At 65.7% G+C, this 107,956-nt stretch carries 123 protein-coding genes (2 of these 123 only partly in view); 63 read left to right on the top strand and 60 right to left on the bottom strand.

Annotated elements, in window-relative coordinates; translation table 11 throughout:
- Positions 1 to 38, top strand: the 3' end of a protein-coding gene (locus AC1DBX_RS01855) for a cupredoxin domain-containing protein (RefSeq protein WP_476930938.1). Its footprint begins 412 nt before the window's first position; only the last 38 of its 450 coding nucleotides appear in the window; its start codon lies off the left edge, out of view; the stop codon is at positions 36 to 38.
- A 60-nt stretch (positions 39 to 98) separates the two neighbouring features.
- Positions 99 to 1,472, top strand: a complete 1,374-nt coding sequence (locus tag AC1DBX_RS01860; protein WP_476930939.1) for an FAD-binding oxidoreductase — start codon at positions 99 to 101, stop codon at positions 1,470 to 1,472.
- Positions 1,473 to 1,518: 46 nt separating this feature from the next.
- Here the strand turns inward: AC1DBX_RS01860 and AC1DBX_RS01865 are convergent, their stop codons facing one another.
- The gene (locus AC1DBX_RS01865; protein ID WP_476930940.1) at positions 1,519 to 2,571 is read right to left on the bottom strand and encodes a S66 family peptidase; all 1,053 of its coding nucleotides are present in this window, start codon (positions 2,569 to 2,571) and stop codon (positions 1,519 to 1,521) included.
- A gap of 141 nt (positions 2,572 to 2,712) precedes the next feature.
- Between AC1DBX_RS01865 and AC1DBX_RS01870 the strand changes: the two genes are divergently transcribed.
- From AC1DBX_RS01870 to AC1DBX_RS01880, 3 genes are all read left to right on the top strand, one after another.
- Complete coding sequence (locus AC1DBX_RS01870) at positions 2,713 to 3,045, top strand: hypothetical protein (protein ID WP_476849242.1); 333 nt, start codon at positions 2,713 to 2,715, stop codon at positions 3,043 to 3,045.
- Between the two features lie 160 nt (positions 3,046 to 3,205).
- Positions 3,206 to 3,445, top strand: coding sequence for a hypothetical protein (locus AC1DBX_RS01875; RefSeq protein ID WP_476930941.1), 240 nt, complete (start codon positions 3,206 to 3,208; stop codon positions 3,443 to 3,445).
- 201 nt (positions 3,446 to 3,646) lie between these two features.
- On the top strand, positions 3,647 to 4,135 hold the full coding sequence (locus tag AC1DBX_RS01880) for a GNAT family N-acetyltransferase (protein WP_476930942.1): 489 nt from the start codon (positions 3,647 to 3,649) through the stop codon (positions 4,133 to 4,135).
- A gap of 531 nt (positions 4,136 to 4,666) precedes the next feature.
- On the opposite strand, the gene AC1DBX_RS01885 is transcribed toward AC1DBX_RS01880, so the two are convergent.
- The gene (locus AC1DBX_RS01885; protein WP_476930943.1) at positions 4,667 to 5,341 is read right to left on the bottom strand and encodes a ScbR family autoregulator-binding transcription factor; all 675 of its coding nucleotides are present in this window, start codon (positions 5,339 to 5,341) and stop codon (positions 4,667 to 4,669) included.
- 441 nt (positions 5,342 to 5,782) lie between these two features.
- Between AC1DBX_RS01885 and AC1DBX_RS01890 the strand changes: the two genes are divergently transcribed.
- Positions 5,783 to 6,577, top strand: coding sequence for an MBL fold metallo-hydrolase (locus AC1DBX_RS01890; protein ID WP_476930944.1), 795 nt, complete (start codon positions 5,783 to 5,785; stop codon positions 6,575 to 6,577).
- Between the two features lie 101 nt (positions 6,578 to 6,678).
- Here the strand turns inward: AC1DBX_RS01890 and AC1DBX_RS01895 are convergent, their stop codons facing one another.
- Positions 6,679 to 7,401: an AAA family ATPase gene (locus AC1DBX_RS01895; protein WP_476930945.1), complete on the bottom strand. Its 723-nt coding sequence runs from the start codon at positions 7,399 to 7,401 to the stop codon at positions 6,679 to 6,681.
- Positions 7,402 to 7,523: 122 nt separating this feature from the next.
- Complete coding sequence (locus AC1DBX_RS01900; RefSeq protein WP_476930946.1) at positions 7,524 to 7,949, bottom strand: GNAT family N-acetyltransferase; 426 nt, start codon at positions 7,947 to 7,949, stop codon at positions 7,524 to 7,526.
- A 192-nt stretch (positions 7,950 to 8,141) separates the two neighbouring features.
- Here AC1DBX_RS01900 and AC1DBX_RS01905 point away from each other — a divergent pair, with 192 nt between their 5' ends.
- On the top strand, positions 8,142 to 8,471 hold the full coding sequence (locus tag AC1DBX_RS01905; RefSeq protein WP_476930947.1) for a hypothetical protein: 330 nt from the start codon (positions 8,142 to 8,144) through the stop codon (positions 8,469 to 8,471).
- Between the two features lie 37 nt (positions 8,472 to 8,508).
- Here the strand turns inward: AC1DBX_RS01905 and AC1DBX_RS01910 are convergent, their stop codons facing one another.
- On the bottom strand, positions 8,509 to 9,204 hold the full coding sequence (locus tag AC1DBX_RS01910) for a class I SAM-dependent methyltransferase (RefSeq protein ID WP_476930948.1): 696 nt from the start codon (positions 9,202 to 9,204) through the stop codon (positions 8,509 to 8,511).
- 96 nt (positions 9,205 to 9,300) lie between these two features.
- Between AC1DBX_RS01910 and AC1DBX_RS01915 the strand changes: the two genes are divergently transcribed.
- Complete coding sequence (locus AC1DBX_RS01915; protein ID WP_476930949.1) at positions 9,301 to 9,918, top strand: helix-turn-helix domain-containing protein; 618 nt, start codon at positions 9,301 to 9,303, stop codon at positions 9,916 to 9,918.
- Here AC1DBX_RS01915 and AC1DBX_RS01920 read toward each other — a convergent pair.
- From AC1DBX_RS01920 to AC1DBX_RS01930, 3 genes are all read right to left on the bottom strand, one after another.
- Positions 9,915 to 10,142, bottom strand: coding sequence for a hypothetical protein (locus AC1DBX_RS01920; RefSeq protein ID WP_476849233.1), 228 nt, complete (start codon positions 10,140 to 10,142; stop codon positions 9,915 to 9,917). The two genes, AC1DBX_RS01915 and AC1DBX_RS01920, sit on opposite strands and share 4 nt — an antisense overlap.
- A 76-nt stretch (positions 10,143 to 10,218) precedes the next feature.
- Positions 10,219 to 10,725, bottom strand: a complete 507-nt coding sequence (locus AC1DBX_RS01925) for a hypothetical protein (protein WP_476930950.1) — start codon at positions 10,723 to 10,725, stop codon at positions 10,219 to 10,221.
- A 92-nt stretch (positions 10,726 to 10,817) separates the two neighbouring features.
- Entirely contained in the window at positions 10,818 to 11,759 is a 942-nt protein-coding gene (locus AC1DBX_RS01930; RefSeq protein ID WP_476930951.1) for an AraC family transcriptional regulator, read from the bottom strand.
- 271 nt (positions 11,760 to 12,030) lie between these two features.
- On the opposite strand from AC1DBX_RS01930, the gene AC1DBX_RS01935 reads away from it, so the two are divergent.
- Genes AC1DBX_RS01935 through AC1DBX_RS01955 form a run of 5 tightly spaced genes read left to right on the top strand, consistent with a single transcriptional unit; the run spans position 12,031 to position 17,373 of the window.
- A complete protein-coding gene (locus AC1DBX_RS01935) occupies positions 12,031 to 13,377 on the top strand; it encodes an ABC transporter substrate-binding protein (RefSeq protein ID WP_476930952.1) in 1,347 nt (448 codons plus the stop codon).
- A gap of 23 nt (positions 13,378 to 13,400) precedes the next feature.
- The gene (locus AC1DBX_RS01940) at positions 13,401 to 14,369 is read left to right on the top strand and encodes a carbohydrate ABC transporter permease (RefSeq protein WP_476930953.1); all 969 of its coding nucleotides are present in this window, start codon (positions 13,401 to 13,403) and stop codon (positions 14,367 to 14,369) included.
- Positions 14,366 to 15,283, top strand: a complete 918-nt coding sequence (locus AC1DBX_RS01945) for a carbohydrate ABC transporter permease (protein WP_476858476.1) — start codon at positions 14,366 to 14,368, stop codon at positions 15,281 to 15,283. The genes AC1DBX_RS01940 and AC1DBX_RS01945 overlap by 4 nt, the downstream gene beginning before the upstream one ends.
- A gap of 51 nt (positions 15,284 to 15,334) precedes the next feature.
- Positions 15,335 to 16,396 (top strand): NAD(P)-dependent alcohol dehydrogenase, encoded by a 1,062-nt coding sequence (locus AC1DBX_RS01950; RefSeq protein ID WP_476930954.1) that lies wholly within the window; start codon positions 15,335 to 15,337, stop codon positions 16,394 to 16,396.
- Positions 16,396 to 17,373 (top strand): carbohydrate kinase family protein, encoded by a 978-nt coding sequence (locus tag AC1DBX_RS01955; RefSeq protein WP_476858477.1) that lies wholly within the window; start codon positions 16,396 to 16,398, stop codon positions 17,371 to 17,373. Before AC1DBX_RS01950 ends, AC1DBX_RS01955 begins: the two co-directional genes overlap by 1 nt.
- 8 nt (positions 17,374 to 17,381) lie before the next feature.
- Here the strand turns inward: AC1DBX_RS01955 and AC1DBX_RS01960 are convergent, their stop codons facing one another.
- The 6 genes from AC1DBX_RS01960 to AC1DBX_RS01985 form a co-directional block, all read right to left on the bottom strand.
- Positions 17,382 to 20,027 (bottom strand): PEP/pyruvate-binding domain-containing protein, encoded by a 2,646-nt coding sequence (locus AC1DBX_RS01960; RefSeq protein WP_476930955.1) that lies wholly within the window; start codon positions 20,025 to 20,027, stop codon positions 17,382 to 17,384.
- 239 nt (positions 20,028 to 20,266) lie between these two features.
- Positions 20,267 to 21,442, bottom strand: a complete 1,176-nt coding sequence (locus AC1DBX_RS01965; protein ID WP_476930956.1) for a PRC and DUF2382 domain-containing protein — start codon at positions 21,440 to 21,442, stop codon at positions 20,267 to 20,269.
- A 604-nt stretch (positions 21,443 to 22,046) separates the two neighbouring features.
- A complete protein-coding gene (locus tag AC1DBX_RS01970) occupies positions 22,047 to 22,394 on the bottom strand; it encodes a hypothetical protein (protein ID WP_476849223.1) in 348 nt (115 codons plus the stop codon).
- Positions 22,395 to 22,555: 161 nt separating this feature from the next.
- Positions 22,556 to 23,002 carry an Hsp20/alpha crystallin family protein gene (locus AC1DBX_RS01975; RefSeq protein ID WP_476849222.1) on the bottom strand — a complete coding sequence of 149 codons (447 nt, stop codon included), beginning with the start codon at positions 23,000 to 23,002 and terminating at the stop codon, positions 22,556 to 22,558.
- Positions 23,003 to 23,334: 332 nt separating this feature from the next.
- Positions 23,335 to 23,601: a GlsB/YeaQ/YmgE family stress response membrane protein gene (locus AC1DBX_RS01980; protein ID WP_018773045.1), complete on the bottom strand. Its 267-nt coding sequence runs from the start codon at positions 23,599 to 23,601 to the stop codon at positions 23,335 to 23,337.
- A 202-nt stretch (positions 23,602 to 23,803) separates the two neighbouring features.
- Positions 23,804 to 24,307, bottom strand: coding sequence for a MarR family winged helix-turn-helix transcriptional regulator (locus AC1DBX_RS01985; protein WP_476849221.1), 504 nt, complete (start codon positions 24,305 to 24,307; stop codon positions 23,804 to 23,806).
- A 316-nt stretch (positions 24,308 to 24,623) separates the two neighbouring features.
- Between AC1DBX_RS01985 and AC1DBX_RS01990 the strand changes: the two genes are divergently transcribed.
- The 4 genes from AC1DBX_RS01990 (at position 24,624) to AC1DBX_RS02005 (ending at position 27,741) form a co-directional block, all read left to right on the top strand.
- Positions 24,624 to 25,463, top strand: a complete 840-nt coding sequence (locus tag AC1DBX_RS01990) for a hypothetical protein (RefSeq protein WP_476849220.1) — start codon at positions 24,624 to 24,626, stop codon at positions 25,461 to 25,463.
- Between the two features lie 8 nt (positions 25,464 to 25,471).
- On the top strand, positions 25,472 to 25,873 hold the full coding sequence (locus AC1DBX_RS01995; protein WP_043435594.1) for a phage holin family protein: 402 nt from the start codon (positions 25,472 to 25,474) through the stop codon (positions 25,871 to 25,873).
- An 18-nt stretch (positions 25,874 to 25,891) separates the two neighbouring features.
- Positions 25,892 to 26,500: a DUF3618 domain-containing protein gene (locus AC1DBX_RS02000; protein WP_476849219.1), complete on the top strand. Its 609-nt coding sequence runs from the start codon at positions 25,892 to 25,894 to the stop codon at positions 26,498 to 26,500.
- A gap of 83 nt (positions 26,501 to 26,583) precedes the next feature.
- Positions 26,584 to 27,741 carry a YihY/virulence factor BrkB family protein gene (locus tag AC1DBX_RS02005; RefSeq protein ID WP_476849218.1) on the top strand — a complete coding sequence of 386 codons (1,158 nt, stop codon included), beginning with the start codon at positions 26,584 to 26,586 and terminating at the stop codon, positions 27,739 to 27,741.
- Here AC1DBX_RS02005 and AC1DBX_RS02010 read toward each other — a convergent pair.
- The 4 genes from AC1DBX_RS02010 to AC1DBX_RS02025 all read right to left on the bottom strand — a co-directional run bounded on the left by AC1DBX_RS02010 (position 27,738) and on the right by AC1DBX_RS02025 (position 30,286).
- Positions 27,738 to 28,385, bottom strand: a complete 648-nt coding sequence (locus AC1DBX_RS02010; protein WP_476849217.1) for a CG0192-related protein — start codon at positions 28,383 to 28,385, stop codon at positions 27,738 to 27,740. The two genes, AC1DBX_RS02005 and AC1DBX_RS02010, sit on opposite strands and share 4 nt — an antisense overlap.
- A gap of 215 nt (positions 28,386 to 28,600) precedes the next feature.
- A complete protein-coding gene (locus AC1DBX_RS02015) occupies positions 28,601 to 28,948 on the bottom strand; it encodes a DUF6510 family protein (protein WP_243177459.1) in 348 nt (115 codons plus the stop codon).
- On the bottom strand, positions 28,945 to 29,682 hold the full coding sequence (locus AC1DBX_RS02020) for an FAD-binding oxidoreductase (RefSeq protein ID WP_476930957.1): 738 nt from the start codon (positions 29,680 to 29,682) through the stop codon (positions 28,945 to 28,947). The genes AC1DBX_RS02015 and AC1DBX_RS02020 overlap by 4 nt, the downstream gene beginning before the upstream one ends.
- A 10-nt stretch (positions 29,683 to 29,692) precedes the next feature.
- The gene (locus AC1DBX_RS02025) at positions 29,693 to 30,286 is read right to left on the bottom strand and encodes a sulfite oxidase-like oxidoreductase (RefSeq protein ID WP_476931044.1); all 594 of its coding nucleotides are present in this window, start codon (positions 30,284 to 30,286) and stop codon (positions 29,693 to 29,695) included.
- A 221-nt stretch (positions 30,287 to 30,507) separates the two neighbouring features.
- Between AC1DBX_RS02025 and AC1DBX_RS02030 the strand changes: the two genes are divergently transcribed.
- The 5 genes from AC1DBX_RS02030 (at position 30,508) to AC1DBX_RS02050 (ending at position 33,888) form a co-directional block, all read left to right on the top strand.
- The gene (locus AC1DBX_RS02030) at positions 30,508 to 31,944 is read left to right on the top strand and encodes an MFS transporter (RefSeq protein WP_476930958.1); all 1,437 of its coding nucleotides are present in this window, start codon (positions 30,508 to 30,510) and stop codon (positions 31,942 to 31,944) included.
- Positions 31,945 to 32,069: 125 nt separating this feature from the next.
- Complete coding sequence (locus AC1DBX_RS02035; protein WP_476849213.1) at positions 32,070 to 32,630, top strand: Chromate resistance protein ChrB; 561 nt, start codon at positions 32,070 to 32,072, stop codon at positions 32,628 to 32,630.
- Positions 32,631 to 32,635: 5 nt separating this feature from the next.
- Positions 32,636 to 33,100 carry a DUF1232 domain-containing protein gene (locus AC1DBX_RS02040; protein WP_476886507.1) on the top strand — a complete coding sequence of 155 codons (465 nt, stop codon included), beginning with the start codon at positions 32,636 to 32,638 and terminating at the stop codon, positions 33,098 to 33,100.
- Positions 33,101 to 33,119: 19 nt separating this feature from the next.
- On the top strand, positions 33,120 to 33,695 hold the full coding sequence (locus AC1DBX_RS02045) for a cation efflux transmembrane domain-containing protein (RefSeq protein ID WP_230009188.1): 576 nt from the start codon (positions 33,120 to 33,122) through the stop codon (positions 33,693 to 33,695).
- A gap of 40 nt (positions 33,696 to 33,735) precedes the next feature.
- Entirely contained in the window at positions 33,736 to 33,888 is a 153-nt protein-coding gene (locus AC1DBX_RS02050) for an LPXTG cell wall anchor domain-containing protein (protein ID WP_028276278.1), read from the top strand.
- 190 nt (positions 33,889 to 34,078) lie between these two features.
- Here AC1DBX_RS02050 and AC1DBX_RS02055 read toward each other — a convergent pair whose 3' ends face one another.
- Positions 34,079 to 34,714 carry a LysE family translocator gene (locus AC1DBX_RS02055; RefSeq protein ID WP_476849211.1) on the bottom strand — a complete coding sequence of 212 codons (636 nt, stop codon included), beginning with the start codon at positions 34,712 to 34,714 and terminating at the stop codon, positions 34,079 to 34,081.
- 167 nt (positions 34,715 to 34,881) lie between these two features.
- Entirely contained in the window at positions 34,882 to 35,700 is an 819-nt protein-coding gene (locus tag AC1DBX_RS02060) for an alpha/beta fold hydrolase (protein ID WP_476930959.1), read from the bottom strand.
- Positions 35,701 to 35,797: 97 nt separating this feature from the next.
- On the opposite strand from AC1DBX_RS02060, the gene AC1DBX_RS02065 reads away from it, so the two are divergent.
- Positions 35,798 to 36,862 (top strand): hypothetical protein, encoded by a 1,065-nt coding sequence (locus AC1DBX_RS02065; protein ID WP_476930960.1) that lies wholly within the window; start codon positions 35,798 to 35,800, stop codon positions 36,860 to 36,862.
- A 27-nt stretch (positions 36,863 to 36,889) separates the two neighbouring features.
- On the opposite strand, the gene AC1DBX_RS02070 is transcribed toward AC1DBX_RS02065, so the two are convergent.
- From AC1DBX_RS02070 to AC1DBX_RS02095, 6 genes are all read right to left on the bottom strand, one after another.
- Entirely contained in the window at positions 36,890 to 37,903 is a 1,014-nt protein-coding gene (locus AC1DBX_RS02070; protein ID WP_476930961.1) for a patatin-like phospholipase family protein, read from the bottom strand.
- 256 nt (positions 37,904 to 38,159) lie between these two features.
- The gene (locus tag AC1DBX_RS02075) at positions 38,160 to 38,687 is read right to left on the bottom strand and encodes a DUF427 domain-containing protein (protein ID WP_476855816.1); all 528 of its coding nucleotides are present in this window, start codon (positions 38,685 to 38,687) and stop codon (positions 38,160 to 38,162) included.
- A gap of 87 nt (positions 38,688 to 38,774) precedes the next feature.
- Complete coding sequence (gene ppk2 / locus AC1DBX_RS02080) at positions 38,775 to 39,710, bottom strand: polyphosphate kinase 2 (protein WP_028276283.1); 936 nt, start codon at positions 39,708 to 39,710, stop codon at positions 38,775 to 38,777.
- A 211-nt stretch (positions 39,711 to 39,921) separates the two neighbouring features.
- Positions 39,922 to 40,689, bottom strand: a complete 768-nt coding sequence (locus AC1DBX_RS02085; protein ID WP_476849206.1) for an SDR family NAD(P)-dependent oxidoreductase — start codon at positions 40,687 to 40,689, stop codon at positions 39,922 to 39,924.
- 105 nt (positions 40,690 to 40,794) lie between these two features.
- Positions 40,795 to 41,229, bottom strand: a complete 435-nt coding sequence (locus tag AC1DBX_RS02090; protein WP_223916232.1) for an SRPBCC family protein — start codon at positions 41,227 to 41,229, stop codon at positions 40,795 to 40,797.
- Between the two features lie 81 nt (positions 41,230 to 41,310).
- Positions 41,311 to 41,673, bottom strand: a complete 363-nt coding sequence (locus AC1DBX_RS02095) for an ArsR/SmtB family transcription factor (protein WP_476886512.1) — start codon at positions 41,671 to 41,673, stop codon at positions 41,311 to 41,313.
- Positions 41,674 to 42,093: 420 nt separating this feature from the next.
- Between AC1DBX_RS02095 and AC1DBX_RS02100 the strand changes: the two genes are divergently transcribed.
- The 8 genes from AC1DBX_RS02100 (at position 42,094) to AC1DBX_RS02135 (ending at position 47,371) form a co-directional block, all read left to right on the top strand.
- Positions 42,094 to 42,480 carry a hypothetical protein gene (locus AC1DBX_RS02100; RefSeq protein ID WP_476858762.1) on the top strand — a complete coding sequence of 129 codons (387 nt, stop codon included), beginning with the start codon at positions 42,094 to 42,096 and terminating at the stop codon, positions 42,478 to 42,480.
- Between the two features lie 67 nt (positions 42,481 to 42,547).
- Positions 42,548 to 43,225 carry a PAS and ANTAR domain-containing protein gene (locus AC1DBX_RS02105; RefSeq protein ID WP_476849203.1) on the top strand — a complete coding sequence of 226 codons (678 nt, stop codon included), beginning with the start codon at positions 42,548 to 42,550 and terminating at the stop codon, positions 43,223 to 43,225.
- Positions 43,226 to 43,370: 145 nt separating this feature from the next.
- Entirely contained in the window at positions 43,371 to 43,988 is a 618-nt protein-coding gene (locus AC1DBX_RS02110) for a TetR/AcrR family transcriptional regulator (RefSeq protein ID WP_018772833.1), read from the top strand.
- Positions 43,989 to 44,181: 193 nt separating this feature from the next.
- Positions 44,182 to 44,574: an ArsR/SmtB family transcription factor gene (locus AC1DBX_RS02115; RefSeq protein ID WP_476930962.1), complete on the top strand. Its 393-nt coding sequence runs from the start codon at positions 44,182 to 44,184 to the stop codon at positions 44,572 to 44,574.
- Positions 44,571 to 45,551, top strand: coding sequence for a TIGR03086 family metal-binding protein (locus tag AC1DBX_RS02120; protein WP_476930963.1), 981 nt, complete (start codon positions 44,571 to 44,573; stop codon positions 45,549 to 45,551). The genes AC1DBX_RS02115 and AC1DBX_RS02120 overlap by 4 nt, the downstream gene beginning before the upstream one ends.
- 48 nt (positions 45,552 to 45,599) lie before the next feature.
- Positions 45,600 to 45,938, top strand: coding sequence for a YciI family protein (locus AC1DBX_RS02125; protein ID WP_476872481.1), 339 nt, complete (start codon positions 45,600 to 45,602; stop codon positions 45,936 to 45,938).
- Positions 45,939 to 46,221: 283 nt separating this feature from the next.
- Positions 46,222 to 46,524 carry a DUF4193 domain-containing protein gene (locus AC1DBX_RS02130; protein WP_028276296.1) on the top strand — a complete coding sequence of 101 codons (303 nt, stop codon included), beginning with the start codon at positions 46,222 to 46,224 and terminating at the stop codon, positions 46,522 to 46,524.
- Between the two features lie 94 nt (positions 46,525 to 46,618).
- Positions 46,619 to 47,371, top strand: coding sequence for a lytic transglycosylase domain-containing protein (locus AC1DBX_RS02135; RefSeq protein WP_476930964.1), 753 nt, complete (start codon positions 46,619 to 46,621; stop codon positions 47,369 to 47,371).
- Positions 47,372 to 47,454: 83 nt separating this feature from the next.
- Here the strand turns inward: AC1DBX_RS02135 and AC1DBX_RS02140 are convergent, their stop codons facing one another.
- Positions 47,455 to 48,042: a hypothetical protein gene (locus AC1DBX_RS02140; protein WP_476886518.1), complete on the bottom strand. Its 588-nt coding sequence runs from the start codon at positions 48,040 to 48,042 to the stop codon at positions 47,455 to 47,457.
- A 342-nt stretch (positions 48,043 to 48,384) separates the two neighbouring features.
- On the opposite strand from AC1DBX_RS02140, the gene AC1DBX_RS02145 reads away from it, so the two are divergent.
- The gene (locus AC1DBX_RS02145) at positions 48,385 to 48,963 is read left to right on the top strand and encodes a histidine phosphatase family protein (RefSeq protein WP_476930965.1); all 579 of its coding nucleotides are present in this window, start codon (positions 48,385 to 48,387) and stop codon (positions 48,961 to 48,963) included.
- A 9-nt stretch (positions 48,964 to 48,972) separates the two neighbouring features.
- Here the strand turns inward: AC1DBX_RS02145 and AC1DBX_RS02150 are convergent, their stop codons facing one another.
- Complete coding sequence (locus AC1DBX_RS02150) at positions 48,973 to 49,872, bottom strand: C2 family cysteine protease (RefSeq protein WP_476930966.1); 900 nt, start codon at positions 49,870 to 49,872, stop codon at positions 48,973 to 48,975.
- A 344-nt stretch (positions 49,873 to 50,216) separates the two neighbouring features.
- Between AC1DBX_RS02150 and AC1DBX_RS02155 the strand changes: the two genes are divergently transcribed.
- The 5 genes from AC1DBX_RS02155 (at position 50,217) to AC1DBX_RS02175 (ending at position 54,204) form a co-directional block, all read left to right on the top strand.
- Positions 50,217 to 50,861, top strand: coding sequence for a DNA alkylation repair protein (locus AC1DBX_RS02155; RefSeq protein WP_476886667.1), 645 nt, complete (start codon positions 50,217 to 50,219; stop codon positions 50,859 to 50,861).
- A 121-nt stretch (positions 50,862 to 50,982) separates the two neighbouring features.
- Positions 50,983 to 51,471 carry a hypothetical protein gene (locus AC1DBX_RS02160; protein ID WP_028276302.1) on the top strand — a complete coding sequence of 163 codons (489 nt, stop codon included), beginning with the start codon at positions 50,983 to 50,985 and terminating at the stop codon, positions 51,469 to 51,471.
- Between the two features lie 77 nt (positions 51,472 to 51,548).
- The gene (locus AC1DBX_RS02165; RefSeq protein ID WP_476930967.1) at positions 51,549 to 52,394 is read left to right on the top strand and encodes a DUF4097 family beta strand repeat-containing protein; all 846 of its coding nucleotides are present in this window, start codon (positions 51,549 to 51,551) and stop codon (positions 52,392 to 52,394) included.
- A 32-nt stretch (positions 52,395 to 52,426) separates the two neighbouring features.
- The gene (locus tag AC1DBX_RS02170) at positions 52,427 to 53,371 is read left to right on the top strand and encodes an ATP-binding cassette domain-containing protein (protein WP_476930968.1); all 945 of its coding nucleotides are present in this window, start codon (positions 52,427 to 52,429) and stop codon (positions 53,369 to 53,371) included.
- On the top strand, positions 53,368 to 54,204 hold the full coding sequence (locus AC1DBX_RS02175; protein ID WP_476930969.1) for an ABC transporter permease: 837 nt from the start codon (positions 53,368 to 53,370) through the stop codon (positions 54,202 to 54,204). Before AC1DBX_RS02170 ends, AC1DBX_RS02175 begins: the two co-directional genes overlap by 4 nt.
- Before the next feature lie 205 nt (positions 54,205 to 54,409).
- On the opposite strand, the gene AC1DBX_RS02180 is transcribed toward AC1DBX_RS02175, so the two are convergent.
- From AC1DBX_RS02180 to AC1DBX_RS02225, 10 genes are all read right to left on the bottom strand, one after another.
- Positions 54,410 to 55,432 (bottom strand): LLM class flavin-dependent oxidoreductase, encoded by a 1,023-nt coding sequence (locus tag AC1DBX_RS02180; RefSeq protein ID WP_476849337.1) that lies wholly within the window; start codon positions 55,430 to 55,432, stop codon positions 54,410 to 54,412.
- 191 nt (positions 55,433 to 55,623) lie between these two features.
- Positions 55,624 to 56,088, bottom strand: a complete 465-nt coding sequence (locus AC1DBX_RS02185) for a hypothetical protein (protein WP_476930970.1) — start codon at positions 56,086 to 56,088, stop codon at positions 55,624 to 55,626.
- Between the two features lie 249 nt (positions 56,089 to 56,337).
- Positions 56,338 to 57,276 (bottom strand): NmrA family NAD(P)-binding protein, encoded by a 939-nt coding sequence (locus AC1DBX_RS02190; protein WP_476930971.1) that lies wholly within the window; start codon positions 57,274 to 57,276, stop codon positions 56,338 to 56,340.
- Between the two features lie 145 nt (positions 57,277 to 57,421).
- Entirely contained in the window at positions 57,422 to 57,802 is a 381-nt protein-coding gene (locus tag AC1DBX_RS02195; RefSeq protein WP_476930972.1) for a hypothetical protein, read from the bottom strand.
- Between the two features lie 6 nt (positions 57,803 to 57,808).
- Positions 57,809 to 58,129, bottom strand: coding sequence for a hypothetical protein (locus AC1DBX_RS02200; protein ID WP_476930973.1), 321 nt, complete (start codon positions 58,127 to 58,129; stop codon positions 57,809 to 57,811).
- A 44-nt stretch (positions 58,130 to 58,173) separates the two neighbouring features.
- The gene (locus AC1DBX_RS02205) at positions 58,174 to 59,472 is read right to left on the bottom strand and encodes a Y-family DNA polymerase (RefSeq protein ID WP_476930974.1); all 1,299 of its coding nucleotides are present in this window, start codon (positions 59,470 to 59,472) and stop codon (positions 58,174 to 58,176) included.
- A gap of 8 nt (positions 59,473 to 59,480) precedes the next feature.
- Positions 59,481 to 59,912, bottom strand: coding sequence for a LexA family protein (locus AC1DBX_RS02210; protein WP_476858505.1), 432 nt, complete (start codon positions 59,910 to 59,912; stop codon positions 59,481 to 59,483).
- 259 nt (positions 59,913 to 60,171) lie between these two features.
- Positions 60,172 to 60,939 carry an SCO1664 family protein gene (locus AC1DBX_RS02215; protein WP_476930975.1) on the bottom strand — a complete coding sequence of 256 codons (768 nt, stop codon included), beginning with the start codon at positions 60,937 to 60,939 and terminating at the stop codon, positions 60,172 to 60,174.
- Positions 60,939 to 61,499: a DUF3090 domain-containing protein gene (locus tag AC1DBX_RS02220; RefSeq protein ID WP_476930976.1), complete on the bottom strand. Its 561-nt coding sequence runs from the start codon at positions 61,497 to 61,499 to the stop codon at positions 60,939 to 60,941. The genes AC1DBX_RS02215 and AC1DBX_RS02220 overlap by 1 nt, the downstream gene beginning before the upstream one ends.
- Before the next feature lie 24 nt (positions 61,500 to 61,523).
- Positions 61,524 to 62,216: a histidine phosphatase family protein gene (locus AC1DBX_RS02225; protein ID WP_476849179.1), complete on the bottom strand. Its 693-nt coding sequence runs from the start codon at positions 62,214 to 62,216 to the stop codon at positions 61,524 to 61,526.
- 1,020 nt (positions 62,217 to 63,236) lie between these two features.
- Here AC1DBX_RS02225 and AC1DBX_RS02230 point away from each other — a divergent pair.
- Positions 63,237 to 63,509 (top strand): DUF5808 domain-containing protein, encoded by a 273-nt coding sequence (locus tag AC1DBX_RS02230; protein ID WP_476930977.1) that lies wholly within the window; start codon positions 63,237 to 63,239, stop codon positions 63,507 to 63,509.
- A gap of 25 nt (positions 63,510 to 63,534) precedes the next feature.
- Here AC1DBX_RS02230 and AC1DBX_RS02235 read toward each other — a convergent pair whose 3' ends face one another.
- The 3 genes from AC1DBX_RS02235 to AC1DBX_RS02245 all read right to left on the bottom strand — a co-directional run bounded on the left by AC1DBX_RS02235 (position 63,535) and on the right by AC1DBX_RS02245 (position 64,997).
- On the bottom strand, positions 63,535 to 64,125 hold the full coding sequence (locus AC1DBX_RS02235) for a dihydrofolate reductase family protein (protein ID WP_476855840.1): 591 nt from the start codon (positions 64,123 to 64,125) through the stop codon (positions 63,535 to 63,537).
- Positions 64,126 to 64,202: 77 nt separating this feature from the next.
- Positions 64,203 to 64,646, bottom strand: a complete 444-nt coding sequence (locus AC1DBX_RS02240; protein ID WP_476930978.1) for a VOC family protein — start codon at positions 64,644 to 64,646, stop codon at positions 64,203 to 64,205.
- Between the two features lie 174 nt (positions 64,647 to 64,820).
- Positions 64,821 to 64,997 (bottom strand): hypothetical protein, encoded by a 177-nt coding sequence (locus AC1DBX_RS02245; protein WP_476930979.1) that lies wholly within the window; start codon positions 64,995 to 64,997, stop codon positions 64,821 to 64,823.
- Between the two features lie 9 nt (positions 64,998 to 65,006).
- Here AC1DBX_RS02245 and AC1DBX_RS02250 point away from each other — a divergent pair, with 9 nt between their 5' ends.
- The gene (locus tag AC1DBX_RS02250; protein ID WP_476930980.1) at positions 65,007 to 66,938 is read left to right on the top strand and encodes a glycoside hydrolase family 15 protein; all 1,932 of its coding nucleotides are present in this window, start codon (positions 65,007 to 65,009) and stop codon (positions 66,936 to 66,938) included.
- A gap of 275 nt (positions 66,939 to 67,213) precedes the next feature.
- Here the strand turns inward: AC1DBX_RS02250 and AC1DBX_RS02255 are convergent, their stop codons facing one another.
- A complete protein-coding gene (locus AC1DBX_RS02255; RefSeq protein ID WP_476930981.1) occupies positions 67,214 to 67,708 on the bottom strand; it encodes a hypothetical protein in 495 nt (164 codons plus the stop codon).
- 256 nt (positions 67,709 to 67,964) lie between these two features.
- On the opposite strand from AC1DBX_RS02255, the gene AC1DBX_RS02260 reads away from it, so the two are divergent.
- The 4 genes from AC1DBX_RS02260 to AC1DBX_RS02275 all read left to right on the top strand — a co-directional run bounded on the left by AC1DBX_RS02260 (position 67,965) and on the right by AC1DBX_RS02275 (position 69,363).
- A complete protein-coding gene (locus AC1DBX_RS02260) occupies positions 67,965 to 68,264 on the top strand; it encodes a hypothetical protein (RefSeq protein WP_243177536.1) in 300 nt (99 codons plus the stop codon).
- Positions 68,265 to 68,339: 75 nt separating this feature from the next.
- On the top strand, positions 68,340 to 68,561 hold the full coding sequence (locus AC1DBX_RS02265) for a hypothetical protein (protein WP_243177538.1): 222 nt from the start codon (positions 68,340 to 68,342) through the stop codon (positions 68,559 to 68,561).
- A 138-nt stretch (positions 68,562 to 68,699) separates the two neighbouring features.
- Positions 68,700 to 69,113 carry a hypothetical protein gene (locus AC1DBX_RS02270; protein ID WP_476930982.1) on the top strand — a complete coding sequence of 138 codons (414 nt, stop codon included), beginning with the start codon at positions 68,700 to 68,702 and terminating at the stop codon, positions 69,111 to 69,113.
- A gap of 7 nt (positions 69,114 to 69,120) precedes the next feature.
- On the top strand, positions 69,121 to 69,363 hold the full coding sequence (locus AC1DBX_RS02275) for a hypothetical protein (protein ID WP_476930983.1): 243 nt from the start codon (positions 69,121 to 69,123) through the stop codon (positions 69,361 to 69,363).
- A gap of 103 nt (positions 69,364 to 69,466) precedes the next feature.
- On the opposite strand, the gene AC1DBX_RS02280 is transcribed toward AC1DBX_RS02275, so the two are convergent.
- On the bottom strand, positions 69,467 to 69,619 hold the full coding sequence (locus AC1DBX_RS02280) for a DUF6924 domain-containing protein (protein WP_476850881.1): 153 nt from the start codon (positions 69,617 to 69,619) through the stop codon (positions 69,467 to 69,469).
- Between the two features lie 317 nt (positions 69,620 to 69,936).
- On the opposite strand from AC1DBX_RS02280, the gene AC1DBX_RS02285 reads away from it, so the two are divergent.
- A complete protein-coding gene (locus tag AC1DBX_RS02285) occupies positions 69,937 to 71,034 on the top strand; it encodes an AAA family ATPase (RefSeq protein ID WP_476930984.1) in 1,098 nt (365 codons plus the stop codon).
- A gap of 15 nt (positions 71,035 to 71,049) precedes the next feature.
- On the opposite strand, the gene AC1DBX_RS02290 is transcribed toward AC1DBX_RS02285, so the two are convergent.
- The 3 genes from AC1DBX_RS02290 to AC1DBX_RS02300 form a co-directional block, all read right to left on the bottom strand.
- Positions 71,050 to 71,487, bottom strand: coding sequence for a VOC family protein (locus AC1DBX_RS02290; protein WP_476930985.1), 438 nt, complete (start codon positions 71,485 to 71,487; stop codon positions 71,050 to 71,052).
- A 186-nt stretch (positions 71,488 to 71,673) separates the two neighbouring features.
- Entirely contained in the window at positions 71,674 to 72,960 is a 1,287-nt protein-coding gene (locus AC1DBX_RS02295; RefSeq protein ID WP_476930986.1) for an FAD-dependent oxidoreductase, read from the bottom strand.
- Complete coding sequence (locus AC1DBX_RS02300) at positions 72,953 to 74,278, bottom strand: MFS transporter (RefSeq protein ID WP_476930987.1); 1,326 nt, start codon at positions 74,276 to 74,278, stop codon at positions 72,953 to 72,955. Before AC1DBX_RS02300 ends, AC1DBX_RS02295 begins: the two co-directional genes overlap by 8 nt.
- A gap of 49 nt (positions 74,279 to 74,327) precedes the next feature.
- Here AC1DBX_RS02300 and AC1DBX_RS02305 point away from each other — a divergent pair, with 49 nt between their 5' ends.
- The 4 genes from AC1DBX_RS02305 (at position 74,328) to AC1DBX_RS02320 (ending at position 77,993) form a co-directional block, all read left to right on the top strand.
- Complete coding sequence (locus AC1DBX_RS02305) at positions 74,328 to 75,149, top strand: IclR family transcriptional regulator (RefSeq protein WP_476930988.1); 822 nt, start codon at positions 74,328 to 74,330, stop codon at positions 75,147 to 75,149.
- Between the two features lie 119 nt (positions 75,150 to 75,268).
- Complete coding sequence (locus AC1DBX_RS02310; RefSeq protein WP_476855850.1) at positions 75,269 to 76,399, top strand: cupin domain-containing protein; 1,131 nt, start codon at positions 75,269 to 75,271, stop codon at positions 76,397 to 76,399.
- Entirely contained in the window at positions 76,399 to 77,235 is an 837-nt protein-coding gene (locus AC1DBX_RS02315; RefSeq protein ID WP_476930989.1) for a fumarylacetoacetate hydrolase family protein, read from the top strand. Before AC1DBX_RS02310 ends, AC1DBX_RS02315 begins: the two co-directional genes overlap by 1 nt.
- The gene (locus AC1DBX_RS02320) at positions 77,235 to 77,993 is read left to right on the top strand and encodes a maleylpyruvate isomerase family mycothiol-dependent enzyme (RefSeq protein ID WP_476930990.1); all 759 of its coding nucleotides are present in this window, start codon (positions 77,235 to 77,237) and stop codon (positions 77,991 to 77,993) included. The genes AC1DBX_RS02315 and AC1DBX_RS02320 overlap by 1 nt, the downstream gene beginning before the upstream one ends.
- Positions 77,994 to 78,067: 74 nt before the next feature.
- Here the strand turns inward: AC1DBX_RS02320 and AC1DBX_RS02325 are convergent, their stop codons facing one another.
- The 7 genes from AC1DBX_RS02325 to AC1DBX_RS02355 form a co-directional block, all read right to left on the bottom strand.
- On the bottom strand, positions 78,068 to 79,525 hold the full coding sequence (locus tag AC1DBX_RS02325) for an MFS transporter (RefSeq protein WP_476930991.1): 1,458 nt from the start codon (positions 79,523 to 79,525) through the stop codon (positions 78,068 to 78,070).
- A 90-nt stretch (positions 79,526 to 79,615) separates the two neighbouring features.
- Positions 79,616 to 80,089, bottom strand: a complete 474-nt coding sequence (locus tag AC1DBX_RS02330; protein WP_476930992.1) for a MarR family winged helix-turn-helix transcriptional regulator — start codon at positions 80,087 to 80,089, stop codon at positions 79,616 to 79,618.
- 35 nt (positions 80,090 to 80,124) lie between these two features.
- Entirely contained in the window at positions 80,125 to 80,739 is a 615-nt protein-coding gene (locus AC1DBX_RS02335) for a TetR/AcrR family transcriptional regulator (RefSeq protein WP_223916318.1), read from the bottom strand.
- A 9-nt stretch (positions 80,740 to 80,748) separates the two neighbouring features.
- The gene (locus AC1DBX_RS02340; protein ID WP_476870814.1) at positions 80,749 to 82,011 is read right to left on the bottom strand and encodes an NAD(P)/FAD-dependent oxidoreductase; all 1,263 of its coding nucleotides are present in this window, start codon (positions 82,009 to 82,011) and stop codon (positions 80,749 to 80,751) included.
- The gene (locus AC1DBX_RS02345; RefSeq protein WP_476850891.1) at positions 82,008 to 82,202 is read right to left on the bottom strand and encodes a ferredoxin; all 195 of its coding nucleotides are present in this window, start codon (positions 82,200 to 82,202) and stop codon (positions 82,008 to 82,010) included. Before AC1DBX_RS02345 ends, AC1DBX_RS02340 begins: the two co-directional genes overlap by 4 nt.
- Complete coding sequence (locus tag AC1DBX_RS02350) at positions 82,199 to 83,371, bottom strand: cytochrome P450 (protein WP_476858541.1); 1,173 nt, start codon at positions 83,369 to 83,371, stop codon at positions 82,199 to 82,201. Before AC1DBX_RS02350 ends, AC1DBX_RS02345 begins: the two co-directional genes overlap by 4 nt.
- Before the next feature lie 54 nt (positions 83,372 to 83,425).
- Positions 83,426 to 85,147, bottom strand: a complete 1,722-nt coding sequence (locus AC1DBX_RS02355; RefSeq protein WP_476886541.1) for an MFS transporter — start codon at positions 85,145 to 85,147, stop codon at positions 83,426 to 83,428.
- Positions 85,148 to 85,463: 316 nt separating this feature from the next.
- Here AC1DBX_RS02355 and AC1DBX_RS02360 point away from each other — a divergent pair, with 316 nt between their 5' ends.
- From AC1DBX_RS02360 to AC1DBX_RS02385, 6 genes are all read left to right on the top strand, one after another.
- On the top strand, positions 85,464 to 86,474 hold the full coding sequence (locus AC1DBX_RS02360) for a phosphotriesterase family protein (protein WP_476930993.1): 1,011 nt from the start codon (positions 85,464 to 85,466) through the stop codon (positions 86,472 to 86,474).
- Between the two features lie 48 nt (positions 86,475 to 86,522).
- Positions 86,523 to 87,476 carry a phosphotriesterase family protein gene (locus AC1DBX_RS02365; protein ID WP_476850895.1) on the top strand — a complete coding sequence of 318 codons (954 nt, stop codon included), beginning with the start codon at positions 86,523 to 86,525 and terminating at the stop codon, positions 87,474 to 87,476.
- Between the two features lie 79 nt (positions 87,477 to 87,555).
- Entirely contained in the window at positions 87,556 to 88,698 is a 1,143-nt protein-coding gene (locus AC1DBX_RS02370) for an FAD-dependent monooxygenase (RefSeq protein ID WP_476858544.1), read from the top strand.
- Between the two features lie 3 nt (positions 88,699 to 88,701).
- A complete protein-coding gene (locus AC1DBX_RS02375) occupies positions 88,702 to 89,634 on the top strand; it encodes an alpha/beta hydrolase (protein WP_476930995.1) in 933 nt (310 codons plus the stop codon).
- Entirely contained in the window at positions 89,631 to 90,599 is a 969-nt protein-coding gene (locus AC1DBX_RS02380; protein WP_476930996.1) for an MBL fold metallo-hydrolase, read from the top strand. Before AC1DBX_RS02375 ends, AC1DBX_RS02380 begins: the two co-directional genes overlap by 4 nt.
- The gene (locus AC1DBX_RS02385; RefSeq protein WP_476930997.1) at positions 90,592 to 92,346 is read left to right on the top strand and encodes a CocE/NonD family hydrolase; all 1,755 of its coding nucleotides are present in this window, start codon (positions 90,592 to 90,594) and stop codon (positions 92,344 to 92,346) included. Before AC1DBX_RS02380 ends, AC1DBX_RS02385 begins: the two co-directional genes overlap by 8 nt.
- A 62-nt stretch (positions 92,347 to 92,408) precedes the next feature.
- Here the strand turns inward: AC1DBX_RS02385 and AC1DBX_RS02390 are convergent, their stop codons facing one another.
- The 4 genes from AC1DBX_RS02390 to AC1DBX_RS02405 all read right to left on the bottom strand — a co-directional run bounded on the left by AC1DBX_RS02390 (position 92,409) and on the right by AC1DBX_RS02405 (position 96,416).
- Positions 92,409 to 92,996, bottom strand: a complete 588-nt coding sequence (locus tag AC1DBX_RS02390; protein WP_476855863.1) for a TetR/AcrR family transcriptional regulator — start codon at positions 92,994 to 92,996, stop codon at positions 92,409 to 92,411.
- Between the two features lie 35 nt (positions 92,997 to 93,031).
- On the bottom strand, positions 93,032 to 95,446 hold the full coding sequence (locus tag AC1DBX_RS02395; protein ID WP_476855864.1) for an ATP-binding cassette domain-containing protein: 2,415 nt from the start codon (positions 95,444 to 95,446) through the stop codon (positions 93,032 to 93,034).
- Positions 95,447 to 95,550: 104 nt separating this feature from the next.
- On the bottom strand, positions 95,551 to 95,970 hold the full coding sequence (locus AC1DBX_RS02400; RefSeq protein ID WP_223916337.1) for a VOC family protein: 420 nt from the start codon (positions 95,968 to 95,970) through the stop codon (positions 95,551 to 95,553).
- Positions 95,967 to 96,416 carry a helix-turn-helix transcriptional regulator gene (locus AC1DBX_RS02405; protein WP_223916339.1) on the bottom strand — a complete coding sequence of 150 codons (450 nt, stop codon included), beginning with the start codon at positions 96,414 to 96,416 and terminating at the stop codon, positions 95,967 to 95,969. Before AC1DBX_RS02405 ends, AC1DBX_RS02400 begins: the two co-directional genes overlap by 4 nt.
- A gap of 104 nt (positions 96,417 to 96,520) precedes the next feature.
- Here AC1DBX_RS02405 and AC1DBX_RS02410 point away from each other — a divergent pair, with 104 nt between their 5' ends.
- The 5 genes from AC1DBX_RS02410 (at position 96,521) to AC1DBX_RS02430 (ending at position 101,368) form a co-directional block, all read left to right on the top strand.
- A complete protein-coding gene (locus tag AC1DBX_RS02410; RefSeq protein WP_476930998.1) occupies positions 96,521 to 97,750 on the top strand; it encodes a type III polyketide synthase in 1,230 nt (409 codons plus the stop codon).
- A 62-nt stretch (positions 97,751 to 97,812) separates the two neighbouring features.
- Positions 97,813 to 98,523 (top strand): class I SAM-dependent methyltransferase, encoded by a 711-nt coding sequence (locus AC1DBX_RS02415; protein ID WP_476931045.1) that lies wholly within the window; start codon positions 97,813 to 97,815, stop codon positions 98,521 to 98,523.
- Entirely contained in the window at positions 98,516 to 99,694 is a 1,179-nt protein-coding gene (locus AC1DBX_RS02420) for an FAD-dependent oxidoreductase (RefSeq protein ID WP_476930999.1), read from the top strand. The genes AC1DBX_RS02415 and AC1DBX_RS02420 overlap by 8 nt, the downstream gene beginning before the upstream one ends.
- 42 nt (positions 99,695 to 99,736) lie before the next feature.
- Positions 99,737 to 100,687, top strand: a complete 951-nt coding sequence (locus AC1DBX_RS02425; protein ID WP_476931000.1) for a hypothetical protein — start codon at positions 99,737 to 99,739, stop codon at positions 100,685 to 100,687.
- Between the two features lie 9 nt (positions 100,688 to 100,696).
- Entirely contained in the window at positions 100,697 to 101,368 is a 672-nt protein-coding gene (locus AC1DBX_RS02430; protein ID WP_476931001.1) for a peptide deformylase, read from the top strand.
- 21 nt (positions 101,369 to 101,389) lie between these two features.
- Here AC1DBX_RS02430 and AC1DBX_RS02435 read toward each other — a convergent pair whose 3' ends face one another.
- Positions 101,390 to 103,459 carry a S9 family peptidase gene (locus tag AC1DBX_RS02435; protein ID WP_476931002.1) on the bottom strand — a complete coding sequence of 690 codons (2,070 nt, stop codon included), beginning with the start codon at positions 103,457 to 103,459 and terminating at the stop codon, positions 101,390 to 101,392.
- A gap of 154 nt (positions 103,460 to 103,613) precedes the next feature.
- On the opposite strand from AC1DBX_RS02435, the gene AC1DBX_RS02440 reads away from it, so the two are divergent.
- From AC1DBX_RS02440 to AC1DBX_RS02455, 4 genes are all read left to right on the top strand, one after another.
- Positions 103,614 to 104,477, top strand: coding sequence for a methyltransferase domain-containing protein (locus AC1DBX_RS02440; protein ID WP_476931003.1), 864 nt, complete (start codon positions 103,614 to 103,616; stop codon positions 104,475 to 104,477).
- A 233-nt stretch (positions 104,478 to 104,710) separates the two neighbouring features.
- Complete coding sequence (locus AC1DBX_RS02445; RefSeq protein WP_028276336.1) at positions 104,711 to 105,172, top strand: NfeD family protein; 462 nt, start codon at positions 104,711 to 104,713, stop codon at positions 105,170 to 105,172.
- A gap of 88 nt (positions 105,173 to 105,260) precedes the next feature.
- Positions 105,261 to 106,217 (top strand): SPFH domain-containing protein, encoded by a 957-nt coding sequence (locus AC1DBX_RS02450; protein ID WP_028276337.1) that lies wholly within the window; start codon positions 105,261 to 105,263, stop codon positions 106,215 to 106,217.
- Between the two features lie 397 nt (positions 106,218 to 106,614).
- Positions 106,615 to 106,962 (top strand): RNA polymerase-binding protein RbpA, encoded by a 348-nt coding sequence (locus tag AC1DBX_RS02455; RefSeq protein WP_026266329.1) that lies wholly within the window; start codon positions 106,615 to 106,617, stop codon positions 106,960 to 106,962.
- Between the two features lie 148 nt (positions 106,963 to 107,110).
- On the opposite strand, the gene AC1DBX_RS02460 is transcribed toward AC1DBX_RS02455, so the two are convergent.
- Both AC1DBX_RS02460 and AC1DBX_RS02465 read right to left on the bottom strand, forming a co-directional pair.
- Positions 107,111 to 107,653, bottom strand: coding sequence for a VOC family protein (locus AC1DBX_RS02460; RefSeq protein WP_476931004.1), 543 nt, complete (start codon positions 107,651 to 107,653; stop codon positions 107,111 to 107,113).
- A gap of 241 nt (positions 107,654 to 107,894) precedes the next feature.
- Positions 107,895 to 107,956 carry the end of a polyprenol monophosphomannose synthase gene (locus tag AC1DBX_RS02465; RefSeq protein ID WP_459384751.1) on the bottom strand. 685 nt of this gene lie beyond the right edge of the window, so the window shows 62 of its 747 coding nt (coding positions 686-747); its start codon lies beyond the right edge, outside the window — the gene reads right to left on this strand; its stop codon occupies positions 107,895 to 107,897.

The following is a 107,956-nucleotide window of genomic DNA, read 5'->3' on the forward strand; positions in this document are numbered from 1 at the left end:
ACCACCCCAACATGCACGGCTCATTGACGGTCAAATGAGCGCGACGCCGCCGGCCGGCGCGCGTTCTTGACGATCTCGAACGAGAAAGGTGCCGTCGCGTGGCTTTCGGGACCCCCGCACCGTCGCTTGACCCATCCGCCGTCGATGGCCTCGGCTCAGCGCTCCGGGGCCGGCTGTTCCGGCCCGGAGACGCCGGCTACGACGAAGCCCGGAAGGTCTTCAATGCGATGATTGACCGCCGTCCGGACGTCATTGTCCGCCCTGCCGACGCCGAGGATATTCGCCGTGCCGTGAACTTCGCCCGGGAAAATGATCTCCCTGTCTCCATCAAGGGCGGCGGCCACAACGTGGCAGGGAACGCCGTCGGCGCCCATGGGCTCATGCTGGATTGCTCCGGCATGAAGAACGTTCAGGTCGACGCCGAACGGGGCGTCGCCGTGGCCGGAGCGGGTGCGCTCCTGGCCGACCTTGACGTCGCCACCCAGGCGCACGGCCTGGCCACGCCGCTCGGAGTCGTGTCGGTTACCGGCATCGCCGGTTTGACCCTCGGAGGTGGCATCGGCTGGCTCAACGGCAAACACGGGCTCGCTTGCGACAACGTGCTGGCCGCCGACATCGTGACATCTGATGGCAGGCTGCTGACGGCGAGCCCCGACCAACACACAGACCTCTATTGGGCCATCCGCGGAGGCGGCGGCAACTTCGGTGTTGTCACGTCTTTCACCTATCGTTTGCATCCGGTCGGACAGGTTCTTGCCGGAGCGCTCTCATTCCCGGCCGAACGGACAAGGGAGGTCCTGGGCTTTTATCCCGGATTCGCCGCTTCGTGCCCCGACGAACTCTCGATGTCGGCCAGTCTGGGGCGTGACGCCTCAGGACGCCCTGTCTTCGGCGTCGGCGTCTGCTGGAGCGGCGGGCATGATGAGGCGGAGCTGGCGCTCCGGCCCCTGCGCGACCTCGGCCCAGATGTGGACGCGGTGGTGCCCACCAACTATGGCGTTTGGCAAAGCGCCCACGACGGCGGCTTTCCGTCGGGCCGGCACCACTATTGGAAATCGAGCTTTTTGACTGACCTCACCGCCGACGCCATCGATGTCCTGATCCAGTTTGCGGCCGAGATGCCTTCAACGGCGAGCGGCATCGGAATGCAACAACTGCACGGTGTGGCCGCTCGGGTTCCCCCTGCGGCCACGGCATTTCCCCATCGCCGGTCACAGAGCGAACTCCTCATCCTGGCCCAGTGGTCCAATCCGGCAGAAACGGAGCGACACGTCGGCTGGGCCCGCGCCTTCTTCGAAGCGATGCAGCCCTTTGCTGCTAGCGGGGTGTACGTCAACGATCTTGGCCAGGAAGGGGAGGAGCGGGTGAGGGCAGCCTACGGCGCCAACTACGACCGGCTGGCCGCCGTCAAAGCCGCATACGACCCCATCAACCTCTTCCGATCAAATCAGAACGTGCGTCCGACCGCATAGGAAATGATGATCACCCGACGTGTGCTCCCGGCACTGCCTGCCACGATCAGGCATAGCTGGCTGTAACCCTCCTGGCTTCGCCGTCGAGTTGGATTCGACCGCCGTAGGGGAGGATCCACTGCGGTCGGGTGTGTCCGAAGGGGACCCCGATGCACACGACGGCGTCCGGGTTGTATCGTGCGATTTCGGTGCTGACCACATCGCGCTGTGCGGCGCGGAGCCGAGCCCGTTCGGCGGCAGGCGGAACCTGCCCGTGGCTGCTGACTGGAGGCCTGGCGACCATCACGCCGTCGACCGCCCCCAGGACACCACGCTCACCGAGCGCTCGAACCCATCGCTTGACCCAATCGGCGGGAACCAGCAGTTCGCTGGATTCGAGGATCAGGATTGTGCCCCGGAGCGCGTCGACGGAGGGCAGCCTGTCGGCGATGGCGAGCTGGTCGAGGACTTCGATGCAGCCACCCCAGGTGTATCCGGAGACCGTGCGTTCGGGACCTGTCCACGTCCAGGGTTCGGTGGGTTCGCGGTCGCCGTATTCGACGAGTGCCCGCGGCTCGAGCCAATCCGGCCCGAAGTCCTCTGACTCCCCGGGATCGGTGATCTCGAGCTCGCCTCCAGTGAGCAGCGCGGCGCGCAGGGAAGCGAGGTGGACGTCGTCAGCGCCCGGCCCGGCGCCGAGGTGGACCTGGGTCGAACCGCCATAATATCCGCGTATCCCGAGTGACCACAGCCAGTTCAGCAGGTTGGTGTTGTCGCTGTATCCGACGAAGATCTTTGGATTCGCCCGGACGGCCGCCTCGTCGAGATGAGGTACGACCGTGATCTGGTCGTCGCCGCCGATCGTGGCGAGTATCGCGTGGATGCTGGGATCGGCGAACGCCGCATTGATGTCCGCCGCCCGTTCCTCGGGACTGGATCCGAGCTTGCGCGTCGTCGGGAATTCCACAGGAATCAAACCCGTAGCCGATGTAAGCCGCCGCATCGCCTGCTCATGCACGGCCGGGGCGAACCCGGGGGCGGCGAACGACGGGGAGAGAACCGCGACTCGATCGCCCGCATTGAGTTTCGGGGCGGACAGCTTCAGTTGCGAATGATCCATGCACTCATCGAACCAGACGGGACGCGGTTCGAGGCAACTCGACGACCCGACGTGCCGGTGCAGGATCCTTTAACGTGCTGCGGAGAGGAGCAGACCAAATAGCGGTGCCGATGACACGCCCGATAACTCCGTGATTCAGAAATGGTGTGGGTCAAAGCCGTATCTGGCGCGCACCCATTTTCGGTATTTGGTGCAGCCAGTGCTGTAGGCTCCGATTCGAACCTTGGGGGACTGATGCTGAACTACTTTCGCGAAACGCAAGAGGCGCGATTTGCAACCCGTGCACGCCGGATCTATGGCTACGTCTCCGTCGGCTTCGTTGTTGCTGTCGGGGTCTTGGTGATTGCCGGACTTGCGCCGGTTTGGACTTCCTGGACGATCCTCGGCGTTTCTTGCGTTCTGGACGCTTTCCTGACCCGAAAGTGGATCAGAGAAGACGCACTCAGGGCTTATCGAAGCGACCGGGCCGGCTGACGCCGCCCCGGCGGTGGGCAACGGGCAATGCATTCACGGCGGCCGCAACGGCCACGGCCGACACTAAACGGGGGAAGCTATGGACAAACGCCCGTTAAGCCACAAGGGAAAGCCGTCAGTATGGTCCGTCGTCCAGCTGGCCCTCAGTCTCTGCGCGTTGGTGGCAACCAGTGTCGCGGCCATCCTGTGGAATCCGATCGACGCAGACTTCATCAATCGCGCCGACAATGCAGGGTGGGACGAATCCATGCTTCTCCCGCACCAAATGGAACTCTCGCTCGTCCTCAACGCGTCAGTTTTGGCATCGTTTGTCGTCGTCGTGACCGCGATCATTGGCGTGCTGGCCTCACGCCGGCGGACCAACGCCACGCAGCCCGGAAATCCGTCCGCTATCGCCTGATCCGTGCCACTGCAGTTCCCGGCCCGATATTCCGAAGGTCTAAATGGACTCGTGAAACGGTGGCCCGAAAGTTGGAGCCGCAATGTCGCGTGGCTCTAGCCTGCGGCTTTTTGGCCAGCGGCAGTCCAGAATTCACCACGTAGTTTCGAGTCGACGGAGGCCGGCGCCTGACTGATTCGAGATGGCTGGAATACTGGGGAAATGACTCTCGCTGAACTGGAACTGCCTGGGGGCCCATTCACCATCAGGAAAGCTCAATCATGTGATGTGGCTTCGATTGTTGGGCTTCTGGCTGCCGACCAGCTCCGGGCCTCTGTCGACTCGATTGCAGTCGAGCACCGGCATCCCTACGATCTTGCTTTCCAGGCAATTGATGCGGACCCCGCGCAGCTTCTTCTCGTAGTTGTCTCAACCGAAAATGAAGTGGTTGCGACCATGCAACTGACATTCATTCCCGGCCTCGCCAGAGGCGGAGCGACACGACTGCAGATCGAGGCAGTGCGGGTCCGGTCTAGCCTCCGGAGCAACGGCCTTGGAGGGGCGATGATTACGTGGGCGATCGCTGAAGGGCGCCGGCGTGGCGCAAGGCTGGTTCAGCTCACGTCTGACGAGTCCAGGGTCGCGGCACACCGGTTCTATGAGCGTCTTGGCTTCGAAGCGTCGCACGTGGGCTTCAAACTGCCCCTCTGAGATTGCGTCTGGACGGTAAGCGGCGCAGTAGTGGCGTGGTTAATGGCCTAGGGGAGGCCTCCCGAACGGCGCCGGAGATACGAATCGTTGGACACGCTGCGCGCAATGTTGAAGCGGGCCATTGGACCATTCGCTGGGCGATACAGCGGCCTCACTCGTCCCGCTCCACGCCTCCGCACATGGGGGCGCCCCGATGCTATTGGGGGATGCATCGGGGCGCCACCCACAACCATAGGCGGAGGCCTGTTCAAGTTCAAACGTGACGGCGGCGGCCGCCGCCGTCACGTTTGGATCGCCATGGCGGACAGTCCAGGCCAGGGGTCTGTGCCGGCGCCCCCCAAAAAATGCGCGCCGACACAGCCGCTCTCCGAGCGGAGTCTCCAATGGATCCGAGACAAGAATAAATGACCACTCACCCTAAAACAAGGCGGTCATCCGGTTTATGGGAGTTGGACTCGCTGAAAGTCTCGCGGATGGCAAGCAAGGCGCCACCTGCCCGGGGCTGCAGTACTCGGTGGCCGTGTGAGCCCGTCACGGTGCTGGTGGGGTGGGATTCCGCGGCGGGTTGGGGCTTCCAGCGGAAACCAGTCCGGAGAGAGCATGGGCGTCACCGTTGAAATCGTCATGCATGATCCCCGGCAGCACGATCTCCCACATCTCTTCGATCCGTTGCATGACGTCCGCTCGGTCGGTAAGTACTCCGGAGACCATCTGAACCCCGGTGAACGAAGCAACAAGGTATCGGGCAAATGTCCCGGCGTCGACGGAGGGCCGGACCTGCAATTCTGCCTTGGCCCGTTCGGTAAGCTGCTCCATGACGGCGATCCAGTCCTCGTAGGGGCCGCGCACGGGCGGACCAAAAGCCGTCGCTTCAAACGTCAATCGGATGCCGGCCCTGACAACTGGCTCGTGCACGAGCTGAAGACCGAAAGCGCGGCACAGCAGGATCATTGCCGTCAGGCCCGGCCAATCCCCGGCAAGGATGCTCTCGCTTTCGGCCACGACGATCCGATGCTGCTCCTCGATGACCGCCCTGGCGAGATCTTCCTTGGACTGAAAGTGGAAATAGAGGGAGCCCTTGGTCACCCCGGCTGTCTCAGAGACCTGGGTCAGGCTGGCACTGCCGTAGCCGTGCTCCTCAAAGACCGCAGCGGCACCGACGACAATGGCACCGCGGGTGGCCTTCGCGCGATCCTGAATGACCATCTGTGAACCTCAACTTCAACTCTGGGATGTGGAAGCAGGATCTTTACCCACCCGCTGCGCGAGTTGATCGGGAGTTCCGCTGGCCTTCTCTGAAGCACCCTGGCGCGCATTTCCGGGATCCACCGGCCGCCAACTGAAAGGTAGGGGACGAAAGACTGGTCCGATCCTAGCAAAACGGTCAACCGTCTTGGTGCGCCAGCCGAGGCCCCAGCTGCCGAGGGTGTACTGGGACCGAGGTTCCACAATTCCTCCTTGACAGGTATTTGGTCCTCACTATAGGAGTTGCAGAACGTATCACTGTTAGGAAGAGGAGATGATGGGCCGCATCGACCATTGGATGAATGTCTCCGCCGAGCTGCGGGTGGAGCAAGTTCCGGGGGACAACTACGCCGTCCGCGATGTAAACGAGGCCAGCTCGTGTTGAGGCAGGTCGCGGAGGGTGTGCTGATCCACGAGAGCGAGTTCTGCCAGAGTAACGCCGTCGCCGTAAAGGGCCGGGCTGGCGTGCTGCTCATCGACGCCGGGGTGCACGGCTACGAAATGGACTGCCTCGCGAAGGATCTGTCCGATTCGGGCCAGACCGTTGTGGCAGGCTTCTCGACGCATCCTCATTGGGACCACCTGCTTTGGCACGCCGGGCTCGGCGCGGCTCCCCGTTACGGCACCGCGCGCTGCGCGGCTACCGCCCGGGATCGGCTGTCGGGCGGAGTGGACGCGGTCGCGAAGGCGGCCGGCATCCCCGAACAGGTACCGCTGGACCTCCTCGGCCTTCTTACCGGCCTGCCCGTCGGGACGGTGCAGATTCCTTGGGATGGGCCCCAAGTCCGCATTCTCGAGCATCGAGCACATGCCCCGGGCCACGCGGCGCTGTTGATTGAGGAACGTGGGGTTCTCGTCGCCGGCGACATGCTTTCTGATGTTTTGATCCCGATGCTCGACTTGAACGACACCGAAGACCCGATCGAGGACTACCTCGCCGCGCTGCGGCTGCTCAAGGGCGTGGCGGGCGACGTCGATGTCCTTGTCCCCGGACACGGGTCCGTCGGCGGAGCTGAACAGGTACACGCACGGATCGACCAGGATCGGGCGTACGTGCACGCCTTGCGTGACGCCCATGAGCCCAGCGACCCGCGGGTCGGCCCATCGGCCGCTCCCGGGTGGGACTGGGTGAGCGGCGTTCACGCACGGCAACTCCAGCGCCTCGCCCAAAGGAAGTCGGGAAAGCTCGACACATGACATGAGCGTTGACCGCGGTCGGCGGTTCGTTTTTCCCCTGTGGCGTTGTCTGGCATTTTCCGTTCGGGGACGCCGTTAGTTCAACCCCGACCGGGCCGGCCTTATAGGTGTCTCAGGTATCTTTCGGGGGAGTCCATGAATGATCGCCAGTTGGAAACCAGATCGAGGTCCGACCATTCCTGCTGCCGAAGTCCCCACGGGCCGACTTCGAGAATCTGCGCGCCCGGAAGCGCTGCAAGAACTGGGGAGTGCGTGGACATGATGACTTGCGAGGAGCCTTCGGCGAGGAGATCTTTCAAGACCGCAAGGAGGCTCAGGCATCCCGCGAAGGACAGCGCTGATTCCGGTTCATCGAGCACCCACAATCCGGGTCCCCGGAAACGATCCACGGCCAGTTCCAGGAACGATTCACCGTGTGACATGTCGTGGAACGAGATGTCCGGACCCGCGGTGCTCGGGTTCTTCTCGAGGTAGGTGAAGAAGCCGTGCATGGTTTCCGCGCGCAGGAAGTAGCCGCGTCTTGTGGCGCCGGCGGTGCGGACAAGCTGCAGGTGATCGGCAAGTATGGACTCCGTGGATCGGGTGCTGTGGCGGGCGCCTGTAGATCCGCCTTCTGGAGACAAGCCATAAGCCAGTGCAATGGCTTCCACGAGAGTGGATTTTCCCGACCCATTTTCGCCTACGAAGATTGTGGCCGGGGTCAGGTCGAGCCCTTGGTCCAGAACCTGTGCGACAGGGGGCAGGTTGCCTGGCCACCGACGCCGGTCGAGGACGTGGTCCGGGTCTTCGGCCAACCGTCTGATCGGAAAACTATGCGGGGGCATGCCCCATTCTTACAGGCACCTCTCGCGGTCCTGCCCCACCGGGCAGGGTCACTGAGGAGTTCGCAGCGGCCCATGATGAAAGGTCCTGGAAGTGCCAGTCATTTCGAACTGAAACTCCGGGACTACCGAAATAGAGCGAAAACACGCACGGGTTCCGGAGCGAAGTTCGACCCTTCCGTAAAACCCATGGCTTCGTAGAAGGCGCGTTGCCCTGGTTCATTGTCAGTGATGAGCACTGTTTGCCGGACATGCGCGTATCGCGCCGTGACGTGCTCCACCAGAGCCCGGCCTACGCCCGCGCCTTGGAAAGGCGGCCGTACAAGGATGTCCTGCAAATAGCAGATGGTCGCATCGTCGGACACAACCCTCGCGAGGCCAACAAGCTCACCATCCCCATTCCGGGCCGTCAGGACAAATGAGGAACTTCGGATCGCTCTGGTGAGCAGTTCTGGATCCCGGGTATAGGCGGCCCACCCCACAGATTCGTACAACGAGAGAACCTCGGCATCGGAAAACTCGTTGGATGTGAAGATGCTGAACGCCGGCATCCGACCAGTGTTGCATGGGATTGCCATTTGTTCACGACCACCGTGCGCACCTCCGACCACGGCGCCGACGAGAACGATCCGAAGGTCGCCCAGCTCGAGCGCGGGCACCCGCTCGGCGAGTCCGGAGCAACCACATTCTGATTCGCTGGAACCCTCGGCGCTGAAGAGGCACCCCGTGGCAGACTTTCTGCCATGGAGCCCATCGACTGTCTGGTCATCTACGTCCCCACCAACTCTGCGCCCGCGGTCCGGCAGGCCATTGGCGACGCCGGGGCGGGCAGGCTCGGCAATTACTCCCACTGCTCGTTCAGCCTCGACGGCACCGGGCGTTTTACCCCGTTACCCGGCGCGACCCCGTTCGTCGGCGTCGTCGGTTCCTCCGAGGAGGTGCCGGAAACCCGGATCGAGGCAATCTTCCCCCGCTCCCGGCGTAACGCCGTCGTCAATGCCGCGTTGTCCGTTCATCCGTACGAGACGCCGGCGTTCATGACCTACCCGGTAGATGCCAGCCGGCCGGACTGAGCAACACCGGGGGTGCAGCGCGGCGGAAACTGTGAGGTCATCCGCGCCGGGTGGCACGCACGACGACGTCGTGCAGCGGCAACGCACGGTCACCGGGTCCGGGGAGTGTCCGCGTGATCTCCTCGGCACTCGTGATGCTCCATACGGCAGCGTTGAGACCCCCGGTGATGTCCGCGAGGGTGACGGTCGCTTCCGGGGGAGGGCGGTGCCCGTGCCCCGGGGAGGCGGGAGCGTGCAGGTGCCCGACGATCAACAGCGTGCCGCCGGGGGCTACCCAATCCGAAATGCGTTCGTAGAAGGCAAGTTGCGGCATCGCCGGGTGAGCGTAGTGGGTGGTCACAAGGTCGAACCGATCACCCGGTGCCCATGACGTCAGGTCCGCCTCGACCCAGGTCACCGTGCCGGACACAGACTGCCCTTCGGCACGCTCGGCCGCTTGGGCGAGGGCAGCGCGGGAGATGTCGGCGCCGGTGACCTGCCAGCTGTGCGCGGCGAGCCAGGTCGCCTCTGCCCCTGTCCCGCACCCGGCATCCAGCGCCGTTCCCGGTGCGAGTCCGCTGGTTTCGCGGATGAGATGCGGGTTCGGGGCAGCCCCTCCCGAATCTGCCTTGGCGGGACCGTGGGCCTGTTCCCAGTGCTGTTGCCAGTAGTCCTTGTCGAAGCTGTGCGTCATCGCGTCACCGTCGCGTCCGCCCGCTGCTTCCCCTGGCGATGTCTCTGCCGTCCCGGCCATGTGGAACCCCTTACGATCTGATGTGCCTTCAGATTCCATGCTCCCGGGCCGGCAGGTGGATGTGCAAGCGGTATTGCCGAATGGCAAAATAGCCCCATGAATGACGATCTCGACCACACACTCAGCGCTGTCGGGCCGCGCCTCAAGCGCCTGCGACTCCGCAGGGACGTCACCCTCGCAGACCTCGCCGAGCAGACAGGCATCTCCGCCAGCACACTCTCCAGACTCGAAGCAGGCCTGCGGCGGCCCACTCTCGAGCAGCTCCTCCCGCTGGCCCGCGTGCACGGGGTAACCCTCGACGAACTCGTCGATGCGCCGCCGACTGGCGACCCCCGGCTCAATCTGCGTCCCGTCGCCGGTCCGGACGGGTCGACGATCTTGCCTCTCACGCGCCGCCCGGGCGGCATTCAGGCCTACAAGTTCATCCTCCCCAAGGGCAGGGATGGGCAGGAGCCTCAGCTGCGCACCCACGAAGGCTACGACTGGGCCTATGTCCTCAATGGCACCTTGCGCCTGGTCCTCGGTGAACATGACCTGATCCTGAGGCCCGGCGAAGCCGTGGAGTTCGACACCCGAACCCCGCACTGGTTCGGCGCAACCAGCGCCGGTCCTGTCGAATTCCTCAGCCTTATCGGCAAACAAGGTCAGCGCACCCATGTCCGGGCGGCACCCAAGCGCGATAGCCAGGCGCATCCTCTGATGGGCTCTCCTTAGGACCCTGCCGGCGCCATTCGGAGGGCCAGCATCCCGCCTTCGAGGAGTTCAAGTTCGACGATCCGCAATGTGTGCCGGGTTCCGTCCTCCGGCAGCATTTTCTTGCCACGCCCGTTCTCCCGCTCGCGAAGCTCGCGGACCTGGCCGGGTATGTCGTCGGCGATAATCGTGCTGTTGTTCCAGCCGGCGTGGTCCAGCGTGGTCGACACGACATACTTCGGCATGGCGTTGAATGTGCCGGCGGTGAAGTCACTGTCAGCTTGCCCATGAAGATCTCCTTCAGGTTGCGGCGCCTGGCTGTTATCCGCGGGTTCGGATCCGGAGTGTTCGTGCCTCGTGGATGGCGGCCAGGGCAACTGCGCTGGCGGCGAGCCTGACGGCGTGGACCCTGTACCACCGCTTCAGCAGGGGGTTGCGGCGCGTCTCACTGAGCGGTTGTGGGCTGAAGAACAGGTCGGGGTTGATGGACCGGAGCAGATAGGCGGTGGCGGCTGCACCCGTCGTCGAGCTGGCTGCAGCCACTAGCAGCCATGGCCTGCTGTCGGCATGATTCCAGCCTGCCACGAGGGCAGCGATTGCCGCCGGCGCATTTATGGGTGCAATCGGTGCGTAATAACGGCCGGGGCTTCCCGCCCCAAAGGGCGAGCGGGGCAGTTCACGGCTTGCTTCCGCCGCCGCGACGCGGTGCGGGATTTTGCCGAGGACCTCATAAAGATTGCCGAAAAACCAGTGTGCGTGGCTGAACTCCGCCACGCCCAAGATCCGATCAGCGAGAATGTCCCGGCGGCCCGAGGAAGTCTGTCCCATGCCCACAATCTACCGCCGATGCCCATTGCCGGGCCATGGTGACGAGCGCGCGCGCCCCGGGGCGGAGAGTGCAGAACCCCGCGCTGTTGCCGTCAGTTCTGCACCCGCTGACGATAGTCCCGGGGGGTTTCGCCTGCGTCATTGCGGAAATGCCGGTTGAAGTTGGACAGGTTCGTGAAACCCACTTCGTAGCAGATGTCCGAGATCGATTTGTCGCTCCGCTCCAGCAGGCGGCGGGCGTGGGCCAGCCGAAGTTTGCGCACCAGATCACTGAAATTCTGGCCGGTCGCGCGCTTGAAATACTTCGRAAATGTCGGTTCCGACATACCCACCAGCGCCGCCGCCTCGGACATCCTGACGCTGCCGGCGTGGTTGCTGAAGACATACTCGAGGACGAGGTCCACCACCGCCGCGGCCTGCCCGTCCAGTTGCGGCCTGAACCATTCGTCGGCGAGGTAGCGCCGTTCGGACTCTGGCGCACGCGAAAGAATCGCCAACACGTCAAAGAGATGCTGAAGCCGCTGCAATCCGGTGGAGGTCCCCATCGCCTCCAGGGAAACGGCGGCGGCACGGGCTGATCGTCCGAGGAACTCGATCCCGCGCGAGGACTGCTCCAGCAAGAGTTTGACCTCGGCCATTTCCGGCAGAATCGAGGCGGCCCTCTCCACCCATTTTCCGTCGAACTGAATAAGGACGTCCCTGCCCTGAAGCACTTCTCCGGGTCTCAGGTCGCTGACCCAGTCGTGCGGCAGCCCCGAACCCACCAGGGCCAGGTGCCCGGCCTCGAAAGTGCCGATGTGGTCTCCCACGATGAACTTTCCGGTGCCTTTCCGGATAAGGTGCAGCTCGTATTCAGGATGGTAGTTCCAACGTGCGACCGGGCTGGGGTAGTCGTGCTCGTGCCAGCGCACGGAATGGTTGGGGTCTTCCGGAATCACCTCACGGTTGGCCCGCATCCCCAGGAGTCTTTCGGCAAGCCTGGCCGCTGCGCCGTCATTGATGGCCGAGCCGCCGCCTGGGTCCGCCGCGCTCATCGTGGTTCTCCCTGCGTTCGGATCATGACAAATGTGCGCCATCTGTGCCGACTCTTCCCAGAATAGCGCCCGGACGGGGCCGCCCCCGGAAAATTAGTATCATAATTCTGCAAGCATCGCGCTAGTTGTGCCCTATGCCACAAGCCTAATCTTGAGGAACACCAGCGAGGAACCAGGCATTGAGGCCCTCGTCCCGCTCACCGCCCCGCACCCCGACATAGCAATCGGAGTAGGGCAGCATCGCACCCCCTGAAGAACAAAGGAGTCCTTAATGCGCGCAAAAACACGCGTCGCCATGGCGGCAGGCGCCCTGTGCGCGGCACTCAGCGCCTCGGCCTGTGCAGGCGCCGGCGGCGGCAATTCCGCAGGCGACCCGAACAGCATCAATGTCCTGATGGTCAATAACCCCCAGATGGAGGACCTGCAGCGGCTCACCGCTGATAACTTCACGAAGGAAACCGGCATCCGGGTCAACTACACCGTCTTGCCGGAAAACGACGTCCGCGCCAAGATCAGCCAGGAGTTCTCAAGCCAGGCCGGCCAGTACGACATTGCGTCACTGTCCAACTACGAGATCCCGTTCTATTCCGCCAACGGGTGGCTGGCACCGCTGGACAACGTGGCCAGGGATGCCGAGTTCAACCAGGCGGACATCCTGCCGGCCTACACGGCGTCGCTGACCGGCACGGACGGCAAACTCTACGGCGAACCTTTCTACGGGGAATCCTCCTTCCTGATGTACCGGAAGGACATCTTCGACGCCAAAGGACTGACTATGCCGGAGAATCCGACCTGGGACCAGGTCGCCGACCTCGCCGCCAAGGCTGACGGGGCGACGCCAGGGATGAAGGGCATCTGCCTGCGCGGCCAGCCCGGCTGGGGCCAGGTCTTCGCACCACTGACCACCGTGGTGAACACCTTCGGCGGGACCTGGTTCGACAAGGACTGGAATGCGAAGGTCAACGCCCCCGAATTCACCGCAGCCACGGAGTTCTACACCAAGCTGGTGCGGGAGCACGGTGAAGCGGGCGCCGCCCAGGCCGGGTTCACGGAATGCCTGAACAACATGAGCCAAAGCAAGGTCGCCATGTGGTACGACGCCACCTCCGCGGCCGGTGCCCTGGAAGCCGAGGCCTCTCCCGTGAAGGGAAAGATTGGTTATGCCCAGGCGCCCGTGAAAGAGACCAAGTCCTCCGGCTGGCTGTGGACCTGGTCCTGGGCGATGCAGGCGGCCTCCAAGAAACAGGACGCTGCCGCCAAATTTATCGCCTGGGCCAGCTCGAAGAATTACGAGGAACTGGTCGCGTCCAAGCTCGGCTGGTCCAAGGTCCCGTCCGGTAAGCGCATTTCCACGTACGAAAACACCGAGTTCCAGCAGGCCGCGCCGTTCTTCAAGGCCGAACGCTTCGCTATTGAGAACGCGGATCCGACCAACCCCGGTGTCCAGCCGCGGCCGGCGGTCGGCATCCAGTTCGTCGGTATTCCCGAGTTCGCGGCCCTGGGCACCCGGGTGTCCCAAGGTGTGAGCTCCGCCATCGCCGGCCAGGGCTCCGTTGCCGATGCGGTGGCCAAGGGCCAGGAAGCCGCACAAAAAGTCGGCGACAAGTACAAGAAGTAACAACCCAACCGCAGGAGAACATTATGACTACCGCAACGGCGCGCGTCTCCCGGCAAGGGAGCAGCACAGCCAAACCATCCAGGAACGCCAGGGCGCGGGAACGCGCAGTGGCTTGGGCACGGCGGGCACCGCTGCTGCCGGCCCTGATCTTCCTCATCATCGTCACCCAGCTTCCATTCGTGGTGACCCTGATCATTTCGTTCATGAACTGGAACAGCCTGAGCCCGGACAAGACCGGATTCGCCGGGTTCGAGAACTACATCCAGGTGGTCACCGACCCGTACATGCTCCAGGCAATCCTCACCACCATCGTCGAGACCGTCTCGGTGGTCCTGGTCAGCCTGGTCCTCGGCCTCGGCCTGGCCCTGCTCCTGGACAAGAAGTTCATTGGCCGGGGCCTGGCCCGGACTCTGCTGATCGCACCCTTCCTCATCGTTCCGGTCGCGGCTGCGCTCATCTGGAAGCACGCCATCCTCAACCCGGTTTACGGTCTGATCAACGGCTCCCTCACCTGGATCTGGTCGCTCTTCGGCTCCGACGCCCCGCCGCAGCCGGACCTGCTGTCGTCGGCACCCCTGATGGCCATCATCGTCTCCCTGGTCTGGCAGTGGACCCCGTTCATGATGCTCATCCTGCTCGCCGGCCTGCAGTCCCGACCCATGGACACCGTTGAAGCTGCCCAGATGGACGGTGCCACTCCCTGGGCAATTTTCCGCCATCTCACCCTCCCGCACCTGCGCCAGTATCTGGAACTCGGTGGACTGCTCGGGGCCATCTATATCGTGCAGAACTTCGACGCCACCTTCGTCATCACCTCCGGCGGCCTCGGCACGGCCAACCTGCCCTACGCCATCTACGAGACGTTCTATTACGCCAACGAATACGGCCTGGCCTCAGCGGCCGGCGTCGTGGTGGTCATCGGCACCATCTTCGTGGCGACCTTCGCACTCCGCACCGTATTCTCGCTCTTCAAGAAGGAGGCAGCACGATGAGCACCCTCACCCCCGCCGGGCCCACGTCATCAGTCCCCACCCCGTCCACCCCGACCACGGGATCACGACGCCGGGGCAAGTCACGCATGGACCCCACCCGCAACAACACCGCCGCCGGCCTTGCCGCCTGGCTGCTGGCGCTGCTGTTCGCGGTGCCGGTCCTGTGGATGATCCTGACCTCATTCCACTCCGAAATTGACGCCGCCACCAACCCGCCGTCGATCGCCGCCGACCTTAACCTGGACGCCTACAAGGAGTTCTTCGGCGCAACTTCCGGCGTCAGCCCCTGGCCGTCGCTGATTAACTCCGCCACCGCCTCGATCTTCTCCACCGTCCTGGTCCTGCTGCTGGCCATCCCCGCCGCGTACGCCCTGTCAATCCGGCCGGTGAAAAAGTGGACCGACGTTCTGTTCTTCTTCCTCTCCACGAAGATGATGCCCGTCGTCGCCGCAGTCCTGCCGCTCTACCTCTTCGCCAAAACCGCCGGCGCGCTGGATAACATCTGGTTCCTGGTCCTGATGTACACCTCGATGAACCTGCCCATCGCCGTGTGGATGATGCGGTCCTTCCTTGCCGAAGTGCCCGTCGAAATGCTTGAGGCCGCCCAGATCGACGGCGCCACCCTGCTGCTCACGCTCCGAAAGGTCATCGCCCCGGTGGCAATGCCCGGCATCGCAGCCACCGCGCTGATCTGCTTTATCTTCAGCTGGAACGAACTCCTCCTGGCGCGGGTCCTCACCGGCGTCGTGGCCGGCACCGCCCCGGTCTTTCTCACCGGCTTTGTCTCGGGCCAGGGCCTGTTCATTGCCAAGGTCTGCGCCGCCGCCGTCGTAATCTCCCTGCCAGTGCTGTTCGCAGGTTTCGCCGCCCAGGACAAACTCGTCCAGGGTCTCTCCCTGGGTGCAGTGAAATAGCGCCGTCAAATAGCCCGCCACCGCCTCTCCAAACCGCAAAGGATTCCTTCGATGACCACATCAACCGCACAGTCCCGCACCCCCGGACATCCGGAAGTGCCCGCCACCATGCGCGCCGCCGTCCTCAAGCGCCAGGGCGACATGGCCATGGAAACACTGTCCGTCCCGGAGTTGGACGCGGACCAGGTTCTGGTGCAGGTCGCCGCCGTCGGTGTGTGCGGCAGCGACGTCCATTACTATGAGCACGGCCGGATCGGCGACTACGTCGTGGACCACCCGTTGATCCTGGGCCACGAGCTCTCCGGACGCATCGCCGCCGTCGGCAGCGACGTGGACCCCTCCCGCGTTGGCCGGCGGGTCGCCGTCGAACCCCAACGGCCCTGCCGCACCTGCAAGCAGTGCAAGGCCGGACGGTACAACCTGTGCCAGGACATCGAGTTCTACGCCACCCCGCCGATCGACGGAGCTTTCACCGAATACGTGAGGATCCAGGACGACTTCGCTTACGACATCCCAGACAGCGTCAGCGACGAGGCGGCAGCCCTCATCGAACCACTCTCCGTTGGCCTCTGGGCCTGCGAACGCGCCCAGATCAGGCCCGGCAGCCGGGTCCTGATCGCCGGAGCCGGCCCCATCGGCATCATCGCCGCCCAAGCGGCCCGCGCTTACGGGGCGACCGAAATCTACATCACGGACATCGCAGAAGAAAGGCTCGCTTTCGCCCTGGAACACGGCGCCACCCATGCCTTGAACGCCTTGACGGACAGTACCGAAGGGCTCGACGTCGATGCCTTCATTGACGCCTCCGGCGCCCCGCAGGCCGTCCGTTCCGGCATCAAAGCCGTTGGACCGGCCGGCCGGGTCATCCTGGTCGGGCTCGGAGCCGACAACGTCGAACTCCCCGTCTCCTACATCCAGAACCGCGAAATCTGGCTCTCGGGCGTCTTCCGCTACACCAACACCTGGCCGCTGGCCATCCAGCTGATCGCGGACGGAAAAGTAGATCTGGACATCCTGGTGACCGGCAAGTTTGCGCTGGCCGACTCGGAAGAAGCACTCAAAGCGGGCAAGCAGGCCGGTCAGCTCAAAACTGTCGTCTACCCGGGCCGCTGATGCGCATCACCGACGCCACCCCAGCGCCCCGCCTCCCCGCGGGGGACGGTGTCCTGACGGTCATTGGCGAATCCCTTGTCGACATCATCCGCGACCCCCGCGGTCCTGCCGGCGGCCAGGCCCACCCCGGGGGCAGCCCCCTCAACGTGGCAGTGGGGGCTGCGCGCCTCGACCTCAGGACAATCCTGGTGACCCACTATGGCCTTGACCCGCACGGACACCTGCTGGAAGAGCATCTGCAAACGAACGGCGTCCAGGTGGTCAACGGCGGAAGCGCGGCCACATCTACGGCCCTCGCCACCCTGGGATCTGACGGTGCCGCCGAATACGCCTTCTCGATCACCTGGGCAATCAGTGGGGCGTCCCTCCCGGCCCTCGCTGCCGTCAAAGGTTCCACCCACGTCCACACGGGATCTATCGCTACGGTGCTCCCGCCGGGGGAGCAGGCCACCCTTGCCCTGGTAGAGGCCGCCCGGGAGCACGCGACGACCAGTTTCGATCCCAATTGCCGGCCCGCGATCAGTCCCGATGCGGCTGCGGCACGCCGGCAGGCGGAAGTGTTCGTGGCGGCGAGCGACATTGTCAAAGCCAGCGACGAAGACCTGCGCTGGCTCTACCCGGACCGGGCACCGGAAGAATCCCTGCAGGCCTGGCTGGAACTGGGGCCGGCGGTGGTGGCCCTGACGCGCGGAGCCTCAGGCCCGGTCATCCTGTCCGGAAACGGGCGGGTCGAGATGGCAGCTGAACCGATCCGAGTGTCAGATACTGTGGGCGCCGGTGATTCCTTCATGGCGGGGCTTATTTCCGGACTCGCCAAACTTGGAGCGCTCGGGGCGGAGGGAAGACGGCAACTGCAGACCCTGACCCTGGATCAGCTCCACGCAGTCGCCTCGTACGCGAACCGTGCAGCGGCGATCACCTGCTCCCGGAAGGGCGCCAATCCTCCGTGGTCGGCGGAACTCGGGGAACTGTCCTGATGACGCGGTCAGTCTGCGACCGTGACGGTGCCGGCGTCGCCGTCAACGCGGATCCGTTGGCCGCTGGTGAGCCGCTGGGTGGCCACGCCTGTGCCAAGCACGGCCGGGATGCCGTACTCGCGGGCCACGATCGAGCTGTGGCTCAACGGCCCGCCGACGTCGGTCACCACGGCGGAGGCCATCGCGAACAGCGAGGTCCAGGCCGGGGTGGTGATGCGGGCTACCAGGACTTCCCCGGGCTCCATCAGGCCGAAATCCTGCGGGCCCCTCAGGACGCGGGCCGGGGCGGTGACCCGGCCCGCGCTGGCGCCGACGCCCTTGATGGCGTCGCCGAGCTGATCCTGTGGGCCTGCCGGCATCATTGAGCCGAAGGCCCGCTCCATCCACCGGCTCTCCGGCAACAGCTGCGGGGCAGCGGCCTTGGCCTGGCCCCGCCACAGCATCTTGCGCCCCTCGACGGCGCCGGCGCGGACGGGCCGGTCTGCCCCGGTAATTGCCACGGCTGCCGGTGTGCCCGACCCGGCAAGGCCGAACTCGACGGCGCTGCGCAACTCCCGGTGGCGCAGCCAGAACACGTCGGCGGGCTCGGCGATGACAGCGGAGCCGACGAGCCGTCGTCCGAGCTCGAACAGCATCCGCCGCAGCAGCGGCCACGCCAGTCCGACGTCGGCAAGGGCGTCCTCGCGGATCGGAGCCGCATTTTGCGCCCACCGAAGCAGCCGGAGGAATGCGGCCCGGCGCCGCGGCCCGAGCCGGGCGATGATTTGGCTGGTTTCATCTTCGCGGCGGGCGGCCGAGAGCCGCTGGCGCTCGTATGGGTCATTGCCATGTCCCCGCAGGTAAAACTTCACGGTCTCCAGCAGCGGCGAGGGATCGTCAGCAGGCACCGGACTGACGAAGTCCAGGTTATAGACCGCATGGCCGAACCGGCCGAGGTGCTCCTGGAAGCGGGCCTGCCATTGCTGCCAGGGTGCCGGGTCCACTCCGGCAGGCGTGGACCCGGTGCGTTGCGGCCCGGCCAGCGCAGCGGTGGGGGCGTTGAGGATCGCCGGGGCCAGCCCCGGGACGTCCCGGGCCCAGGCTGCGAGGTCGTATAGCGACTTCTCTGCGCGGATGGGTTCGCTGTCGTAACCAAGGAGGAAGGTCTGGGCGGGGGGATCGCCGTCGCGCCGAACGAACTTGTCGTAGTAGGCCCGGAAGGAGATTTCGCTTGTTGCGGCGATCGGAATGATGGACTGCACGGCCGTGTAGTACACCGTGCCGGCGTCAAGCAGCGTCTGAACACCCGCCAGCAGTTCCTCTCCGGAGAGATCCCCGACGGGCTTCGCGGACCAGTCCTTGATCACCTGCTCGTAGCGGGGATGCGAAAATTCCCGCCAGCCGGCCACTCCCATATGCGCCTTGCCACGGGCCAGCGCACGCATCGCCGTCAGCGACTTGCCCATCACCCGCCACATTCCCGAGTTGCGGTAGTAGTAATAGGCGTAGCCGTTGATAGTGGGCAGCCCGACGTCGTCCTCGCGGATGACCTCCTTGCCGACGGCGCCGGCCATCAGGGCCCTCAGCGACCGTGACACCGAGCCGTCAATGAGGTCGGCGAACAGCGGTGAGAGCGGATCGGGCAGCTGTTCAACGATGCTTGCCCGGAAGTAGAGCCCGTGCCGGTAGGGCACCGGCCAGGTGTCCGGGATGTCGGCTGCCGGTTCGGGCAGAGCGGTGATGGGCCGGGATTGCAGGATGAAGAACTCGCCACCGGCGCGTGCCCACTCGATGTCCTGCGGCGTCCCGAAATGCTCCGCGATCCGTGTTCCGTAGCCGGCCAGCTCAGCCGCCGCCGGGTCGTCCAATACGGCCTGCCGGCGGCGCGTCGCCGTCACCGGCTGCTCCAGGGTGCCGCGCTCCGCGTAGACGGTCATGACCTCCTTGTCAGCTGTCCGGCGCGACAGCACACGGCCCGTCCCCGCTTCCACGACGACGTCGTCCGTGGTGACCGATCCGCTGACAACGGACTCGCCCAGGCCCCACGCGGCACTGATCACCGTCTGGTCGCGGCGCCCGTTGGCCGGATTGGCGGTGAACATCACCCCGGCGGCCTCGGCGTCGACCATCTGTTGGACCACGACGGCGAGGCGCACCGTGTCCGGGTCGATGCCTTCACGGGCGCGGTAGGCCATGGCACGCGCCGTCCACAGGGAGGCCCAGCACTCGGTCACGGCCGCGGCCACAGCCTCCGTCCCCCGGACGTTGAGGTAGGTTTCCTGTTGCCCGGCGAAGCTGGCTGAGGCGAGGTCCTCGGCCGTGGCGGAGGAGCGCACCGCCACGGCTGTGCCTCCGTCGCCGAGCCTGCCGTAGGCGGCGCCGAGCTCCGCCGCGATGGCGTGCGGCATGGTGCCGCTGGTGAAAAGGGCGCGGATCCGTTTCGAGGCTTCCTCGTACTCCTGTGGCGCCGCGTGCGGCGACAGTACAGCCAGTTCATGGATGCCGGCCTCGAGATGGTTGGCAGCCACATAATCCGCGTAGGCTGCGGCGTTCAGCACGAACCCCGGCGGGACCGGGAGCCCTCCCTGGCTGAGGCCGCCCAGTCCGACGCCCTTGCCGCCTGCCACGGCGACGTCGCCGCGCCCCACATCGCCGAAGTTGTTGATGTAGGTCATGACCTCGAGTCCTTTCCGCCCGGAGCCAGGCTCCGTGGTTCAGCCTGATTCCCAACATACTGGCACTGCCGCAGGCGAGAGGCCATAGCCGTACCGGTGGGCAGGGGATCCAGTTAATCCAACCGGCCGAGGGGTGTGGCCGGGGGGCCACCAATCGCTCGCACCCCCGTTCCGACAACAAAATGCCCGGGGCTATGGGTCGCAGCCCTTGCCCCGGGCATCTAAAACAATCCGCATGTTCAGCCGCGGCTGGCGTCGGTTCCCTCGGAGCCCTCTGATCCCTCGCTGTCCTCGCCGTCAAAGTGTTCCTTGTGGACCTTCTCACGGATGGTGACTTCATCTGCGACCGTTTCAGTAACGATGCGGACCCGTTCAACCGGGACGGTCTCCTTGGTCACTATGACTCGCTCTTCGTGAAGGATTACCTCGTCGTCGCTGGCCGGACGGTTCGAGACCTCGTCGCGGTCTTCCTCGGCAATCGGTTCCCGCTCGATACGAACCTCTTCGCGCTGCACTGGCACCGTCCTGGTGACGGTTTCCGTCGTGACGTATTTGCGCAGGCGCCCCCGGCCCGTGGCGTCGCGGGTTTCGGCGCGGTCCTTATCGGTGTCCTGTGGTGTGGCTGGGGTAGGGGCGGTGTCGGTGGCCGGCGTGGTGGTGCCGTATCCGGCTGTGCCGGCGGCGTCGCGGGTTTCGGCGCGGTCGGTTTCGGGGGTTTCCTGCCGTGTCGTGGGTGGCGTTGCGGCGTCGGTGGTGGGTGACGCTGTGCCGTATCCCGCTGGGCTGGTGGCGTCGCGGGTTTGGGCGCGGTCGGTTCCGGTGGTGTCCTGTCGTGTCGTCGGTGGTGTTGCGGCGTCGGTGGTGGTTGACGCTGTGCCGTATCCCCCTGTGCCGGTGGCGTCGCGGGTTTGGGCGCGGTCGGTTTCGGGGGTGTCCTGCCGTGTCGTGGGTGGCGTTGCGGCGTCGGTGGTGGGTGTCGTTGTGCCGTATCCCGCTGGGCTGGTGGCGTCGCGGGTCTCGGCGCGGTCCGTTCTGGAGGCGTCCTGTCGTGTGGCGGATGCTTCGTCAGCTGTATCCGCGTCGGTGTGGGCGCGTCCGCTGTCCATCCGGTAATGCTGGTAGAGCCGGTCTTCCTCGGCAGGCTCCAGAGGCCGATCGGCGTCGATCCTTGGCGCGTCCTTGACCTGATTTTTGTTGTACGGGACGACGATGTCATTGCCCTCCAGCCGAGCACCCTCGAGGGGAACAAATGATTCGGACATCCCGAACAGGCCCGTACGGACGGTTACCCAGCTGGGCTGGCCGGCTTCGTTGTCTACGAACACCTGGCCGATGGAGCCGATCTTTTCTCCGTCTCCCGACAGGACATTTGCGCCTTGGCTGAGCAGACGGTCAATTTGTTCGGTGGTGAGCATGACGTCTCCTTGGATCTCTTAGGTTGAAATAGTGGGTCCGATCGGGAGCCCTTGATGGGTCGCCCGACCGGTACCGGACAGGTCGCTTTGGTGCTGTCCGGTGCTTGGGAAGCGTACGCGGCAATGCGAACCACGGGAGGGGGCGATGATTAGTCGGCAGTGCGCTCAGCTGAGGTTTTCCGAGGCCGACCCGCAGTTCTGGCAAGGTTGGGGTCCTGCGCGAGACCTTCGCGAGCGGGGGCCTGAAGTCGAAAGGGAGCGCAGACTGGGGATGAACGTTGTCGCCACCGCCAGTCCGGCTTGGAGCCGGTGGGAAATGTCCAATGGAATGCGCCGCCATTCGATGAGGAGGCTGGGACCGGTCCCGTTGCGCAGGGAGTTCTCCTGCGCCGTTTTTCGTGTTATATCACGAGCCCGGTTAGATTAGGAAGCCCCCTTATGAATAGGTGAGCTCCCGGTGGTTGGGCTCCGCCGGAGGGCGCGTGGGGAAGCCCGGGCGCCCAAGAGACGGCCCGGTGAGGACACCCGCGGCGGGCATTCCGGGCCGTACAGGTGGGGTCCTTGCGCGAGGCGATGGCGGAGAGAGAATTGTGCTGGACCAGGTCTAGTCTTGGTCCAGTTCGTCGAGCAGAGACTTCGCTGCGGCGGCGACGTCATCGTAGTTATTCTGGGCGGCCCGGCTCTGGATGGCGAGAATCGCGCAGCGATGCAGCCGGCGGAAATCACCGAAGGGAAAGCTGTAGCGCCCCTTCGTGTCGTGCGTCTTCTCGGCGTCTTCGCCCAGATGCCACGTGCCGTACTCCTTGTACCCGTGCTTGTCGATGAATGCATTTTCTGTCTCAGCGTCGGGCGCGTGCTCGCTCCAATCGTCACGGGTATCCCGGGCAAACCTCGAGTCCTTGATGAGCTGCCGAGCATGACGCAGCGCCGCGTCGTTGATCTTGATAGTCATGAGATGGTTTCCGCTCTGTGGCAATTTTCGGAGGCGGGGGCTGCGGAGGCCGCGGCGAGGCTGGGCATCGGTGAACCAATACCGATGGCCCCCTTCGCCCTGCCAGAAGGCACCCGCGGTCGCTGGTGGGTGCCGGGCGAGTCGAGTGCCGGAAATGCCGTTCAAGTCACGAAGTTCTCTGGTGCTTCCGGTGACTGGTTTCCACCGCGGGAGACGTGGACTTTCGTGGCGGACGGTCCGGACTGCTCCGGGATTTGGGCGCGGATTTCCAAGACACCGTCGATGTAGCTGGCCTCGACGGTGTCAGGGTCCGCGCCGCGGGGCAGCGGGACGCTTCGCGAATATTCGCCGTACCGCACTTCGCTTCGGTAACCCGGTTGATCCTTGTGCGCGGGTTCCGTGCGCCGGGCAGCGATATTCAAGTTGCCCTCGGTGACGGTGATATCGATGTCCTTGTCCGGGTCGATGCCGGGGATATCGGTTCTGACCACCAAGGTGTTTCCGTCCCGGTATTCCTCGACCCTGAGCCAGGTGTCCGTCTCGCCTTGCAGGAAGCGCCGGACTGGTTCGGGCACGTCGATGCCCGTGCGGCGGAATAGGTTGTCCATGTCTATCTCCTTGCTGTTTAGCATCTCTGGTCGCATGGTGGCGGATGCGCGCGGAGCAATGACTTCTGCCGCTTTGGCGACTACCACTAACGACTGCGACGCCGGAACCGGCCGCCGGAGCTGCGCCCGGAGGCTTTCAATGCTTGTTCTCGACGAGGCGCTGCGGGCGGGCGCCCGGCATGAGGTGAAACGTCATGAGGTTGCACTCGGCGGCGCGGGCCGAGAAACGCCGGGAGTTTCCTCCCGGCGTGTTCCGGGGCCGGCCCGCAACCGTCTGGCAGAAGTCGCAGGGCGCCCTCAGCGGCAACCCTGCATCCGGAGGATCGAGGCTGCTACGCCCTGGTCCTGCGCCCGGCAAGAGCCCCATAGATCAGGAGCACAATAACGGCCCCGAGGATGGAGAGGAGCCAGGTCCGCAGGTCAAAGAAGTCAGCGAGCCCTCCGCCGAAGATCAACGAGCCGATCCAACCTCCGAGGATTGCGCCCACGACGCCAACAACGAGTGTGATCAGCCAGCCGCCCCCCTGCCGGCCGGGAAGGATCGCCTTGGCGATAGCTCCGGCGATAAGCCCGAGAATGAGAAAAGCGAGAATTCCCATCTTTGTACTTCCTTTCGGTAGACCGGTCGTGGAATGCGGCCGTATCGGCGATTTAATCAGCATGCATAGTAACGCGCAATACCCGGCTCAGCGGCCTTCTGTCTTGCTCGCCCCCTTGCCTGCCCGAACGGCAATGGAAGCGGGGACTGGCCGTGGGCGCCGGGCGGGGAGGCCCAGAGGCACCCAGCCGCGGGAGGCTAGTTCATTGGCGCCTGAGGCCGTCTTGGGCGGGGGAGGGCACGTGGAGCCTGGAGTTCCCGTTCGTGGAGCCTTGGGTGCCGGGCCGTGGAGCCTGGAAGAAATCCACAAACCGGGCGAGTTGCTCAGACAGGGCCTCCCATCCGTCGAAGTCGGCAGGAACGGCTGCGCGCTCAGCCTGGGAGGCTGCTTGCAGTGCGGCTGTGCCGGCGTCGGTAATCTCGACCTGAAATTGGCGTCGATCGTCCGGGTTGCGCGTCCTGGTGACCAGACCCGCGTCCTCGAGCCGGGCAAGGACGCGGCCGAGCGTTTGGCTTTGGACATGAACTCTTGCGGCGAGCTGTTCCTGGTACATGGGGCGGGGAGCCACGGCTTCCAGTGCGATGACGGCGGCACGCGTCAATCCCAGTGGCGCCAGGGCATCGTCGTGGAGGCGTTGCACTAAACGGGCCGCTGCGGTTAGAAGCCGGTAAACGTCCCGGGCGTGGGGCTCGCGGGCGAGGATCACGACGACGACCTTCCTGATTGGGTGGCAACGAAAGTCACGCTGCCTGCGACGGCGGCACAAAGCGCCGACGCTGGACCCCCACCATATGCATGCCGGACTCCTTTTTGGCAAGTATGCTTACTATTTTTCACGCGCGGCTTGCAGTGCGCGCCGCGCGTCACCAGACGGGCGGGAGGCGGCCCGTCCGATTTTCGATCGAGGCCTTGCGCGACATATAGCAAGTGTGCTTAGTATTTAGTTAGTAACCGTGCTTACTAATTTCATCCGGTAGCGCTAGTCACGATCCCAAGCGGACCATTCCTGAAAGAGAGCAACGATGACACAGAACCCATGGGCCCAGGCAGCACCCGAAGCTTCCCCGGACCGGTACGCCGGCGTTGGAGTTGTGCCCCCACAAGGCACGGGACGCGCTGACTCCAAACAGGAAGCGGCCAAGGACGAAGCTGCGGACGTAACGCGGCACGCGGCAGATGCTGCCCAGAACGTCGCCGAGACGGCTAAGACGGAGGCAGTCAACGTTGCCGCCGAGGTCAAGACCAATGCCCGGGACCTGCTTCATCAGGCCAAGTCCGATCTCACCGAGCAGGCAGGAACCCAGCAGCAGAAGGTCGCCGAAGGTCTGCGGTCCGTCGCCGGCGAACTGCATTCCATGGCTGCCGCCTCCGACCAGCCCGGCGTGGCCACCGACCTTGTCCGCCAAGCTGCCGAGCGGTCCTCCGCTGTTGCGTCCTGGCTCGATGGCCGGGATCCGGGTTCGCTGCTGACCGAGGTTAAGTCCTTTGCCCGCCAGCGCCCGGGAACCTTCCTCCTGCTCGCGGCCGGAGCCGGTGTTCTGGCCGGGCGTCTCAGCCGCAGCTTGAGCGCCGGCGCCCCCGAAGCGACGGGCGCTACCGCTACGGGCACGTCCACTGGCGGCCGGATCCCCGATACCGGGGTAGCGGTTCCGCCGCCGCCGGTACAGATGCCCGCTCCGCAAACCACGACGGCGGGCCTAGCCGACACCTACCCGCCGAATCCGCTGGACTCCGATATGGGAACCCCCGATCCGCTCCGCGACGCCGGGCAGGGCCGCCGGTCCTCAGAGTCCGTGGCCGGTGAGCCATTGCAGCAGGCTGATCCGCTGCGCGATGACCCCTTTGACGGTGGCCGTCGATGAGCAGCGAAATGCCTCCCACAGCCGCGCAGGCGAAGGCTGAATCGACTTCCCTGGGTGACCTTCTCGGTGAGGTCACACGGGACATGTCCACCCTGATGCGACAGGAAGTGGAACTGGCCAAGGTCGAACTTAAGCAGTCCGCCACCCGGGCAGGCAAAGGCACCGGCATGCTCGCCGGCGCCGGCGTCGCTGGCCATTTCGTGCTCCTGTTCCTGTCTTTGGCGCTCTGGTGGGCGCTGGGGATCGTGATGGGACTGGGCTGGTCCGGCGTTGTTGTCGCCGTCATCTGGGCAGTTGTAGCCGCCGTTCTGGCAGCCATGGGCCGCAAGGAACTGAACGCGATCAAGGGCATGCCGAGGACGGCTGAAACCCTCCAGGAAATCCCGCCCACCCTAAAACCCAACTCCTAGATTCAGCGAGGAAACACGATGAGTGAAAACCCGGATGTCATCCGAGCAGATATTGAAGCAACCCGTGCCCGCCTGGGCACAAACGTGGACGCCGTCGCTGACAAAGTCACGCCGTCGCATATCGTCCAGCGGCAGACGGACAGAGTCAAAGAGAACGTCAAAGACGCCGTCTTCGGAGTGAAGGATAAAGTCATGGGAGCCGCAGACCACACCGCCGACCACGTCCACTCCACCACCGGAAGCGTCGGCTCGCATGTGAGCGACGCGGGCTCCGCAGTTGCGGGCGCGCCGGGCCAGCTGAAGAACAGGACACAGGGGAACCCACTGGCTGCCGGGCTGATCGCCTTTGGTGCCGGCCTGCTCGTTTCCTCCCTGATCCCGGCCAGCCAGAAGGAGCGTGAAGCCGCTGATGCCCTCAAATCGGCGGCCGAGCCACTCACCACGGAACTGACGGACGCCGCCAAGCAAGTAGCCGAAGGCCTCAAGGCGCCCGCCCAGGAAGCCATGGAGAACGTCAAGGCCACTGCCGCGGACGCAACCGATCACCTCAAGGCAGACGGGCAGGCCGCTGTGGAGGACGTCAAGGATCGGACTGCCGAAGCCAAGGACAACGTTCAGCAGGCCTGAGGCCGCGTCTGAATAAGGCCGGCTGCCCTCGCTGATGCGCTGGGCGGCCGGCCATTTCCCTTAACCCCACGAAGGAATTTCCAATGGCCAAGAACCCAACCAAGGCAGAAAATGAATCCATGACCGACGCCGAAACGGACGAGAGCAGCACCGCCAAGGCCCGGACGGCACCTGCCCCGGACGACTCCCGTAAACCGGACAGCCCGGCCGACGTCACTAAGCCCTCGTGGAAGTACATCGCCAAGAAGACCCTGCGTGAGTTCACCAAGGACCAGTGCCCGGATCTCGCCGCAGCCCTGACCTACTATTCGGTTCTCTCAATTTTCCCGGCGCTGTTGGCACTCGTGTCTTTGCTGGGCATCTTCGGGCAGGCAGAGAAGACCACGTCCGCGCTTCTGGAGGTCGTCCAGGGTTTCGCGCCTGCTGAAACTGTGCAGGCGATCAAACAACCAGTCGAGCAGCTCAGCAGTTCCTCCGCTGCCGGACTCACCCTGGTACTCGGCATCCTCACCGCCCTCTGGTCCGCCTCCGGCTATGTCGGAGCCTTTGGCCGGGCAATGAACCGGATCTACGAAATTGACGAGGGGCGGCCGTTCATCAAACTTCGGGGCACGATGCTCGCCGTCACCATTGCCACCGTGCTGATCGTTCTTGTGCTTTCGGCCATGCTGGTGCTGAGCGGGCCGGTGGCCGAGGCCGTCGGCAACGCGATCGGCTTGGGCGGGGCCGTCCTGACGGCGTGGAACATTCTCAAGTGGCCGGTGATTCTGTTGCTCGTGATTCTGGCGATCGCCATCCTTTACTACGCTACGCCGAACGTGAAGCAGCCCAAGTTCCGCTGGATGAGCCTGGGTTCCGCTATCGCCTTGGTCATCTTCCTGCTGGCGTCCCTGGCCTTCGCTTTCTATGTGGCCAACTTCAATAGCTACGAGAAGACCTATGGTGCGATCGGCGGCGTCATCATCTCGCTGCTGTGGCTCTGGATCCTGAACATGTCGTTGCTGTTCGGTGCCGAGTTCGACGCCGAGATGGAGCGTGGACGCCAACTCCAGGCCGGCATTGAGGCCGAAGAGACCATCCAATTGCCGCCACGGGACACGAAACAGAGCGACAAGCTCCAGGCCCGCGAAGAAGAGGACATTCGCCGCGGGCGCGAACTGCGGGAACAGCACGGGATCCAGCCTGAACGGCAGGAAGGCAATACCCAACCCCGGAACACGGACGGAGTGGGGCGCCCCTAACCCGCGGAACTGTCAGGCATCACTAAGGCGGCGAGTTTGACGTTGTCCTTCTGACCTTCCCAGGTGCCGGTCAGAGCGAGCGGGCCGACCGGTTGCTCATCCAGGTCCAGCCGCCGGATAACAAGCAAGTGAAGGTCAGCAGTCTCGATGGCGGTGCCGGCGTCGGTGGCGCGCGGTGCCGCTGAAGAGACGTCAGGGACTGCCTCGAGTTTCGGTCCGGTGCTTCGCACGAAGACCGTCTGGGCCAGAAGTTCCAGATTTTCCCCCTTTTGGAGGTATTGCTCTGCCTGCGGCCGGCCCAGCATGATGCTCGCCGCCAGCGCTGCCACGTAGATTGGATCGGCGCAGGCATCGTAAACCCACCTCGGGCCGAGAACCGAGTGCTGCATGGTTCCGACCAACCAGGATTCCGCTCCGGCCAAGGGCTGGGCCCTGTACGTGAGTGGGACTTGAAAAGTGGAGTTGCCCACCGACACGATGATGGTTTCTATGCCGACCTCGCCGGCGGGGTCGTCGAACCGGTAGGAGCCTACTTTGTGCAGCGCTGCCGTGCCGGGTTGCGTGAACCACGGCTGGCGGGGCAGCCACTGTGCGAGAAGTTCAAGTTTCGTCGGCTGCAGTTCTGCCTGGTGGATGATCGCCATGACTGCAAGCCTAACCGTGCACTGGCGACACGTTGATCAAATAACTAGAGGAAAGGTACTGACCACTGGTTGGCGATCGCCCGGCCGAGTGTCGTTGTTCCAGATCCACTGGCTCCCATGATGAAGGGTTGAGAGTGTTCAGCATCGTCGCAGGCTACCCCTTCACGCCCCCTGCGGTCTTGAGCACGCCGGGGTGCGGATAGCAGAGCAGCGCGTTAGGTCTCCCGGTCGATCTGGAGGTAGCTGAGTCCGCTGACATCGAGCCAGAATTTAGTCGGAGTCTCTACGAGACGCAGCAGGACGCCCCCGCAGGAACTGCAGCGCACAACCATTCCCGGGGCATCAGCATAGACCGCTGCTTCCCCGAAGACCCTGACAGCGCCACAATTCTTGCACCGACCGATCGCTGCAATGATGTCGATGCGGAACAGTTCCCACAAGGGTCCTGCTGCCGCGTTCCCGTCAAGATGAGGTATCGGATTGCCTGCGGTCCCGGCGATGTCCTGGTCCTCGAGGCGCGGGTCCTCAGCACCAGGGGAAGCGGAGCCGTTGTTGCCAGTCACCGTATTCCTCCCGTTCCGCCAAAGCGTTCGGTCTTGATCGAGGAGGCCGGGTAGCCCGCCTGCACCATCCACTCTGTGACCGTTTCGACAAACATCGTCTGACCGCAGATGAAGATGTCGGGTGCCATGTCCGCCGGCAGGATGCTTGCCAACAGTGTTTCAGCGGTGAGTCGCTTCGGGGCCATTGGCCAGCCCTCCGGAACTTTGCGTGTGTAGACATAGTCGACCGTCAGCTTGGGAGATCCCTGGTTCAAGGTGAGCAGCTCCTCCCGATAGAACCCTGCCTCGGGCGATTTCAGCGAGTACAGCAACCGGAACTGTGAAGGATTCCCGGATGCCTCGTGGGCGCGGATCATGGACATGAGCGGGACAATGCCGGATCCCCCGGCGACCAGCTGAACCGGGTTGGGGTCGGTCGGAAGCCAGACGAACCAGCCGCCGACAGGCCCCCGGATCTCCAATTGGTCCCCGACCATCAGGTCTCTGACCAGGTAGGGGGAGACCTCCCCGTTGGCCAGTTCGTCGACCGTGATCTCCAGGAGTTCGTCCATGCCGGCCGTGGCCACTGAGTAGGACCGCACTGCCGTGTATCCGTCGTCGGCCGTGAGCCGGATATCGATGTGCTGGCCGGCAAGGTTGCCGTTCAGCCCGTCCACGCGCAGGCCGATGGTTCTGGAGGATTCCGTTTCTGGAACGCCACGAATCACCTCGGCGACGCGCCACAGGGTGCTCATCTGTCCTGCCTCATGAGTAACGCTCCTCGCGCCACGGGTCGCCATAGATGTGGTACCCGTTCGATTCCCAGAAGCCGGGAACATCGTGCGGCATCAGCTCGATGCCATTGATCCACTTCGCACTCTTCCAAAAGTACAGATGGGGTATCAGCAGGCGGGCAGGGCCACCGTGGGCCCGTTCCAATGGCTCACCGTCGAATTGCCAGGCCACCCATGCCTGGCCGTCCAGCAGGTCCTGCAACGGGACATTGGTCGTATAGCCGCCGTAGGAGTGAGCGGTAGTGAACTCGGACGTTGTTTCCACATCCGCGAACAAGGTGTCCAGGGACACCCCGCGCCACGAGGTGCCCAGCTTGGACCAGCTGGTCACGCAATGAATATCGGTCCGGATATCAATCTGCGGTAGCGCCAAGAGCTCATCCCAGGACCAGGCGCGGCGCTGCCCAGTCTCCGTTGTAATATAGAATTCCCAGTCAGCCCGGGCGATATAAGGTGCAGGGCCCGCCGTCAGTACGGGAAAGCTTGGCGTCTCGTATTGGCCGGGTGGTAACGCTGGATTGCCGGTGCGCCGTTTTCCATGAAAACCAGACGAGATGATTCCCATCATGTACCTCCGATGCGGAGCTCCGCCGGTCGAATGTAATCGGTGCCCCAACGATAGGGCAACGGCGGGACAGAGACCAGACATAAAAATATACTCCGGTGCCGCCAGGATACGCCGAGTTCGTAAACGGAGCCGACGGCGTCGTCTGTCGCCAGAGCGACGGGCTGAACGTCCTTCCATAGGTGAGTCCGGCAACCGCCGGGGCGGGTGTAGCTTGAAGGATGAGTTCCCTACCGTCGGCGCGTACGCAGAGGCTCGTGCTGTGGATCGCGATTCTCGCTTCCTTTGTGTCGTTTCTCGACGGCAGCGTCATCAACGTAGCGCTGCCGGCCATTTCCCGTGAACTGGGCGGCGGACTGACAACGCAGCAGTGGGTTGTCGATGCCTACCTGATCACCCTGGGTTCACTGATCCTTGTCGCCGGTTCGCTCTCTGATTTGCTGGGCCGGGTTGTCGTTCTCCGGGCAGGCCTGATCGGGTTCGGCGCGGCATCAGTGATGTGTGCGCTGGCACCGACAGCGGACTGGCTGGTCCTGGCCAGGGCGCTTCAAGGCGTCGCGGGCGCCTTGCTTGTGCCCAGTTCCCTGGCTCTGATCACATCAAACTTCGACGAAGCGCCCCGGGCGAAGGCAATCGGCCAGTGGACTGCTGGTACAACCGTGGCTTTCATCGCGGGACCCCTGCTCGGCGGAGTGCTCGTTGATTCGGTGGGCTGGCGTTGGATTTTCGGAATCAACGTCCTGCCCATTGCCGTGACCTTGTACTTGCTAGCCGTGTTGAGGGTCAAGGATGTTCGCAAGGAGGGCGTGCGGATCGACTACGCGGGTGCCGTGCTCTGTGTGCTCGGGCTGGCGGGGCCGGTCTACGCGTTGATCGAACAGGGCAACTACGGCTGGGGGAGCCCCCTCATTCTGATGCCCTTCGTCTTCGGCATCCTGTGCCTCGCCGGGTTCATTTGGCGGGAAAAGACCGCGAAGTACCCGCTCCTGCCGCTCAGCCTCTTCTCCGTCCGAAACTTTGCCGTAGGCAACGTGGCTACGGCCTTCGTCTACGCCGCGCTGTCGATCGGCGGGTTCATCATCGTGCTTTTCCTGCAGCAGGTTGCCGGGTTTCCGGCGACGTCGGCCGCTCTGGCCTTGCTTCCCGTCAGCCTCGTCAACATCCTCTTGGCGTCATGGTTTGGCTCACTGGCCGGGCGGTTCGGGCCGAGGTGGTTCATGGCCTTCGGACCTGCCCTCGCCGGGGGCGGCTATCTCCTGATGCTCGCGTCGGAAATCCCGGTCGATTACTGGACCCAGCTGATGCCCGGGATCCTCCTGTTCGCAGTCGGGCTCTCGGCGACAGTCGCGCCGCTAACCGCCGCCATTCTCGGTTCGGTCCCGGAACAGCAGGCAGGTATCGGTTCGGCAGTGAATAACGCCGTCAGCAGGGTTGCCGGTCTGGTCGGCATCGCGCTGGTGGGCCTCGTCATGGGCGGCAAACTTGATCTCGACGGATTTCACCGGGTGGTGACCGTGACGGCGGTGTTGCTCATCCTCGGGGGCATCGTTTCCGCCGTCGGTATCCAGAACCCGCCTAAGCGGCCTGCACTTCGGGCCAGGCAGAAAGTCCCATCCCAAGGCACCCGGAGCTACCGTATTTTCAGACCGGGCCGATAGGGCTAAGGGATTCCATCGGACCGACCGAACGTACCGGCCGAGGCCCTCGGGTATCTGTGCCGTCCAGGGCAGTGGGTGATGTAACAGCTGTTACTTACCTTGTTGTAGCAGTATATGATTGGCGCATGGATTGGTTGGTTCTTGTTGTCCGGTTGACTGGTGAGGCCTCACGGACGAGGGTCGGTGTGTGGCGGGAGCTCCGGAGGATCGGTGCTGCGCCAGTGGCCTCAGGGGTGTGGACCGTTCCGGACACGCCGTTCTTCTCGGAAGCCGTGCCGAGGGTCGTGGAGCTGGCCGGCCGCGGAACCGGCAGCGTCCTTGTCCTGCCCACGCCGGGCAGCGGCGATGCGGGAGTGGAAGGCCTGCGCTCGGCATTCGAGGAGCTCAGGTTGGATGAGTGGAAGGAATTCTCCGGCGATTGCGGGGCGTTCGAGGCCGAAATCGCCAAGGAAACCCGAAGCGGCAAGTTCACTCTGGCGGAGCTGGAAGAGGAAGAGCAGAGCCTGGACCGCTTGCGGCGCTGGTACCGTGATCTGAAAAGCCGTGACGTTCTGGAACTGCCGGAAGCGCAGGCCGCCGACGAGCGGTTGCGCGAGTGCTCCGCTGTATTCGACGAGTACGCCGAGAAGGTCTACGCGACTCTGCATGCCCCGGCAGGCCATGGCCTGCCTGAGGCCGGGGAGTAGGGGCCGTGCAGTGGTGGCAGACGGCGCTGGGTATCCTGGCCGGGCTCGTTGGCGTCTACGCGGTTCTTCTGCTGGGGTTGTGGGTCTATGCGAGGTCCCATCCGGAGACGGTGGGTATGCGGGACGCGTTGCGGCTGCTGCCGGATGTGTTGCGCGTGCTGAGGCGTTTGGCGGCCGACCCGGCGGTATCCCGCGGCGCCCGGATCAAGCTGTTGCTTTTGCTGGGATATCTGCTCTTGCCGCTGGATCTTGTTCCGGACTTCCTCCCGCTGATTGGCTATGCCGATGACGTGATCATCATGGCCCTGGTTCTTCGTTCCGTGATCCGCTCCGCGGGTCCGGAGTCTTTGCGGCGGCATTGGCCGGGCACCCCGGCCGGGCTTGCCGTCATCCAACGGCTGGCCGGCCTGCCGGCACCCATCGCCGGAAACGCCGGGGGCGCCGGGAAAGAGAGCACAGATGCTGCCTGAAATTTTGAAGCGCCCTGAGATGGCGCGCCTGAGACGTCGCGGGTTCATCCTTGAGGGCATCACGTTGGGCTGGAACGTCGTCGGAGTGGCAGTTCTTGCCGTCACTTCCATCACGGCCGGATCGGTGGCGCTGGCCGGCTTCGGCTTGGACAGCCTGATCGAGATCGGTGCCAGCACCGTGGTGATCTGGGAACTCTCCGGGACCGGGGAACGGCGTCAACGGTTTGCGTTGAGGCTGATCGCCGGGGCGTTCGTTGCCCTGGCCCTCTATCTGCTCATCCAGTCCGGACTTGCCTTGGCGGCCGGGCACCACGCACGGCCGAGCCCCGCCGGAATTATCTGGACGGCTGTCACGGCAGTGGTCATGTTCGCCCTCTCAGCCGGAAAGGCCCGCACGGGCATGGCGCTGGGCAATCCCGTTCTGATAGCAGAGGGCAAGGTGACGTTTATCGACGGTCTTCTGGCGGCCGCAGTGCTGGCCGGTATCTTGCTGGACACCTTTGCCGGTTGGTGGTGGGCCGACCCCGTGGCCGGTATGGTCATCGTCTACTACGCGGTCCGCGAAGCCGTGGCCATCTTCCGCCACGATCACTGATCGTTCGGAATCAGCCACCTGGGTGGCTTAGGCTTTCCGTATGGGACTAATAATCACACTGCTTATCATTTGGCTTATTCTTTCGATCCTTGGCTTCGCCGTGAAGGGTCTGCTCTGGTTGGCCATCATCGGCCTGGTGCTCCTGGTGGCTACGGCTGTATGGGGCTGGGTGAAGCGCAAGGCCAAGGCCTGATGCAACCCTGATCTTCATTCGGCGGCGGTCGGTCCTCTTCAGGACCGGCCGCCGTTTTCGTGAAATTCGCGGAGTCAATGAGCCAACTGAATGTCCAGAGGAGGAAGACGGATAGCCAGCTCGGCTCTTGAGCGGGTTGGCGTTCTACCGGATAGGGAACGGCACCTGTCCGTCGAGGTCCGGCGCGCCGCTACGAGCTGGTGCTGGATGCCAGTACACCCAGGCCGAGCGCGGCGATGATGCCGCTGCTGCCGCGTTCGAGCCAACTGCTCACCCGGGGGCGCTGCAGCCAGGCCATCGCCTTCGCTGCCGCGACGGCTACAGCCGCCAGGTAGAGGAATCCAATGGCGCTTTCGATGGCACCGAGCACCATGGCTGTGTCCAGCGTGTTGCCGCCGTGTGGAATGAACTGCGGCACGACGGCGAGGTAGAACAGGCCGACCTTGGGGTTGAGCAGTGTGGAGAACGCACCGGCGCCGAAGCCGGTCCTTCGGCTGTAGCTCCGGCGGGGAGCGTGCCCGGCCGCCGGGGATGCAGTTGTGCGGCGCGCCCGGATCAGCGACGAGATTCCCAGATACAGCAAGTACAACCCGCCTGCGATCTTCAGCCAACGGAACACTTCCGCCGAGTCCTCCAGCACGGCGGCGAGCCCCACTCCCACCAGCGCGGCCCAGACCAGGGATGCCAGAGCTGAGCCCAGCGCCGCCGCCAGGCCGGCCCCGGCACTTTGCAGCGAGATCCTCAGCACCAGGAAGGTATCCGGGCCGGGGGTAACGGAAAGCAGCAGGCACAGCCCGGCAAAGGCCAGGAGGGTCACGGCGGTCATGGGCACCATTGTCCTTTCGCTGGCCGCCCAACTGCAATCCGTCGCGATGGTTTGCTGCTTACCGGGCATTGCATGACGCCGGTTGGACGCCGCGGACGCATCGCCTTGCCCTTGTTCGGCGGAGCCATGACACAGGGATTCCGTCCGCATGCGGGCGCCACTGCCCGCTAGCTTTTGTCGTCTGACGCCTCACGCACGCGCATGAGCCAGTCGGCGGCAAGGGCTCGCACGAGGTTGGGTTGCTCATGGATCAAGGCGTGGCCGGCGCGGTCGAGTACGGCCAACGTAGCGCGTGGGTAGTGCAGGATCAGCTCCGACGGTCCTGTGTGCCCGGCGGTGGCATCCTGTCGCCCGGCAACGACCAACACCGGTTGAGGATAGGCTTTCGCGGCTTCCGGTCGATCCCGCAACTCCCAGTGCGAAAAGATCCGCATCAGGCTCGACTCGTCAGCCAGGGACGTTGCGGGGGCCACATACTCCTGGAACCGACGCAGCGTTTCAGGCGTCTGCACAACGAAGTAGCTGCGGTAAGTAGCCTCGAGATCCGAGTCGAGTGAACCGGTCAGATGGACCGACGAAACAAGGACCTCGTGCTGAGGCACGTCGCGCGTCTGTTGGCCAATAGGGCAGATTAGCGCCAGCCCGACGGCCTGATCAGGTCGCAGACTCGCAATCGCACGGGCCAGGTAGCCGCCGTAGGACTGACCCACGATAAGAAACGGTTCATCACCAATAGTGCTGGCGATAAGGCCGAGCAGAATGTCCACGACGTCGTCATTGCTCGTGATCGTCTCAGGCGCCGGGGTCCGGCCCATCCCGGGCAGGTCCGGATACAGGCGCCGGTAGCCAGGCACGTCGTCGAAAATCGGTTCAAGGGCACCGGCGATCTCGCGATGATCCACACCGGCGCCGTGCAGAGCGAGAACCGGCGTGCCACTGCCGTACTCGGCGTAATGCACAGAAACTCCGCTAACCATGGTCTCCATCACGCTATGGTAAAACGCGTTGCGACGATACCCGCCATCATCGACGGCACCTGAGATCGCTCCAGATAAAGCTGCGCTGTGGTGGGAGGATGATCTGATGACGCCAAGTGTGGACGTATTTCTGCGGGGGCCCCGGGGGCGCCGTCTGTGCCTCGAACTGGCGATGCAGCTGGATCCGGAGGTCAAAACGGCGGCCTTCTGGTTGGGATACGAACTTGATAGTGGACCGGGGACCTCGCGGATCCTGCTGAGCGCTGCTGCCTCCGGGGAGACCGCGACGCCGGCCTTTGCCGCGTCACCAGAACAGCTGGCTGCCAGGCTCGCCTCACTGGATTTTACCGACCTTGACAGCGACCTGGTCCAGGCGGCCCTCGAGCGGTCCGTGGACGCTGCAAGGTACTGGCAGGCACCCGATGGAGAGGACGTGCTCGCGGATCTCCCGGGTGTGACGGCGGCCCTGTCGCCCGTCGCGGAACAGGTCATGGCGCTGCCCGACATCCAGTGGTTCTGGCAGCCTCGCCGGGCGGAGCAGTGGGCCATCGACTGGCGATCGACAGACGGCCAGACACTGCTGCCGAAGAATCCGCGACAAACACTGGCTGGGTGGGGCCGAGACGAACGAGCCGGTGAATTGCGGGCCGCGCGCGAACGCCCGGGCGACCCTCGCGCCAACTGGTCAGGAACCTGGTGGTCGATACCGCACGGGCTAGTCCACACCGTCGGGCAGGTCCCGGCCGCACTGAGCCTCGTGGAAGATTCCCTGGGCTGGGAGCAGGCGACCACGGTTCCAGTTCAGGGAGCGGGCCGGACACTGGAGATCGGCACAGCAAAAGACTGGATAACGCTGTGCCGCAGGTTCCCAATGGAGGTCACTGCATCCCGGCGACACGACTGGTTCCGCCTGACTGGACGCGACGGCCGGTGGGTCATCCCGGATTGGGAACAAGTGGCAGGGGAGTGGGACGCCGCGCACCTCTCCGTCCTGGGTTACCTCGACGGCGCGACGCGCCCACTACAGGTCGACGCCGAAACGGCGACGGTCATCGCCGGATGGGCCCCGGACAGCACGATCTGGCTGACAGATGTCGCGCACGAATCGGGTGGCCCGCGGCAGGCATGGCACCGCGCCTCGCACGGCGACCCCTGGACTCTCGCGCCGTAACAGTCGAACACCGACAGGTTTCGGCCGTCACCGCCAGATTTCGGCGACCAGCTCCGCGAGGGCTCTGCCCTGGCTGTAACCAGCTCGAGCCGCAGGCGGACGCAAGGACAGATCCATCGCATTGGCGCCGAACATGTGCTCCGCGGCGCTATCCGGGAAGATAGTTTGGACCCTGCTGCCCCCGGCGCGCAGTTCGTCGACTTGGGTGGCGAGATCCATGCCCCACTCGAGCGGCATCCGCGACCTGCCGCCGAAGGGTGACAACACCAGCACAAGCCCGTATCCAGCCGCCAGGTCGGCGTTCTCACTGCGTCGATAGCCGCCGTTGATGTACCGGCTCCCGCCGATGCGGTAGCCGTTGCTGGTGCTGGCGGCGACGGCGTCCACCAGATCGATTCCGCTGTTGCGGTCGAACACGACCGGTTCCCCGGTATCCGCATCAACAGCCGCGATCAGCACGGGCTGTTGCGGCCAGCGCCGGCTGGGAAGCCGGGCCGCGACGATGTCGCGCCAGCGCATCTGGGCAGAGCCGTCGGAAGCTTCCATCTCGAGTGCCGCGGCGCCCATCCTGCGGCGCATGTCGGAGGCATCCGCAGCAGAACCAATGATTCCGTTGGACCACTCCAGATAGGTCTGCCCCGAGAAATTCGTTGCGCGTCCCTTGTCCGGTCCGGAATGGCCGGCTTGTGGCCGAGGCACCTCGGCGAGGATGGCGGCGTACAGTTCGGCCGGCCGTGTCCCGCTGGTGATCTGGGCAGCCACTGTCGATCCTGCCGATGTCCCGATGATGAGATCGGCCTCGGTGACATCGATGCCGGCATCGGACAGGCCGGCGATGAGACCGAGTTCCCACGCATTGCCTGCCGCTCCGGCGCCGGCGAGCACCAAGGCCCGCGTGTGTGTGTTGCCGGTCCGTCGTGCGGCGCCGGTCTGTTGGCCGGGAACGGGCCAATTTCCGGGCTGTGGTGTCCGCGTCACTGCAACGGCACCGGATGCGGTCGTCGAACGGATGCGCGGAGTTGAAGAAGATGTTGTGTTCATGGGAGTCGCCTTTCGCGAATTTGCCTTGCGGCACTCCCGGAGACGACTACTTCAGTCGCGCGACCGTGGACTTCGGGGGAGCGCCCATTACGGAAACTGCGTTCATGGGTCTCACCTCCTGAAGATTGATCACGATCACCGGAAAGCTATCACGCCGGCAAGGCGGGGCACAACGGGCTTCAAGCCGCCAGAGCGAGCACCGGCTGAGTCGCCACACGCACCGGCAGCAAGTCTTGCCGGCGTAAGCGCGATGTGCTCACCACCCGGCCGTGCCCGGGCCGCCCTTGAAAGGACCAACGATCTGCGTGGTGATCCAACCGCCGTAGAAGTCACCTTCCTGGAAGGTCACCTGCTCGCCGTCGACTTGGCAGGAGTCCATGTGAGCCGGGTAGAGGGCCACCCGGGAGCTGAGCGCCCCGAAACCCAGGGTGGGTTCGGGATAGGTCCACCCGCCACGGGGAACGACGACTCCGCCGGCAACGACGTCGAAGTAGTGCGCTTCTCCCTTGAACTCGCAGAAGCTGGTGCCCCCGACCGGGACGAGTACACCGGCAGGGAATGAGTCCAATGGCAAGTAGTAGACAGGCGGGTGACTTGTCTCCAGGACGCGCACCGCATCGGTGGTGTCGGCAATCACCTGCCCGCCAAGCCGCACGATAACCCGTTCGGATCGGGGCTCCACCCTCGGCGGCCGCGGATAGTCCCACACCGATTCTTGGCCCGCCTTGGGTTTGATGGGCTGGGGACGCCGGAAAAGGCCTGAAGAACCGTGTGCAGGAGTCATGTCCCCATGGTGCCATCTTCTGCTGGGATCCCACCGTGAGCGCGACGCAGCCGTGCGTTCGCGCATCCGCCGACCGCGAGCCAGCCGCTAGTCGCCGGCGGCTTCGCGGCCGCGGCGCACGATCAGCCGGTCGGGGCTGTGGACCACTGACGTGTCCTTGTCCTCGTAGTCGAACTGGTTGAGGAAGTAGCGCATGGCGTTGATCCGACCCCGCTTCTTGTCGTTGAACTTGATGGTGATCCACGGCGCATGGTCCGTGTCGGTCCGCAGGAACGTCTCCTCCTTGGCGGCCGTGTACTCCTCCCACCGGTCCAGGGAGGCGAGATCGATGGGCGAGAGTTTCCAGCGCCGCACCGGGTCGATCTGCCGGATCGCAAAACGGGTGCGCTGCTCGTGGCGGGTCACCGAGAACCAGAACTTGGTCAGGTGGATCCCGGAATCCACCAGCATCCGCTCGAAGAGCGGGGCCTGAACCATAAAGGTGTCGAACTCCTGCTCCGTGCAGAAGCCCATGACCCGCTCCACATTTGCCCGGTTGTACCAGGAGCGGTCGAACATCACGATCTCCCCGGCCGTCGGCAGGTGCTGGATGTAGCGCTGGAAATACCACTGGCCCAGTTCACGGTCAGAGGGTTTACTCAATGCCACTGCCCGGGCCGAGCGGGGATTCAGGTGCTCGGTGAAGCGCTTGATTGTTCCGCCCTTGCCGGCCGCATCCCGGCCCTCGAAGACGATCACGTGCCTGAGCTCCTGGTCCTGGCCCCAGTACTGGAACTTCAGCAGTTCAACCTGCAGCCGGTATTTTTCCAGCTCGTACTCTTCGCGGGACATCCGTTGCTCGTAGGGGTAGTCTTCCCGCCACGTCTGGACGGCCGAGCCGCCGGGGTGAATCAGTTCCGGATCTTCGCCTTGCCCCCCGCGCACCGTGTACCCCATCTCCACCAGGTGGTCGATGGCCTCACGCAGGTTTTCCCGGAGCCAGCCCTGGTCCTCGGGTGTCCATGTCCTGTCCGCCGGCGTCATCCCGGCCCCCTTCCGGCCCCCTCGAACCAGCTGCCGGCCTTCCAGATGCCGGCGGTGTTCGATGCTCAACTGCGTTCATAGAATGCGACCAGCCTAAGCCGACAAGTGGAGCTCACGATAGGGACGGGCTGGGGGATACTTTCCGCCACCTGACCTGCCGGCAGGGACTACCTACCCTTGCGTGCCGGTCGGGCCGGGTCGATGGTTCGCTTCAGAAGAGCGTGATGCCGGTGAGTTCGGCCAGTTTGTCGGTGAGATTGTCCTGGAAATCAGCGTCGGTGACCTCCGGGGCCGGTTTCCGCGGCCGGCGGTGGTGCCAGTACATTCCGGAGACCTGGGCGACCGGGTCAGGGCTGACGGCGAGCCAGCCCTGGGTGTCCTGGCCCAGGGCGAGGTCGTCGGGGGCGCCGGCGCCGCCCATCTTGGTGGGCACCCAGCCGGGGTCAACGGAGTTGCTGAGCACGTTGGTCCACTGCCGGGCGACGGCAGCGGAGAGCGCGGAAACGTAGAGCTTGCTCTCGGAGTAGGCGGCGCTGGCGTCCCAGCGCCGTCGGGTCCAATCGATGTCCTGAAGGTTTCCGCCGGCCGCGCGGTGCATCCCGCTGCCGAGGTAGATCAGGCGGTGCGGCCGCTCGATCAGCGCGGTGAGAATGTAAGGGGCCAGAACGTTGATGGCCAGGGTGCGGGAGTGTCCCTCCGGGGTCGCGACGCGCCCCGGCGAGAGGTAGACGCCCGCGTTATGGATGACGGCGTCCATCCGCCCGTGAGCGTTCACCTGCGCGGCCAGTTCCCGGGTTTCGGAGGCCCTGCTGAGGTCACCGATCACGATGCCGATGGCAAGCGGCGCGAGTTCTTCGAGGGTGGCGGCGCGTTCCCTGGAGCGGGCGTGCAGCAGGACCTCGTCGCCGCCGTTCAGGAGCGTCCGGGCGGTGGCGAGGCCAAGTCCGTCGGTGGAGCCTGTGATGAAAATCCGAGCCATGAGGATGGTCCTTTCTTCACCGTTACCTATGAAGGTTGCTGCTTGCCACTTGATGGCCTTAGCTGGGACGGGTCACACTCAAGAATGAACGCCCTGCGCCCTCATCTAGGCGGATTCGAGAACGTTCTTGAGATTGGTCAACTGAGCGACCTCGGCATTCATGGTGCGGACAATCACCGGGCCCACGAGCTTCATGAGTCCCTTGGGCTCCAGGTCCAGGCTGAAACGAACGGTCGTTCCGCCCGGCGCTTCACTGAGCCGGTACGCACCGGCCGGACGGGCCGGACCGGCCACCACCTGGAAGCCCAGGAGCTTTCCGGGGTCCGCCGCGGTGATTTCATAGTCCCCGACGATCGGCCGGCCGCCGGGGCCCGAGAGGGTCTGGCTGTACACGGCACCGAGGTCCCCGGGTGTTCCACTCTTCAGTGCTATGTCCTGAACCCCGGAGCGCCATGCGCGGTTATTCAGCCCATCCGCGAGGAACGCATAGACGTCCTCCGGTGATCGGTTGATGGTGGTCTCGTTCTCGGCGTGAGCCATTGCTACCCCTGCTGGTTTTAGTCCGGACGCGTCCAGGCCGGTCGATCGATGTTGTCCATACAGTCCGGCGTGCGCCGGCATTTAGCGGATTGCTTCTTCAGGCTCTTCAGCCATGGGGCTCAGGGTCATCCGGGTGGTGACCAGGAGAGATCCGAGCAGGGATCGGGCGGCCGCGAGCAGCACATTAACCTCAGGGCTGGTCAGTTCATAGAACAACCTACCCTCGCGCCGTGAGGGGACAATCAGGCGCTGGCGGCGGAGAATGCTCAAATGTTGGGAGAGGTTCGACGGCTCAAGGCCCGTGTTGTCGCGCAGTCGGCTTACGGCAACTGGTCCGTCGGCGAGCATTTCCAGCAACTGGATTCGGGCAGGGTGGCCCATGGCCTTGAACAGTTCTGCCTTCACATCGGTCTGGACCGGACTTGCAGGAAGATCATCCGGCATCGGTGCCTCCCTCCTTCACATTCAACTATTCTGAACCGTGCGTCTGTGCAGACCCCGGCGACAGGAAAACTAGCACGTGCAAGACAGAAAAGTCTGTCTTGCACACCCATCAATTGGTCAGCCCGCTTACATATCGTAGCGCCGGACCGCTGCAGTGTCGTCGCCGCCGCCGGACAGGGTGGTACCTCTTGCGCAGGTGAGTTGCATAGTTCAGACTTTCATGAATTCATCAATTCGATCCGGCCGGTACGAGTGACTGGCATCGTTCGGGTGGATTCAGGCTGTTCCCGGTGACAACGGCGTCGCCGGGAACAATCGGGTCCCGGCTTCCAGGAGGGTTCTATGACAGGCATGTTCGAACTGTTCACCGATTCCGACACGTCCTACCGATTTCGACTTACGGCCCCGGACGGGACCGTCATGGCCCTCTCCAGGCCCTTTCCAGACCTGCCGGCGGCGGTGGCCGGGATCGCAGCAGTACGGGAGTATGCCGGCATGGGGCTGGTCTCGGAAATTTCGGCACCGCGAGATGACGCGCTGCTCCAGTCCGTAGCCGAGGGCATTCCCGTGGAACCCAGCGCTCAGAGGCGCGGAGTTCACGAAGCGCACGTGAAGGGCCAGCGCGCCCGGGCGAGACCGGCCCGCGGCTGGGCGCCCAGGTCTCCTGAAGGGCCGCCGCGCCTCCGCATCCCGTCCGCAGCGCGCTTCTTGGGCCGACTCGCAGGGACCCGGAACCAGCAGCTGATCGTGCGGTGGCGGCAGGCATTGGAGACGCGGACTGCGCAGGTTGGGCTCAGTTCGTGCTGACCGTGTCCCGGGACAGGGCGTCCGCCGCCGCCGCCGCCGCCGGCGGGCCGGGCAGGCAGGCCCGGCCATGACGGAGTTGAAGGCGTTGCAGGCCTATTCCAGCGCGCTGGCCACCGAGGGCTGCCTCGCCGGGACGTTTCGCTACGATGCTGCCTCGGGGGAGCTGCAGTGGTCCGAGCAGATGTACCAGATCCACGGCTATCACCGCGGCGAGGTGGTGCCCACGGTGGGTGTTCTTATGCAGCACGTGCATCCTGACGACCGGAAGCCGTGCAGGGAAATCTTTGAGGATGTGTGCCGTGGCGGAGGTTTTTTCGCCAATTATCATCGTCTCTTCGACGCACGCCGGCGTGAACGCCGCGTCCTGACGGCGGGGGAGGGCGTGCTGGACAGTGACGGGAAGCTGCTGTTCGTCGACGGGTTCATCCTGGACCTCACCAGAACAGTTCAACTTGAAACGGACCGGTCCGCCCGCGAGGCCGTCGCCGGAGCCATCGGCACCCGAGGCCTTATCGAACAGGCCAAGGGCATCCTGATGGGAATACTCCACATCGGTTCCGACGACGCCTTCGAACGGCTTTCCGCCTACAGCCAGCACCACAACATCAAGTTGGCCCACACGGCTTCGGCCATCGTCCGGCTGGCCAACAGCACGCACGAATCCGCGACCCTCCGCAGCTTCGTCCACGCACTGGACGGTCGTTTCTCACAACGCCGCGATGGCGACCGGGTTCTGCATCCCTAGGTGGGGGTAAGGCGCCGGGCGGGTCCTCGGCCGGCCCGCCGGCGTCGTGCTGGCCGACAGCGCCGGTGGAATCCGGCGGAGACTGATAGCACACTCCGAGGCAGACCGGTCTGTACGCCTCGGTCCGGTGTAAAATTTTTTTATCATGACTGTCAACGACGCCGAGGGTCCTACGCTGCTGCCCGCCACAGCCATGGCCGGACGCGACGAGCCGGTGGACCGTATCCTCGCCACTGCTTACGAGTTATTCTCCCGCCGCGGCATCCGCGACGTAGGGGTCAATGAGCTGATCAGCAGTTCAGGGGTATCCAAGGCAACCTTCTACCGGCACTTTCCGTCCAAGGACGCCCTGGTGCTGGCCTTCCTGGAACTCCGCGACCAGGTGTGGACCGTGGACCTGATCGTGGCCGAGGCCAGCCGGCGGGGCAACACCCCCGAGGAGAGGCTGCTCGCCGTCTTTGACGTGTTCGGTGACTGGTTCCAGCGCGAGGATTTCGAGGCGTGCTCGTTTATCAATGTGCTGCTGGAAATGGGCGCCGGGCACCCGCTGGGCAAGGCGAGCATCGATTACCTCAGCCGCATCCGCGGGCATATCCAGGCGCTGGCCGAAGAAGCCGGGCTGGACCGCCCCGAGGAATTTGCCCGGTCCTGGCACATCCTGATGAAAGGCTCCATCATTTCCGCCACCGAAGGGGACGCGCTGGCCTCCAAGCGCGCCCAGCAGATGGCGCGATGGCTCATCGAGCACCACCGGGGCCTCTAGCCGCTGCGCCCGGGGATTCCCCGTCCCGGTTACCGGCATCTCTTTAACCCGGGACGCGGTAACCCGGCACGCGCCATAGCGCCCTGACAAACCGCTCCGATAACAGCTGCGCCATGCCCGGGCCGCGATCCGCAAGAGTGCCGGCCTGCATTCCCTGACCCCTCTGACTGCTGGGCACTTGCGGAATACGTTAGTGATCACTAACGTATTAGTTGTGTTGGATGCCTTGGAGATTGCTGCGGAGCCGAATCGGCGACGCCTGCTGCATCTTCTCGCCAGCCACGAACAGGCTGTCGGGGAGCTGGCCGCCCATTTCACGGTCAGCCGCTCCGCGGTGTCCCAGCACCTGCTGCTCCTGGAGCAGGCCGGCCTGGTATCTGCCCGCAAAGAGGGCCGGAACAGGTACTACCGACTCGACCCGGGCGGCATGGGCCGGCTGCGTGACCTTGTCGAACAGTTCTGGACCTACGAACTGGACCTGCTGGCATCAGATGCGGGCGCACTTGCCGCCCAGCGTCACCGGCCCCCTCAACATCACACGACAACTTTCGATGCTTCGCCTCAAGACAAGGGACCACTCTCATGACGTTCGATAAAACCATTCACCTGCCCGTCAGCGCCGACGAGGCCTTTGCGCTCATCACCGAGCCGGAACGTCTGCGCCGCTGGCAAACGGTGGCGGCCCGCGTTGACCTTCGGATAGGCGGCGACTACCGCTGGACCGTCACTCCCGGCCACCACGCCGCCGGCACATTCCAGGAGATCGAGCCGGGCAAGCGCATCGTCTTCACCTGGGGCTGGGAGTCCGGAATGGACCTGGCGCCGGGCGCGTCCACCGTGACCATCACGCTGGAGCCCGACGCCGGGGGCACCACGCTCCGCCTGGTCCACGCCGGCCTCAACGCCGAACAGGCCGCAGCACATGCCGAAGGCTGGAACCACTACCTGGACCGCCTGATCGCCGAGACCTCCTCCCCGGCCGGCGCCGGTCCGGACGACTGGTCGGCCGCCCCGGACCCGATCGATCACCTCAGCTCGGCCGAGGCTTCGCTCGCCGTGCTCCTGGGCGTGCTGCGCAAGCTCACCCCGGAGGACCGTGAGAAAGCCACTCCCTGCGAAAATTTCACGGCCCACGAGTTGCTGGAGCACCTGGCCGGTTCGCTGAAGCAGATCGGCGGGGCGCTGGGCGCGGACGTAAGCGACGACGCCGGGGCGGGCCCGGAAGTTCGCATCGCCGGACTCGCGCAGGCCACCCTGGAGGCGTTCAGCCGCCGCGGCTTCGAAGGCACCATCGACATGGGCTTCGCCGAGCTGCCCGCGACCGTCGTCGCCGGGATCGTCAACCTCGAGCTGCTCGTCCACGCGTGGGACTTCGCGAAGGCCACCGGCCAGGAACTTGTAGTTTCCGACGTCGTCACGGATCACGTTGAGGCCCTGGCCCTGGTGACCATCTCGGACCAGGTCCGCGCCAGCGGCAGCTTCGCCGCTGTCCAGCCGGTCGCGGAGACTGCGAGCAGCCTGGAGCGCCTGATCGCGTTCACCGGCCGGACCGTCGCCGTCTGAAGTTTTCCAACCTAAGCCCGTCAAGACCGCCAGGAAAGTAGGAGCAACATGACCAAGTTCGTCTTCATCTATCACGCCCCGATGACCCCCGCCGAGGCCGCGCCGCCCGCGCCGGATGACATGGCAGCCGCCATGGAACAGTGGAACAACTGGGCCGCCAAGGTCGGCAACGGCCTGATCGACTTTGGAACGCCGCTGGCCAACGGTGTCCGCGTTTCCGCGGGCGGAGCCACTGCGCCGAGCCAGCGTGAAGTCGCCGGATACAGCATCATCGAGGCCGACAGCCTTGAGGCGGCCGTGGAACTGGCCAAGGTGCACCCGCACCTGAACATGCCCGGCGGCTGCGAAATCGAGGTTCACGAGGCGCAGCAGATCCCCGGAATGTAAGCAGCGGCTCGGCCCGATGCTCAAGGCGTGTTCGCCGCTGCTTCACAGCAGGGGCGGACACGCCTTTCTGTGTCCCGACTGTTCCGTCCGGCGGGCCCGGACGGCAAGAGGTTTCCTGCCCGCAGCAGCCCGGCGGGTTCCCAGGACCCCACGCCGGTGCCGGTCGACGAGGTCCCGGGACTCCGTGCGGCCTGAAGGACTTGGTTCACATGAGGCAGCGACGCGCGCAATGGTGTACGTTGGCTTCCCGTCAGAACTAAACACAGGAATGAGAGTCACCCCCGTGGCAACCGATTACGACGAAGTCCGATCCGACGTCAAGGAGTCGCAGGATAATTCCCTGCAGGCGCTGCAATCCGCCAACGCCCCGGATGCCCGCAGCGTTGTCCGTGAACTGGATGAAGCCGACGCTTTTGACGATGCGATCAGCCCGGGCGGGGAAATTGTCGCCGAGGAACTCGTCGTGCAGGTCATCCCGCAGGCGCAGGACGAGTTCACCTGCTACTCCTGCTTCCTGGTCCGGCACCGGTCCCAGGTTGCACGCGAAAAGAACGGCCACGCTTACTGCGTCGAGTGTGTTGGCTAGGGCCATGGCCTCCCGCGTGTCCGGCGCCGGCGCGGTTTTCCGTGCCGGGCCGGACAGGCGGGTCAGCACCGTCCCCGGCCGGCCCGCTTAGTCCATGCTCCGCCTGAAACGCCTTGCCGCGCTCGGCCTGTTCGTATTTTGCGTCATCACCGGGTTCTTGTTTTGGGCCTTCCGGTTCTCCGGCGCGGAGACCCGGGTGGCCCTGCCCGCGCCGCCGCGGGCAGAGGCGAAACTCGAATCGCTGTCCGCCGGCATCACCTCCGCCGTGAACATCACCCGGAGCGCGGACGCCGAGTGGCTCACCCATGCCGCCGCGCAGACCGGCATCCCCGCCCGGGCCCTCCAGGCCTACGTGGCGGCGGCCAGTGCGGCCAACACGTCGGCCCCGACGTGCGGGATCGGCTGGAATACGGTGGCAGCGGTGGGCTTCGTCGAATCCGGCCACGGAACGTACGGCGGCGGCAGCCTGACCGCCACCGGTCAGGTGAGCGGGCCAATTGTCGGTCCGAGCCTGAACGGTGACGGCTTCGCCGCGATCCCTGATTCGGACGCCGGCGCCCTGGACGGTGACGCCCGGTGGGACCACGCCGTCGGACCCATGCAGTTCATTCCCTCCACGTGGCAGATCGCAGGCCGGGACGGGAACGGGGACGGAACAGCCGACCCGTTCAACATCGACGACGCCGCGCTAAGTGCCGCCTCGTACCTGTGCGCACACGGTGGTGACCTGACCACCGCCGCGGGCTGGGCCGACGCGATCTACTCCTACAACCAGTCCGATCCGTACGTGGACCATGTCCGCGACCGGGCCACTGCCTACGCAGCACAGTCGGGCACTCCCGGATAGCGCCACCGTGCAGCTCGACTTAGTCTCCGGACACCTTGCCGACTCCCATAGTGATTGGCAGCGGCCGGCCGCGCTCCGGCCGGCTAAGCCCATGCCCTGGCAACCAGGTCTCCTGCAGGACCGAGAATGAAGTCCACATTGAGGGATGCGCTGGGCCCCTCACCCATAGAGATCTTCTCGTCGAAAGACCCAAAGGTTGCCGGCAAGAAGTACCCCACGTTGTCCCAGTAATACTGGAAGACATACAGGAGGGGATCTTCGATCGTATCCAGGTCCTCCCCAAGGCGGTACACAACAATGGCCTTCTGGCGGACCTCTTGCGAATTCGAGCACCAGGGCAGAATCAGCCCTCCCGCATTAGCCGTATTTCCAGGCGGAATCTGATCCGTGTCCCTTGGAATGATCCCCACGGGATCGCCCGGGCCAAAGAGGGGATTCCACTCAAGGTCCTCGTAGAACAGGTTCACGCCCACATCGGCTGGCTGTCCCGGCAGACGGGTTCGGTTGGTGAGCCTTTCCAGGCCCGAATTCCACAGTAGTGGTCCTCTGCGGTCCTGGGCACCGTACGAAACCTTCTTCCGCGACGCGGAAATGGACGCCCCCGCCGCGTCTTTGGCGGCCCTGGCCGCAGTTACCGTCTTGGGGCCTTGGGCCGGTTGCTCGAGATCCATCCTTACTTCTCCTGTCCAAGAGGTGACCGGAGCGCTCCCGTTGGTGACCGCAAGCGGCTCCGCCGGGGAGGGGCTCAAGGGATGCAATATGCTCCGCCGTGCAGCGGTTGTTGCGGCATGAGGGCTCCGTCCGGACGGTTATCGGCCATCTGAGGAATGACTCTCGTGTGAACTTTGCGTCCGGTGCTTGCCATGCGTCAAGGGACTATGCGAAGTGGCGGTGTATTGTGATCGCTCTTTGCCGCTCTTTGCCGCTCTTTGCCGATGACGAGGATGCTCGCGGCGGCTCCCAGACCGGCGCCTCTGTCATCGCCAGCCTGCCGTCAGGGCAGAATGGAAGGCATGACATCTACGACGTTCGCCCTCATCCGCCATGGCCAGACGGACTGGAATGCACAGCGCCGGCTGCAGGGATCCACCGACATTCCTCTGAACGACGTCGGCCGCGGCCAGGCTCGCGACGCCGTCGCCGTCCTGTCCGGCTATGAATGGGACGCGATCGTGTCGTCACCGCTGAGCCGTGCCGCGGAAACCGCCGATCTCATCGCCGCCGGGCTCGGCCTCAGCGTGGCCCGGCGCGTGCCGGAGCTCGCCGAGCGCAGCTTCGGACCCGCGGAGGGCCTTCAGGACGGTCCTGAACTGGACGCACTGCGCATCCCCAACGGGTTCCGCGGCGCAGAAAGCGAGGACGAGGCCGCCGGCCGAGGGTTGGCCGCGCTTGAGGCGCTGGCCGAGGAGTTCCGTGGCCGCCGCGTCTTGGCCGTCGCCCATGGCACGCTCCTGCGCGTGAGTCTCAGCCGCGCCATCGGCCGCACCCTGGAAAGCATCGACAACGCCGTGCTCAACCTGGCCCACCACCATGCCGTCGACGGCTGGCAGCTCGAATACTTCAACGGCGAGCGGGCCATGGCTGCCGTTTAGGGCTGCCGCTCAAGGATATGTCGGTATCGCGATGTACTGGTTGATGTTCGTTGACTGGAAGGTCGCAAAAGCCAGCGTGGTGTGGCCGCCCTCCGGATCACCCACGACGACCGTTTTGTCGGAGGGATTCAGGCCCAGCAATGCGTAGGAATGGTCGGAAACCAGCTCGCCGTCGGAGTTGGACGTCCCAAAGGTCACGAGGCCTTTCGTGAAATCCTGCTGCATCTGCTCAAAGCTCACTCCCGTCATGGGGCCGCCGGGGTTGCGGTCGACGCCCACTTCGCCGGTGATGGCATAGAGAGCATTGTGTACATCATGATCCTGGGCGTTGCTGAGGTCGGTGCCATCGATGCCGTTGTAGCTGTTGCCGTTCGCGGCCGCCCACCCTTTCTCGATAATCGCGGCCCATGACACGTTTTTGCCATCGATATTTTCGATGCCGTTTTCGAAGGGCTTGCCGCGGCGGTACGGAAGATCACCGTTGACCGTGACCGTCACCGGATTGGACACCCCGTCGTACTTGCTGTGGAAGGAAATGGTGTAGGTGCCGTTGCCGTTGTCATGGACCATGTTCAAGACGGTCGCAGGGGCCCGGGACGCCACTGTCATCAACGCTGCGAGGAAATAGCAATCGCCGGCGTCACCCTGCTTGATATTCGTCAAGTCTCCGGAGAGATCCGGGTTTCCGGAATCATCAAGCGCAAACAGAACCTGATTCGGGACCTTCTGGAAGGCCGCACGTCCCGATACCGAAGGATTACTCACCGGGGCCCCGGACGCTCCCGGAGGCGTCGTGACCGGTGACCGGGTAGTCACGATCCACGCAATTCCAAGAATTACCATCACCGCCACCACTGAGAAAATGACGGCGGCGCGAATTTTTGCCGGCCTGGATCCTGCACGTTCCATGTTCCGAGCCCTCCCGTCCTGCGGGGTTCCAGCCCCGCAACGGCACCGCCGCGGCAACCTTCCGGGGGCTGCCGCCGTCGGGTCTCTCCCGGTTGATCAATTCATCAGCTGATCAACAGCTTGCCGCAGGCAACCAGTCTGGGGCAAGGGGCAGCGGGCGATTCACAGGTGAGCACCGGACGCTCACCGGCGTGCGCGGCCACGGTGCAGTCGTCTGTTTTCGTCGCCAAGCCGCTTATTGCCGCGGGCGGCCGAACCGCCGACGTATGCTGAATCGCACAAGCAACGGACAGGAGGCCGAGGTGGCCCAGACGACGGAAACCGGAACGACGGCGGCCGAGGTGATGGCCGAGCTGGCTGACCTCGAGGACCCGAGGATCCGGGACGTGAACGCCAAGCACGGTGACGACCACGGGGTGAACCTCGGCAAGCTGCGGGCGTTGGCCAAGCGGCTCAAGACGCAGCAGGAGCTGTCCCGTGAGCTGTGGGGGACCGGTGATACCGCGGCGCGGCTCCTGGCGCTCCTGATCTGCCGTCCGAAGGCTTTCGATCGTGATGAGTTGGACGCCATGTTGCGCCAGGCGCACACTCCCAAGGTGCAGGACTGGCTCGTCAACTATGTGGTGAAGAAGAACCCGCATGCCGAGGAACTGCGCGTGGCCTGGTTTGCCGATCCGGACCCGCTGGTGGCAAGTGCCGGCTGGGCGCTGACCACCGACCGCGTTGCGAAGAAGCCGGAGGGCCTCGACCTGCCAGGACTGCTCGACATCATCGAGGCGCAGATGAAGGACGCCCCGGACCGCTTGCAGTGGGCGATGAACCACTGCCTGGCCCAGATCGGGATTGAGCACCCCGCACACCGCGCCCGCGCGATCGGCATCGGCGAGCGCCTCGAGGTGCTCAAGGATTACCCGACGCCGCCGAACTGCACCTCTCCGTTCGCGCCGATCTGGATCGCCGAAATGGTGAACCGACAGGACGCCAACTAGGACTCAGGGCGGGGGGCCTTTCACCCGTACTCACCCTCATCGAGCCGCCGCACCAACCTGCGGATCACCCGTGACACCACGAAGGCTTGACGTGACACCACCGTGGTGTCACTATGGTGGCATGGAACTCGGACAATACGTCAACGACCTACAGCGGCAGCTAGTGGATGCCGCGGAGAACGGCTCGGAGGACACCCGCGCCGTGGCCGAGCGGCTCGCCGCCGGACTGGACGCCGCGACCCGGCTCGTGCTCCTCGACGTTCTCTCGGCTGCGGCCGGCGAGATCACCCGCGACCTCGCACCCGGATCAGTCGACATGCGGCTGCGCGGACGCGACGTCGAATTCGTGGTGACCCAGCCGAACCCGGAATCTGACACCGACGAGCGGCCGGCCGCACCCCTCGACCTCGACGACGCGAGCACCTCGCGCACGACGCTCCGCCTGCCGGATGCCCTCAAGACGCGGGTGGACGAGGCCGCGGCCGCTGACGGCCTGTCCGTCAACACCTGGCTGGTCCGCGCGGTCGCAGCCGCTCTCCAGCCCAAGCAGCGACGATCCGCGCAGCGCACGCTGCGCACCGGCGACAACTTCGCCGGCTGGGCGCGCTAAACCGCCCACCGCACCACACCCACCAACCACGCGGACCCGCGGGGTTGATCAAACACACCCAAAAGGAAGGCGCCAGCATGCCCACCTACGACACCCCCACCCCCATCGACCTCGCCATCAAACTGCAGGTCGGCGCGATCGAAATCATCGCCACTGACCGTGACGACACGGTCGTGACCGTCTCGCCGACGAACCCCGCGAAGGCAGTCGACCGCCGGGGCGCGGAAGAGACCAAAATCGACGTCGACGGCCAGCGGCTCATCATCACCGGCCCCCGGCCCCGCATCAGCTGGATCGGCCCAACCGAGTCGGTTGATGTGAAGGTCGAGCTGCCTGCCGGGTCGCGGCTCACCGCCGAGATCGGGGTCGGCGGCGTGCGCGCCGTCGGACGCCTCGGCGCAACCCGGATCAAGAGTTCGATGGGCCGCGTTGATCTCGACTCCACCGGCGACCTGTGGCTGCGCGCCTCGCACGGCAACGCGAACCTCGGCACCGCCGAGGGCGGGATCGAGATCACGGCCGACCACGGTCAGATCCGGATCGGCAAAGTCACCGGCGACGCGATCCTCAAGGCGTCGCACGGCACCATCCTGATCGGGGAGTCCGGCGGCGACCTTGAAGCGAAGCTCTCCTACGGCGACCTCGAGATCTCGAAGGCACTCGGCTCTGTCGCGGCGAAGACCGCCTACGGCAGCATCCAGCTCGCAGAGGTCTCGAGTGGTTCCATCCAGGTCGAGAGCGGCTTCGGCCAGGTCACCATCGGCGTGCGGCCCGGCGTTCCCGCCTGGCTCGATCTGTCCTCGAAAGAGGGGCACGTCCGCAACCAGCTGGACAGCGACCGCGCTCCGGACGCGTCCGAACAGACCGTCGCAGTGCGTGCACGCACCCAGCACGGCGACATCAGCATCCAGCGCGCTCAATGACTCCGGGCCACCAACAGAAGGGAACCAAGCACATGAACACGCCAGCAATCGAAGTCCGCGGGCTGCGGAAGTCCTACGGCGCAAAGGCAGTGCTCGACGACGTCGACCTCACCGTGGACGCGGGCACAGTCACCGCGCTGCTCGGCCCGAACGGCGCCGGCAAGACGACGACCGTGCACATCCTGTCCACCCTGGTGCGGCCCGACGGCGGCACGGCACTGGTGAACGGATGCGACGTCGTGCGCGACCCTGACGGCGTCCGCGCCGCGATCGGCCTCACCGGCCAGTTCTCCGCGGTGGACAAGCTGCTCACCGGCGAGGAGAACCTGCTGCTGATGGCCCGGCTGCGCCATCTTGGAGCGAAGCGCTCGAAGGCCCGGGTGGTCGAGCTGCTTGAGCAGTTCGACCTCGTGGAGGCCGCCCGTAAGCCGCTCGCCACCTACTCGGGTGGGATGCAGCGCCGCCTCGACCTGGCCATGACCCTCGTCTCGGCGCCCAGCGTCATCTTCCTGGACGAGCCCACCACGGGCCTGGACCCGCGCAGCCGCCACACCATGTGGGACATTGTCCGCAGCCTGGTCGCGGACGGCACCACCGTGCTGCTCACCACCCAGTACCTCGACGAGGCGGACGAACTCGCGGACCGCATTGCGGTGCTCGACGGCGGCCGGCTCGTCGCCGAGGGGACGCCGGACGAGCTCAAGCGCCTGGTGCCCGGCGGACATATCCGGCTCCGGTTCGCTGATGCCGGGCGGCTCGACGCCGCCTCCCGCCTGCTCGGCGAGTGCGCCCGCGACGACGCCGGGCTCTCGCTCACGGTGCCGAGCGACGGCGGTGTCGGCGCGCTGCGCACCGTGCTGGACCGCCTCGACACGGCCAACCTGGAGGTCGACGACCTCAGCATCCACACCCCGGACCTCGATGACGTGTTTTTCGCGCTCACCGGCCGGGTCGAGACGAAGGGAACCGAATCATGACCACCATCGCTGCCAAGCGCCGGACGGCCCAGGGCACCCGCCAGCAAGCGCACGTCATTGCCGACTCGGTGACGATGCTGCGCCGCAACCTGCTGCACATGCTGCGCTATCCGGGCCTGTCGGTGTTCACCATCGTGGGGCCGGTAGTCCTGCTGCTGTTTTTCGTGTTCGTGTTCGGCGGCACGCTCGGGGCCGGCCTGCCCGGCGCGGATCCGGCCGGCGGGCGCGAGGCGTATGTCGCCTACGTCATGCCGGGCATCTTGCTGTTGACCATCGCCGGCAGCGCAGGCGGCATCGCGACGACCGTGTCGATGGACATGACCGAGGGCATCACCGCGCGGTTCCGGACGATGGCGATCTCGCGGGCCGCGGTGCTCGCCGGGCACGTGCTTGGCAATACCATCCAGGCGATTATCGCCGTCGTGCTTGTGCTCGGCGTCGGCCTCCTGATTGGCTTCCGCCCGACCGCCGGGTTTGTCGAATGGATCTCCGCCGCAGGTCTGATCGTGTTCATCGCGTACGCGATCAGCTGGCTCGGGGTGGCCATGGGCATGCAGGCGAACTCGGCCGAGACCGCCAGCAACCTGCCCCTCGTGTTGACCTTCCTGCCCTTCCTCAGCAGCGGCTTTGTGCCGACCGAGTCGATGCCGGAATGGCTGCAGTGGTTCGCGCAGTACCAGCCCTTCACGCCGTTCATCGAGGCCATCCGCGGGCTGCTGCTCGGTACCCCGCTCGGCTGGAGCCCGGTGCTGGCAATCGGGTGGTGCGTCGTGATTGTGGTCGCCGGGTACGCCTGGTCGATGGCGATCTACGAGCGCAAGTCGGTGCGCTGAGCCCAGGGTGCACCCGGTTTCTGCGGGCGGTCGCGAGCGCATCGCGGCCGCCCGTCCTGTGCTTCAGCCGAGGTGGCGTTCGGCGTCAAGGCTGCCCCGCGGGTGAGTGCCGGCCGGACCGGCGTCGTCGCCGTCGCACTGGCGTTGCAAGGCTGGATCCCGCAAGTGTCGACGGCGCGGTGCCCGGGGAATCTGTCACGAGGGGTCAGCGCCAGCCGAGCTGCGGCGCCACATACTTCAGGATCGACTCGATGACGTGGGCGTTGTAGTCGACACCGAGCTGGTTCGGGACCGTGAGGAGCAGGGTGTCTGCCGCGGCGATCGCCTCGTCCTCGGCCAGCTTCGCGGCCAGCTCGTCCGGGGCACCGGCGTAGGAGCGGCCAAAGACCGCGCGCGTTTTCTCGTCGATGTTGCCCACCTGGTCGGAGCTGTGGCGGTCGCGGGCGAAGTATTGCCAGTCGCGCTCGTCCGTCAGCGCGAAGATGCTGCGGCTGACCGAGACGCGCGGCTCCCGCTCGTGCCCCGCCTCCTTCCAGGCCTGCCGGTAGAACTCGATCTGCTCGGCCTGCTGGACGTGGAAGGGCTTGCCGCTCTCATCATCCTTGAGCGTGGAGCTCTGCAGGTTCATGCCGAGCTTCGCCGCCCAGATGGCCGTGGCGTTCGAGCCGGAGCCCCACCAGATGCGCTCGCGCAGGCCCCTCGATTGCGGCTCCACGCGCAGCAGGCCCGGAGGGTTCGGGAACATCGGGCGGGGGTTCGGCGCCGCAAAGCCCTTGCCAGTGAGCACCTCGAGCAGACGCTCGGCGTGCCTGCGGCCCATGTCGGCGTCCGACTCGCCCTCGGCGGGGGCGAAGCCGAAGTAACGCCATCCGTCGACGACCTGCTCGGGTGAACCCCTGCTGATGCCCAGCTGCAGCCGGCCGCCCGCGATCAGGTCGGCCGCGCCAGCGTCTTCTGCCATGTAGAGCGGGTTCTCGTAGCGCATGTCGATCACGCCGGTGCCGATCTCGATGCGGCTTGTCCGGGCCCCGATCGCGGCGAGCAGCGGGAACGGGGAGGCGTATTGCTGCGCGAAGTGGTGGACTCGGAAGTAGGCGCCGTCCGCACCCAGCTCCTCGGCCGCGACCGCGAGGTCGATCGCCTGCAACAGCGCGTCCGACGCGGTGCGCGTGCCGGAATCCGGGTGGTCGGTCCAGTGGCCGAAGGACAGGAATCCGATGTTCTTCACACCGGAAACGAACATGGTGGCGGCGGTTCTTATTCCCACTGGATCGTGTCAGGTATTTCTGGCCCCCAGAAGGGCATTTGAAAATGGCCTCATCCCGACAGGCGCCTGTGTGCGGTGTGGCCGTCAAGGATGAAGCGGATGAACGCCGCAATCTGGCCGGAGCCTGGCGCCCCTTAGGCGGGACCGGGGGATCAGCCGGCCGAGTAGGGGGTCCGGACGAGGGTGATTCCCCATTCCGGGTTGTGCAGCACGATTCCAGTCTCCCGCTGTGCAAACTGAAACGGAGCCTGAAGATATCGATTCATCCGCGCCTGTTCCTGGTCCCACGGGAAGTTGCACGTGCCCAGGGAACTTTCCAGTGTCCCCGGATCCGGCGTGATCGTTTCGCCGGCAATGCTGACCGTGACCGCATACGAAGCGCAGGGGATACGCACGGTCATCAACGTGCGGCCGCCAACGCTGCCGAACCGTATCGCGTAATCGCCGGAGCTCATTCCCGGATCACGGGGCACAGAAGCCGGCGTCATGGAACCGGATGTGAAGTATTGGCACTCCAGCGCTCCATTGCCTACGACTTTCTCTGCACGCTGTGGCCGGCATTCATCTAAACCGTGCCCGGGGGCAGACGGAATCGGCGGAGCCGGGGCGAGGGTCATGCCTGGTGACAGTCCGGCGCCCGTCGATGGTGCGGCCGTGGCGGCGGGCGGTTTGGTGACGGTTTGCTCGCCTGCCGACGTGCTGAGTGGGGGAGTTGACGCGCAGGCCGCGGTTAGCGCGACGACGGCGAGGCATACTACGGACAGCAGTGTCGGCGTCGTGTGCATTCCATAACGAGCGGGTCCCCCGGGCGCGGCCATGATCCGAACCCTAGGGGTTCGGGGCTTGTCCGTGCAACAACCCCCAGGCTAGGGGACCGGGGCCGGTGAGCTCTGCTGCACGTGCTGGTCCAGGACGTCCCGGGCGGTGGTCCACGTCCGGCTCCCGTACCGGTCGTTGCTGACGTAGTTCAGGGTCGCGTCGCCGCTGAACATGCTGGCGAAGTACTGCATGCCCTGCCACGGCGGGAACGGCTTGTCAGAGGCCGGCATGAGGGCTTTGACGACCCGGCTCATAGCAGTCAAGGAGCCGACGCTGCCCGCGTAGAGGAGCCCGAATTGCGTTCCGGTCAGGTCGGACATGGTGGCTGCCAGGGTCCTTGCCGTGACCTGGTCTCCGGCGATCTGAAGGACGCGGGGCGCCCGCTCGTCGAGGGCGGCGGCGGCGGTGTAGGAGGCAGTGTCATCCTTCGTGGTGAAGTCGAGCACCTGGTCGGCGTCGGACCAGAAGAGCACCCGACGCCGCGAGAACAGGATCATGGGAGCCTGCCCGGAGAGCATGTCGGTGAAGGCGCCATTGAGGATGGAAGTGGCCCGGATTTCGGTGGCATCCAGCCGCTGTGCAAAGTCTCGGCGGAACTGTAAGTTCCGGTTGCTTCGGGGGCGGATTCCGCGGTAATCGATGGAGTAATCGGAAGGGATGAAACGCGGTACGCCCACCGCGGCCGCCGCCTCCAGCAAGCGCGATTGGGCGTCGAAAATTGCGCTGTCCACGCCGTTGATCGCGGAGACTACGCAGTCAACATCCGCGCAGGCCCTTCGGAGGGCCACCGGATCGTCGTAGCCCGTCTGGATCACTTCGACGCCTTGGGCGCGGAGCTGCGCAATGCGCTCCGTGCTGGTCCCAGGCCGTGTCAGGACCCGAACGGTGGCCCCCAGGGCGACCAAATTCTGCAGGATACGCCCGCCGAGATCGCCGGTGGCGCCGGCCAGAAGGACAGTGCCCGGAGTGGGAGTCGTGGGGATCATGGTTCGCACCTCAAGTGTCGGGCGGAAAGGGATGGTGGGCTAAAGACTACCAACGGCAGGGCAGCTGCGATTCCCGCGTGTGACTCAATGCATCCCGGGCCGGACTGATCAGCGGAACCGTTGCACGTCGGGTCGCGGGCCTGACCTAACTCCAGCGGTGGGATTCCAGCGCACGAAACAGGGGAGCGCGGCCGCTTTTCAGATGGTCAACGGGGCGGGACCCGCCGAGGTCCTGGCAGGGTGTAACCATCCAGGCCGTGAAGTAGTTGTGCGGAACCTTCAGTTCTATGGCGCGCTGGAAGAGGTCGACGACGGTCGGGTGGAGGTGGCCGCCGGCGACGAATTGGAATCCCGGGCAGAACGTGCCGTCGTCGATGAAGACGCGGACGAGCTGCTGCATTACAGGGTCGGGGTCGTCCATCAGTTCGGCGAGTCGGCGGCGGACCTGTTCCAGGGCGGGCAGCGTGAATTCTGCCCTGATCCCCGCCCAGGTCTGGTCGTTGATCGGCTGACTTTTCAGTGACACCGTTGCCTAGCCGCCGTCGCTGATGTCGTCCAGGAGCCACTGGACGGAGCGTGGATTCCGGCGCAGCGTGAAGGTGCGCAGCGCTGAATTAGCCCCCAGCCGGGCCTCGACGCGCCAGTATTCGGTACCGGCCGGGTTGGCGCCGCCAGCGGCGGCCGTGCATCGGGTGCCCCGCCCGGCGTCACCGCCGATCCAGTGCCGGGATTCGGTGGCCGGATCGACAAGCCAGATCCGTCCGTCGTGCCGGATGGCAAGGGGCTTGCCTGCCGGGTCGAGCCGGACTTGAAGGTCAAGGGTTCGTGTGGGGTTTTCGGTGCTGAGGGTCATGGGGGTGGTCTTTCGTGGTGCGGTGCTGCGGGGGCGTGTTGGCGTTAGGCGGCTTTGACGAGGGGGAGTTCGTCCCAATGGGTGGTGTAGCGGGGGGAGAGCATGTCCCGTTTCATGGTCCAGTCCGGCCCGCCCCGTATGCCGGCGTGGCCGAGGCCGATGGAGCCGCGCCCGTATCGGCGGGTCACATCTTCCAGGAGGGTTCCGATGTGGCGTTCCTCGTGCGGATTTTGGAACAGGGCCAGCGGTGCCTGGTTGCCGGTGGGCCGCAGGTCGGTGACCATGATGCCGGCCCGGGCGTATTTGATGCCTTCCTGGATGTGGGGCAGGAGGGCGTGGGCGGCCCGGGTGAGCAGGACGGGATCGGCGGTGGGCATCGGCAGCGGCACGCACACCGAGGGGTAGGAGGTGTCGTTCGGGTTGAAGTGCGAGGTGCCGGCGAAGGCGGTGAGGACCTTGGCCTGGAGGCTGTATTTGGCCAGCCGTGCCGATGCCTGCTGGCCGTAGACGGACAGGACCTGCCGCATGCCGGCGGCGGTGGTGATGGGGGTGGCGAAGGAGCGCGAGAAGATGAGCTGGTCCCGGCCGATCCGTTCTTCCTCCATCGGGATGCACGGCGTGCCCTGCAGCTCCAGGACGGTGCGCATCATGACCACGGAGAAGCGGTCCCGGATCATCACCGGGTCGGCCCGGGACAGGTCAAGGATGGACTGAAGCCCTAAGGCGTTGAGGCGTTTGGTCAGGCGCGTCGCGACGCCCCAGATTTCGATCACAGACAGCCGGCCCATCAGCGCTTCTCTGGTGGCGGCGGGCACGGAGTCCCAGTGGCAGACCCCGTCGAAGGCCGGGTTGTGCTTTGCCCATTTGTTGGCCAGTTTCGCGAGGGTCTTGGTCCCGGCGATCCCGACGCAGACCGGAACCCCCACGTTGCGCCGCACGGCTGCCTTCATGGTCTGGCCCAGGACCAGCAGGTCCTCCGGCGCGCCTTTGACGCCCAGGAAGGCCTCGTCGATGCTGTAAACCTCCAACCAAGCGCTGTAGCGGCCCAGCAGTTCCATCACCCGGGCGCTGATGTCCCCGTAAAGCTCGTAGTTGCTCGAGAGGGCAACAAGTCCCCACTCCTTGGCCCGCGGGGCGAGTTTGAACCATGGTTCACCGAGGCCGATGCCGAGAGCCTTGGCTTCCGGGGACCGGGTGACGGCGCACCCGTCGTTGTTGGACAGTACGACGACGGGCCGGCCTTCGAGGGACGGGTCGAATACCCGCTCGGCCGAGGCGTAGAAGCAGTTCACATCCACGTGCGCGATCTGCGGCATCCGCCGCATCGGGGAGGGCTTAGACATGGTGTGCCTCAAACATGGTGCAGGCAGCGGGTCGCGACGCCCCAGATGACCAGATCCGACAGGGACGGAACGCGGATGTCCGGGTAGGACGGATTCTCCGCCTGCAGCACGACGCCGGCGGCCGTGATCCGCAGCCGCTTGATGGTCAATTCTCCGTCCAGGACGGCTATGACTACGGACCCGTCCTTGGGTTCCAGGGCCCGGTTGACGATCAGTTCATCCCCGTCGCTGATGCCGGCGCGTTCCATCGAGTCTCCGGAGACCCGCACGACGTACGTGCTGGTGATGTCCTTGATCAGATGCTCGTTCAGGTCAATCCGCCCATCAAAGTAGTCCTGCGCCGGCGATGGATACCCGGCCGCGACGGGGACCGGAGAGATCAGCACCGACAGCAACGACATGCCCGCGTCTATCACGCGGGGACCGACAACAACGCCCACAACACACCCTTGTTCGAATATATGTTCGATACATTCAGTGTAGCCGGATGGGCCGACAAAAGTTGGACTCTGCCCATATCCCTCGGCTGCGTGGGCAGCGCGGTTTCTCCTCAACATCGCAACACCTGACTGAAGGGGTGCTGTATATGGGACGCTCGGCGCGTCGTCTGCGGAAGGTGGGGCCTGCGGGCTTGGTTGAGCGTAGGCGCTGTTATCGGCGTTTGGGCAGCCAAATTTTGACAGTTGAGCCGCAATTCCCTTAGAACAGCGGCCAGGGCACCGCCGACATCTCACCGCTCGGAGCCGGAAACCGCCCTGCCAAGCGCAACCGTGCGCAGCGCGCGGCGAGCGATGCGATTTCTTCGGCGCTGAGCAAGTCCGCCAGGTTTCGGCCCAGCCCACCGTGCAGTCCTTCGCTGACACGATCGATGCCGTCGCGTTCCTCGGCGGTCAGAGCGTCTCCCAGCCATCCCCACAGCACCGTGCGCAGCTTGTGGTCACGGTGAAAGGTGAGCCCATGGTCCACGCCGTGCCGGTGTCCGTCCGTCATGGCAAGAATGTGGTCGCCTTTGCGGTCGGCGTTGTTGACGACCATGTCGAACACCGCCATGCGTCTGAGCGCTGGCGAGTCTTCGTGAACGAGGGCGACCATCCGTCCGTTCTCATCCCGTCCCTCGAGAACATGTTTCCAGCCCGTCTCCGGCACCTGGTCCGTCGCGACCAGGTTCACGGCGCTTTGGGCGGGGTCTTGCTCCTGCCAGAGCTGCACCATTCCTTCGCCCATAGGACCATCGCGCAGCCAGGTGCGCGGCACCACGTCCCAGCCTAAGACTTGCGAGACCAGGTAGGCGGCCACCTCCCGGTGAGCCAGGGTGCCGTGGGGAAAATCCCACAGCGGACTTTCGCCTGCTATCGGCTTATAGACGACCACCACGTCGCCGATGCTGCCCAGAAATGTAGCGTTTGAAGCCGTCGTGATGCGGCCGGTGAGCGTCAGCTCGGCGGTCACTAGGTCCGGCCCTGGCATCAGACCTCGGGAAGGGTGCAGATGTGCCCGTCGGCGTCGATGGGGTAACCGCAGAGCGGGCACGTCGGACGCCCCGCGCCCACGATCTCACGGGTGCGCTTGGCGAATGCGCGGGCGGTGCCGACCGGCATGCGCACCAGCAGCATTTCAGGCTCGTTAGCGCCGTCCTCATCAAGCGATTCGTCGTTGTCATCAGCATCAGCATCGACGTCGGCGATGGGGTAGGCCTCAATTACGACCTGGGCCGTGGTTGGGTCCCAACCTAAGCTCATGGCGCCGGTGCGAAACTGCTCCTGAACGGCCTCGAGCTGGTCATTGTCGACAAGTTCAATGGGAGTGCTCGCGGGAATGCTGAAGGGGTTGCCCTCGACGGTGATGAGCTGGTCGAGAATTTCGTCGATCTTCTCCGCGAGCAGAGCCGACTGCTGCTTCTCCAGGGCAATACTCACGATCTGCGTCCCTGCGCGCACCTGCAGGTAAAACGTGCGCGCCCCTGGAAGGCCAATGGTGCCGACGACGATTCGATCAGGCCAGGCAAACTCGTGAACACGTGTAGGCATGTCAGTATTTTAGGCACATGAGGTTCATGGCGCTTTCTGCCCTGCACCGCCGCCCACCGGCGCATCGCCAGAGTGGAGGCCGTTCGACAGCCACGACAGATCACCCGCGTCGGTGTTGGTCGCGTAGACGCTCGGCCGACTAGCGCCGTAGCGCACGATCGATACGGAGGCGGGGCCCACGTTAATACGCTGGAACAGGTCAAGGTGCATGCCGAGCGCGTCGGCGAGGATTGACTTGATGATGTCGCCGTGACTTACTGCCACCCACACGGCCCCTGGCCCGTACTCGGCTTCGAAGGCTGCATCGTGGCGTCGAATCGCTGCCACCGACCGAGCCTGCATCGCGGCCATGGATTCACCGCCGGGAAAGACGACGGCGGATGGTTGCGACTGCACAACCGGCCACAAATCCTCGGTCGCGAGATCACTGAGCGTGCGGCCCTGCCACTGGCCGTAATCGCACTCGGTGAGATCGAGATCGACCGGCGCGTACGGCGTGCCAGCCTGGCGATCGAGGATGAGCTGGGCGGTCTGCTGACAACGCTCAAGAGGGCTCGACACCACCCCGACTACGGGCACGGCCGCGAGCCGGTCTCCGGTCAGAGCCGCCTGGTCGCGCCCGATCTGGTCCAGGCTGACGCCGACGGCCCGACCGGCCAGCAGTCCAGTGGCATTGGCTGTGGTGCGGCCGTGCCGCACGAGAATAACTGTCGCCATCCACCCAGCCTAACCACCCGATCGACGGCGGTGTGCACCGTACCGGGTCGCGCGCCGAACAGGCAGATAAAGCCCTGGCGGAACTCTTCAGGCGCGCCGACGCGCTCAAAGCCGCCCAGACGGACTCGGCACGCAGTGAACAGCTCATGGCCGACGCAGCAAAACCGGCAGAACCGGGACAGCCAGAACCCCCGGCCGAAACCGCCCCCCGCATGGAGGACGTCCGGTACCCGCTCCGCGCCGGATCGAGTAGTTCCCGCCCTCTCAGAGTGGTTGCGTCAAGTAATTCTGGCCCCCGTAGGACGGTTATCGCTGGCCCCACTTCGTGCATGGAAAGAGACAGTTCCGGCAACGTCAAGTAGCGCGGTCAGATGGTTCGCGGTTCGACGGGGATGCTTCGTTGTCCGGACAGAATGCCGATCGTCAAATTTTGATGAGAAGCAGTCCTGGGACCATGGTGGCGCTTTGGTCAGGCCCACTTGGACAGGAGGGCCGCGTTGGCTTCTCGCAGGAAGATTAGATCCTCTTGTGGTGGGGCTTGCGGAGGGGCTGTCCACCACTCGGTGAGGTTGTCCGCAGTCACTAGCCTCCGCCCAGCATCGAGAGGAGTTACACGCCAGCGGTCGGTGGGCTGGAGGTCTGGGTGGTCGGGTCCGAGGACCTGAATCGCGAAGATGCCGGGCAGCTACCCGTCGATGCCCGACGCGCTCGCGGTCCACCAGGGCGCGAACGGCGCGCCCAACCGGCTGGCAGCCAAGTCGGTGGACTCCGCGTTCTCTCAGGTGTTCGTGCAAACCGGTGTGACCGGGTTGCTAGTGGGTCTCGCGGCGGCCACCTTCCACAGCCGGCCCGACCTCGACCCGGCGCGCCCGCTGGCCTCGGCGCGCTGGTACCGGCAGTACATGTCACTGGGCGTCAAAGCGCTCCTCGGGCTGGTCGCGATGATCGACGTGGGGATGCTGGGCTCGTCGCCGTTGATGTGGACCGGGACGGTCACGCCGTGGGCAGTGGGTGGGACTGGTGGTCGCGCTCCCGATCCTGGCCGCCGTCGTGGTTGCCATCGTGGTCCTGGCCAGGAACAACCGCGAGCGCGATGAGGGTGAGAGGGATACGGGGCTGACCCACCGGGACGACGACAAGTGCTGGCACGGTGGCCTGGTCTACGTCAACCGCGAAGACCATGCGCTGATGGTTCCGCGACGGTTCGGGCTGGGGTGGACGCTCAGCCTCGGCAATCCCAGGTCCGCGACGCTTCTGGCCGGCGTTGCGGGCGCCCCAGCGTCCGGCGAGTGACCTCCGAGAACCAAGGGTCAGCCTGTCAGCGGATTACCCGATAGCGCACGTGGGTGACGAGGCGGGAACCGCTCACGTCCGTCGGCTCAAGCTTGAGGTCCGTCACGCCGTCCAGCAACCGCTCGCCCGCTCCCAAAACTATGGGCGCAATGTGGAGCCGCAGCTCGTCGATCAGCCCCGCCGAAAGGAATTGTCGGGCGGTCTGCGCTCCTCCGGCTATGGCCACGTCCTTACTGCCAGCGGCCTTCCGCGCCTGGGCCAACGCCGATTCGATCCCATCGGCCACGAAGTTGAACGTTGTGCCGCCCTCCATCTCCAAGGGCTCGCGGGGGTGATGGGTGAGAACGAACACAGGTGCGTGATAAGGCGGGTCCTCACCCCACCATCCCCGCCACTGCTCATCCCATGCCCCGGGACCGGCGTACATGTTCCGGCCCATGATGTAGGCGCCAGCGGCGAGGATGCCTTCGAGCTCCGCAGCGTTGGACTCGGCTTCTTCGAACATCCACCTGTGGAGGAGTTCTCCGCCCCGGCCCAAAGGCTCCGTCATGCTTTGGTTTGGGCCCGCAACGAATCCGTCGAGGGAAATAGTCAGATCGCATGTGACTCTGCTCATGCGCCCATCATGCCAGCACTCGGCGGGGCCCTGACATATCAAGGCGCAGGCGTGCTAGCGGGTTTGGAGTTGGCGAATCAGCCGATCCGCTCGGCCAGGGACACGATAATCCCCTCCGGGCCGCGCACATAGGCCATGCGCCAGAGGTGCTCGTACTGGCCGATGTCGCCGACCAGCCCGAAGCCGTCCGCGGCCAGACGGTCGACGACCGCCTGGAGGTCGTCGACCTCGAAGGCCACGTTGCGGTGCCCCAACTCATTGGCCATCGCCGCGGGCGATCCAGGCTGGTGGTCGGGCCGGACAAAGCTCGAAAGCTCCAGCCGGGTACCTCCGTCGGGCGGCCGGAGTATGACGATCTCCGTACGGGAGTCGGGGATGCCGATCACCGTGTCGAGGAACTTGCCCTCGACGAACATCGGCGCGCCCTCGACCTTGAGGCCCAGCCCGACGAAGAACGCCGTCACCTCTTTGAGATCGGCAACGGTGATACCAACATGATCGAAACGCCGTACCTGTGACATGAGATCAATCCTTCGTTGTTCATCTTGTCGATCCATCGGAATTGCTGAGCCGACGGGGATTCTCAGCACAATCATCATCGAAATCCGTCAGCGCCCCGATTGAACAATCCCAAGGGTTGGCAGAGCGGGTCAACGTTGTCCCGGGTCGAGGAGGCCATCGACCATGTAGGGAATTCAGGTCCAGCGCCTCTTTGGCCGGCGGCCGTACGAGATCTTCGCCGCCGCATCGCCGTCGTCCTCTGCGATGAAGCACTGACCGTTGATGAGGCACTGACCGTTGATGAGGCACTGACCGTTGGGGAGGAAGCCGTCCAGGTAGCCGGGGTCCCGTTTCCACTCCGAGGGGAACATACTGGGGTGGTGAGCATCGACGCCCGGTCAGGGGCGGAGGGGAGGCGGCGGCCCGGGGCCGGCACGAGCCCGTATCCGCCGATCGCCGACTATGGGTTTTTGTCTGACTGTGAGGCCAACTGCTTGATTGCATCGAGCGGGCAGGTCGAGTGGATGTGCGTGCCGCGTCACGACTCACCGAGTGTGTTCTCCACTATCCTCGACCGCGCCGCGGGTGGCTTCAAGGTGGCACCCTACGGCGTCCGGGAGCCCACTGCGCGCCGCTATCTCCCCGGCAGCTTGATCTTGGAGACCACCTGGCAGACCAGGACGGGCTGGCTGATCGTGAGGGATGCCCTGGTGATGGGTCCGTGGCACCACACCGACGAGAGGGCCGGCCGGTACCGCCGCCCGCCGACGAACTACGAGGCCGAGCATTGCCTGCTGCGCACCGTCCGGTGCGTCAACGGTGCGGTTGAGCTGTCCGTGCTGTGCGAGCCGGTCTTCGGCTACGGCCAGCGCCGGGCACGGTGGGAGTTCTCCAGCCCCGCATACGGAGAGGCCGTGACCGTCAGCGGCGATGAGGGGGATCCGGTGCTGCATCTGACTACCGACCGCCGGCTGGGCATCGAGGACTCCATCGCGGTCATTCGCAGCCGGATGACCGAGGGCGAGCAGGCCTTTATCGCGCTCTCCTGGGGGTCGCTGCCCCCGCCGCGGACGTGGGAAGAAGCCACACGCAAGCAGTGGCAGACCACTGAATTCTGGAGGCAATGGATCACCGGGGGCGAGTTCCCGGACCACCCGTGGCGGGAGCAGCTGCAGCGCAGCGCGCTGACGTTGAAGGGCCTCACCTACGCGCCGACTGGAGCTCTGGTCGCGGCGCCCACCACCTCGCTGCCCGAGACACCCGGGGGAGAGCGGAACTGGGACTACCGGTACACATGGGTGCGCGATTCCACGTTCGCGCTCTGGGCCCTCTACACCCTCGGCCTGGACCGGGAAGCCGACGACTTCTTCGCTTTCATCCGCGACGTCGCCGCCGAGGACGACCTGCAGATCATGTACGGCATCGACGGCGAAAGGGACCTTCCCGAGGTTACTGTCGAGGGACTCGGCGGCTACGACGGCGCCCGCCCCGTCCGGATCGGCAACGCTGCCGCCCACCAGCGCCAGCTCGACGTCTGGGGCATGATGCTGGACTCCGTCTACCTCCACGCCAAATCCCGTGACCAGCTTCCCGAGCCGCTCTGGCCCGTCCTGCTCCGCCAGGTCGAGCAAGCCGCCGCCCACTGGCGGGACCCCGACCACGGGATCTGGGAGGTCCGTGGCGAACCGAAGCACTTCACCTCCTCAAAGCTCATGTGCTGGGTCGCCCTGGATCGTGGTGCCCGGCTGGCGCGCCTGCACGGTCAGGCTGATTACGCCCGAACGTGGGACGCCATCGCCACGGAGATTCATGAGGACATCTGCCTCAATGGTGTCGACGACCGAGGCGTGTTCGTCCAGTCCTACGGCACAACGAACCTCGATGCCTCGCTTCTCCTTGTTCCGCTTGTCCGATTCTTGCCCGTCAACGATCCTCGCGTGCGCGCCACGGTCGTGGCCATCGCCGATGAACTCACCCGGGACGGACTCGTCCTGCGCTACCGCCCCGAGCAGACCGACGACGGTCTCACCGGCGACGAAGGGACCTTCACGACCTGCTCGTTCTGGCTCGTCTCGGCCCTGGTCGAGATCGGGGAGGTGGTACGCGCCAAGGCACTGTGCGAACGTCTGCTGTCCCTTGCCAGTCCCTTGGGCCTCTACGCTGAGGAGCTGGATCCGGTGAGCGGCCGTCACCTCGGCAACTTCCCACAGGCGTTCACCCACCTGGCCCTCATCAACGCGCTCGTGCACCTCATCCGCGCCGAAGAAACCAACCGCGCGGCGCAGTTCGCCCCGGCCCACCGCACGCCTTGAGACGCAGACGAAGGTCAAGGTACGGATTGCAACGACGGGCTCAAGCTTCCACGGGAAGCCGCCCTGACGCGGGTCCCGGAACCGGATGTTCTGCCCCGCCGCAGCCGTGCGGAGACGTGACCCATTCGCTGAGGCAAGGAGCAGCCCATCTGGAATGACGTGCAGGAATCCGAGCCCTCCGTTGTTGATTGCTTCCTTGGTTTTCCTGATGCGGACATGGGTAGGTCAAAGAAACGGACCGCCGTGAGGCGGTCCGCCAAGTGTGAATGGGATGGTTACTCGGCCTTGAAGGTGAGCGAATCGTCGCCGCTCGACCAGAGCAGCTTGCCGCTTTCATACGTCATTGCAATGGGCCGCTTCAGGAATTCCTGAACCCAGAGTCGCTGGTAACCCTCAGCGCCTACACATCCCTCAGCGCCTGTCGCAATCTTCCCGGCGACGGTGAAGATGTTGCCCTTGATGACCACCGGGGCGCCCAGGGGCCCGCATGGGGTCCGCACGGTCAGCAGCAGCTCACCGTTGATGGACGTGAGCTGAGCCTTGACGGCTCCGTTCGCCGCCCACGGGAGGGCTTTACCGTTCGATGCGGCTGAGACGCTGTCGTAGGTGGTGCACGGCGCTCCGGGCAGGAATGGGGCGCACGTTTGCTGCGGCTGGGATGTGGTGGTGGCCGGGAGGGGAGTGGGTGCACTCTTGTCAGCTTGAGCGGTTGCTGAGAGGGGCGTCGGCGTGGACTGCCCGCCAGGTGGCGTCGCTGCACATGAGGTCATGAGCAGTGAAGCCAGTAGAACGGAAATTTTGAGTGGCAGATGCCGAGCACGATCCATTATTCCCCCTAGGAATGAACGCTGAACCTGACCATAGACGTAGGACCTCTGATTGTCATTAGGTTTGGGTGACCAATTTTTGGGGCCCCTTCTTGTATGGGCAAGCGGGGAGGAGGACGAATAATTGACCACGCATTAGCCGAGCAATCCAACGGCAAATATCCGCCCCCAGCCCTGGGGTGGGAGGGACAATGAAGCCATGACCACACCCCAGGCAGCATTCGCGGCCTTCATGATCGCAGCCCTCATCTCAACCGCGATCTACTTCACCGTCACCTACCGACGCACGACCAAGAGGATCGCAGACAACGCCAACACCCAGGGGGAGGCGGCAATCGCCGTCGGCACCGACCAGCCGCGAAAGCCTGGTCTGGCAGCCAAGCTGAACTACCTCCTCTTCACGGACAAGCACCCGCACTTTGACGCGCGCGACAGCCACAACCACACCGCACCTCACAACGGGAGCACCAACCCGACCTCCACGGCCGCCAATCACTGAATCAGCGGCAGCGGCGGGTCATGACGCCACCCCAGCTACTCCACCACTCGCGCGGAACGGATCGGACAAGGAACCATGGACACAACACAAGCAGTAATCACAGCCCTCATCATCACGGCATTGATCGCAACGGTCGTCTACTTCGTCGTCCGCAAGAAGGTGGGCGCCGGTAACAAGCACCCTCACTTCGAGCCGCGCGCTACCCGCGACCGCGAACTGGGCAATGACGGCCGCTATTACCCGAACGCCACCCGGGTCAACGGAGGCTACAACGGCGGCGGCAGCCTCCCAGGCTGACGCCAACCCAGCTACTCGCAGCGGAAACCCCCGGAAATCACTGGATTCCCGGGGGTTTCCGCTTTGCGCACCCTCTGCATAACACTACAAAAACGCGGGGGAGTAGGACCCGAAAAGCCCATGGCGTAGGTTGAGCCCATGAACACCCGCCGCCGCCGACAGGCCACCCTGTGGACCCTGGCCATCCTGGCATCCCTCCTACTCACCGCCGCGGGCCTGGCCGTGACATTCTCACTCATCCGCACCCCAGGGGAAGGCCCTGGCCACGCCCTAATCTTCGCCGGAACTGCCGCCTCGGCCGCTGCAGCCGCCTGGGCACGCCTGAGGGATCTTGGATGGCCGATAGTCCTGGCCGTCGCGGCACCGGCCCTGCTGGTCGGCTGGCCGGATGCCGTCATGCCCGACAGCTTCATTCCGCACCTCGGGGCCGTACTAGCTCTACCGGCAGCGCTCATCGGGCTCATCATCGGGCTGGTGGCGGGCGGGCGGCCGGAGAGCGGCCACCAGGAGCAGGGTCTACCTCCCGGGGGCCATCCGGCAGGCGGGGGATGATGGCGGCATGGATGCATTACTGATCTGGAGGCGAAAGTCGCTCGAACGGTTCCGCACCCGGAAGGGGTATGTGTGGATCGTCCAGCATGACGAGTCGCCGCACGACACGATCCTTGGCGTGTTCGGCGACGAGCAAAGCGCCAGCGACTACGCCGACGTGATGGGCTTCCAATTCACCAACGGCGTGATCTGGGGGAAGTGCAAAATCGGGTCTCGGGTTGACTCCAGAGGGGAGCGGTATCACGACTGAACCAAGCCCCTTCTGTAGCGTTATACATAGTTACCTTACATAATGTTGATTATCGGCACTTAAAGTACGGGAGGAGTGGTAGACATTCCCGCAGCAAGAACGGTCAAGAAAAACCCCTAAATACGCCGTCGTCGTCTGTGTTCTCGGCGAACTCTTCCCAGTCCATCTTGGCAATGTTCAGGTTGTTATCGATTCCCCAAAGTTCACTGGCAACGCACCGGAACGGTTCATGTGACAAGTCGCCCAAGTCAACCAAGCTTTGTCATCGGCGAAGCTCGTGCGGACCAAGAGTGAATTTTCTGTCCTTGGAAGAATCGGCATGCCGCTATCCAACCATGTGAACCAGGGCCGTATCTGTCAGCTTGCCTGGCCGCAGCCTGAGTACGGCAGTCTCAGGTGGTCAGAACCGAACTGCACAGAGCCACTGGGCGACTTGTTTTCGTACAGGGATGGCCTGACGCTGCATATTCGCCCTGCAAGAGCTCCCGGGGCTTTGCGGGATGTGGCGACTGATAGTGTGATACCAGTTTCACCACTTTCACCACTTTCACCTACTTTCACCCTGGAGGTCCCGTGCGGAACCCCTTCAAGCCCACCGCAGGAGCCACACCGCCGGACTTGATTGGGCGGGCCGGGCTCTTGGATGAATTCGAGTACGGCCTGCAGCAAGGCTCGGGAGCGCCCGGGCTTTTGACCATCATCACCGGATCCAGAGGCATCGGCAAGACAGTCATGCTGAGCGCCGCGGAACGGATCGCAGGGACTCACGGCTGGGCGGTTATCTCCCGAACAGCAAACCCCGGTTTCCTCGCCGGAATCGGCGACGACATGCTTCGGCTTGTCGAGGAGCTCGGAGACGGGCCCCCAACACGGAAAATCACAGCATTCTCGGCGGCAGGGTTCGGACTAACAACGCAACTCCCCCAGGAACGGAGTGCCGACTGGCGGCGGACCGGGAACGACCTTCTGCGGCTGTTGGACGCAAAAGGTACAGGACTCGTTATCACCATCGACGAGATACATGCGGTCGACCGCACAGAAATTTCCCAACTGGCCGCTGAAGTGCAGCATTTCATCCGCGACGGACTGCCCATCGGCCTCATCTTCGCCGGCCTGCCATCCGCCGTCTCCGACCTCCTAAATGAAGGAGTGGCGACCTTCCTGCGACGCGCCGACAGGATCAATCTCCACGAGGCAGCCATCGCCGAAGTCACCGCATCCTACAGCGAGCTCTTCAGTGAGGGAGGAATAGGCGTCTCCCCCGGCCTCGTCAGTGAAGCCGCGGAGGCTACCGAGGGCTACCCCTTCCTTATTCAGCTTGTGGGCTACTACCTCTGGCTGGAGGCGGGAAAGGCCAACTGGAAACTGGATGAGAGCAGCGTGCACAGCGCCATCACCGCCGCTCAAAGACGAAACACATTAGTAGTCGTCGAGTCAGCACTATCGGATATCTCGGACAAGGACCGCGAGTTCCTCGACGCCATGGCCCTTCAGGATGGACCATCGGCAGCGGGCCTGATCGGAAACATCATGACGGCCAAGCCCAACGTGGTGTCCAAGTACCGAAAGAGACTCATCGCCGCGGGACTGATCGAGTCAGCCGGCTACGGCAAGGTGGACTTCGCAATCCCCGGACTCCGCCAATACCTCCGCGAAACAGCGTCGGCCTGAAGCAGTGACATGACGTCAGCGGAGCTCCTCGACCAGCCCGATGATGATTCCGGCGGGGCCGCGGACGTAGCAGAAACGGTAGATGTCCCCATACTCTGCCACCTCCCCCACGAGTTCGGCGCCGTGGGCGCGCAGGCGCTCGAGGACGGCGTCGACGTCGTCGACGACGAACGTAAGGCGCGGGATGCCCGGGGTGTTGACCGGCGCCCTGGGCGCAGGGCTGGTGGCAGCCGGCGCGTGGAACGTCGACAGCTCAACCCGGCCGTGGCCGTCCGGGGTCCGCACGACGGCGATGTCCGCCCGGACGCCGTCAAGCCCGACGAGCTGGTCCACCCATTCTCCCTCGACTGCTGCCTCGCCCTCCAGTTCAAGGCCCAGTTCGACGAAGAACGCGATAGCGGCCGCGAGATCCTCGACCACAACTCCGACGTGATCCATCCTGTAAATCGTCATGCCACACAGCCTAGGGGGACCGAGAATTCTTGCCGTTGACGAACACCGTGCGTCGACAACATCCAGGAATCGGCGGAAAGTTCGCCCTGGATCATGACGGAAGAAGCTCCGGGCCGGCTCCTTGAAGAAGCCGGCCCGGAGCTCGTAACGGGTCACCCAAGGACGGCCCGTCGCCCGGAGCCCGGATTAGGCGGAAATCTTGTCCGCCATGCCGGAGTGTGCCGCGCGGGCCGCCGGCACACCGTCGCCGTCCTGCCCGTACAGCCAGTCGTTGTACCGGAAATCGTTGTCCATCCGGCTCTTGAAGAGCAGGTTGCGCAGCGTCCGGGCCAGCCCGGAAACGTGCCAGGATTCGCCCCAGACGCGGGCGGTGCGCTGGACCCTGGCGGTGCGGCCGGCGCGGAGGTTGTTGAATTCCTTGATCGCGCCGTCCCAGGCTGCGGGGTTGACGCCGTCGGCGGTGAACACGGTGCCGGTGGTGACGTCCTGCAGCACTGCCGCGTCCTCGAGCGCCTGGCAGGCGCCCTGGGCCAGGTACTGCAGCATCGGGTGCGCGGCGTCGCCCATCAGCACCATCCGTCCGGCCACCCAGTTTTCGATCGGATCGCGGTCGTACATGGGCCAGCGCATGCTGGTGCCCAGGTTTTTCAGCGCAGCCCGGACGGCGGGGACGCAGTCCTTGTACGCGGCCTCGAGCTCGTCGACTCCCCCGTACTGCTCCTCGCCGCGCTCAAAGGAGGCGGACTTGAAAACGGCCACGGTGTTCAGCAGCTCGCCCTTGCGCAGCGGGTACTGCACGAGGTGGCAGTCCGGTCCGAGGTAGACAATGACGTCCTCGAGGTCCGCCTTGGGTGTGTGTTCGGTAATCGGCACGGTGCCGCGGTAGGCGACGTAGGCCGAGGGGACCGGCTCGTCGCCGGCAACGAGCGGGCGCAGGGTGGACTTGAGCCCGTCGGCGCCGATGACGACGTCGGCCTCGTAGTCCACACCGGCGGCCGTGTGGGCCACTCCCCTGCCGTTCACGGTCTCCACGCTCTCGACCATGACATCGTTGACCAGATTCACGCCCGCCGCTTCGCAGCCCTCGAGCAGGACCCGGTGCAGGTCGCTGCGGTGGATCACCACGTAGGGCGCACCGTAGCGTTCTTCGAATTCCCCGCCGAGGCTCTGGCGCGTGAGCTCCTCGCCGGTGACGGCGTCGCGGAAGACCAGGTGCTTGGGCTGGACGCCAATCTCCAGGGCCTTGTCCAGCAGGCCCCAGCGCTTCAGGACGCGGGAGGCGTTGGGCGCCATCTGCAGCCCGGCGCCGACCTCGCCGAATTCGGGCGCCCGCTCCACGAGGGTGACGTCGGCGCCGCTTTCCCGCAGCGCGAGGGCTCCGGCCAATCCGGCCATTCCCCCTCCGATGACGAGGACATCGGTGGACCGGCCGTCGGTGGACAGGAAACTGGTGGACGGGACGTGCTCAGACATTGCTTGCTCCTGTTAGTGAAGGGGAGGTTGAGAGTTTTGATTTGAGTTTGAGCCCGACGGCGGCCAGCAGGACCGCTGCTATCGCGGCTGCACCGGCGAAGGCCAGGAAATTGGAATTGACGCCCAGTCCAGCAGCCAGCAGGAGGCCACCGATCTGGGGTGCGGCGACGGCGCCGATGCGGCCGGTCCCCAGTGCCCAGCCCAGCGCGGTCCCGCGCAGGTGCCCGGGATAGTGGCTCGCGACGGCGGCGATGATGAGGCACTGCGTGCCGTGGGTGCCGACGCCGGCGAGGACCAGCATGAGGTACACGACGGTGACCGGCGGTCCCGCAACCAGGACCACGAGAGCGCCGGCGGCGACGGCGGCCGCGGCGATCGCCGTCGGAATCGGACCGAAGCGGGTCCCGGCCCAGGCCGTGATCACCGAGCCGGCCACCGCACCCAGGTTGAGGGCCAGGGCGAAGGTCAGGGCGGAGCCCAGGTTGTAGCCGGCCAGCTGCATGAGGTTGGGCAGCCAGGTTCCCAGCCCGTACCAGGCGAACAGGGTAGCGATCGTCGCGAGGGCGAACAGCAGGCTCACCCCCAGGTAAGGGGCGCGGAGCAGGGACTTGAAGCCGATCGGCTCTTTGAGGTTGCGAGTTCCCCTGTCCGCGGCACTGACCGGGGCCAGCGTCTCGGGCAGGTATTTCAGTCCGAGAGGCACCACGATCATCAGTGCGAGCACGGCCACGAGGAACATGGACTCCCAGCCGAAGGCAGGGATCAGCTGGATGCCGACGAGGGCGGCGATGGACCCGCCGATCGGGACGCCGGACATCATCAGGGTGGCGATGGTGGACCGCCACTTAGTGGGGACCAGTTCGGCAACGAGGGCGTTCGCCGAGGGCACCAGGCCACCGAGCCCGATGCCCGCCAAGAGCCGCAGCCCCCCGAATGCGGCCGCATTGGGGGCGAAGGCGCAGAGGATGGTGAAAATCGAAAAGACGATGGCGCAACCCAGGATGGTGCGGCGGCGGCCCCACGAGTCGGCCATCCGGCCGGCGAAGATCGCCCCGATCATCATGCCGACGAAAGCCATGGAACCAATCGTCCCGGCGGTGGCCTTGGTCAGCCCCCATCCGGTCTCGGAGATCAGGGAGGACTGGACCGTGCCGTAGACGATCAGGTCGTAGCCATCGAAGACCACTAACAGCCAGCAGACCAGGACGGCGGCTGCCGAGCCTTTGGAGAACCGTGATGCGGGCCCACCAACGGTTGAGGGGGCAGAGGCCCCCGGCGAAGACCGTTGCGGCACTGCAACAGATTGTGTGTGATTCATGCCACTCACTGTCCTAGCCGCCGCAGGTGAACCACAATACAATTCTGATGTGCAGAACAACCCATCCGCCAGAGCGGCCCGCAAGCCCGTCCAGAAACGGCCCACCTATTCCATCGAGGCGGTGGACAACGCGCTGCAGCTCCTCCAGCTGCTCCGCGACGGCGGAGCACTCCGGCTCAAGGACGCCGCCGAGGAGCTGGGCGTGGCGCCGTCCACCGCCCACCGCCTGCTGGCGATGTTGGTCTACCGGGGATTCGCCGTGCAGGATGAAACGCGCCGCTATGTCCCCGGCCCGGCAATGGGCGTCGGGCCGGCCGGCCTGAGCTGGACCCGGCTGCTCCGATCCCTGGCCCAGCCGCACATGGAGCTTCTCTCTGCACGGCTCGACGAGACGGTGAACCTCATGGTGCGGGTGGGGACGAAAGTGCGCTTCCTGGCGACGGTGGAAGGGAACAATGTGCTGCGGGTTGGTGACCGGCAGGGGACGGTGATGGCGGCCAACAAAACGTCCGGAGGCAAGGCCATGCTCGCCGAACTGGAACCGCCGATGATCGACCAGCTCTTTCGCAGCAACAATGCCGAGATTGGCGGGGACACCATTGCCGCTGCGGAGTACCCGGCGTTCCTGCGTGAGCTTGAATCCGTCCGCAGTAACGGATTCGCGGCCAATTTTGAAGGCACGGAAGAGGGCGTGAGCGCGCTCGGGATGGCCCTGCACAACCGGCACGGGCACGTGGTCGGCGCACTCAGCGTCGCCACCCCCGCGACCCGCTTCCGCCGCGTGTTTGACGCCGGGCTGGTCCCCGCCCTGCGGGAAACCTGCCGGCAGCTGGAGATCGACATCGCGGCCAACCCGGCCGAGCCGGACTGAGCGCCGCGGGAGCCCGGTTCCGGGAATTCTGACCAGCAGAATATGTTGGGGGTCACACACCGGCATCCGTAGAGTCGAACTACGCCAACGAACTGTTCTGACCTACCGAGGAGGCCCACGTGTCCATCAGCGCCGAGAACACGACTCACGAATCAGTGGCCGCGGGGCACACTGCTCCGGAGCCGACGCCCGAAGAAGCTGCCCAGCTCAAAGAGCTGTACCGGGATTTTGACCGCGAAAACCTGATCCCGCTGTGGACCGAGATCGCAGACCTCATGCCGATGGTCCCGACCCCCAAGGCGGTCCCCCACGTCTGGCGGTGGAGCGACCTGTACCCGCTGGCTGCCCGTGCCGGCGATCTGGTCCCGGTGGGCCGGGGCGGGGAACGCCGGGCCATCGCCCTGGCCAATCCCGGCCTGGCCGGGACGCCGTACGCCACACCCACGCTGTGGGCAGCCATCCAGTACCTCGGCGCCCGCGAAACGGCGCCCGAACACCGTCACTCGCAAAACGCCTTCCGCTTCGTCGTCGAGGGCGAAGGGGTCTGGACTGTGGTGAACGGGGACCCGGTGCGGATGTCCCGCGGCGACTTCCTGCTGACGCCGGGCTGGAACTTCCACGGGCACCACAACGACACCGATGAGCCGATGGCCTGGATCGACGGCCTGGACATCCCGTTCGTGCACTACGCTGACGCCGGCTTCTTCGAATTCGGCACCGAGCGCGTCACCGACGAGGCCACCCCGGACATCTCCCGCTCCGAGCGGCTCTGGGCGCACCCGGGCTTGCGCCCGCTGTCGGGCCTGGATGACACCACGAGTTCCCCCATCGCGGCCTACCGCTGGGAACACACGGACCGTGCCCTGTCCGAGCAGCTGCTGCTCGAGGACGAGGGCCATCCGGCCACTGTGTCCCAGGGCCACGCCGCCGTCCGCTACACCAACCCCACCACCGGTGGGGACGTGATGCCGACCATCCGCGCCGAATTCCACCGGCTCCGCGCCGGGGCCAGCACCGAAGCGGTCCGCGAGGTGGGCTCCAGCGTCTGGCAGGTCTTTGAAGGCTCCGGCTCGGTGGTCCTCAACGGCGAAACCCGGACCCTGGCCAAGGGCGACCTCTTCGTGGTCCCGTCCTGGCAGGAATGGTCGCTGCAGGCCGGAACCCAGTTTGATCTGTTCCGCTTCAGTGACGCCCCCATTTTTGAACGGCTGAACTTCAACCGCACCTACATCGAAGGACGCAACAAGTAATGAGACTTCTCACCCTCCGCACCTCTGTTGGAGACAAAACAGTTAATAAGGCTGTCCGCCAGGACGGCGACACCCTGACCGAGATCGACGGCTTTGCCGACGTCGGAGAACTGCTCCGCACCCAGGACTGGGAAGCAACCGCTAAGGCGGCGGCCGGCGCCACGCACCCTCTCGAGGGCGCCGACCTGGACGCCGTCGTGCCCTCCCCCGGCAAGATCATCTGCGTGGGCCACAACTACCGCAACCACATCAAGGAAATGGGCCGGGAAGTCCCCGAGTTCCCCACCCTGTTCGCCAAGTACCAGGAATCCCTGATCGGCCCCAACGATGACCTGGCGCTGCCGCAGGAATCCGACGCCGTCGACTGGGAAGCCGAACTCGCCGTCGTGATCGGCAAAAAGGGCCGCCGGATCAGCGAAGCCGACGCCGCGGACCACATCGCCGGCTACGCCGTCCTGAACGACGTGTCCATGCGGGACTACCAGTTCCGCACCATCCAGTGGCTGCAGGGCAAGACCTGGGAGAAGTCCACCCCGTTCGGCCCCGCCCTGGTCACCAAGGACGAGTTCACCGCCGGGCCGCTGATGACCTCCGCGGTCGACGGCGAAATCCAGCAGAGCACCCCGACCGGTGACCTCGTGTTCACCCCGGAGTTCCTGGTCTCCTACATTTCCACGATCATCACGCTGAACCCGGGCGACGTGATCGCAACCGGCACCCCGGGCGGCGTGGGCCACGCCCAGGACCCGAAGCGCTACCTGCAGGAAGGCCAGATCCTGGTCACCACCATCGAGGGACTGGGCCAGCTGAAGAACCGCGTCATCAAGGAAGCCTGATGGTTGCCCGCCAGGACCAGACGACGGACCCGGAACTGCTCGCGGCGCTGCTGCAGGCGCGGCGCGGCACGGCGTTCTTCGCCCGCAAGCTCAACGAGCTCTCCGACGCGGAACTCGACGGCGATTCGCTGCTGCCGGGCTGGACCCGCCGCCACATCACGGCGCACATCGGCTACAACGCCCGGGCGATCGCCCGGCTCATCGAGTGGGCGGCCACCGGAGTGGAGACCCCCATGTACGCCTCCACTGCGGTCCGGGACCACGAGATCGACTTCGGCGCCACGCTGAGCCCGATCGCGCTCCGGCACCTCTTCGACCACTCGGCCGTGCACCTGAACGTCGAATGGCGGGACCTGCCCGGGGACGCCTGGCACCACAAAGTCCGCACCATCCAGGGCCGGGAAGTGCCCGCCACGGAAACGGTGTGGATGCGCAGCCGCGAAGTCTGGATGCACGCCGTCGACCTCGACAACGGCGCGAGCTTCACCGACATCCCGGCGCCGGTGCTGGAACGGCTGCTGGCGGACATTACCGGCGCCTGGCACACCCGCGGCACCGATCAAGGCCTCGTCGTCACGGTCACCGACCGCGGTCTGACCTTCGGGGACACGGCGTCGGCGACCCCCACCGTGGTCTCCGGACCGCTGGCCGCCGTCGTCGAATGGGCCGCCGGCCGCGGCAATGGCGGCGTCACCGCTACCGGGCCCGGCACTGAAGCGAAAGACGGGACGGTTCCAGCCGCCCCGAAGTGGATTTGAGCACTGGCTCAACGGTCGTGAAAGCGGAAGGCCCCCTCGGCGAGGGGGCCTTCCGCTTTTCGTGTTTGGTTGCGTCAGCCCAGGTGCACGACTGGAGTATCGCCAGCTGATCCGGTGAACGTCTCGCGGTCGATGTTGATGAGCAGCAGGGCTACAGGGGCAATCAGGATCGCGACGCCTGCGGCCCAGAGGAACACCATGGCATAGCCTGCAGAGAGGGCCGAAAGCGTCGCGCCACCGGCCGTGGCTGCTGCGGCGATGGTGCTGAACAGGGCGATGCCGAGGGAGCCGCCGATCTGCTGCGAGGCGTTGACCAACGCACTGGCCACACCGGAGTCATCCTTGTCCACGCCGAACAGGGCAAGGTTCTGCATGGGCACGAACACCACGCCCAGCCCGATGCCTATGAGAAGCAGGGCGGGGAGCATGTTGACGAAGTAGCTGCCCTCAGCGCTGACCTGGGTGAGCCACAGCATCGCAGCCGCCATGAAGACCGGCCCCACGGCGGTCGGGATTTTGGCCCCCAGTTTCGGCAGGTTCTTCGCGACGAGCGCTGCCGTGATGATTACCGCAACCGTCATCGGCAGCGAAGCCAGCCCGGCGAGGAACGGAGCGAAGCCCAGCACGATTTGGATGTAGAAGTTGATGAACAGGATGCCGCCAATGAGGACAGCGCCGGAAAGGAACGACGCCAGGAAGGCGGCCGCGCGGTTTCGTTCGGTGGCCACGCGCAGCGGCAGGAGCGGATGCCTGACTTTGGTCTCGACCAGGACGAAGAGTGCCAGGAGAACTGCGCCGGCGGCAATGAAGCCCCAGGCTTCGGGGGCATCCCAGCCGTGCTCGGCGTTGGTGAAGCCGTAGACAAGGGATCCAAGGCCGAGGGCTGCCAGAATGACCCCGGGCCAGTCGTGCTTGGTGGACCCCTGGGCCTTGCTTTCACTGACCAGGGACCACACGCCGAAGAGGGCGATGGCGGCAATCGGCACATTCACGAAGAAGCACCAGCGCCAGCTCACGTATTCGGTCAAAAACCCGCCCAGCAGGACACCGGCGGCCGCGCCGACGCCGGTAATGGAACCGAAAATCGCGAACGCCGTGCCGCGGTCCCTTCCGCCAGGGAAGGCGACGGTCAGCAGCGCCAAGGCTGCCGGGGCGAGCAGCGCAGCGAACACGCCCTGCAGCGCGCGGGCGCCGATCAGCTCCCAGGGCTGCTGCGCGATGCCGCCGACCAGGGACGCGGCGGCGAAGCCGACGGCTGCCACAAGGAACGTCCGCTTGCGGCCCCAGAAGTCTGCGATGCGTCCGCCGAGCAGCAGGAAGGCGCCGAAGGCCAGCGCGTAGGCCGTGACCACCCAGGAGCGGGTCGAATCGCTGATCCCCATCTCGAGCTGGAGGCGAGGAAGCGCCAGATTCACGATTGTGCCGTCCAGCACCACCATGAACTGCGCGAGGGCAAGGAACACCAGCGCCCACCAGCGTTTCCCTGGCCTGCTCCCCCGCCGGACGACTGCCTCTTCCAACTGCGTTGCCATACCCATGTCCCATCCTCCAAAGTAGTAATACTTATAAAAGTATAACTATCAAGGACGATGCGTCATGACCGTGGCAGGGGGGGATGTGGGTTACTCGGGTTCGGAGAGTATCGAGGCGAGGCGCTGCAGGGCCGGGAGGCTGGCGGCAATTTGCTCGCGCTCTTCAGGCAGCAGCCGGGAACTGGCCGACTCCAGCGCCTCCGCCCAGGCACCCTCGAGGAGCACCTTGATCCGCTGGGATTCGGCCGTGGGGTGGAGGGCGACGTAGCGCTTGTCCGCGGCGTCGCGGATCCGGGTGACGAGGCCGGCGGCGACCAGCTCACGCAGCTGGACGCTGACGTTGCTGAACTGCCGGCCCAGACGGGAAGCGACTTCCGCGACGGTGATGCCGGGGTGGCTTTCGATGACGCGGAGGATTTCCAGGACGCCGTTGGACAGCGGCCGGACGCCGGTGTCATTGTGCGACTTCCGCCGGACGTCGGCGGAGATGTCGATCACGGCGACGGCCAGGGCCCGGTGGTCGACTGCCTCGTCCAGCACTTCGCCTGCGCCAATACTTTCCATTCAATAAGCATAGGCGTCCGTCTGCGAGGGCAGGCTTAGCCCTCGTCGCAGAGCAGGTGATACCAGTTATCGGCGAGCACCTCGAGGGCATGTTCCCGGTTTGGTTCAAACTTCCGTCGGGTCCAGAGCGTGGCCACGTAGTCGAGCGAGGTGAAGGCAAGGGTGCCGCGAATGTGGTGCGTCTCCTCCGGGAAGCGCCCTGCCAGCTCCATTCCGCGCACGAGGTCCGAGATGACCTCCTCATGCCATCCCTCGACCAAGGCGCGCACTTCGCGATCGATGGCGGCTGCCTCCTCGAGCACGTCGAGGTACGGGCGGAAGACCGGCCAGAGCGCCGCCCGCGACTCCAGCCAGGCCAGGATGCCCGCCAGTTCGCCCGCACGCACGACGTCGACGAGCTCGGCCGCGGTCGATCCCCGTTCGGGGCCGGCCGCGCGGTCCAGTACGGCGTTGACGCGGGCCATGAAGTCCCGCATCAGGTCGCTGCGCGTGGGGTAGTAGGCGTAAAAAGTCACCCGGGTGGTACCGGCCGCAGCGGCGATCTCATCGATCGTCGTCGCGGCGTAGCCCTTCTCGGTGAAGAGCTCCAGCGCCCGTTCGACGATCACGTCGCGGGTCAGCTGCTTCTGGGCTTCTCGCAACGACGACATGGATCAATCCTAACGGTGTTGTGCGGCGTCAGGTTCGAGCGGGCGCGCCGCACGCAGCGCGGCCGGACCGGCGTCGGCGAACCGGCGCAGCTTGGGGACGGGGATCCGGTAGTTGAGCGCGGCGGCGGTGCCGGAACCGTCCGTGTTGTCCCAGCGAAGCAGCATCGAGTCCGCGCCCCCGCCGGGCTCGCAGTAGTCGGGAGGCCCGACAGCCGGCGCGAAGCCCGCCGACTTGAGCGAGAGGCCGAAGCCCTCCGTCCAGAAGTAGGGCTGGAAGTCGAACTCGGGCGCCGCGTCACCCTTCAGGAGGCCGACGCCGGCGACCCTGGCCTGGTCGATGGCGCTGGTCCACAAGGGCACCCGTTCCACCCCGCGGCGGGTCGGGAAGGACGCCACATCGCCGGCGGCGACGATGTCCGACCGGAGCCTGCCGCGCGAATCGACCCGCAGCTCTCCGTCGACGAGAAGGTTCGAGCCGGCGAGCCAGCCGATGTTCGGCTCATCGCCGATGGCGGTGACCACCAAGTCAGCCTCCAGCACGGTGCCGTCGGCCAGGACGACCTTTGCCCCGGCGCCGTGATCGACAAGCCGGGCCTTCCCGCCGCCAACCACGCGCAGTCCGCGCCGGATGGCGGCGGCGGTGAAGATGTCCGCCAGATGGTCGCCGAGCTGACGCGCCAGGGGCTTGCCGTCGGAGACGAGGGTGACCTCGCAGCCCACGTGCACGCAACCGGACGCGACCTCCATGCCCAGCGCTCCGCCGCCGATCACGATAACCGACGGGCGCGATGCGACGCGTTCCTTGAGGAGGATCGCATCCTCGATGGTGCGCAGGGTGAGTTCCCGGTGGGAGCCGTCCCGTTGCGGTCCGGCTGTTCCCTTCTTCTGCGTCTCTTGCGCACCCGCCCCGAGTCGCTTTGCCCGGGAACCCGAAGCGATGACGAGGCCGTCATACGGCAGCTCCCCTCCCCCGTCCAGGCGCACCAGCCGGGCCGCGACGTCCAGGCCCGTGGCGCTGACTCCGAGCAGCTCCGTTGCTTCGTGGGTCGGCTCGGGGAGCACATGGGGTTGGAGTCCGCCGTCGCTGTTCCCGTCGCTTTGCCCGTCGACAGCGTGCAGCAGCGCCTTGGAGAGGGCCGGCCGGCTGTAGGGCTGGTGGCGCTCCGCGCCCACAACGGTGAGCTCGCCGTCGAAGCCGGCCGAGCGCAGCGAGTCGCAGGCCGTGAGCCCGGCGATGCCGTTGCCGACCACCACGATCTTTCGCATCGTCATGCCGCGGCCAATCGCAGTGCGGCAACCGGGCAGACCCTTACCGCCGCCTTCGCGGCGTCCAGGTCAGCCCCTTCCACGTCCGGGACGTCGAGTACCAGCTCGCCTTCATCGTCGAGGTGCATCAGCCGGGGCGCGGCCTCTTCGCAGAGGCCGTGACCCTCGCAGCGCGGCCGGTCAAGTTCGATCCTCATGCTGCCACCACCTTGGCGACCTGGAGCGACTCGAGGCTCCGCGTGATGTTGCTCGGCTCCCGGACCTCATCGGAGATCGTCAGCGTTCTCACCCTGCGGGCAAGCGCCTCAATAATCGCATGCGCTTCCAGTTTCGCCAGGCCCTGGCCGGCGCAGCCGTGCGGTCCGTAGCCGAAGGACAGGTGGTCCACCGGGTTCCGCATCACGTTGAAGGTGTCGGGATCCCCGTAGTGCCGCGGGTCGCGGTTGCCGGCCCCAAAGAGGATGCCCACCTGGGCCCCTGCGGGAATCGTGACGCCCTCGATCTCCACGTCGCGCATTGCCTTGCGGCCCCAGATGTGGACCGGGGCCCAGTAGCGCAGCACTTCGGCGAACGCTGCGGGGACCAGGTCCGGGTTCTTCCGGACCAGGTCGAACTGCTCGGGGTGGCGGCCGAACAGCGCAATGATGTTCCCGATTGACGCGATTGTCGTGTCAACGCCCGCTCCCAGGTACTGGTGGATGATGTGCCCCGCAGAACCTTGGGGAATGTCGCCGCGTGTCTCGGCATCGAAAATACCTCGGCCGATTGAGCCGGGTGTGAGGTCTTCTGCGGTGACCGACGAGCACCAGCCGTAGAGCTCGCCGGCGATCGGGAAGCTCTCCTGGGTGCGCTGGTTCAGCGGGCCGAGGACCTGCATCGCGGCCTGGCCCCAGCGCAGCATGTTGTCCTTGACGTGTCCCTGGAAGCCAATGAGGTCGGCAACGATTTCGATCGGGAAGGCCCGGGCCAGGGAATCGATGGCCTCGAAGCTGCCGCTGGCGGCGAGTTCGGCGACGAGCTTGTCCGCCTTTTCGTCGATGACGACTTTCAGGCCGCGGAGCGCCCGGGGGGTGAGGTTTTGGGACAGCGTGGCGCGGAGCTGGGTGTGGACGGGCGGGTCGGAGGCAAGCGAGGTGCCCTGCAGCGCCTCGTTCACCATGGGGTTGAAACCGATGCTGGTGGACGAGAAGGTCTCCGGATCGCCGAGCGCGTCGCGGATGACGTCGTAGCGCGTCAGGACGTAGAGGTCGTTCTTGGGGAGGTGGACCACTGCGGCCTGCTCGCGGAGCGCGGCGTAGGTAGGGTAAGGGTCGACCAGGATGTCGTCGTCCCAGATGTCGATGCCGGATTCGGTGGGTGCAGTCACGGTGTTCTCCTTGCGGAAGGTAGGTGGTCAGGTCAGTGCCGGAGGCCGTCAGGCTTAGACGGCGGCCTCGGCGTTTACTTCGGTGGTCTCGGCGATGGCCTCGGGCGCGGGCGCCGAGGACCGTGCAGAGATGAAGAGGGTGAGAGTGGCGGAGAGGATCGCCGCGATGCCCGCGGTGAGGTATACAGCCTGGAACCCCTGGCCCAGTGAGGTCCCTGCCACACCCTGGATTTGCGGCTGTGCGGCGTTGAGGGCCTGGACCATACCGTCGACCGCCGGGGTGGGCGCGCCGCCTGCCAGCGCCTGGCCGGAGAACTGGGCGATGACCCCGTCCCAGCCGGCGAGGAAGCCCAGCGGCGGCACGTTCGCCAGCCCGCTGACGGCCTCTGCGGGCAGTCCCGCCCCGCCGAGGATCCCGGCAAGGGGACCCGCGAAGGCCGTGGCTCCGATGCCGAAGGCGATGGCTGAGCCGACAACGGGGCCGAGGGCGAAGCCGAGGTCGCGCAGGAGGTTCGTCGTCGCCGAAGCCATGCCGATCTGCTGGGGCGGGACGGTGTTGATGGCAACAGCGGTGACGGAACCGACGGTGAGCGCGAATCCGATACCCAACAGCAGGAGCGGCGGAATGAAGGCCGTCCAAGGGGTGCCGCCGAAGGCCTCCGGAGTGCCGAGGGCGAATGTCGAGAGCCAGAAACCGGAGACTGCCATGAGGACGAAGCCCGCGGTGAGCACCCAGCGCGGTGCTACGTGGTGGATGAGCCACCCCACCACCGGGATGAAGGCGAATGCCGGGCCCTGGATGAAGACGAACAGCACACCGACCTTCCAGGTCTCGGCCAGCGCGAGTCCACTGACGGCGACGCTGGTGCTGAAGCAGATCGCGAGGAAGGCGAACATGCCGGTGACCGCCACAATGCCGGTGATCGAGTAGGCGCTGTTCTTGAACAGCGACAGGTGAATCAGGGGCTGCGCGGTGCGTGATTCGATGACGACGAAGGAGACCAGGAGGATTCCGCCCGCGACGTAGCTTGCAATCACCTGGGCGCTGCCGAAGCCGGCATCAACCGCTGTCACCGTGGCGTAGAGGACGGCGATAAGTCCGAGCGCGAGCGTAATCTGGCCGGGGATGTCCAACTTGCGCCCCTCGGCTGCCGCGGAGTCCTTCGCCCGGAGCGCGACGAGGAGTACGAGCACGGCAATTGCGGCCGCAACCAGGTAGGCCGCCCGCCAGCCGCTGAACTCGTTCGGCGCACCCGGCGCAGCACCCGGCACGGTGAAGAACTGCGCGGTGAAGCCAGCGAGCACTGGGGAGATCACCGCGCCGAGGGACAGGAACCCGGCCCACGTGGCGATGACCTTCGCCCGTGCGCGGTGATCCGGGGTGATCGCGGCGATCATGGACAGCGAGATGGGGAACAGGATGCCCGCCCCAATGCCGCCGACGGCCTGGGCGGCGATCATCATCTCGGTTGTCGGCGCCAGCGCAGCCATGACGGAGCCGACGATGCTGACCCCGGCTCCGATGTACAGAAGCTTCTTGCGTCCGAACACGTCGCCCAGGAGGCCCCAGCTGAGTTCGAACACGACAATACCCATCAAGAACATGCCCGCGATCCAGGTCAGGCCCGCGCCTGAAGTATGGAATTCCGCGGCGAACGTGCCGCTGAGGGCGCCCGGCAGCGCGTTGGTGATCTGGGCCAGTGTGACCGCGCTGTAGGCGGCTATGAAAGTGGCTCGCACCGAGCCGCGGCTCGGTACCGAAATGGTCTGACTCATCGATGAAACTCCTTTGTTCCGGGTCGATCCTCCGGTGACGCGCCATGACTGGTGCCCTGCCGGAGCAAGAGCCGGCAGGCGGAGGTGGATGTGGCGCTCACCACAGTCTGATATCAATCTTTACGAGATGTCAAGAAAACATACTCAACGTTTGCTTCATGAACGCATCGACACCAAAGGACGTGTACGGCTCGTCTGTTTTCTTGACACACTGTAAAGAAAGATGTGATGCTGGCTACACCGCAACGGGGCTACGGCACGGTCAGGCACCCCGGCGCCCCTGTATTCAGCACCCGATCTTCAAGGGAGAAGCCAAGTGAGTCACACCACACCCGTCGATAGCGGGGACGCGTTCCACGCCCCCACCGGGCAAACCGTCAATACGGTATTGGGTCCCGTCCCTGCCTCGGAACTGGGCGTAGTCGCGCTCCATGAGGCCCTATTGTCAGTGGTCCCGGGCGCCCAGTACGCACCAGAGATCTCCATGGACAGGGCACAGATCTTCGAGGCCCTGGCGGCCAAGCTCGCGGACTTCCGCGAGCACGGCGGGCAGACGATCGTCGACAGCACGGGCATGTTCCACGGCCGCGACCTCAAGCTCTACGAGGCGTTGTCCCGCACCACCGGCGTCCACATCGTCGCCTCCACGGGCCTGGGCCCGGAGGAAGAACTCGGCGGATACTTCCTGACGCCGCAGACCAACCCGCCCACCCCGTGGCCGGCCGAAAAGTTCGCCGATCTCTTCGGCAAGGAGGTCACTGAGGGGATGGTGGTTCCCCGGGTCGAGCGCCGCGCCGCCGCCGGCATCGTCGCGACCATTGCCGACCGCGCCGGCATGACCCCGACCGAGGAAAGCCTGTTCCGCGGCTCCGCCCGCGCCGCCAGGAACACCGGCGTCCCGGTCTCTATCCGCTTTGGCGCCGATGTCCTGCACGATCTGGACATCGTCCTGGACGAGCAGCTCGGAGCCGACCGGGTGCTCGTCGGCGACCTCGACCGCAAGCACGCCGCCGGCTCCGCCAGCGAGGTGGCCGGCCGGGGAGCCTTCGTCGGCATCGACCATGTGGGCCTGAACGACCACGCGGACTACCTCACCGACCACGGCCGCGCCGAACTGGTGCTCGGGCTCGTCAAGGCAGGCCATGCCGACCGGATCATCCTGTCGGGCAACTCGATCGGCGTTGCCAAAGGTCTGCCGGAGTACAACCTCCCCTACAGCCACGTCCTGACGACGTTCGTGCCGTTCCTCAAGGCCCACGGCCTGAGCGACGAAGACGCCCGGCGCATCCTCGTGGATAACCCGCGCAACCTGCTGACCGTGCGCTAAGCACGCCTCGGCACACACAACAAGCTTTCGAAACCCTGAGGTGAACGAATGACCAAGGTCAACACCGTGCTGGGAACCATCCCGGCCGAAGAACTGGAAATCGTGGCGGTCCACGAACACATCGGCTACGGCATGCCCGGGTCCGAACTGGATACCAGGTGGTGGAAGTCGCCGGAGCAGGCTTACGAGGAAACCGTGCCGAAGCTGCGGAAGTTCCGCGAATACGGCGGCGGTACCTTCGTGGACGCCACGGGCATCTGCAACGGCCGCGACGTCGACTACTACAAGTCCCTGTCCCGGAAGACGGGCGTGCACATCGTTGCCTGCACCGGCTTCGTCGGCGGAGACACCGCCCTGCCGCACTTCTCCCGCGCAAGCGTGGACTACCTCACGAAGGTCTTCATCCACGAGATCACCGTCGGCATCGGCAACACGGGCGCCAAGGCCGGCGTCATCAAGGTCGGCGTGAGTCGCGGCGGACGCATGACGGATCTGGACAAGCGCATTTACCGGGCCGCGGCCCGCGCCGCCGTCGTCACCGGCGCTCCGGTCCTGACCCACCTGGCCATCGACCCGGAACCGGCAGTGAACATCTTCAACGAAGAAGGCCTCCCGCTGGACCGCGTGCTCTTCGGCCACGCCGACGACGGCCTGAACGCTCCGGTCACCCCGCACGATTGGATCTACGAGCAGGGCGGCCGCATCGGCTTCGACACTTTCGGCTACGACCTCGAGCTGCCTGATCCGCCGTTCTGGGGCCGCAAACGTGCCGAACGCATGGAGCACTTCGTCAACCTCGTGAACAAGGGCTATGCGGACAAGCTCCTCGTCTCGGCGGACGCAAACTGCAGCCCGCTGGGCTGGCCGGGCGTGAAGGGCCACACCATCAACTACATCTTCGAGGACATGATCCCCGACATGCGCGCGGCCGGTATCGACGACGCCACCCTCAAACTCCTGCTTGAGGACAACCCGGCCGACTTCCTGTCCCTTCACGCCTGACCCCGGACAGACCACCACAACTTGCCCGTTCCGCCAGACATGGCCCGGGCCCAGAAAGAGTCAAGAAAGAGATGAAACCATGAAGGCTGAAGACATCAAGAACCTCAAGATCGCCATCGTCGGCGCGGGGTACGGCGGCGCCGCGGCGGCCAAGGCCCTGAGCCTGCTCGGTGCCGACGTCAGCGTGTACGAACAGGCATCCCAGATGCGGGAGGTCGGCGCCGGCATCGGGCTGCGTCCTGCCACCATGCACCGGTTCAGCCAGTGGGGCATCTTCGACACGATCGCGAACGTAAGCTCCCCGAGCGACTACTTCGAAATCCTCACCGCCACGGGTGAGCCGATCATGAAGGACACCTGGCCGGAGTTCGGCGGGCAGAGCCAGACCCACCTCATCCACCGCGGCGACTTCATCGACGCACTCCTGAGCGTGCTGCCGCAGGGCATGGTGCACCTTGGCCACAAGCTGGAGACCATCGATGACACGGGCGGCCGCTCCGTCCTGACCTTCACCAACGGCACGACGGTCGAGGCGGACCTGGTGGTAGGCGCCGACGGCATCAAGTCAGTGGTGCGCGAGCAGCTCTTCAGCGACAAAGGCCCGGTGTTCTCCGGCGAACACGCCTACCGCGCTGTGATCTCCGCCGACGACGCCCACGGCATGGTGGTGGACGACAACCTGCGGATGTACATGGGCAGGGGCACGAAGGTCTACCTGCTGCCGCTGCGCCACCGCAACCAGATGTCCTTCGATATCACCGCACTGTGCCCGGACAGCACCTGGGCCCCCACCATCACGAAGGATGACCTCGTGGCGACGGTGGAGGGCTTCGACGAGCGGATCGTCAACATCGCCCGCGGCCTCGACATGGACACCGTCAACATCCGCGCCGTCTACGACATCGACCCGGTCGACACGTGGCACACGGACTCCGTCGTGCTCATGGGCGATGCGGCCCACTCGATGCTGCACCACCAGGGCCAGGGCGCCAACTCGGCCATCGAGGATGCCGGTGCGCTCGCCGATGCCTTGGCGGAGGCCGGCTCTGTCAAGGATGCACTGGCCCTGTTCCAGGCAACCCGCAAGCCGGTAACGGACGAGCTGCAGCGCATCTCGCGTCAGGGGTGGACCGAGGACGAGGTCAATGACGTCTTCCCGGGGCAAAAGCCCACGTCCCAGAAGCCCGCCGCCGTCAACGCACCAGCAGAGTCGAAGGCCTGACCCATGACCATCCATCCCGAAATTGCCAAGATCCTCAGCACCCTGCCGGCGCCCGACGGCTCGCCGCTGAACCCGGGGGCCATGCGCGCCGGCGAGGCCGCGCAGGTTCCCGCATTGGAGGACCGTCTGCCGCTGCACTGCGTCGAGTACGCCACCGCAGTGACGCCATCGGGCGAGGTGCCCGTGCGGATCTACACGCCGGCCGGGGCCGGCGCTCATGGGCTTCTGGTGTACCTCCACGGCGGGGCGTTCTTCCTCGGCAGCCTGGACACGCACGACCACGTTGCCCGGGCCCTGGCCAAGGAGACAGGTCATAAGGTCATCTCTGTCGGCTACCGCCTGGCGCCCGAGGCTGCTTTCCCTGCCGGCCTCGACGACTGCTACGGGGTGGTCCGTTGGGCCGCCGAGCAGGGTACAAGCCTGGGCTGGGACGGCAAGAACCTTGCCATCGCCGGCGACAGTTCGGGCGGCAACTTCGTCGCTGCCGTCGCAGCGATGGCCCACGACGACGGGTTCGACCGGATCACGCATCAGGTCCTCTTCTACCCGTCCCTGGACCTGGACTTCGACGTCGACCGCTACGCCTCGCTGCGGGAGAACGCCGAAGGATTCGGGCTGGAGACGGCGGGCCTCAAGCCGTTCAACTCCTTCTACCTGGAGAGCGGGGCGGACCCGGCGGACCCGCTCGTCTCCCCCATCAAGCGCGATGACCTCACAGGCCTGCCGGCGGCGCTCATCATCACCGCCGAGCACGACCCCCTGCGCGATGAGGGCGAACTTTACGGCCAGCGACTGGCGGAGGCCGGCGTCGTGGCGGCCGTCAGCCGCTACCCGGGGGCCAACCACGGCTTCGTCCAGAACTTTTCCTGGATCCCGGAGTTCTACCGGGCCTTCGAGGAAGCAGGCGACTTCCTGAACGCGGGGGCCGGGCAATGACGGGGCCAGTCGCTGTTCATCCCCTGGTCTCGCCGTGGGGCCGGTTCGGACTCTACAGCTTCTTCATCGACGCTCCCGAGCCCGCCATCGTCGACACCGGGATCGCGTCCTCGCCTGCCGAAGGCATGGTCCCGGCACTGGAGGCGATCGGCCGCCGGATCGAGGACGTGCGCTGGATCCTGCTGACCCACGGCCACATCGACCACCTCGGCGGTGCGCACGCCCTATGGGAGCTCACCGGACGGCACGCGAAGGTCGTGATCCACGAGGCCGACGCGCCTCTGCTGCGCTCCCGGCGCGCGCACGTCGACCAGTACGTGGACGTGCGCCAGCAGTACATCGACAATCCGAATGCCATCGAGGAGCAGACGAAAGCCTCGAACCACGTCATCTCCGGCGAGATGGAGCCGACCATGCTGGTTAGGGGCGGCGAGACCCTCGCCCTGGGCGGGGACGTCACCGTTTCGGTCCACCACATCCCCGGCCACACGGCCGGGTCCGTCGCCTACGTCGTGGACGGGCAGCAGTCGGTCTTCGTCGGCGACGCCGTGCAGATCCACGGAGCGGCCAACGGCTTCCCCGGCTACGAGGATCCGGCCGCCTACCGCTCAAGCCTGCGGTACCTGCGCGACGACGTCCGCCCGCAACACCTGTACCTGGGCCACCCGTACCGGGGCGCTGACGGCCTGCCGTACGGAGTTGAACTGGACCGTGAGGCGGCCCGGAATGCCCTGCAGGGAAGCCTGGACCTCGAGACCCGAATCGACGACGCCGCCCGCCGGTACCTTCGCGACGGCCTCCAGGAGACGGACTCGCCATACTCGCCCTTCGCCCGCGTCGCTGCAGAACTCGGCTACGCGGGCGACCCCAGCCTCGAGCCGTCCCCGTTCTTCACGACGCTCCACGGCTACCGCACGGCATTTGACCGCCTGACCAAAGATGAGGAGCTTCGCACCCATGGATGACCTGAAGATGTTGGATGCCGGCGCGGAGAAAATCGCCGTCCGCAAGGACCTCCGGGTCCCGATGCGGGACGGCGTCGAGCTCGCCGCGGACGCCTATCACGGTATCGGGGACAAGCCGCGCCCCGCCCTCGTAGCCCTGAGCCCCTACGGCAAAGAATTGCAGGCGCTGGCCCTTACAACCCCGCCGCAGCGGCGCCCCAGCCCGATGTGGGACGGCTGCATCGAGGCCGGCGACATCGCCCGCATCGTCAAGGAGGACTACGTCCACGTCATTGGCGACCTGCGCGGCTCGGGCCACTCCGGCGGCGAACATATCGGCAATTACAACGCCGGTGGCGTGTCGCTTGGCCAGGACGCCTACGACTTCATCGAGTGGGTCGCCGGGCAGCCGTGGTGCGACGGCAACGTCGGCATGGTCGGCATCTCCTATTTCGGCTCCATGCAGGTGCTGGCAGCGGCCGAGCGGCCGCCGCACCTGAAGGCGATCTTTGTCTCGGGCGGCCACTACGACTTCTACGAGACCACCTACCATGGCGGCATCATGTGGTTCATGCCGCGTGCTGCACGCGAGGGCCGCGGCGGCGATTCCGGCTGGGCGTTCACGGACAACGTCAAGTCCCGCATGATCGAGAAGTACTCCCCCGGGGAATTGAAGAAGCTGGTTGCCACGCGTCTTGCGGACCCGGACGTGGCCGCCTGGCCGAACCTGGTCCATGTCCTGAACTACCCGAAGAACCACGAGGCCTGGTTCGACATTGTGATGAACGAGCTCGACGGGGACTGGTACGAGGAGCGCAACCCCATCACGCTGGCCCCGAACATCGACATCCCGGTCTACCTGCAGATCGACCAGGGCCGCGGCTGGACGATGGACGGCACGATTGAGCTGTTCAAGGAGCTGAAGGGCCCCAAGAAGCTGGACATCGGCCCCTACCCGCCGATGCAGTCGCGCCCCTTCATCGAAGAACACGACAAGATGTTCCGGTGGTACGACTACTGGATCAAGGGCATCGACAACGGCGTCATGGACGAGCCGGCCGTGAGCGTCTTCGTGGAGGGCTCGCGTGAGCTGGTGACTGCGGAGGCGTGGCCGCCGAAGGACGTCGAGTACAAGTCCCTCTATCTGCGCCCGCGGCACAAACTGTCGACCGAGCCCGAGCTGATGGGCGCGGAGTACGCCGCCCCGGACGGCTTCTACCAGGCGCCGCTGACAGTGACCGACATGGTGGAGATCATCAGCTGGTCCACCCCTGCCTTCGAGGAGGACACGGAGATGATCGGCACCGGTGCCGCGCACATCTTCGCCGAGATCGACCAGCCGGACACCAACTTCATCCTCCGCCTGTGGGATTACGCGCCCACCGGCGCGCGCCAGCTGATCACCAGCGGATACCTGAAGGCCTCGCACCGCGAACTTGACGACCGCAGCACCGAGGGCAACCCGCTCCACCCGCACACCCGCAGCGTGCCGGTGGAGCCGGGGACCATCGAGGAGTACGTCCTGCGCCTCTATCCGTTCGCGAACACCTTCAAGCCGGGCCACAAGCTCATCGCAGAGCTCTCCAACGGCGAGCCGCTGGCCGACGAGCACAACGCGCTGCTGCCGCCGGATGCCTTCCATCTGCCGGTGGGCCGGCCCGTCACCCACAAGATCTACCGCGACGCCGCCCACCAGTCCAGGCTGGTCCTGCCGTTCACCTCCCGCCAACCGGCGGAGGGCCAGCCGGCGGGCGTCCAGGCGCGCTGATGCCGTGCGGCAGCTGACAACACCAGGGCGCAGCCAACAGGCTGCGCCCTGGTGCCGCCTGCTCACTCAGCCAGCAGGAAGCACCAGTTCTCGACCATCAGATCCAGTGAAGTATCGCGGTCCACGGTCCAGCCGAGCCGCATCCAGCGGCGGGAAAAGAACTCCAGCTCGCCGAAGGCCAGCGCGCAGCGGACCCGGCGGCTGGCCGGGTCAAAACGCCCGGCGCTGTCGAGGCCCGCCTGCATGTCGTCGATCGCCGCGTCGAACCACTGGTCCAAAGCCGCCTGGATGTCCGGTTCGCTGGCCGCGGCCTGGTGAGCCGCCACAACATAGGGGCGGATGTCGGCCCACTGGTCAAATTTCCGGGCCAGCCAGACCCTGATCAGCTCGCGGTCCCCGGACTCCACCACCGAATGCAGCGGCGGGACATCGGCCTCCGTCAGCATCTCGTTGGACCGCTCGACGAGCGAGCGCATGAGCTGGGCTTTGGACGGAAAATGCGAATAGAAGGTTGCCCTGGTGGTGCCTACGGCAGCCGAAATGTCATCCACCGTGGTGGCGGCGAACCCTTTCTCCTCGAAAAGCTCCAGCCCCTTGTCGAGGAAAAGCCGGCGGGTCATCTGCCTTTGAGCGTCTCGAATGCTTGCCACGCCCCCAGATTAGTCCCCCGATTCACCGCACTCGTTCACTTGATGCTGTTTTCAGCCACTGAACCGACGTAAGCCGCGAGGTGCTCGCCGGTGAGGGTGGAGCGGGCGGCCACAAGGCTGCCGGGCGTGCCCTCGAAAACGATCCGGCCGCCGTCGTGACCGGCGCCGGGACCAAGGTCGATGATCCAGTCGGCGTGCGCCATGACCGCCTGGTGGTGCTCGATGACGATGACCGATTTGCCGGAGTCGACGAGCCGGTCCAGGAGTCCCAAAAGGTTCTGGACGTCGGCGAGATGCAGGCCGGTGGTGGGCTCGTCGAGGACGTAGACATCACCCTTCTCCGCCATCTGGGTGGCGAGCTTGACGCGCTGCCGCTCGCCACCGGACAGCGTGGTGAGCGGCTGGCCCAGGGTGAGGTAGCCCAGCCCGACGTCGACGAGCCGGTCGAGGATCTTGTGGGCCGCCGGGGTGCGGGCCTCCCCTTCGCTGAAGAACACCGCGGCTTCGGTCATTGACATGGCCAGCACCTCGGCAATATTCCGGCCACCCAACGTGTACTCCAGAACTGCCGCCTGGAACCGCCGGCCCTCGCAGTCCTCACAGGTGGATTCGACCGTGGCCATGACACCGAGCTCGGTGAAGATGACACCCGCGCCGTTACAGGTGGGGCAGGCACCCTCCGAATTGGAGCTGAACAGCGCCGGCTTCACGCCGTTGGCCTTCGCGAACGCCTTGCGGATCGGCTCGAGGAGGCCCGTGTACGTCGCAGGGTTGCTGCGCCGCGAACCCTTGATGGCGCCCTGGTCGATCACCACCACACCGTCCCGGCCGTCCACCGAGCCGTCGATCAGCGAGCTCTTGCCCGAACCTGCAACACCCGTGACGACGCAGAGCACGCCGAGCGGGACGTCGACGTCCACGTCCTTGAGGTTGTGCGTCGAGGCGCCCCGCACCTCGAGCGTGCCGGACGGGGTACGCACGGAGTCCTTCAACCTGGCCCGGTCGTCGAGGTGCCGCCCGGTGATGGTGTCGCTCGCCCGCAGGCCCTCCACGGTTCCCTCGAAGCACACGCTGCCGCCCGCCGTACCCGCGCCGGGGCCAAGGTCAATGACGTGGTCGGCGATGGCGATGGTCTCCGGCTTGTGCTCGACGACGAGCACGGTGTTGCCCTTGTCCCGCAGCTGCAGCAGCAGCTGGTTCATCCGTTCGATGTCATGCGGGTGCAGGCCGATCGTCGGCTCGTCAAAGACGTAGGTGATGTCGGTAAGGGACGAGCCCAGGTGCCGGATCATTTTGGTGCGCTGGGCCTCGCCGCCGGACAGGGTGCCCGCCGGACGGTCCAGCGAGAGGTAACCCAGCCCGATTTCGGCGAACGAGTCGAGCAGGTGCTGCAGGCCTTTCAGCAGGGGTGCGACGGAAGGGGCGTCAAGCTCGCGGATCCATGCGGCGAGGTCGCTGATCTGCATCTCGCAGAGGTCCGCGATGTTCTTGCCCTGGATCTTCGCGGACCTGGCCTCCGGGCTCAGCCGGGTGCCGTCGCACTCGGGGCAGGCCTGGAACGTGATGGCGCGTTCCACGAAGGCCCGGATGTGCGGCTGCATGGCGTCGACGTCCTTGGAGAGCATCGACTTCTGGATCTTCGGGATCACGCCCTCGTAGGTCAGATTGATGCCCTCGACCTTGATCTTGGTGGGCTCCTTGTAGAGGAGGTCGTGCATTTCCTTCTTGGTGAACTTCGCGATCGGCTTGTCCATGTCGAAGCCGGCGCCGCTGAAGATCCGGCCGTACCAGCCGTCCATGCTGTAGCCGGGGATCGTCAGGGCACCCTCGCTGAGCGATTTGCTGTCGTCGTACAACGCAGTGAGGTCGAAGTCCGAAACCGAGCCCATCCCCTCGCAGCGTGCGCACATGCCGCCCAGGTAGACCACATCGCGCACCACGCTCCGCTCGACCCGGCCGCCGGCTTTCTCGGTACTCATCACCCCGCTCGCCTTGCGCGTCGGGACGTTGAAGGAGAAGGCAGTGGGTGGCCCGATGCGGGGCATGCCCAGACGGCTGAAGAGGATCCGGAGCATGGCGTTCGCGTCGGTGGCGGTGCCGACGGTGGACCGGGGGTTGGCGCCCATCCGCTCCTGGTCAACGATGATCGCCGTCGTCAGCCCCTCCAGGTGGTCCACCTCGGGCCGCGCCAGGTTGGGCATGAAGCCCTGCACAAACGCGCTATAGGTCTCGTTGATCATCCGCTGCGACTCGGCGGCGATGGTGGCGAAAACCAGCGAGCTCTTGCCCGAGCCGGACACGCCGGTGAACACCGTCAAGCGGCGCTTCGGGATCTCGACGCTGATGTCCTTGAGGTTGTTCTCCCGTGCGCCCTGCACGCGGATCAGGTCGTGGCTGTCCGCTTCATGCAGCGCGGGCGGCTGCGTGTCCGTGCTCGTGGCAATGCTCATCGTGTCTCCATCTGTTGGGCGGGGCAGCCCCAAGCGTCCCCGTCGTCGTCGACTGGCTCTATCTAACCAGCTGGCGGCTGGTCCGGCGGTGGCCGGCGGGCACCTTAGATCGGCTGCTGGATGCGGATCAGGTTGCCCGCGGGATCGCGGAAGGCGCAGTCGCGCACCCCATAGGCCTGCTCTGTCGGTTCCTGGACCACCTCGGCGCCGCTGGCCTGCAGCCGCTCGAAGGTGGCGTCGACGTCCTTGGTGGCCAGGAGGATGCGCGCATAGGTGCCCTTGGCCATCATCTCGTCGATGGTGCCGCGCTCTTCATCGGTGACGCCGGGATCGGCGGCCGGCGGTTCCAGGACGATGGATGTGTCCGGCTGGCCGGCCGGGCCGACCGTGATCCAGCGCATCCCGCCGTAGCCGACGTCGTTGCGGACCTCGAAGCCGAGGGTGTCCCGGTAGAAGGCCAAGGCGGCGTCGGGATCGTTGTGTGGGAGGAAACTCGCGTGAATGTTGATGTCCATGGACTTCATGCTAGTTGCGGTTCGGGGGCCGGGACTTCTCGATTCCTGACCGGTCTGGTGACCTGTTTCGCGACGCATGAGGGCATCCCTGCGGTTGCCCTGGCAGCCTCGCGCCGGTAGACGCTGGGCGGCACGCCAACCAGTTCGGTGAAGCGGGTGCTGAAGGTGCCCAGCGACGAGCAGCCGACCGTAAAGCAGACCTCGGTGACGCTCAGGTCGCCGCGGCGCAGCAGGGCCATCGCGCGTTCTATGCGCCGTGTCATGAGATAGCTGTACGGCGACTCGCCGTACGCCAAGCGGAACTCGCGGCTGAGGTGCCCCGCGGACATGTGGGCGCCACGGGCGAGGGCCTCGACATCCAGCGGCTGTGCGTATTCCCGGTCCATTCGGTCGCGGACGCGGCGTAACAGCGCGAGGTCGCGCAAGCGCTGCGCCCGGTCGGGTTTGCTGGTCACAAGTGCGATCGTGCTACGTCGTGCCGGAGTTGTCCAGCCCGGAGGTGTTCCTGAATCTCCGGCCGTTCCATTGTCTTTGGCGGCAGGCTCGCTGAGAATGAACCATGACGGTCTACCTGAGGTCTCTGGAAACTGCAGTCCCGCCAACCATCCTGGTCCAGCCCGAGGCCAGGGCCGTGTTCGCCGCCCAGCCGGGCCTCACCCGGCTCGGGTCCCGGCTCGTCAACACGTGCTTTGATTCCGCAGCCATCGACACCCGGCACACGGCGGTGGAGGAACTCACCGCGGACAGCCAGGCGGAAAACCCCCAGTTCTTCGACCCCGCCACCGGCCTGGTGCTCAGCCCCAGCACCAAGACCCGGAACGGCATTTTCGCCACGGAAGCGACCAAGCTTTTCATTGAAGCAGCCCAAAAAGCCCTCGATGCCTGCCCGGGCGTCGAGGAGCGGGACATCACCCACCTGATCACGGTTTCCTGCACCGGATTCTTCAATCCCGGCCCGGACTACAAGATTGTCCGGGCCCTCGGCCTGAATCCGGCTGTCCAGCGGTACCACCTCGGCTTTATGGGCTGCTATGCAGCCTTCCCGGCGATGCGGGCGGCGAAGTCCTTTTGCGAGGCGGATCCGGAGGCGACGGTGCTGGTGGTCTGCGCCGAACTCTGTTCCCTTCACGTCCGGACCTCCAATGATCCGGACACCATCATGGGGTCGGCGTTGTTCGCCGACGGCGCTGCCGCGGCCATCATCACAGCGCGGGACATCCCCGTGGAAACGCCCCTGCTGCGGCTGGACCACTTCGAAACCGTCCTGACGCCCGTCGGGGAGGACTCGATGGCCTGGAACATCGGTGACGAGGGCTTCGAGATGGTGCTGGGCAACTATGTCCCGCACATCATCGATGATCACATCATTGGCGCGCTGGAACCGCTCCTGTCCCGCGACGGCTCGCTGAAGGGGCTCCCCTACCGGGAGATCGAGCACTGGGGCATCCACCCGGGCGGCCGGAGCATTCTGGACAAGGTCCAGTCCAGGCTGGAGCTCAGCGACGAGCAGCTGGTCCCGGCCCGCGAAACCCTCCGGAACTTCGGCAACATGAGCAGCGCCACCGTCCTGTTCGTCCTCAAGCACATCCTCGAACTGCCGGCAGCGGACGATGCCGCAGACGATGCCGGGGCCGGCCCGGGCGCGGAACGGATCTGCTCCATGGCCTTCGGTCCGGGCCTGACGGTCGAGACGGCGCTCTTCACCCGGGTGGCGGCCACGCGGCCCACCGCAGCTTTGCGGCAGGAGCCAACTGCGGAACCAGCACAGTCCGTAGCGGTGCGGGTCTGAAAGCGGCCACGCTGAAACCGTTCAGCGCGAAGCGGGGCAGGGAACACCTTCGGGCGGCCCTCCTGCGGGACCGCGCATCCGACGCCGTCGAGGAAATGGACCTGCCGGGCTGCGACCCCGGCCGCCTGGAGCGCACGTATGCCCAGTTTGCGCTTGTCAACCGTGCCGTCGCCGGCTGGCGCGGCATCTACCGGTCCCGGATCAGGCCCCGGCTGTCCACTGCTTCCGCCGCGTCCCTGCTGGATATCGGGTGCGGCGGGGGCGACGTTTCCGTGCTGTTGGCCCGGTGGGCGGCCCGGGACGGACTGCGTCTCGAGGTCACCGCTATTGACCCGGATCCGCGGGCGATCCTGTTCGCCCGCGCCCGCCACTCGACGGCGGACGTGACGTTCCGCCAGGCGGCCAGCGCGGAGCTGCTCGAAGAGGGCAACCGGTACGACCTCGTGGTATCCAACCATGTCCTGCACCACCTTGACGGGCTGGAAGCGTTTCTCGCCGAGTCGGCCCGGTTGTCCCGCGGCACAGTGGTCCACAACGACATCCGCCGCAGCCCCGCCGCCTACGCGCTGTTCTCTGCCGGCTCCTGGGTGCTCACCGGCTCCTACATCCGGCAGGACGGGCTGACCTCGATCCGCCGAAGCTACACCGCCGCGGAGCTGGCCGCCGCCGCTCCCCCGGGCTGGACCGTCGCCCGCCACGCCCCCTTCCGGAACCTGCTGCTGCACGGCACTCCCGGCGGCGCCTACCAGTCAGGGCCCGGCGCCAGTGGCTGAGGTTCTGATCATCGGTGCCGGTCCGGTGGGGCTGTTCATGGCCGCGCTGCTGCTGCAGGACGGCGTGGATGTGCAGGTGCTGGAACAGCGGGGCGCACCGGAGCCGCAGTCGCGCGCCATCGGCATCCATCCGCCGGCGCTGGCCGCGCTCGCGGGAACCGGAGTTGCCGAGGCCATGATTGCCGAGGGGGTCCAGATCCGCCGAGGTATGGCACTGGCCGGCGGAAAATGCCTCGCCCGGATGTCTTTTGCCGGCGTCTCGGACCGCTTTCCGTTCGTCCTGTCCCTGCCCCAGGCCCGTACTGAGGCGCACCTGGAACGGCGGGTCAACGAGCTCGGCGACGGCGCCCTGCACCGCGGCGTCCGCCTCACCGGACTGTCCGACGACGGCGGCCGGGTCAGCGTGGAAGCCGACTCCAAGAGTGGCACCCTGCGCTATTCGGCGCCGCTGGTCATTGCCGCCGACGGCGTGCGTTCCACGGTGCGGGCGCTGCAGGGCGCCGACGTGCGCGTGAAAGAGTACCCGGACAGTTACATGATGGGTGACTTCGCGGACGGCACCGGGTTCGGTCCGGACGCGGCACTGTTCCTCTCCGGCGCCGGCATCGTGGAGTCGTTCCCCTTGCCCGGCCAGCTCCGCCGCTGGGTGGTCCGGCTGGGTGACGGCGACTCAACGGCCGGCGGCTCCCCGCCCGGCGGACCTGATGCCGGAGGACCCGGCGCCGACGCCCGGTGGCTCACGGGCTGCGTGCGCGAACGGACGGGGCTCGCCATCGACGCCGGGACCAACAGCATGCTCAGCCGCTTCGGCGTCCGCACGCGCCTGGTCCCCCGGATGGTGGCCGGCCGGGTGGTGATGATCGGGGATGCGGCCCACGAGGTGAGCCCCATCGGCGGGCAGGGCATGAACCTCGGCTGGCTGGATGCGGCGGAGCTGGCACCGATCGTCTCGGCGGCCGTGCGCGGCCAGGATGTCGCGGATCGCCTCCGGAGCTTTGAGCGAACCCGGTTGCGGGCGGCGGCGAGAGCCGCACGCCAGGCGGAAATAAACATGGCCCTCGGCCGGCCCCTCACGGACCGTCTCCTGGCGCTGCGGAACCGTGGCATCTCAGGCGTCGCCGCAGTTCCGCCGGTGAATTCCCTGATCGCCCGCCGTTTCACGATGCACTAGGCAACGCATTGGCACGGGTTTGCCCCGGAATAGACTGTGCGCATGGACGGACTTCCCGTGATGCGCGGCGCCGCATCGTATTGGGTGTTGCGGGCAGCGGCCGCCACGGTGCTGCTCGGCGCGGCGGCGTCATGCAGCTCCGGAACGGCCGGCGGCACCGCCTCCCCGGCAAGCGCGACGGCGTCGGCGACCCCGATCCCCGCAGGCCCCGTGACCGCGGAAATCAGCCAGTTCCGCGACAACTACAGCAAGCAGATCATCGAAATCCAGCTCACGAACACCACCGGCCATGCCCTGACGGTCCTCGGTGCGGAACTGACCAGCCCTCTCTTCGTGGCCCCGATCATCTGGTCCGCCCGCACCGGCGGGATCGAGCTTCCGCCCGGACAGCCCAAGAGCCTGCCGGCGCAGCTGCCCGCCCCGGATTGCGGCAGCCCGGCCGGACCGGGAGCCACCTCCGGGGCTGCGGGGGACGCCCGTGTATCCCTGCGGCTGGCCACGCCGGAAGGTGCCGTGCCGGTCCCGGCCATGGCCCCGGCAACAGACCCGTTCGGCGTCCTGGCGCGGAACAATTCGGAGCTGTGCCTTGCCCGGGAAGCCTCGGCCGTCGCCACGATCGCGCTGGATCCCGAGCTCGAGGTCGCCGCGGACGGTCAGACCGCCGTCGTGCGTCTGCTGCTGCAACCGCGCGCCGCCGGCGCCGGTGAACTGGTGATAGACCGGATCGAGGAAACCACGCTGCTGGCGGAGGCCTCACAAGCCCCGTGGCCCCGGTCGGTGACGGTCCGCGCCGGCGGTGCCCCGGCCCAAGTGCGCCTCGGCATCAGGCCCTCCCGCTGCGATCCCCATGCAGTGGCCGAAGACAAGGTGGGCACACTCCTTCCCCTGCAGGTCAGGGTGGCGGGCCGCGAGGGAATTGTGAAGATCGACGCCGGCAGCCAACTTCGCGCCCGCATCTACGACTTTGTTACAAAGGCGTGCGGGCGCCAGTAGTGTGGGGGCATGCCCTATGACGCCAGGCCCACTGACTACAGCGCCGCCCGGATAAGCGAGACCGTCCAGGAGATCCTGAGCGCCGGCATCCTCCCGCCGATTGTCCAGGCCGGACACCCGGTGCTCCGGCACGTGGCGGCGCCGTACGATGGCCAGTTGACTGATGCCGACCTCGGCCACCTCATCGACCTCATGCGCAGCGTGATGCACAAGGCCCCAGGCGTGGGCCTGGCGGCCCCGCAGCTGGGGATTCCGCTGCAGATCGCTGTCCTGGAGGACCAGTTCGACGTCGATCCCGACGTCGCTGCCGTCCGCGGGCGGGAGGCGCTGCCGTTCTTTGCCATGCTGAACCCGGGCTATCGTCCCCTGGGCGCGAAGTCCGCGGCGTTCTACGAAGGCTGCCTCTCCATTGGCGGCCTGCAGGCGGCGGTCGTGCGGCCGGAATCAGTCCAGCTCGATTTCACGGCGCCGGACGGCACGAAACTCCAGCAGACTTTCTCCGGCTGGCAGGCCCGGATTGTCCAGCATGAAACCGACCACCTCCACGGGATCCTCTTCCTGGACCGGGCCGAGCTACGCTCCATCAGCAACAATGTCGAATACTCCGCCCGCTGGGCCCAGCCGGACATCAGCCGCGCCCGGCAGGAACTCGGGTTCCTGCCGGACCCGGCCGCGGACTAAGCCTGCGGGCCAGGGCCAGGGCTAGGGCTGCGGCGCCGGATTCGATGCGGACGGCAGGTAGCGGGCCCACCACTTCAGGATTTCATCGAACCGCTGCTTCCGGTGGTGCGGGGTGCCGGAGCGGGACAGCTCATGGTTCTCGCCGGGGAAGACCAGGAATCCGGTCTCGACCCCCTGTTGCTTGAGGGCGGTGAAGTACCGCTGGCCCTGCTCCACGGGACACCGGAGGTCCTCCTCGCTGTGGATCACCAGCGACGGCGTCCGTACATGCTGCACGCGCGCCATGGGACTCTGGGCCTCCATTTGCTCCGCCGCCGGGCCGGTGTATTCGCCACCGAAGAACCAGCCGATGTCGGAAGAACCGGTGAAGCTCACGGGGTCCAGGAAACCACGCTCGACTATGGCGGCCCGGAAACGGTGGTCGTGGCTGATGGTCCACGCCGTCAGGTAGCCGCCGTAGGATCCGCCCATGATGCCGACATTGGCGGAGTCCAGATCCTCGAACTTCCCCACTGCCCCGTCCAGGAACGCCAGGACGTCCTGCATGTCCACGGTTCCCATCCGCTCCTTGATGGACCGGCCATGTGCCTGGCCGTAACCGGCAGAACCCCGCGGATTGCACATGAGCACGGCGTAACCGGCCCCGGCATAGACCTGCGCTTCGTCGAACAACGCCACTCCGAACTGGGCAAACGGGCCGCCATGGATGTTCAGCAGCACCGGGTGCGGGCCAGGGCCCGCCGGCTTCACGAGCCAGCCATGGACCGGGTACCCGTCCGCCGAGGGCAAAGTCAGTTCCTGCGGCTCGCTGATCCCCGCCACGCTCCGCAGCTGGGCGGAAAAGTCCGTCAGGCGGCGCACCTGCCCGCCGTCGAGCACGGCAACATCACCGGCCGTCGTCGAATCGCTGAAACTCACCACGAGCGTTCCGCCACCCTCCGCGGCGCCGGTCACCACCCGATTGCCTTCCAGGAGGACGGTGTGGCCGCCCGTCGCAACGAATTCGTGCAGCTCCACGGTTCCCCGCGCATTGTTCAGCACCAGGGCGCCGGCGCCGCCGCGCAGCTCCAGCCGGCCGCCGCCGGACAGGTCCAGCGCCTCGGCATCGCTGAGCGCCGTGGCGTGTCCGCCGGCGGCAGGCATCGCATAGAGGACGGTGTTCCTGGCCACGAAGTCCAGACCGGATGCGCCCAGATCCTGGGCCAGGAAGAAGAGCCACAGCCCATCGGCGGATTGGCGCACGGCGCTGATGCTCTGCCGTCCGGCGTTGGCCGGCACCACAGCCTGCGGCTGCCCTCCGGTAACAGGCAGCGCGTAGATTCCACTGACGAGGTCAGTGTCCCGCCCATCGTGCAGGGCGGCGGTGAAGAAGATGGTGCCGCCGTCGGCGCTGAAGCCGGCGCCGTTGTGGTCCGCTGGTGCGGTGGTGAGTTGTTTGGCGGCCGGCAGCAGCCCGGCAGCATTCTCCGCGGGATCGGCCGCGGTGCCGAGGGCCTTCAGGGCGCGTCCGGCCGGCGCCACCTTCGGTTCGGCGTCAAGCTGCGGCACCTCGAGGATGAACAGCTGAAGCGGCTTGTCAGCGGTGTAGCCAACACCGTTCATCCGGTACTGGAAATCCGTGATCAGCCGGGCGTCCTCGCTGCCCGCACTCACGCCGTCGACGCTGCCATACCGGCCCTCGTCAGGCGTCCTGGCGCTGAAGAGAATGCTGCGGGAATCAGGCGACCACGTGAAGGAGCTGACCCCCAGTGGGGCCGCCGTCAACAGCTGGGGTTCGCCGCCGGCGGCTTCCACCACGAACAGCTGCGGCTTTCCGTCCGCTGCCGCACGCAGGAACCCAAGGGCACGGCCGTCAGGTGAAAAGTCCGGTGCTGTGTCACGGAAGCCCCGGGTCAGCCGGCGTGGCCTCTGGTCAGGGTCGTTGAAGTCCGGGTGGGTCAGGTCCTGGCCCAAGGGCACGGTCCACAGCTGGCCCACGTAGGCATCGGCATCGAAGTCCGGGTGGAGCACGGAGACCACGGCGCGGGAACCGTCGGGGTGCACGGCAGGGGCGGACACGGAATTGAGCAGCGGAAGATGTTCAGATTTCACGATTGCGAGCCTAGCCCGTGGCGTGCCCGCTGTGAAACACCTCACGTTGCGCCGGTGCGGCGAGGCACGCCGCGGCGTTCCCGGTGCCCGGCGCCCCTGTAGCCAATATCCCGTCCGCGCGGCGGGCCGGCGATCCGCGCATAGGATGAAAGCTATGCCCGCCGCCGATCTCCCCCTCCTGTGCCCGGTGTGCCGCCAGGGCCTCCACTTCACTGGCGGCGCCCGCACCCTGGTGTGCGGAGCCGGCCACAGCTTTGACGCGGCCAGACAGGGCTACTTCAACTTCCTGGTCGGCAAGGGGACGGTTTTTGAAGCCGACAGCGCAGAAATGGTGGCGGCCCGCTTCGACTTCCTCTCCGCGGGGCATTACCAGCCGCTGGCCGATGCCGTGGCCGGGCTCGCCACACCGGCGCTCCGGGAGGCCCCCGCCGGCCGGCCCCTCGTGCTCGACGCCGGAACGGGCACCGGCCACTACCTCAGGGCCGTGCTGGACCGGGCCGCGGACAGTGGTCCGGCCGCGGCAATCGGCCTGGACATTTCCAAGTTCGCCCTGCGTCGCGCAGCCAGGCTGAACCCCGAGGCTTTGAACGTCGTCGGGGACGTCTGGCAGCCGTTGCCGGTCGCGGAGAACGCCGTCGACGTCGTCACCGTGGTCTTCGCGCCGCGCAACGCGCCCGAGTTCGCCCGGGTCCTCCGCCCCGGCGGCCGCCTGATCGTGGTCACACCGCGGCCCGGCCACCTGGCGGAGGTTGCCGGGCCGGCCGGGATGCTGGGGATCGAGCCGGCCAAAGACGAGCGGCTCGCCGCGTCCCTGGGCCAGCACTTCGCGCCCGTCGCAGCATCTGATCTGGACCTGGCATTGAACCTTGGCCCGCGCGACGTCGCCAACCTGGCCTACATGGGACCGGCCGGCCACCACCTGGACCGCGCCGCACTGGTAGCCCTCGAGGCCGCGCTTCCGGAGCGGACCTCCGTCTCGGCCCGCTTCCGGATCAGCGTCTTTCAACCCATCCGCTGACCATTTCCGCTCCCGCCACTTCGCGGGTGCCGTCCGGCATGCCCTGAAAACCACTCCCCGGGAGGGAACCGGGGCGGAAAGCCAGGCTGGGGAATCGACCCGCGAAATAACGACTTGGCCACTTTGGCCATCAATTCCCTACCGCCGGTCCCAGCTATTGCCTTTCCGCTTAGGATGGAATCACAGTTACTGGGGACCTGTGCCTGCAGCTCCCGGAACTCTAGGGGGAATTGATGTCTGAATGGCTGATCGAGAATTGGTGGGCGTTGTGGCTCACGCTCTTTCTCCTGTTTGCCGTGGTCGAGATGATCACACTCGATCTGTTCTTCATCATGCTCGGCGGCGGCGCCCTCGCCGGGCTTGTGGCGGACTTCGCCGGCGCCGATCCGTGGCTGCAGATCATCGCCTTCTGCGTGGTGTCCCTGCTCATGATCGGCTTCGTCCGGCCGGTGGCCCTCAAGCATCTCCACCGGGGACCGGCGGATCAGCGCACCAACATTGAACGCCTCATCGGCGAATCCGCCGTCGTCATGGAGGCTGTGAGCGAAAACGGCGGGCTCGTCAAGATTGGCGGGGACGTCTGGAGTGCGCGGTCCGAATCGGGAGTGCTGGCGCCCGGACAGCAGGCTGTGGTCAGTGCCATCGAAGGGGCCACCGCGATCGTGGCTCCGCAACCGGAATCCGCCGTCCAATAAAGGGCGCTGTCCGGCGGGCACTGCTGTCCGGCCGGTGCGGCGCTGCCGGCGCGAGACTAAAACAAAACAACTGGGGAATAGGTGATGTATGAATATCGCAGTCGCAATTGTGCTGCTGGTACTAATTGTGTTTGTAATTATTGTGCTGGTCCGGTCGGTCCGGATCATTCCACAGGCCCGTGCCGGCGTCGTTGAACGGCTGGGTAAATACCAACGCACCCTGAATCCCGGACTTACCCTGCTGATCCCGTTCGTGGACCGCCTGCTGCCATTGCTCGACCTGCGGGAGCAGGTGGTGTCCTTCCCGCCGCAGCCGGTCATCACCGAGGACAACCTGGTGGTCTCGATCGACACCGTGGTCTATTTCCAGGTCACGGACGCCCGGGCCGCCACCTACGAAATCGCCAACTACATCCAGGCAGTGGAACAGCTGACCACCACCACTCTGCGCAACGTGGTTGGCGGCCTCAACCTGGAGGAAGCGCTGACCTCGCGCGACCAGATCAACGGCCAGCTCCGCGGCGTCCTGGACGAGGCGACCGGTCGCTGGGGCATCCGGGTCTCCCGGGTCGAGCTCAAGGCGATCGATCCGCCCCACTCGATCCAGGACTCGATGGAAAAGCAGATGCGGGCCGAACGTGACCGCCGCGCCGCCATCCTGACGGCCGAGGGCACCAAGCAGTCCGCGATCCTCACCGCGGAAGGCCAGCGCCAGTCCTCCATCCTGAAGGCCGAAGGCGACGCGAAGGCGGCCATCCTGCGGGCCGACGGCGAGGCGCAGGCCATCCAGAAGGTCTTCGACGCGATCCACAAGGGCAACCCGGACCAGAAACTGCTGGCTTACCAGTACCTCCAGACCCTCCCGAAGATTGCCGAGGGATCCTCGAACAAGCTGTGGATCATTCCCAGCGAGGTTGGCGAGGCGCTCAAGGGGATCGGCAGCGTACTGGGTGCGGGCGCGGTGCAGGAGCAGACGGCCTCAACGCCGGACGTGGCACCGTACTCACCGCCCGCCGCAGCCGACGGCCAAGGGAACCGGCCCTGATCCTGCTCCCGAACTGGGTCTCTCGGATCGGATAGTTCCGTCCTGGCCCCCGCAGACCGGCCGTTTCGGCCCGGCTGCGGGGGCCAGCCAGCTTAAGGCCGGCCCGGGCGGGTACAGGATACGCAGTTCACGCCGCGGGGCTACTCGCTTTACCGCGCCCGCAACACTCCCGTATACTTGAATATTTGTCCGGTAAGTTCAGCCGTCCGGAACAAAAACGCTCCGCACAGCGTTGATTCCAATGACGTTCCAAAGAGTTTTGTCCACTGGTGACTGTCATCTGGCCGGGCCACACCGGGCCAGGTACGGTACAGCGCGGTGCAACCAGAAGTCCGGCGCCTGACGGTCCCCGGACAACGCAGGGCTTGACCCTGCGAACCGAATAGAGGGAGAAAAGATGAGCGATCGCAGCCTGCGGGGTATGCGCCTTGGCGCACAGAGCATGGAGACCGAATCCGGCGTCGAACCGGCTCCGCGCCAGCGGGTTGAATACCGTTGCGAGGATGGCGAGCAGGTGTTCGTGACATTCTCCTCGGAAGCCGAGATCCCCCCGGTTTGGGTTTCGAAAACGGGCAAGGAGGCGTTGCTGGTGGATGGCGAACGCCCCGTCAACAGCAACGAGAAGGCAGTGCGCACGCACTGGGACATGCTGCTGGAGCGCCGCTCGCTTCCCGAGCTTGAGCAGATCCTCGAAGATCGCCTCACCATCCTGCGCGAACGCCGCGGCGAACGCCGCTCGGCCTAGTCCCCCAGCGCACCGGCTACGGCAAGGGCCGGGCCCGCATCGAATGATGCGGGCCCGGCCCTTTTTCTGTTCCTGCGTCTCCCCTGCGCCTCCTCTGCGCCTCCTGCGGCTGCACCGTCTGGACGCGCACAGGAGCCGGGATTCTGCGTCAGCCGGGGGTGAGGACGCAGAACTCGTTGCCCTCCGAATCGGCGAGGCAGACCCAGGGCACATCGCCTTGGCCGACGTCGGCGTCAGTGGCGCCCAGAGCCCGCAGCCGGGCCACCTCCGCCGCTTGATCATCACCCGGGTACGGCATCAGGTCGAGATGGACACGGCCCCACACGGCCTGCACGCCGGGCGTGCGAAGGAATTCAAGGTACGGCCCGACACCCTTGGCCGAACGCAGTCTCGCATGATCATCGCCCACCTCGTGCAGGGTCCAGTCCGTCGCCCCGCCCCAGAACCCGGCCATGGCCCGCTGGTCTGCACAGCTGACCACCACCGCGGCGATCGGCCCGGTGTCCTGGTAGATCGGGCGGGGCTCCAGCACGCGGAACAGGTTGCCCTCCGGGTCGGCCAGAACCGTCCAGGGCTCAGCACCCTGGCCGACGTCGGCGGGCGTCGCACCGAGCCCCAAGAGATGAGCGACCAGCTCCGCCTGGTGGGCCGCAGAGGTGGTGGCGAGATCGAGGCGTGCCCGGTACCTCACCGTCTCGGGGTCCGGGACGGTGACGACATCGATGCAGACGGCGGCGGGGTCGGCCAGACGAAACCCGGGGGTTCAACATTGGTCACACCGGGTCCCTCGCTGGACACGCCCAAGCCGAGTGCCTCCGCCCAAAACCGGCCGAGCGTTGAGTCATCCCGAGCCTTGAAATTCACCTGAACAAGTCGCAGCGCCATACCGCCCGACCCTATACCCAGGCGATGCCCGGACCAGGAGACACGCCTCAGGCGTCCTGCCTGCTGTCCTGCTTGCCCCGGAGCTTGTTCCAGCGGGCCGTAAGTCCCC

It is taken from the genome of Arthrobacter sp. 10N44_2 (assembly GCF_056394385.1).

Bases quoted from the DNA above. Each gene is read 5' to 3' on its own strand.
- AC1DBX_RS01865 (WP_476930940.1), bottom strand. From the start codon at position 2,571: ATGGATCATTCGCAACTGAAGCTGTCCGCCCCGAAACTCAATGCGGGC.
- AC1DBX_RS01870 (WP_476849242.1), top strand. From the start codon at position 2,713: ATGGTGTGGGTCAAAGCCGTATCTGGCGCGCACCCATTTTCGGTATTT.
- AC1DBX_RS01880 (WP_476930942.1), top strand. From the start codon at position 3,647: ATGACTCTCGCTGAACTGGAACTGCCTGGGGGCCCATTCACCATCAGG.
- AC1DBX_RS01885 (WP_476930943.1), bottom strand. From the start codon at position 5,341: ATGGTCATTCAGGATCGCGCGAAGGCCACCCGCGGTGCCATTGTCGTC.
- AC1DBX_RS01895 (WP_476930945.1), bottom strand. From the start codon at position 7,401: ATGCCCCCGCATAGTTTTCCGATCAGACGGTTGGCCGAAGACCCGGAC.
- AC1DBX_RS01900 (WP_476930946.1), bottom strand. From the start codon at position 7,949: ATGCCGGCGTTCAGCATCTTCACATCCAACGAGTTTTCCGATGCCGAG.
- AC1DBX_RS01905 (WP_476930947.1), top strand. From the start codon at position 8,142: ATGGAGCCCATCGACTGTCTGGTCATCTACGTCCCCACCAACTCTGCG.
- AC1DBX_RS01910 (WP_476930948.1), bottom strand. From the start codon at position 9,204: ATGGCCGGGACGGCAGAGACATCGCCAGGGGAAGCAGCGGGCGGACGC.
- AC1DBX_RS01915 (WP_476930949.1), top strand. From the start codon at position 9,301: ATGAATGACGATCTCGACCACACACTCAGCGCTGTCGGGCCGCGCCTC.
- AC1DBX_RS01920 (WP_476849233.1), bottom strand. From the start codon at position 10,142: ATGCCGAAGTATGTCGTGTCGACCACGCTGGACCACGCCGGCTGGAAC.
- AC1DBX_RS01925 (WP_476930950.1), bottom strand. From the start codon at position 10,725: ATGGGACAGACTTCCTCGGGCCGCCGGGACATTCTCGCTGATCGGATC.
- AC1DBX_RS01935 (WP_476930952.1), top strand. From the start codon at position 12,031: ATGCGCGCAAAAACACGCGTCGCCATGGCGGCAGGCGCCCTGTGCGCG.
- AC1DBX_RS01940 (WP_476930953.1), top strand. From the start codon at position 13,401: ATGACTACCGCAACGGCGCGCGTCTCCCGGCAAGGGAGCAGCACAGCC.
- AC1DBX_RS01945 (WP_476858476.1), top strand. From the start codon at position 14,366: ATGAGCACCCTCACCCCCGCCGGGCCCACGTCATCAGTCCCCACCCCG.
- AC1DBX_RS01950 (WP_476930954.1), top strand. From the start codon at position 15,335: ATGACCACATCAACCGCACAGTCCCGCACCCCCGGACATCCGGAAGTG.
- AC1DBX_RS01955 (WP_476858477.1), top strand. From the start codon at position 16,396: ATGCGCATCACCGACGCCACCCCAGCGCCCCGCCTCCCCGCGGGGGAC.
- AC1DBX_RS01960 (WP_476930955.1), bottom strand. From the start codon at position 20,027: ATGACCTACATCAACAACTTCGGCGATGTGGGGCGCGGCGACGTCGCC.
- AC1DBX_RS01965 (WP_476930956.1), bottom strand. From the start codon at position 21,442: ATGCTCACCACCGAACAAATTGACCGTCTGCTCAGCCAAGGCGCAAAT.
- AC1DBX_RS01970 (WP_476849223.1), bottom strand. From the start codon at position 22,394: ATGACTATCAAGATCAACGACGCGGCGCTGCGTCATGCTCGGCAGCTC.
- AC1DBX_RS01975 (WP_476849222.1), bottom strand. From the start codon at position 23,002: ATGGACAACCTATTCCGCCGCACGGGCATCGACGTGCCCGAACCAGTC.
- AC1DBX_RS01980 (WP_018773045.1), bottom strand. From the start codon at position 23,601: ATGGGAATTCTCGCTTTTCTCATTCTCGGGCTTATCGCCGGAGCTATC.
- AC1DBX_RS01990 (WP_476849220.1), top strand. From the start codon at position 24,624: ATGACACAGAACCCATGGGCCCAGGCAGCACCCGAAGCTTCCCCGGAC.
- AC1DBX_RS01995 (WP_043435594.1), top strand. From the start codon at position 25,472: ATGCCTCCCACAGCCGCGCAGGCGAAGGCTGAATCGACTTCCCTGGGT.
- AC1DBX_RS02000 (WP_476849219.1), top strand. From the start codon at position 25,892: ATGAGTGAAAACCCGGATGTCATCCGAGCAGATATTGAAGCAACCCGT.
- AC1DBX_RS02005 (WP_476849218.1), top strand. From the start codon at position 26,584: ATGGCCAAGAACCCAACCAAGGCAGAAAATGAATCCATGACCGACGCC.
- AC1DBX_RS02010 (WP_476849217.1), bottom strand. From the start codon at position 28,385: ATGGCGATCATCCACCAGGCAGAACTGCAGCCGACGAAACTTGAACTT.
- AC1DBX_RS02020 (WP_476930957.1), bottom strand. From the start codon at position 29,682: ATGAGCACCCTGTGGCGCGTCGCCGAGGTGATTCGTGGCGTTCCAGAA.
- AC1DBX_RS02025 (WP_476931044.1), bottom strand. From the start codon at position 30,286: ATGGGAATCATCTCGTCTGGTTTTCATGGAAAACGGCGCACCGGCAAT.
- AC1DBX_RS02030 (WP_476930958.1), top strand. From the start codon at position 30,508: ATGAGTTCCCTACCGTCGGCGCGTACGCAGAGGCTCGTGCTGTGGATC.
- AC1DBX_RS02035 (WP_476849213.1), top strand. From the start codon at position 32,070: ATGGATTGGTTGGTTCTTGTTGTCCGGTTGACTGGTGAGGCCTCACGG.
- AC1DBX_RS02045 (WP_230009188.1), top strand. From the start codon at position 33,120: ATGGCGCGCCTGAGACGTCGCGGGTTCATCCTTGAGGGCATCACGTTG.
- AC1DBX_RS02050 (WP_028276278.1), top strand. From the start codon at position 33,736: ATGGGACTAATAATCACACTGCTTATCATTTGGCTTATTCTTTCGATC.
- AC1DBX_RS02055 (WP_476849211.1), bottom strand. From the start codon at position 34,714: ATGACCGCCGTGACCCTCCTGGCCTTTGCCGGGCTGTGCCTGCTGCTT.
- AC1DBX_RS02060 (WP_476930959.1), bottom strand. From the start codon at position 35,700: ATGGAGACCATGGTTAGCGGAGTTTCTGTGCATTACGCCGAGTACGGC.
- AC1DBX_RS02065 (WP_476930960.1), top strand. From the start codon at position 35,798: ATGACGCCAAGTGTGGACGTATTTCTGCGGGGGCCCCGGGGGCGCCGT.
- AC1DBX_RS02070 (WP_476930961.1), bottom strand. From the start codon at position 37,903: ATGAACACAACATCTTCTTCAACTCCGCGCATCCGTTCGACGACCGCA.
- AC1DBX_RS02075 (WP_476855816.1), bottom strand. From the start codon at position 38,687: ATGACTCCTGCACACGGTTCTTCAGGCCTTTTCCGGCGTCCCCAGCCC.
- ppk2 (WP_028276283.1), bottom strand. From the start codon at position 39,710: ATGACGCCGGCGGACAGGACATGGACACCCGAGGACCAGGGCTGGCTC.
- AC1DBX_RS02085 (WP_476849206.1), bottom strand. From the start codon at position 40,689: ATGGCTCGGATTTTCATCACAGGCTCCACCGACGGACTTGGCCTCGCC.
- AC1DBX_RS02090 (WP_223916232.1), bottom strand. From the start codon at position 41,229: ATGGCTCACGCCGAGAACGAGACCACCATCAACCGATCACCGGAGGAC.
- AC1DBX_RS02095 (WP_476886512.1), bottom strand. From the start codon at position 41,673: ATGCCGGATGATCTTCCTGCAAGTCCGGTCCAGACCGATGTGAAGGCA.
- AC1DBX_RS02100 (WP_476858762.1), top strand. From the start codon at position 42,094: ATGGCCCTCTCCAGGCCCTTTCCAGACCTGCCGGCGGCGGTGGCCGGG.
- AC1DBX_RS02105 (WP_476849203.1), top strand. From the start codon at position 42,548: ATGACGGAGTTGAAGGCGTTGCAGGCCTATTCCAGCGCGCTGGCCACC.
- AC1DBX_RS02110 (WP_018772833.1), top strand. From the start codon at position 43,371: ATGACTGTCAACGACGCCGAGGGTCCTACGCTGCTGCCCGCCACAGCC.
- AC1DBX_RS02120 (WP_476930963.1), top strand. From the start codon at position 44,571: ATGACGTTCGATAAAACCATTCACCTGCCCGTCAGCGCCGACGAGGCC.
- AC1DBX_RS02125 (WP_476872481.1), top strand. From the start codon at position 45,600: ATGACCAAGTTCGTCTTCATCTATCACGCCCCGATGACCCCCGCCGAG.
- AC1DBX_RS02135 (WP_476930964.1), top strand. From the start codon at position 46,619: ATGCTCCGCCTGAAACGCCTTGCCGCGCTCGGCCTGTTCGTATTTTGC.
- AC1DBX_RS02140 (WP_476886518.1), bottom strand. From the start codon at position 48,042: ATGGATCTCGAGCAACCGGCCCAAGGCCCCAAGACGGTAACTGCGGCC.
- AC1DBX_RS02145 (WP_476930965.1), top strand. From the start codon at position 48,385: ATGACATCTACGACGTTCGCCCTCATCCGCCATGGCCAGACGGACTGG.
- AC1DBX_RS02150 (WP_476930966.1), bottom strand. From the start codon at position 49,872: ATGGAACGTGCAGGATCCAGGCCGGCAAAAATTCGCGCCGCCGTCATT.
- AC1DBX_RS02155 (WP_476886667.1), top strand. From the start codon at position 50,217: ATGGCCGAGCTGGCTGACCTCGAGGACCCGAGGATCCGGGACGTGAAC.
- AC1DBX_RS02160 (WP_028276302.1), top strand. From the start codon at position 50,983: ATGGAACTCGGACAATACGTCAACGACCTACAGCGGCAGCTAGTGGAT.
- AC1DBX_RS02165 (WP_476930967.1), top strand. From the start codon at position 51,549: ATGCCCACCTACGACACCCCCACCCCCATCGACCTCGCCATCAAACTG.
- AC1DBX_RS02170 (WP_476930968.1), top strand. From the start codon at position 52,427: ATGAACACGCCAGCAATCGAAGTCCGCGGGCTGCGGAAGTCCTACGGC.
- AC1DBX_RS02175 (WP_476930969.1), top strand. From the start codon at position 53,368: ATGACCACCATCGCTGCCAAGCGCCGGACGGCCCAGGGCACCCGCCAG.
- AC1DBX_RS02185 (WP_476930970.1), bottom strand. From the start codon at position 56,088: ATGACCCTCGCCCCGGCTCCGCCGATTCCGTCTGCCCCCGGGCACGGT.
- AC1DBX_RS02190 (WP_476930971.1), bottom strand. From the start codon at position 57,276: ATGATCCCCACGACTCCCACTCCGGGCACTGTCCTTCTGGCCGGCGCC.
- AC1DBX_RS02200 (WP_476930973.1), bottom strand. From the start codon at position 58,129: ATGACCCTCAGCACCGAAAACCCCACACGAACCCTTGACCTTCAAGTC.
- AC1DBX_RS02205 (WP_476930974.1), bottom strand. From the start codon at position 59,472: ATGTCTAAGCCCTCCCCGATGCGGCGGATGCCGCAGATCGCGCACGTG.
- AC1DBX_RS02215 (WP_476930975.1), bottom strand. From the start codon at position 60,939: ATGCCAGGGCCGGACCTAGTGACCGCCGAGCTGACGCTCACCGGCCGC.
- AC1DBX_RS02220 (WP_476930976.1), bottom strand. From the start codon at position 61,499: ATGCCTACACGTGTTCACGAGTTTGCCTGGCCTGATCGAATCGTCGTC.
- AC1DBX_RS02225 (WP_476849179.1), bottom strand. From the start codon at position 62,216: ATGGCGACAGTTATTCTCGTGCGGCACGGCCGCACCACAGCCAATGCC.
- AC1DBX_RS02235 (WP_476855840.1), bottom strand. From the start codon at position 64,125: ATGAGCAGAGTCACATGCGATCTGACTATTTCCCTCGACGGATTCGTT.
- AC1DBX_RS02240 (WP_476930978.1), bottom strand. From the start codon at position 64,646: ATGTCACAGGTACGGCGTTTCGATCATGTTGGTATCACCGTTGCCGAT.
- AC1DBX_RS02245 (WP_476930979.1), bottom strand. From the start codon at position 64,997: ATGTTCCCCTCGGAGTGGAAACGGGACCCCGGCTACCTGGACGGCTTC.
- AC1DBX_RS02255 (WP_476930981.1), bottom strand. From the start codon at position 67,708: ATGACCTCATGTGCAGCGACGCCACCTGGCGGGCAGTCCACGCCGACG.
- AC1DBX_RS02260 (WP_243177536.1), top strand. From the start codon at position 67,965: ATGACCACACCCCAGGCAGCATTCGCGGCCTTCATGATCGCAGCCCTC.
- AC1DBX_RS02265 (WP_243177538.1), top strand. From the start codon at position 68,340: ATGGACACAACACAAGCAGTAATCACAGCCCTCATCATCACGGCATTG.
- AC1DBX_RS02270 (WP_476930982.1), top strand. From the start codon at position 68,700: ATGAACACCCGCCGCCGCCGACAGGCCACCCTGTGGACCCTGGCCATC.
- AC1DBX_RS02275 (WP_476930983.1), top strand. From the start codon at position 69,121: ATGGATGCATTACTGATCTGGAGGCGAAAGTCGCTCGAACGGTTCCGC.
- AC1DBX_RS02290 (WP_476930985.1), bottom strand. From the start codon at position 71,487: ATGACGATTTACAGGATGGATCACGTCGGAGTTGTGGTCGAGGATCTC.
- AC1DBX_RS02295 (WP_476930986.1), bottom strand. From the start codon at position 72,960: ATGTCTGAGCACGTCCCGTCCACCAGTTTCCTGTCCACCGACGGCCGG.
- AC1DBX_RS02300 (WP_476930987.1), bottom strand. From the start codon at position 74,278: ATGAATCACACACAATCTGTTGCAGTGCCGCAACGGTCTTCGCCGGGG.
- AC1DBX_RS02315 (WP_476930989.1), top strand. From the start codon at position 76,399: ATGAGACTTCTCACCCTCCGCACCTCTGTTGGAGACAAAACAGTTAAT.
- AC1DBX_RS02320 (WP_476930990.1), top strand. From the start codon at position 77,235: ATGGTTGCCCGCCAGGACCAGACGACGGACCCGGAACTGCTCGCGGCG.
- AC1DBX_RS02325 (WP_476930991.1), bottom strand. From the start codon at position 79,525: ATGGCAACGCAGTTGGAAGAGGCAGTCGTCCGGCGGGGGAGCAGGCCA.
- AC1DBX_RS02330 (WP_476930992.1), bottom strand. From the start codon at position 80,089: ATGGAAAGTATTGGCGCAGGCGAAGTGCTGGACGAGGCAGTCGACCAC.
- AC1DBX_RS02335 (WP_223916318.1), bottom strand. From the start codon at position 80,739: ATGTCGTCGTTGCGAGAAGCCCAGAAGCAGCTGACCCGCGACGTGATC.
- AC1DBX_RS02340 (WP_476870814.1), bottom strand. From the start codon at position 82,011: ATGACGATGCGAAAGATCGTGGTGGTCGGCAACGGCATCGCCGGGCTC.
- AC1DBX_RS02345 (WP_476850891.1), bottom strand. From the start codon at position 82,202: ATGAGGATCGAACTTGACCGGCCGCGCTGCGAGGGTCACGGCCTCTGC.
- AC1DBX_RS02355 (WP_476886541.1), bottom strand. From the start codon at position 85,147: ATGAGTCAGACCATTTCGGTACCGAGCCGCGGCTCGGTGCGAGCCACT.
- AC1DBX_RS02365 (WP_476850895.1), top strand. From the start codon at position 86,523: ATGACCAAGGTCAACACCGTGCTGGGAACCATCCCGGCCGAAGAACTG.
- AC1DBX_RS02370 (WP_476858544.1), top strand. From the start codon at position 87,556: ATGAAGGCTGAAGACATCAAGAACCTCAAGATCGCCATCGTCGGCGCG.
- AC1DBX_RS02375 (WP_476930995.1), top strand. From the start codon at position 88,702: ATGACCATCCATCCCGAAATTGCCAAGATCCTCAGCACCCTGCCGGCG.
- AC1DBX_RS02380 (WP_476930996.1), top strand. From the start codon at position 89,631: ATGACGGGGCCAGTCGCTGTTCATCCCCTGGTCTCGCCGTGGGGCCGG.
- AC1DBX_RS02385 (WP_476930997.1), top strand. From the start codon at position 90,592: ATGGATGACCTGAAGATGTTGGATGCCGGCGCGGAGAAAATCGCCGTC.
- AC1DBX_RS02395 (WP_476855864.1), bottom strand. From the start codon at position 95,446: ATGAGCATTGCCACGAGCACGGACACGCAGCCGCCCGCGCTGCATGAA.
- AC1DBX_RS02400 (WP_223916337.1), bottom strand. From the start codon at position 95,970: ATGAAGTCCATGGACATCAACATTCACGCGAGTTTCCTCCCACACAAC.
- AC1DBX_RS02410 (WP_476930998.1), top strand. From the start codon at position 96,521: ATGACGGTCTACCTGAGGTCTCTGGAAACTGCAGTCCCGCCAACCATC.
- AC1DBX_RS02425 (WP_476931000.1), top strand. From the start codon at position 99,737: ATGGACGGACTTCCCGTGATGCGCGGCGCCGCATCGTATTGGGTGTTG.
- AC1DBX_RS02430 (WP_476931001.1), top strand. From the start codon at position 100,697: ATGCCCTATGACGCCAGGCCCACTGACTACAGCGCCGCCCGGATAAGC.
- AC1DBX_RS02440 (WP_476931003.1), top strand. From the start codon at position 103,614: ATGCCCGCCGCCGATCTCCCCCTCCTGTGCCCGGTGTGCCGCCAGGGC.
- AC1DBX_RS02445 (WP_028276336.1), top strand. From the start codon at position 104,711: ATGTCTGAATGGCTGATCGAGAATTGGTGGGCGTTGTGGCTCACGCTC.
- AC1DBX_RS02450 (WP_028276337.1), top strand. From the start codon at position 105,261: ATGAATATCGCAGTCGCAATTGTGCTGCTGGTACTAATTGTGTTTGTA.
- AC1DBX_RS02455 (WP_026266329.1), top strand. From the start codon at position 106,615: ATGAGCGATCGCAGCCTGCGGGGTATGCGCCTTGGCGCACAGAGCATG.